The sequence below is a fragment of the Thiothrix caldifontis genome (assembly GCF_900107695.1).
Lineage (GTDB): Bacteria > Pseudomonadota > Gammaproteobacteria > Thiotrichales > Thiotrichaceae > Thiothrix > Thiothrix caldifontis.
In genome coordinates, this window is the sequence record NZ_FNQP01000014.1 from 1 (window position 1) to 89,077 (window position 89,077).

Sequence of the window (89,077 nt, forward strand, 5' to 3'; positions counted from 1 at the left end):
AATCCATCGAAATTACGTATACATTACATTAACGTGAACTCAATGGTTGCTTGCTTCTGTGCCTCTCGACACAACCACAAGCCCCCACACAAGTTTTCTGGCTTCTTTTGTTAATCTGCGCACTGCTCTCTAAGCAGCGAGGGGCGAATCTTAAAGGCTTTTGAACTTCGTGTCAAACACTTTTTCAAAATTCTTTTTTCGATCCCGAAAACCGAATAATCACTTAAGTTGTTGATTCCGCTTTCGTTTTAGAGCGTTTCCGCCCTGAGTGAGACGCGCATTATACAGACCAGCAGATGACCGTCAAGCGCTTTTTTCAGGTTTTTCACGTCACACCAATGTTATTTTAGCAAACTTGCGTTTTCCAACCTGAAACACGGCAGAAATCCCTTTTTCAATCAAAAGATTACGGTCTTCTACCTTAACCCCATCGATTTTCACGCCACCCTGTTGAATCATACGCAAAGCATCAGAAGTGCTACCAAGCAAACCAGCAGCTTTCAATAATGACGCAATTGGCATCCCCACCCCTTCGGCAACGAGGCTAATTTCATCCATTTCATCCGGCATTACGCCTTTCTGGAAACGCGCAATGAAGTCTTCACGTGCGCCGACCGCCGCTGATTGACCGTGGAAACGGGCAATCAACTCTTCTGCCAATAAGAACTTGAGGTCACGCGGGTTCGCCCCCTGCTCCACATCCTGCTTGAAACCCTTCAGTTCAGTCAGTGGGCGGAAACTCAGTAATTCAAAGTAACGCCACATCAACTCATCTGAAATCGACATAATCTTGCCAAACATATCGTTAGGCGCGTCAGTAATACCAATGTAGTTACCCAGCGACTTAGACATTTTATTAACGCCATCCAAGCCTTCGAGCAAAGGCATAGTCATGACCACCTGCTGCTCTTGACCGTATTGACGCTGTAAATCACGCCCCATCAGGAGATTAAACTTCTGATCTGTTCCACCCAGCTCAACATCGGCTTTCATCGCCACGGAATCGTAGCCCTGTACTAATGGATAGAGGAACTCATGAATCGCAATCGACTGCCCCGACTTGTAACGTTTAGTAAAATCATCCCGCTCCAACATCCGCGCCACGGTTTGCTTGGCGGCCAATTGGATCAAGCCCGCACTACCCAATTGATTCATCCACACCGAATTAAACATGATCTCGGTTTTATCTGGATCAAGAATCTTAAAAATCTGTTCCTGATACGTCAGGGAATTCTGTTGTACCTGTTCAACCGTCAAGGGTGGGCGCGTCGCCGATTTACCCGTCGGATCACCGATCATCCCCGTAAAATCACCGATCAGAAATAAAATCTGGTGTCCAGCGTCTTGAAACTGTCTCATCTTATTAATGAGCACTGTATGTCCCAGATGCAGATCAGGCGCAGTTGGATCGAAACCCGCTTTTATCCTAAGTGGCTTACCTTTTTTAAGTTTCGCCACCAATTCGGCTTCGACTAGTACCTCTTCGCAGCCACGCACCAGCTCTTGCATCAGGTCAGCAACATCATCCATTTAACATGCTCCAGAATTGACAATTCTTTAATTTTGATCTACATAGAAAGATAAGTTTATCAGTTTTCTCAGGTGCAAGGTCAAGCAAGCATAGAGAGTGTCGGCATTTTTGGCTGATAAGCGTGGTGAGTCAACCTCTATTGAGTTCAGGAATGATTCAGTACATACTCGCTAACCTCTGCTTTACTTGCAGGTTTTTGCATGAAAAACATACAGAAACACACTATTTGATAACAAGTATGGAGTGAAAACCCTTGTCATCGTTTACACGAAAGTCGCAACCCAAGAAAAGCTGGGACGAGACTATGAAAGGCTTTGATTTCCCCGGATGCTATATCCCTGCGGATCACAAATCTGGATCAATAAAGACTCCCTCTAAATTGTTGGAAAGCCTTTTCAAACCTGTTCCAGCTAATATTAGGGTAAAGCCCCTAAAAAACAGCGCGAAGCCAAAAACACCAACTCCACCACCTACGCTTCCCACTAAAAAACCACTGCGCTACCTCGCGACCCGCTCACTATTGCTTGCCTGTGGCCTTGCTACTCTGGGTAATGTACCCGTTTACTCAATGATCAGCAGCACTAAAGATGGCAAAATCATCCACTTGACAGAGCCATTGCTGGATAGCACATCCCCCGCGCAAATCGTCAAGGATCTGAATTTACCAGCCGTTGCGGTTGAATCCTTCTCAGGATACGCCGTCGACATTTTGCCAGATGCCACGCAAGGTAACTGGTCAGCACACACCATAGAAACTGATGACACCCTAGAATCCATTCTAGGCAGACTCGAACTCACGAAAACGTCACAGAAATTGCTGGAAAATACCACTATCAAGCAAGCACTCGGCAATCTGAAAGCGAATACCCGCCTTTTCACCCAAGTCGTTGATGACAGCCTACAGCAACTCATTTATGCAAAAAGTAACACTGACGTTTACATCGTTTCCGTGACGGATGACGGCTACATCGGCAAATGGGAAACCAATGCATTAGAAACCCGTAATGCCAAAATCGCTTTCACCGTGAAACACTCCATACAGCGAGATGGCAAAGCCGCTGGTTTAAGTAACTCTGTTATCCGGCAACTCAGTCAAGTATTCCAAAAAGATGTCGATTTCAAGAAGGGTGTCAAAGTTGGCGATAAAGTTGGCGTCATCTTTGAAGATTTCCGTTACCAAGGCGAAAGCATCTATACCGACAAAGTATTAGCGGCAGAATACCGCACCGGTAAAAAGTCCTATCAACGTGTGCGGTTTACGCTAAGCGATGGCAGCAGAACCGACTACTTCCGCCCTGATGGAGACACTGAACTAAAGCGTTCTGCTTTTGACCGCAAGCCGCTGGCAGATGGACGCATGAGTTCTGGCTTTGGAATGCGTCGCCACCCCGTATTCGGTTTACGTAAAAATCATGCCGGTACAGATTTCGCTGCACCTCGTGGCACACCGATTTATGCAACCGCCGATGGCAGCGTAAAATCTATCGGTCGACAAGGCGGTTACGGCAATGTCATTGAGTTGAGCCATATCAATGGCATCACGACTCTGTACGGCCACATGTCAGCTTTCAAAGACGATTTAAAATCAGGTCAAAGCGTTAAACGCGGTGATGTGATTGGGTATGTTGGCTCAACGGGAACATCCACTGGCAACCATGTGCATTACGAATTCCGCGTTAATGGTGAACCGCAAAACCCAATGGCAGTAGAACTTCCGCAAGTCGGCATTATGACAGCCGAAGAAATGCGAAGCTTTAAAAGTATCGCAACTGCAATGGTGCAAGACCTTGCAGACTTGCGCAAATTGGCTTCAGCCGATCAAGCAGACCGCACACAAAACGGCGGTTAAATCACACCAAATGGCTTGTTGCTGCTCACAACAAGCCATACCCACCACCTACTCGGTCTCTTCAATCCACGCCATTTGAATCGCTTCTAGGATCTTCTCGTTGGATTTTTCCGGGTTATCACTAAACCCCTCCAATGCCTGCACCCATGCATGTAAATCGGTAAAGCGAATGTAACGCGGATCAACATCAGGGTGCGCATCGTTTAATTGGATGGCAATTTCCAAGGTATCCGTCCATTTAAGTTCGTCCATTTCCCACTCCCCTTAATGATTTTCAGACACCATATTGATGGTATATTTAGGAATTTCGATCACCAAATCTTCATCGGCAACTTTCGCTTGGCAACTCAGGCGCGAATCTGGATCGACACCCCACGCTTTATCCAAATAATCTTCTTCCAAATCAGTCGCATCAGTCAGCGAATCGAAACCTTCGCGAATGTAAACGTGACAAGTCGTGCAAGCACACGATTTCTCGCAAGCGTGTTCTATGGCAATACCATGCGCCAACGCCGCATCACAAATAGTCGTCCCCGACTCGACATCCAACACCGCACCTTCTGGGCAAATATCTTCGTGCGGTAAAAAAATCAGTTTTGGCATGGTGTTATCCTTTGAACTCGTCAACCCGGTGGCCGGTCATCGCAGCGCGAATACTGGCATTCATACGGCGCTCTACATAAGTTTCGGCGGCTTTTTCCAACGCCTTGATTCCCGCTTCAATCGCTTGGTAATCACTGCTGGGGCGCAGTTCTACTAATTTGGCTCGAAAACCGAGGATATGCTCACGCTCAGCAGCACTCAGCAATACCTCGCCATCTACTTGTAGGGCAGCATCCAGCGCTTCGATGGCACGATCCGCTTCTACTTGCTGTTCACGCAAACGCCGCGCTTCCATGTCATCACGAGCATGGGTCATGGAATCGCGCAACATGGTTTCTATCTCAATGTCGCTCAAACCGTAAGAAGGTTTAACTTCGACCCCAGCCGTAATGCCTGTGGTTTGCTCTTGTGCGGTCACATTCAACAAACCATCCGCATCCACTTGAAAAGTCACACGGATACGCGCCGCGCCCGCCACCATCGGCGGAATCCCACGCAGTGAAAAACGTGCCAACGAGCGGCAAGCCTCAACAGTATCCCGTTCGCCTTGTAACACATGGATAGACATCGCCGTTTGCCCATCTTTAAACGTGGTGAACTCCTGAGCGCGAGCCACGGGAATGGTCGTATTGCGGGGAATCACTTTTTCCACCAATCCGCCCATGGTTTCCAACCCCAATGACAGAGGAATCACATCCAGTAACAGCATATCGGAATCGGGCTTATTGCCTGCCAATATATCGGCTTGAATCGCCGCCCCAAGCGCCACTACTCGATCAGGGTCGATATTCACCAACGGCGGCTTACCGAAAAACTCGCTAACCTGTTCGCGCACCGCTAATACACGGGTCGAACCACCGACCATGACGACATCTTTCACCTCATCTTTGCTCAGATTCGCATCACGCAAAGTACGGCGGCACGCCATCAAGGTCTTTTTAATCAACGGCGCAATCAAGTCATTCATTTGGCTGCGCGTGAATTCGCCCTGCCACTCCCCTAACCTCACCTCAGTAGTTTCTGCCGTCGTCAGCGCTTCTTTAGCATCACGTGCCACCACCAACGCACCGCGCAACACGGTTTGCTCGGCACTGCCTTGCAAGCCAGCCGCTTGCAACAACCACTCCGCAATCACATGATCGAAATCATCGCCACCGAGTGCCGAATCACCACCCGTTGCCAATACTTCAAACACGCCCTTATGCAAACGCAAAATCGAAATGTCAAACGTGCCGCCGCCCAAATCGTAGACCGCGATCACGCCTTCGGCATCCTGATCCAAACCATAAGCAACGGCGGCAGCGGTTGGCTCATTCAATAAGCGATACACATTCAAACCCGCCAACGTCGCGGCATCCCGGGTAGCTTGACGTTGCGCATCATCGAAATATGCCGGAACGGTAATCACCACACCGGTCAAATCACCGCCCAAGGTTTCTTCCGCACGTTGCTTGAGGACGCGCAAAATTTCTGCCGACACCTCCACCGCCGACACATCGCCGCCCACGGTATGCATACGCGGCACTGTCGATTCGCCACTCACAAAGTGGTACGGCAAATGTCCGCCAAGCTGTGTCACATCGTCCACCCCACGCCCCATCAGGCGTTTAGCAGAAGCAATGGTATTGTAGGGGTCTTGGCTAATCGCGGCTTTGGCATCGTACCCAACCAGCGGCACAGCAGCGGCTTGATAACGCACCACGGAAGGCAATAAATGCCTACCCTCTGCATCTGCCAACGTATCGGCTTGCCCGCTGCGCACGGTAGCAACTAATGAATTGGTTGTCCCAAGGTCAATGCCCACCGCCAGCCGATGCTGATGCGCAGTCGTGGACATGCCGGGTTCGGAAATTTGCAGTAATGCCATGATTAATCCTAGAAGCTTTCTTCAAGACGTTCTTCACGCTGGCGAATGTCTTCCAGCAGACGCTCGAAAAAGCGCATTTTGAGCATAGCATCTTTGGCGGCAGGCAGGTGTTGCTGCGCCCATGCTGAGGTGAAATCGCCTTCCAAATCGTGCATGGCTTGGCGCACTTGCGTGGCTAACGCATCCAGCACTTCAAACGGCTCATCCGCCGTTTCAGCCTCTTCAATTGCCTCGCGCAACTCCATCTGCTCCATAAGAAACTCAGGATCGGAAGAGGTATCGCGTTCATCATTAATCACAACACCCGCCAGCACCAACAAATAACGGGCGCGAAGGCGCGGTTGCCGTAACGTATCGTGCGCTTCATTCAGCAATGAGGTAATTTGCATTGCCAAGCGCCGCTCCTGATCGCTGCCGCTGGCAAACCGATCAGGATGGTATTGGGATTGCAATTCGCGAAAACGCTGACTTAACACCGCGCCATCGACCTCGAATTGCGGCGGCAAACCGAACAGGGCGAAATAATCCTGTTGCAGCGCTGACATTGCCATTAGACCGTGAAGCTCTCACCACACCCACAACGCGCTTTTTCGTTAGGGTTGGTGAATTTAAAGCCTTCGTTCAAACCTTCGCGGGCATAATCGACCTCAGTGCCATCCAAATACACCAACGCTTTGGGATCGACGATGACTTTTACACCCAGACTTTCAAACACTGTGTCTTCTGCTTGCAGATCATCCACGAACTCCATCACATAAGCCATGCCGGAGCAACCGTTGGTTTTCACACCCAAGCGTAAACCCAAGCCTTTACCACGATTGGCAATAAACTTGGTAACGCGGGCAGCAGCGGATTCAGTCAAGGTAATCATCTTATGCACCTGCCTGTTTTTTCTGATAATCCTCGATCGCGGTACGAATAGCATCTTCAGCCAGTACCGAACAATGAATTTTCACCGGTGGTAAATCCAGTTCCGCCGCGATGTCGGTATTCTTGATTTGCTTAGCCTCTTCCAGCGTTTTGCCTTTGACCCATTCGGTCAACAAGCTAGAAGATGCAATCGCAGAGCCACAACCGTAAGTTTTGAACTTAGCATCTTCGATAATGCCTTGGTCGTTCACCTTGATTTGCAGCTTCATTACGTCACCGCAAGCCGGTGCGCCAACCATACCCGTACCGATATTCACATCAGCCTTGTTGAAACTGCCCACATTGCGGGGATTTTCGTAATGGTCAATGACCTTTTCACCGTATGCCATGATCTATTCCTCGTAGAAATCTTAATGCGAAACCCATTCGACCTTACTAATGTCGATGCCTTCTTGGAACATTTCCCACAGCGGGGAAAGTTCACGCAGTTTTTCGACCGCTGTGCGAATACGTCCGATGGCGTAATCCACGTCTTCGACGGTGCTGAATCGCCCCATCGACAAGCGTAGGGAACTGTGTGCCAATTCATCACTACGCCCCAAAGCACGCAACACATAACTGGGTTCGAGACTGGCACTGGTACACGCTGAACCGGAAGACATCGCCAAATCTTTCAACGACATCATCAGACTTTCGCCTTCAACGTAGTTAAAACTAATGTTCAGAATCCCTGCAACGCGGTGTTCCAAATCACCGTTGACGTACACTTCTTCAATATCTTTTAGACCATCGTACAAGCGATTGCGTAACATTAGTATACGATCTTTCTCGGTATCCATCTCTAGCTTGGCAATGCGAAATGCTTCCCCCATACCCACAATTTGGTGCGTAGGCAAGGTACCGGAACGCATTCCGCGTTCGTGACCGCCCCCGTGCATTTGCGCTTCAATACGTACACGCGGCTTGCGACGCACATACAATGCACCAATGCCTTTAGGGCCGTAAATCTTGTGAGCCGAAAAGCTCATCATATCCACTTTCAAAGCTTCCATGTCAATCGGCACTTTACCGGCACTTTGCGCCGCATCCACATGGAACACTGTTTTGTTCGCACGGCACATTTCACCAATCGCGGCGATGTCCTGAATCACACCTGTTTCATTATTGACCTGCATGATGGAAACCACGGTGGTGTCTTCACGCATGGCTGCTTTAAGCTTATCTAGGTCAATCAAACCATTGGGTTCTGGATCAAGGTACGTGACTTCAAAACCTTCACGTTCCAATTGGCGGCACGTATCCAACACGGCTTTGTGTTCGGTTTTGCAGGTAATAATGTGTTTACCGCGACGTTCATTAAAATGTGCCGCACCTTTGATCGCGAGATTATTGGATTCAGTTGCACCGCTCGTCCAGACAATTTCTTTAGCATCCGCATTGATCAGCGCGGCGACATCATGGCGAGCCTGCTCCACTGCCTCTTCGGCCGCCCAACCAAACGCATGGCTTTTGGATGCAGGGTTGCCGAACATGCCAGTAGGGGTCAAGTATTGCATCATTCTTTCGGCAACACGCGGGTCAACGGGAGTCGTTGCGGCGTAATCGAAGTAAATGGGCATTTTCATTTCACTCATGGGGCTTGTCCTGCACTAGCATTAATGGGAATGTGAATGGATAAAATCAATGCGCTTATTATGCTGACGCGCAGCGGTTTCTTGGACTTCCATTTTGGCGGTCATGTCAGCAAGGGTGATTTCTGACAGGAAGACGCGAATTTGGTTACTCAAGTCCATCCACAAATCGTGGGTCAGGCAACGTTTGTTGTCTTGGCAATCGCCTAAGCCGCCACAGCGGGTAGCATCCACGTTTTCATCGACGGCGCTGATAATGTCAGCAATCACAATGTCGGCGGCAGCGCCGTTCAGTTGGTAGCCACCACCGGGGCCACGCATACTGACCACCAGCCCGGCTTTACGCAATTTGGCAAACAGTTGTTCCAAATAGGAAAGTGATATATCCTGCCGTTCAGAAATCTCCGCCAGCGATACTGGCTGCTCCCCATTGTGCAAGGCCAAATCCAGCATGGCTGTCACTGCATAGCGACCCTTAGTAGTCAATTTCATATTGATGCTCTCCATTCAAGCTGAATGCATCCTATCAATACCTGACAAAACTAGTCAAGTATTAAGGTTTTCCGTATCTCTTTTGGCAGAGTCGTCACTACTACCATCCATACCACCAAAACCTTCCGTTTTTAACATGGGCAATGGCACCATTTCCAAGTGCCCGCCAAGACGATGCACTTCTTCACAGAGTTTATCCATACGCTCATCCATAAGGTGAATGTGGTCAAGCATTCGGTTAACGGCATTGGCTACGGGGTCAGGCATATCTTGGGTTGCGCCATAAGCGTCGAATCCCATTTTCTGCGCAATTTCCTCACGGCGTTTTTCTTGGTGTTTGCGTGGGGTGACGACACGCCCCGGAATGCCCGTCACGGTAGCACCTTCCGGCACACTTTTCACCACGACGGCATTGGAACCGACCCGCGCACCGTTAGCTAAGGTAATCGGGCCGAGAATTTTTGCACCCGCACCAATGACCACATCATTGCCCAAGGTCGGGTGGCGTTTGCCTTTTTGCCAACTTGTGCCGCCCAAGGTGACGCCGTGGTAAAGGGTGCAATCGTCGCCAATTTCCGCCGTTTCGCCAATCACCACGCCCATGCCGTGATCGATAAAAAAGCGCCGCCCGATGGTTGCGCCGGGATGAATTTCCACGCCGGTAAACAAACGTGCCACATTCGACAATACCCTCGCTAACCATTTAAAACCGTGATGCCATAACCAATGGCTAACGTGGTGAATGAAAACAGCGTGCAAACCGGGGTAAGTGGTAACGATTTCAAATACATTGCGGGCAGCCGGGTCACGGTCAAAGATGCAGTAAATGTCTTCACGGATTCGCGCAAACATGCAATTCCTCAGGCAGCAATGGGGGTTCAGGGGGCATAGTATGCCTGCTTCTGAAGCATTGCGCCAATCACAGCCTGACCTAAGGCAATGCCACCGTCATTGGTGGGTACGTGCTGGTGAGTGAGTACCTGCTGCCCAAACCCTTGCAGGCGTTGGCTAATGCCGTTGAACAGGATGGCATTTTGAAACACGCCACCCGACAACGCGATGGCTTTAATTTCCGGGTATTCCACCCACAAACGTTGTGCCAACTCGCTAATAATGTGAATCAAACCTTGGTGGAATTGTGCAGCAATCGCTTCACGGCAATAACCGGTTTGCAGGTCTTTGAGCAATTCAAACCACATCGATGCGGGGTCGATTTCCCAACAACCCGCCGCATTCTTTTCCAGCGCAAACGGATAGGGAGGAACGATATTGAGCAAACAGGCTGGAGTAATAGATTCGAGTTCAATGGCTGCTTGCCCTTCGTAGCTGATGCTGTCACGGCTGCAATCCAACGCAGCCGCCACCGCATCAAACAACCGCCCGCAAGAACTGCTCGACGGGGAATTCAGCCCCCGCATTAACATGGTTTCCAGCGTTGCTAACGGTTGTTGTTGCAGGTATTGAATCAGTCCCAGATCGGCAAAACAGGTACTGACTTCTGACCAGCCGAGCGCGTGCAAATGCGCCCAAGTATTGCGCCAGGGTTGCAAAATGGCTTGCGTACCGCCGGGCATGGCGATGGGTTTGAAATGCCCTACCCGCTCGTAACCGCTGTAATCTGCCAGCAAAAATTCGCCGCCCCAGAGTGTGCCATCATCACCGTAGCCCAAGCCATCCAACACAATGCCTAGCACCTTGCCGCCATCCAACGGCCAGCCGTTTTCTGCCATGCAAGCAGCAACGTGGGCGTGGTGATGTTGCACTTCGATTAGCGGCAAACCCTGTTCCCGCGCCCATTGTTGCCCCAGTTGAGTGGAGCGGTAGCCGGGGTGTTTATCCACCACAATCGCTTGCGGCTGATGTTGGAACAGGTCACGGTAGAGCTGTAAGGTATGGGTATATTCGCGCCAAGTACGCGCATCTTCGAGGTCGCCTAAGTGTTGCGAGAGGATGGCTTGCCCGTCACGTAGCAGGGCGAATGTGTTTTTGAGTTCGCCCCCCATTGCCAACAGTGGCGGAGCCTCCATAAAGTCTGACGGCAAGCGAATAGGTTCGGGGGCATAGCCACGCGCACGGCGCAATAAGCGCGGTTTGCCTGCGAGAATACGAGTGACGGAATCATCAACACGGTTCACGATGGGGCGATTGTGTAACAACAAGTAGTCGGTGATGCCCTGCATTCGCTGACGGGTTTCATCCAACGTTATACACTGCGGTTCTTCGCTGAGGTTGGCGCTGGTCATGATCAGCGGCGTATTCCAAGTGTCGAGTAGCAGGGCGTGGAGGGGGGTGTAGGAGAGCATGAAACCGATGGTAGGGATTTCTCCTCCCACCCTCCGTTCTAACAATACAATCGGCGCATGTTTGCTGTGCAATAACGCCGCTTCTGCCTCGCTCATGTAGCAATGCTGGCGAATAACCTCTATATCCCGTGCCATCAACGCCAACGGTTTCTGATAACGGCGTTTACGACGGCGAAGCTCAGCAACACTGGTTTCATTCATTGCATCGCAGACAAGGTGCACGCCCCCCAAGCCCATTAGCGCGATAATGCGACCTTCACGTAGCAAGCGGCTGGCTGTGTCGATGCAATCACGTTCCGCTGCGGTTGGTTCAATCCCCTGCCCTGCCATATCTTCCAACCACACCTTAGGGCCACATGTCGGGCAAGCATTCGGTTGTGCATGAAAACGCCGGTCAGCAGGGTCGGTGTATTCGCGCAAGCATTCGGGACATTGCTCAAATCCTGCCATGCTGGTGTTGGCACGATCATACGGAATGGTACGCACAATGCTCAAACGCGGGCCGCAATGGGTGCAATTGGTAAACGGGTAACGGTAACGGCGGTTGTTTGGATCGAAAATATCCGCACGGCAAGCGGCACACATTGCCGCATCTGCCACAATACCCGTGTGAACGTCGCCGGATTCACTGGCGATAATGCGGAAATCGTGGTGTGGACAATTGGCATCCAGTACCGTGATGTGAATACCATCAATTCGTGCCAACGGTGGAATCTCGGTACGTAATTGCTGTTGGAAATCAGCCAGTGCAGATTCATTGCCCCATGCCTCGATCAGCACGCCGCTGCTGTCATTGCGCACTGTTCCCGCGATGCCGCACGCCTGTGCCAAGCGCCAGACATTCGGGCGAAATCCCACACCTTGCACCAAACCAGTAATGCGAATACGGCACGCACGCATCCGCTATGACTCAAGCCGTGCGGCTAAATGCGCCCAGTCAATTTCCTGCAAAACCCGCGCTTGTTGTTGCACGTAATGTTGCTGCATCGCTGCCTGCTTTTGCTCCGGCGTTACCATCCCATGAAACGGCAACATTGCCTCGTAAGCCCCATCCTGATGCACTTTGAGCGGGGTCAACACATCTTCGCGACGTGTGTAGAAAGCATCCTCGCCTTCCACACACGTTTTGCCAAACACATTGAAATGGCGGCACGCCAACGGACGCATCGGGTGCACGCTACACGCCCCCTCCAACAAAAACGGGCAAGGCTGCCCTGCCACATGATTCGCCAGTTGCGGTTTCAAGCGGGTGCGTGTCTCAGCGGGCATGATGTTGGTGACATACCAATACAGCCCCAGCAATTCCAGCGGGAAAATCGGGATGGTGGTGTGGCTCTTGCAGCAATTGGAACAGCCTTTAGCACAGGCGAGTTTACGACCGTTGCGCTCTTCTTGTTGAATGCCTTTGGCAACACCGACATCAGCGCGGTAATAAGCGTCGAAGGCGTAACCCAGCCATTTATTTGCCGCCTCGTCAGCAGGAAACTTGAGGCGTTGGGGTTTGCCATAAGCGGCTTTTTTGGTTTTCATCCAGACTCCGATGGGGTTCAGCAAATGCGCGGTAACTGCTCTCCCGGCAGCATATCAACAATCCGTTCCCCACCGAAAGCGGTTTGCAAGATCACATGCCCGTCGCCTTCCACCACCGTACCGATGATGCAGGCGTGATAGCCTGCGGGAATGCGTTTCATCGCTGCCAACACGGCTTGTGCTGCGCTGATGGGGACGACAGCCACCAGCTTACCTTCATTCGCAAGGTAAAGCGGGTCTAAACCCAGAATCTCGCACATACCGCGCACAGGTGTACGTATCGGCAGAAATTCTTCCTTTAGCACCATATCCACGTGGGAACGTTCCGCAAATTCATTCAGCACCGTCGCCAACCCGCCACGGGTTGCATCGCGCAAGCAATGAATGTCGGGGCAAGCGGCAAACATCGCTTCCACCAGCGCATTCAACGGGGCGCAATCAGATTCAATATCCGCCTCCAATGCCAAATCACCCCGCGCATTCAGGATTGCTGCACCATGATCGCCCAACCAGCCGTTGACGATCACCACATCGCCCACTTGCGCACTGCCTGCGGACGGGTTGAAACCTGCGGGAATTACGCCCACCCCAGCGGTATTGATAAACAGCTTATCCGCGCCGCCGCGTTGCACCACTTTGGTATCACCCGTGACGATTTGCACACCTGCTTCATCCGCCGCCAAGCGCATGGATTGCAATATGCGGGCGAAGGTTTCCAGCGGCAACCCTTCTTCAATAATGAAACCGCAACTCAAGTACAGCGGCTTTGCACCCCCGACGGCGAGGTCATTGACTGTGCCATTGATAGCAAGTGTGCCAATATTACCACCGGGGAACTCCAACGGGGTGACAACGTAAGAATCAGTGGTGAAGGCTAGGCGGTCGCCTTGCGCAACCAATGCTGCCAGTGGAATGCGGGCTTGATCTTCACCTTCTTCCAGCAGTGGGTTGCTGAAAGTGCTGCGGATCAAGTCATCGACCAGTTGATGCATGGCGCGTCCGCCACTGCCGTGAGCGAGGGTAATTGTGCCGGTAAGATTCATAACGGATTCCTCTGGTATTTTTATCGCATTCTACCAGTATTTTTACTATCATGACACAAAGTAATATGTTTGCCACAGGGAGAAAATCATGTCAGCTATTGCCATACAAGTCTCACAAGGCGGGAGGATTGTCATCCCTGCCGATATACGCCAGAAAATGGGCATCAGCATTGGGGATGAAGTGTTGTTGACATGGCAGGAAGGCAGTCAAGAACTGCGCATTGCTACCCGCAAACAGCGTTTGCAACGGGCGCGTCAACTCGTGCAGCAACACGTTAAACCCAAGGTTTCGCTGGTGGATGAATTAATGCGTGAACGCCAACAGGCAGCGGCTGATGAGTAAAATGATTTTGGATGCCTCCGCGATTCTGGCTTATTTGTTTGACGAAAGTAGCGCGGAAATGGTGACGCCAGTGTTAGAAAATGGGCAAGGCATTATGTCCAGCGTCAATTACGCGGAAGTCGTCAGTAAACTCATCGATCACCACATGCCTGCGGAAGCTATCCGTGCGGCATTGGATGATTTGGACGTGGAAGTCATTGCTTTCGATACGCAACAAGCCTTTATCACGGGTGAATTGCGGGCAGACAGCAAACCATTGGGATTATCACTCGGCGACCGCGCTTGTTTAGCTTTGGCAAGCGTGCTGCAACTCCCGGTACTGACGGCTGACCATCACTGGACGCTGATGCCGGGGACGTTGGATGTGCGTGTGATCCGCGAGAAGAAGCGGGGATAAGCCGTCATTGTCGGGCGACGGGCTATTTCACCACTGTTTCAATACCGTTGCCAGCTTCACGTTCGGGTCATCTGCCTACATGTATTCCACGAACAACGGGATGAGTTCGTCGGTGCTGAAACTCTCCTTGCTGATGGTGGAATAGACCACCAGCCTGTCGTAGCGCTGTTCCGCTTCACTGATACCGACCACCCGCAATACCAAAGCGAAGCTGGCACAGCTTTTGCGGGCAGCTCCGTATACCGATAACCGTGCTACCGGTGCTTTTATTGTCATTGATGCGGTCACCAACAATACAGTAGGGGCTGGGATGGCCGTTTAACAAAGGAGGCCGCGTATGGGTTGGGAAGGCATTCTGTCCACTCTGTTAGTCGTGGGCGTGTTGGGTTTTCTGGCCTTGTCCAGAATTACGCCTGACCTGATTTTAATGGCAGCGTTAATCATTCTGCTGGTTAGCGGCGTGGTAACGCCGGAAGTTGCTTTTGCCGGGTTTGGTAATACCGGTCTGATGACGATTGCGGCTTTGTATGTGGTGGCAGCGGGTTTGCGTGAAACGGGCGCAATCCAGTGCATTACACGTCGTTTACTGGGGCAACCCTCGACCGTGCGCGAAGCACAATTCCGCATGTTGCTGCCGACCGCCGGTTTGAGCGCATTCCTGAATAACACAACGGTAGTAGCGATGCTGATTCCGGCGATTCAGGAATGGTGTCAGCGGCTCAAGCTGCCACCGTCCAAGTTGCTGATGCCGTTGAGTTTCGCCGCTATTCTGGGCGGAACTTGCACCCTGATTGGTACAAGTACCAATCTCGTCGTGAATGGTTTGTTGCAGAAAAGCGGTTATCCCGGTTTGGGCATGTTCGACATTAGCAGCGTTGGGCTGGTGTTGTTGCTGGCAGCGGGTGCGTTTCTGCTGTTATTTAGTAGCCGTTTGCTGCCTGATCGGGGCGGTGTGAATGAGGGGCTGGAAAGCCTGCGTGAATACCGGGTCGACATGCTGGTAGAGGGTTCCACACTGGCGGGACAGTCGCTATCGGCAGCGGGTCTGCTGAATTTGGGCTATGGCTATCTGACGGAATTGGGCAGAGGAAAGGTGATTATCCGCCATCCGGCTCACGATTTCGTCCTGCGAGAAGACGACCGCTTATCCTTTGTGGGTGCGCCACGGTGCGCTCAAGAACTACGCAGCATTCAGGGGTTGAAGCCCGCCAACGACGACATTCAGCGACTGGACATTGTGCATTTCCGCCGCCGTCTGGTAGAAGCAGTGATCGGCCCAGATTTTCCGTTTCTGGGCATGACGCTGGAAGAATGTGATTTTCTGGGTTCCTATCAGGCGGTGGTGTTGTCAGTGTCACGCGGTAGCGAAAGCAACCTGCCGGATCGAGGGCTAGGAGCGCGTTTGCAAGTGGGCGACACCCTATTGATGGAAGCGGGTAAAGAGTTCACCAACCAGTACCGTTTCCGCAAGGACTTTTTGCTGGTGAGTGCGCTGGAAGATTCCAGCCCGCCCAATTTCCAGAAAGCGCAACTGGCACTGGGTATTCTGGCAGCAATGGTACTGCTGAGCGCCTTCAAAATCGTGCCAATTCTGCAAGCAGCATGGCTGGCTGCTGGTGTCATGCTGATCACTGGCTGCATGAATGCGGGGCTGGCAAGACGTTCCATCGATTTCTCGGTGCTGACGGTGATCGGCGCATCCTTCGCGCTGGGGGAGGCAATGAACTCTAGTGGCGCAGCAAAGTTTCTGGCGGAATTCCTGATGTTCAACGGGCAACTGACACCTGTGCTGATGCTGGTGCTGGTTTACGCCCTGACAGCCATATTTACCGAGTTAATTACCAACAATGCGTCTGCTGTGCTGATGTACCCGATTGCTGGCTCTGTGGCGGAGCAGTTGGGGGTGAATTTCATGCCATTCGCCATCGCTATCATGTTTGCGGCTTCCGCCAGTTTCATTACACCGATCGGCTACCAGACCAATCTGATGGTGTATGGGCCAGGCGGCTACCGGATGAGCGATTACCTGCGTTTGGGAGTTCCATTCAGCATCCTGACCGGGTGCGTGACAATTCCAGCGATTTTGTGGTTTTGGCCTTTTTAAAGCGGACGAATCAAGAGGCATATCTGAAAATCCCAGTTCAAGACCGTTTTGCCAACTTCCCATAAGCATAATACGCCGCACACGAACCTTCCGGCGACACCATCAACGCCCCCAGCGGATTCTGCGGATTGCACGTCTTCGCAAACGCCGGACATTCCCACGGCTTCATCACCCCGCGCAATACATCCGCGCATTTGAGGTGTTCGGGGTCGTGGGTACTCGCCGTCGCTTGCAGCTTAAACTTCTTTTCCGCATCGTAAGCCGCATACGCCTCCCGAATCTGGATACCCGCGTCACCAATATTCCCCAAGCCCCGAAACTCGCTATGTTCCCGCGTTTCGTACACCTCAGCAATGGCTTTCAAGCCCGCGACATTGCCCGCTTCCGGCACAATCCGCGCATACTGGTTTTCGACCTCGCAACGCCCTTCGGCAAACTGTTTCACCAGCATCCACAAGGCTTGCAAAATATCGAGTGGTTCAAAGCCGGTAATCACCAACGGCTTGTGGTAATCGCGGGTCACGAAATCATACGGATGTGCGCCGATCACCATACTGACGTGACCGGGTGCGAGGAAACCATCCAGCCGCAAATCAGGATCGGTGAGAATCGCCCGCATCGTCGCAGGCGTGGTGATGTGATTACAAAACAGCGAAAAGTTTTGCAGCCCTTCACGGTATGCCTGCAACAGGGTCAATGCGGTACTGGGCATGGTGGTTTCAAACCCCAGCGCGAAAAACACCACCTCACGCTCAGGCTGTTTGCGGGCAAGCGCCAGCGCATCCATCGGCGAATACACCATGCGTACATCGCAACCCTCGGCTTTGGCTTGCAGCAGGCTTTTGCGCGTACCGGGGACACGCATCGCATCACCAAACGTGGTAAAAATCACGCCAGGCTGTTCCGCAATTGCTACGCAATCATCCACCCGTGCCATCGGCAACACACACACCGGGCAACCGGGGCCATGCACCATTTCAATCTCAGCAGGCAACATCGACTCAATGCCGTATTTGAACAGGGTATGCGTATGACCGCCGCAGAATTCCATGATTTGCAGCGGCATGTCGCGTTGACCACGAGCGATAGGTGCAAGCCGCTTGATTTCCTCCACCAGCTTTTTAGCGGTAGTCGGATCGCGGAATTCGTCCATGTACTTCATGCGGAAGCCCCTACTTGCCGCATCAGGTCGATCTCGGCCTGCATGTCACCCAATTCTGCCAGCAAAGCTAAGGTACGAGCGGCTTCCTCCTCATCCAACCGGCTCATCGCGAAACCTGCGTGTACCAGCACCCAATCGCCCACGCAACTTTCAGCCGGGTGTTCGTCATCGACCACGCAAGTGATAATGACATCGCGTTTCACCCCGCCAATGTCCACTTTGGCAACGAGGAATTCAAGATCAACCAATTCGGTAATTTGTCCGGGGATGCCGAGGCACATGCTGCTCTCCTTGCTTAACTAAAACTGAGGTCTACCGTCAGCGGATCAGGCATCGCTTCAAACGCGCCTTGCACATCGTCCGCCGTCACACCATCCGGTAAACCCAGTTTGAGGTGGGCGTAGAACATTAGCTCGCTCGACATAGGCGCGGCGCGTTGTTCGCTTTCTAACTCTTCGATATTGACATTCAAGGCGGCGAGTTGGCGGGTAATGTCGTGGATAATGCCGGGGCGGTCATGACCTAACAGCTCCAAGGTCAGCGGCGTGATATTGCGCGGAGCGGCAACTTCGCTGTCCGTTACCAAGATTTGCAGACCGTCGTTTTGCAAGGCTTGTAGGGCTTGTTTGAGATTGGCGACGTGTTCTTGCGGCAGGGTGACATGAGCAAGACCGGCAAATTGTCCTGCGAGGTGAACCATGCGGCTTTCCTGCCAGTTGCCTTGGTGGGCGGTGACGGCTTCAGCAAGGGATTTGACCAGACCAGCGCGGTCAGAGCCAAGAACAGTCAGTACCAGTGAGGATTGCATGAAAACTCCTTATTGCGGTTGTAATGATTCGATTGTAGCAGGTCAGTGCGCCGGACATAAAAAAACGGCGGCACAATCGCTTGCGCCGCCGTCTTTATCAATCAGTGGTTACGCGGCTGGCTTATTTGCCTACCATCGCTTCGCATTCGACGATCAAATCATCCAGAACTTTCACCGCTGTTTTGGCTTCTGCTTTGATTTCTTTCAGGAAATCCAGCTCACTTTTGCTTACCGCGCCATCTTTCAGCACCAGTTCGCGCAGCATGTCGACTTCTTTGATGCTGATGTGACCGTCAGCCAGTACGAAGCCTTTAGCCACTTTACGCCATTCTGCCATGATCTATTCTCCTTTTTAACATTGATTTCATAGAGTTTAGATTATGCTGGAACTGGCGGTTTGACACAAATTAACCAGTCAAGCCAGCCCCCTATTCCTACGCCGCTAGTGGCAGAAACATGCAAAATCTGGATGGTGGGGTTAACACGGCGGGCATATTCTTCACATTTTGCCACATCGAATCTCAGATACGGCAGCAAATCGATTTTGTTGAGGATCATCAAATTCGCCGCATGGAACATGTCAGGGTATTTGATTGGTTTATCTTCGCCTTCAGTGACGGAGAGAATGACAACTTTGTACGCTTCCCCCAAATCAAAAGCCGCAGGACAAACCAAATTACCAACATTTTCGATGAACAGAATGCCGCCGTTGGCGATGGGTAACGCTTCGAGCGCGTGCCCGACCATGTGCGCATCCAAGTGACAGCCTTTGCCGGTGTTGATTTGCAGGGCAGGAACGCCTGTGGCACGGATGCGGTCAGCGTCATTGCTGGTCTGCTGGTCGCCTTCGATCACAGCCATTGGCATATTGCCCTGCAAGCGAGTGAGGGTTTCGGTCAGCAAGGTGGTTTTGCCCGAACCGGGGCTGGATACCAGATTAAGCGCCAGAATGCCACGTTCAGCCAACCACTGGCGGTTTTGCGCTGCGTATTGATTATTTTTGCCGAGAATGTCTTGCTCGATTTGCACCATCCGTGCACTACTCAAACCCGCTGCGTGGCTATGACGATGCCCACGAATCAGGGAATGCTCCGCCGAGTCTGTTCCGCAGCCGCATACAGTACACATTATTTCACCTCCAGTTCTTTGATGCGCATTTCATCCCCCTGTATCACCTGTAGTTGGTAACTGCCGCAGTGTGGACAAGCATCATAACGTTGTTGTATAGAAACCGTTTGTGCACAATCCAAACACCATGCTTGAGCGGGGATTTCAATGATTTCTAGTTTAGCCCCATCTGCCAAGGTATTTCGCACGATTACGTCAAAACAGAAGCGCATGGCATCGACTTCTACGCCGGACATTGCCCCGATTTCAAGCCACACCGCCGTCACTTGGCTAAAGTGCTGGCACTTAGCTTCATTTTCCAACACTTGCAAGACACTTTCGCATAGGGACATTTCATGCATGACGAACCTCCGCTTAAATGATACACCGCTAATAGAGACCCTCAGTAGTAACAAACGCCACTTCTCCCGTTTCCCTTGCACAATAATCATGTAAACCGTTATCGTGCAACTCTATAAACAACAACATTTACATAATGATTCATGAGGAGGAAGCCGATGTTGCCAGCAACACGCATCTACGGATTACTGGTTTTTCTGACAGCGCTTATTGTCGTCCCCATCCTACAACAGTGGATGAGCAAACCAGTGGCTACGCTAATCAGCATCCTGCCCTTAGTTTTGTTGAGTGTCGTGCAATACCGGCAGGCTGCTTGCAATCGGCACGATTGGCAAGCTGTACGTCATCACCCTGATCTATGGCTGACCATTATGGGCAAAGCGGTATTCTGGGGAATATTGCTGGTATTACTTGCTATTTATCCGGTGCATTGGGCGCTACATGCCATCACGGCAGTGGGTTTGCTGATTGGAATGCTGATTGCACAGCGTATGTCGGCCACGCATATTGAAACCGGGTTAATTCCCGTCGGTGCGCTGGGTATTATGGGCAGCATTATCGTGCTCGGCCTTCCCTCGACGCCCTTGCTGCAAATGACCGTATTACTGTTTTTAGGGGTAATGGGCGGACTCTTTGTTAGCCCCTTGCACGCCCTCTTGCGTTATCACGCCCCTTCAGAACAACTGCCTAAAACCATTCCACTTGACCATGCAATCCAAAGTGCCGTCATGCTGACGTTTGTGAGTATTACCGCGCTGCTTGCATGGCAGGGCGCAACTAATCCGCTGTTAATGACGGTGTTAACCGCAACCACGGTGATCGGGGCGTTGTATACCCTGTATCACATGCCACAATCCTTGCTGCGTTTTGTCTTCAGCCGCCTGTTTAGGGCGCGTTACCGCTTGAAAGTATTGGGGTTTGAACACCTGCCTGCATCCGGTGGCGTGTTATTGCTGGGCAATCACATCAGCTTCATTGACTGGGCTTTGGTACAAATGGCAAGCCCGCGTCAACTGCATTTCGTGATCGAAAAAGGCTATTACGAACGTTGGTATCTGAAAGGTTTCCTCAACTGGTTCGGTGTCATCCCGATCAGCAGCGGGGCAAGTGCGGATTCGCTGGAAAAAGTCACAGAAATGCTCAAAGCAGGCGAAGTGGTGTGTTTATTCCCCGAAGGCACGATTAGCCGTACCGGACAGTTGTCCGAATTCAAGCGCGGTTATGAAAAAGCGGTGAAAGGCACGGGCGCGGTGATTGTACCCTTTTACCTACACGGTTTGTGGGGCAGCCGGTTTTCACGTTCCAGCGGCTTTTTGCGCGAAAATCGCCAGTCCGGTTTCAAGCGTGACATCGTAGTGTCGTTTGGCAAAGCCTTACCGGAAACCATTCCTGCGCATGAATTGAAGCAGAAGGTGTTTGATTTGTCGTTTGCGTCGTGGGAAGCGTATTCGCACCTGATCGACCCGATTCCGGTTAACTGGTTGCGGGCGGCAAAACGCATGAGTTTCCGCATGGCGGCGGCGGATGTGATCGGCGAACCGTTAAGCCATCACCGTTTTATGACGGCGGTATTCCGCTTTGCGGTGCTGATCAAAAAGCTTAGCCCGGAACAGAATATTGGATTGTTATTACCCACCAGCGCGGGCGGGGCGATTGCGAATATGGCGGTGCTGACGCTGGGCAAAACCATTGTGAATCTGAATTACACAGCCAGCGGCGAGTCGATGCATAACGCGGTGCAACAAGCGGGTTTGCAGCGGGTTTATACCTCCAAACGTTTTCTGGATAAGCTGAAAGAGCGTGGGATTGATATTCCGGTGATTTTGCCCGATACCCCGCTGACGTTTTTGGAAGATTTGAAGGCTGAAATCCCCAAACACCAATTGCTGACCACGCTGTTGATGGTGATGTTATTGCCAACTCGTTTGTTGCAGTGGCTGTACATTCCAAAAATTGATCTGGATGCGACGGCGGCGATTCTGTTTTCCAGCGGCAGCGAAGGTGCGCCCAAAGGCATTGAGCTTTCCCATCGCAATCTGGCGGTGAATGCGCGGCAGGTGGCGGATGCGCTGAATACGCTGGATAACGACGTGATCATGGGGACATTGCCGACTTTCCACGCCTTTGGTTTGCTGGCGAGTACCCTGATGCCGTTGTCGGAAGGCATTCCGATTGTGTGCCACCCCGATCCGACCGATGCGGTGAATATTGCCAAGGGTGTGGCGCGTTACGAAGCGACATTGCTGTTTGGAACAGGAACATTTTTGCGTTTGTATGCGAAAAATTCGCGGGTGCATCCGCTGATGTTCCAATCCTTACGCTACGTGGTAGCGGGAGCGGAAAAACTTGCGCCGGAAGTAAGGCGCTTATTCCTCGACAAATTCGGCAAGAAATTGCTGGAAGGTTATGGCGCAACCGAAACCTCACCCGTTGCCAGCGTGAATTTGCCGGATCAGCTTGATACCCGTTACTGGAAAGTACAGGCGGCGAATAAAGAAGGCACAGTAGGTTTGCCATTGCCGGGAACGAGTTTCCGTATTGTCGACCCTAACACGCTGGAAACTTTGCCGACGGGTGCGGATGGTTTGATCCTGATTGGTGGCCCGCAAGTCATGAAAGGCTATTTGAATGCGCCGGAAAAAACCGCACAAGTGATTGCCGAATTCGACGGGCAACGTTGGTACAAAACCGGCGATAAGGGGCATGTGGATGAAGATGGCTTCCTCACCATTGTTGACCGTTATTCGCGCTTCGCCAAACTCGGTGGGGAAATGGTGAGTTTGACAGCGGTTGAACAGCAAGTGCGGCAAATTCTTGATGACGCGGAACTGGAATTGGTCGCGGTCAATTTACCCGATGATAAAAAAGGCGAAAAGATTGTGTTGCTGATGGCAGGTACGCACGATGAGGCAGCGGTGAAACGTAAGTTGCTGGATGGCGGCATGAACCCATTAGCGATTCCATCGACAATTCGTAGTCTGGCGGAAATTCCGAAGCTGGGAAGTGGCAAAACGGACTTTGGGTCAGCGCGAAAGGTGGCGTTGAGTTTATAAGAGAGATTCTTTATCCAAACAAACAGCATAAATATAATCTAATTATGACTAACCGCCCCACCAATCATTTGCTAGAATCGACCGCTAGTTCCTTTTTTACAGTATTTCGGTGACAGAGTGCAAAACAAGCAAAACCAAATCGTGACGCAATTTACGTTTGCCGTCGCGCTATTGAGTATATCCAGTCAGGGTATCGCGGGTTCATGTGATCAACAACATCCGAATGTACTCAGACAAAAAGCCCACCCTTACCATCATGAGATTACCCAAGCAGCGATTAAATACCGTGTCAGCCCCGCATTGATTAAAGCAGTGATTACGGCTGAAAGTTGCTTTCGCAATGAAGCCAAATCGCATAAAGGTGCGGGTGGACTCATGCAACTGATCCCCGCAACCGCAAGACGTTTTGGGGTAAATGACCGCTTCAATCCAGCGGAAAATATTGATGGCGGAACACGCTACTTGCGTTGGTTATTAAACCGTTACAACGGCAGCATCCCTCATGCGATTGCAGCCTATAACGCCGGTGAAGGGCGAGTCGATCAATACGGTGCGAACGTCCCCATTGTAGAAACAGCCGTTTATACCAAGCGCGTTCTCAATGCCTACGGCAAACTGGCGAGTAACGGTCGTTCTCAACAGCCCCGCCCCGCCCAACCACAACTTATCAAAGCCAGCTACAAAGCCGCTCCCAAACCAACACAACGCTGGCAATGGGATGAATTTGGGGATTAAACCACCTCTCCACGTCGCCGTAGCCAACCGGTCAGGCTAAACCGCTCCCGTGTTGCCGGGCGCACTTCATGCCAGAACACCTCACTGCGAAACAATGCTAACTGCCCTGCATGGGGGAATATATCCACGTATTCCCCCGCTGTATCCTCACCGGTATACAAACGCAACTGCCCACCGTCCGCCTCATCCCATGCCTCATTCAAGTACAGCACAGCACTGATGATACGCGCCGAGGTTCCCCTAAAATTATCAAGATGTTGCTGATAACGCGCCCCCGGCGGATACACCGCAAAATGCGCCTCAAACTCAACCAACCCCAAATACAACGCCTGATTCAAACTCACTCGTAAGCTGTCGATGAATGCCTGATAGTCTGCCAACGCGCCCGTTTCCGCCTGCTCCAGCCACAGTACCTGATCACCACGGATCAACTCGTTCACATTCAAACCCTGTCCGCGCCCAATGCCTGCTGCATGAAATGCCCCTGCCGCCTGATTCACCAGTGCCTGCTCACGCAATTCACGGCACTGCGCCAATGACAAGAAATCAGGCAACACCACCCAGCCGTGCTCGACCAAGCCATCCACCACCGTATCCATCATACCCGCAACCCCAAACCACGTGACAAACGCGCTTGCCGGTGATTCAAGCCCATGCTTTGGCGCGTAATCCAATGGCGCAAGGCTGGCACACGATCCACCGCCAATAAACCTCCCGCCCGCGCATGTCCCAACGGTGCAAAATCATTAGAAAACACCCGCACCAGCGTATCGGTATACTGCACGACCGCCGCGTAATCCGGCTGCCGTCGTTGCTCATACACACTCAGCAAGGTTGCGCTACCGGGGTCAGTGCCAGTTTGCACTGCCTCTGCCAGCAAATCCGCTAACGTTGCCACATCACGCAACCCAAGATTCAACCCTTGCCCCGCAACCGGATGCAACGCATGGGACGCATTGCCGATCACCACCGCACGCCCTGCCACTTCACACACCGATTTCTGCAACACCAAGGGGTAAGCGGCGCGTTGCCCTACACGGGTGAATTCACCTTGCCGATAGCCAAATTCCGCCTGTAACTTACACAGGAACGCCGCATCACTCAGTTGCATGGTAGCCGCCACCTCCGCATCCTGATGCGTCCACACCAGTGAATAACGCCCTTGCGTCAACGGCAACAATGCCAAAGGGCCATGGGGGGTAAAACGTTCGTAAGCGGTGTGGCAATGGGGTTCAGCCGTGGTGACATTCGCAATCACCGCAGTTTGGTGGTATTCACACCGTGTCACGGCAATACCCAGCATCTCACGCACCTTGGAATTCACCCCATCTGACACCACTAACAAGCGGGTTTGCAGTGACTCCACCACCTCATCACGCTCGATACTCACGATCACACAATCCGCATCCTGCTGCACCGCAAACACGGTTGCCGGAACATATTGTGCAATCTCACCGGACGCCAATTCAGCATACAACAGCTTACCCAGCACCCGACTTTCCACCACATAACCCAGCGCGGGTACGTGCTCTTGTGCCGCTGCCAAACGGGTTGCGCCAAAATGCCCCTGGTCAGAAATATGAATGTGTTGAATCGCCTCCACCCCGGAATGCAGCTTGTTCCACAACCCCATACCCTGATAGATACGGCTGGAACCATACGCCAACGCAATCGAACGGTCATCGTAACTCGGCTGTTCTGCTGCTCCAAAATGAAAGGCTTCGATCAAGCCAACCTGCAACTTCAGGGGCTTGAGTGCCACGGCTAAACTTGCCCCTACCATCCCGCCGCCGACGATCAAAATATCAAACATAGTGCTGCTCACTGGCTGAAATCATGCTGCCATCCTTGAACAAAGCAGACACGCTGTCAAGCAACCACCAACTTACCCAAAACCGCCTATACTCTAAGCAAAGGGGCAACACGATAAGCTCTCCTATCCCAGCAGAGGGGCTGCGGAAAATACCTTGTTCAAGTGATTACTGGCTTATGTGTAGATACGTAAGCTCCAGTTTGTACCGCAATCACGTAATCAACCTAAAGAGCGAGAGGAAATACACCATGACCACCAAACCCATGGGCATGTTATTGCAAGACCCATCCCTGCCTGATTTGTACCAAGACTATGAATTCCCCGTCGACAGCGATTTTCTCGCAGGTATGGGTTCGAGTAAATTCACCATCCGCGATAACGACCTGTATGACATGCCACTTTACCAAGGGCTAGATTGGGCAAATGCCGATCTTTCCTTCGCCGCACTCAATAAAAACGGCAATTTCATTGACAATCCGCAGTTTCACCAAGTCAACACCTTTGCCGTCGCCGCTTACTCGCTGGATCTGGTGGAAGCTGCCATAGGGCGCGAAATGAAGTGGAAGCATGGTGCTCCCTTGGTATTGCGCCCCCATGCCTTCAGCGATGCGAATGCGTTTTACGACCCGATGTCACCGTCACTCAACTTTGGGTCGTTCACGTCACCGTTCCGCCGCGCCCCGGTATGGACATGTTTATCCCACGACATCGTGTCCCATGAATTGGGTCACGCGCTCCTCGATTCCTTCCGCCCGCTGTATGTGTATTCCGAAGAAGTTGACACCGGCGCGTTACACGAATCGGTCGGCGATTTAATGGCGATGTTTACCTCGCTCAGCCACAAACCGGTAGTAGAACAATTATTCCGCGAATCCGGCGGCGATATGATGAACCCCAGCCTTGCCAGCGGCTTGGCGGAAGAATTCGGCATCGGCTTGTGGGGGGTCAGCTTTCCCTTCCTGCGCTCTGCCCTGAATGGCCCCAGCTACGACATGGCACCATTTGAAATTCATGATCGCTCCACAGTATGGACTGCTGCCATTTATGAAATCCTCGCCACTCTGGTCTCCGAAGCGCTGACCCCCACAGTGAAAGCCACCTTGGAGAATGCACCTGTCACGCATAAACCCCAAGCGCAAATGAGTTCAATGCGCCAGATGACGATTCAGCAACAAGACCCGGCGTTCGAGGACTACTACACCGAATCCGCTAATCGCAGTGATTTCGACGCCTTTTTCGAGGCCATCGTCTCTGCGAGTGCCCGCGTCAAAGGCATGATGTTACGGGCACTGCAAGACATCCCACCCACTGGCGTGACGCTGCTGACCTTGGCACGGGTACTGTACAATGCCGATGCTCGCCTGTTCCCGGATGACCCACACCCGCGTGAACTGGCTAAAGAAGTGTTCCAACGCCGCATGTTGTGGCAGGAAGAAATCGACATTAACGCCCCCGGTATTGGCTCTAGTTTCGAGGAAGCTTTCCATACCGGCAATACCGCGCTAATGAAAGCCGTGTATGAAAACGCCGACGCGCTGCGCATCCCCATGAGTGAAGGTGCACGCATTCTTAGCCCTCGCATTAGCACCGTCACCCGCACTATCGACGCGGCGAAGGAACAACGCGGCACCGGCAGCAAAACCGTGACCGAGCGTTACCTGTATTACACGTATGAAATGCAGTACGAATCCTGCTACATCACCCCAGATGGCGAAATCGCCATGGGCATGGTGTCAATTTACAAGGGAGGCACCTTGGTGATGGACGAAAACTGGAATGACATCCAACTCACCACCGACCCGGATTTGTGGATTTACCCCGAAGAACCCAGCGAAGGCGAAGTGCCGCCCGCAGAACCCGTTGGTATCCGGGCGATTAAAATGGCGAAACAACGTTTCATCAAAACCCACCGCCAATCCCTGCGGGCATTCCGTGATGGTCTGGTGCGCCCTGATGGAACCTTACCCAGCGGGCAAGTGGCGCTGCCATTTAAGGTCACACGCCAGTCTAGCGGCGCGAATGTCCTCATCCGCAACCGCTGCAACTTGGGTGAGCACCTGATGGGCGTGGCGGGTAAGCACGCACACTTCCCGTTTGATGTGGATTAACGTTGCATCAATGCCTCAATGGCGTCAATGTCTTTGACAACCGCCGCCGACAGCACCTCATTGCCGTCGGCGGTAATCAGCACATCATCCTCAATCCGAATCCCGATATTCCACCATTGTGGATCGACATTATCGGCAGGAGAAATATACAGCCCCGGTTCCACCGTCAACACCATGCCCGGTTGTAAAGTGCGCCATTCTTCACCGTGCTTGTAATCCCCCACATCGTGGACATCCATCCCCAGCCAATGCCCGGTTTTGTGCATGTAAAACTGGCGGTAAGGCTCTTCGGGAGCAGGTTCTTCGAGGTTAGTCACCTCAGGCTTTTTCAACACCTCTTCCAGTGTGCCGCTCAAAATGCCCAAATCGAGTAACCCTTGCGCCAACACCTTCACCGCCGCTTGATGCGGGTCATCCCACATATTGCCGGGAATCGCGGCAGCAATTGCAGCCTGTTGCGCATCCAGTACCAATTGATACAACGCCCGTTGTGCGGGGCTAAATTTGCCATTCACCGGAAAAGTGCGGGTAATATCGCTGGCATAGCATTCGTGTTCTGCCCCCGCATCAATCAGCAGCAAATCACCGTCATGCAACACGTCACGGTTTTCAATGTAGTGTAAAATACAGGCATTTTTACCGCCCCCCACAATCGAGGTATACGCAGGTTCCATCCCCATGCGCCGGAATTCATGCAACAATTCAGCTTCGACTTCGTACTCGTATTTGTCTGGCTGACAGATTTGCATCGCACGGGTATGCGCCCGTGCAGCCGTTTGGGCGGCATAACGCATTACCGCCACTTCCGCCGCTGATTTAAACAAGCGCATTTCGTGCAGAATCCGATCCAACATCACAATGCTATGCGGCGCACGTATCCCTGCCCGCGCTCTGGCACGCAAGTGATTCACCCAACGAATCAAATGCAAATCAAACTCAGGGTTTGCACCCAAATCGTAATGCACTTGATCACGCCCAATCAGCAATTCCGGCATCAATTTGTTCAGATCACTAATTGGATGCGCATCATCCGCGCCATGCCAATGTTTTGCGCCTTCCAAACCGGCACGAGTGCCTGACCAGCGTTCCGCTAACTCGTTTTTTTCGCGGCAAAACAGCACGTATTCGCCTTGCTCACGCCCCGGCACAAATACCGCCACTGCTTCCGGCTCATTGAAGCCGGTGAGGTAATGGAAATCGCTGTCTTGCCGAAACGGGTATTCCGCGTCACGATTACGCACTTTCAAGCCGCCAGAAGGTACGACCGCCACCGCATCCTTACCCAACTGCGCCAACAACTGCCGCCGCCGCGCTGCATACTCTTCCTTCGGAATCATCGGTTTTTGCATGATTTTCTCCAATTTATCCCCTTCCCCCCCTGCGGGGGAAGGGTTAGGGATGGGGGGTAATTAGTGAATGTGTGGCGCTGCTTTCATCGGTTGCAGTTCTTCGTTCATCATCAACACCCCGACGCGCAGGTACTCGATAATTTCCGCGAGTGATTCTTCACCCTCTTCTTCATCTTCCATTTCCAGCTCGCCGGAACTGCCGATGCGCACCACGTCTTCAGTCCATTCACGCGAATCGTCCGGCAAGGTGCGCATGTCTTTCACGCCAGCCAGTGCCAGCCCGAAACTGAAGCCCTGACACCAATCCTGCATCGCTTCCACGCGGGTTTCCAAGGCATCGTCTTCGGGCAAAAATAATTCAAACGCCATCCCTGAATCATTTAATTGCTGGCGGGCAGCGCTAAACAATTCTTTCAGCAAGCTGCGGGCTTCTTGCACATGAAAATCCTGCGGGTTGCCTTCCAACACCTGCGCAAACCAAGTGTCTGGTGCAGTTGCCTGATCAACCACCAATAAACCGCACGCCATCCCATGAATTTCTGCACTCGAAAAATCCACGTTGGCACGCCCTAACGCCCGCTCTACGCCTACATAATCCGGTAATTCACTCTTCAAAATTATCTTCTCCCTGACAAAGCGCTATTATGAGATGATTGACGTGGTTTCGCACTCTTTACTACCATTAGCGCATGAATACAAAAGCCCCTGACTTGACACTGCAAACTCAACTCGATGCCATCGAACAACGCATGGAACGCCTGTTGAGCCTCATTGAAAAATTGGCGACTGAAAATGCCGACCTGAAAAAGCAAGAAAAAACCCTTGCCCAAGAATGTCAGGCGTTGCGTAACCGCCATGATAAAGCCAGTAGTCAATTGGAAGCCCTGATACAGCGCCTGAAAACCCAGCCAACCGCAACCGGGGCATAAGCCACATGGACAAAAATATCCAACCTGTCAGTGTTCGTATTCTCGACAAAGACTATATGGTCGCCTGCCCTGTGGGTGAACAGGATGCCCTGATTGCCTCTTCGCGTCGGGTTGACCGTGAAATGCGCAAAATCCGCGATTCCGGCAAAGTCTTGGGCAGTGACCGCATTGCCGTCATGGTTGCCCTCAATCTTGCCCACGAATTAATGCACGGCAAACACTATCACAACGCAGCAGCCGACCCCTCAACGCTGGAACACTTGCAAAAAATGCAGCAACGCTTAGATGCTGCACTCGATAAGCACAAAGCTTAAGCATTTGTCAATTCTTCCCCTCACCCAATAATTGTAATAGTATGGTCACAAGAGCACCTCTGGGGGACGCGTGAGAAGATGGGTATTATCCTTGAGCCTAATTTCTTACCCCGGGAGTGGTTGTAATGGTTTGGTGTGCATGACCGCTCGACGGTAAGTCTGAAAGCCATTCGCCGCACCCACTTGAACCACTGGTTCAAGGTCGAAGTCTTCCACGATTTTCTGGAGTGTGCTCCTACTTTTGATCCCACCATTTTTTACTCCCCTATCCACTGCTATTTTGCGTTTTCTCAAACGTTGTATTGCGCCATTTGTTATAGTGAGCAGACCGTTAGGAGGAAATTAAAACATGAGATTAAACCCATTTTTTGCTGCCAGTATGGTAGCAATTGCTTTATTGAGCATCCCTTTTTCAGCCGTCATCGCTGCCGATGCTGTTACCGAAAAAACCAGTGAAAGTGAAACTGCTGGTGATGAAACCCATCGCTTGGTAATTCAAGTTAATAAGCGCGAAGAAGACTTTCAAGATCATGTCTTAGCCAATATCGTCAACCTGCAAAAACATTACGGTATGGATAATATTGAAATGGAGGTAGTCGCCTATGGCCCTGGTATTTGGTTAGTCACCGACAAAAGTGCATTTCTCAAGCGAGTCGAAAGCCTGATGATGCAAAATGTTATTTTCACCGCTTGTGGTAACACCCTCGACACCGTGGAAGAAACCAGTGGCACACGCCCCACACTCATTGACGGCATCGAGGAAACCCAAGCGGGCATTGCGCGGATTATTGCCCTGCAAGAACAGGGCTGGAGCTACCTTAGCCCGTAATGCACGCTGGGTAAGTGCAGTTAGCCCCATTGCACTCACACGCCGTTTGCGCTGATTGCACAATCAAGCCCGGCATTAAACCCGATACCCCTAAGTAAGGTGCCATACGAATCTTTACTTGGGGATTTTCACGTTGTTTCGCCTGTACCAATTCAGGCACATCCGTGACCACATGACGACCGGCTGATAGAAAAAAGGGCATAATGGTGATCACCGTTGCGCCTTGATCAATACAGTGCTGAATGCCGTCGGGAATCGACGGCTCTGCCAATTCCAGAAAAGCACTGCCTACGTAAGCGTAATCCGTGCCAGATTGCTCGCCGACTTTAGCAGCAAGAGCACGAATTTCATCATTGGATTGCACCCGGCGACTGCCGTGCGCCACAATAAGTAAAGCTTGCATCATGAATCCTTGGGTAAACCCTATATCAATAAAGGGCGAATGTAGTAGAGTATCCATTGTCACAACAGAGGAGAGGTAAATAGTATGGGTTTACTCGCTGAACTCAGCGCTTGGCAACTGGTGCTGGTCACACTGGGCTTAACACACCTTACCATCGCGGCAGTCACTATCTTTTTACACCGCGCCCAAGCACATCGGGCATTGGAGTTAGGGTTTATCCCCGCGCATTTTTTCCGCTTCTGGTTGTGGCTAACCACCGGCATGGTAACACGCGAATGGGTGGCGATTCACCGCAAGCACCACGCCAAATGCGAAACCCCCGAAGACCCACACAGCCCACAAACCCGTGGGGTGAACACCGTCCTATGGAAAGGTGCGTGGCTGTACCGCCAAGAAGCCAAAAATCAGGAAACCCTCGAAAAATACGGTAAAGGTACCCCCGATGACTGGCTGGAACGCCACGTATACGCGCCCTACCCTTGGCTAGGTGTCAGCACCATGCTGGTGATTGATCTGGTGCTGTTTGGCTTGCCCGGCATACTCATCTGGGCGGTACAAATGGTGTGGATTCCGTTTTGGGCAGCGGGTGTCATCAATGGTTTGGCGCACTTCTGGGGCTATCGCAATTGGAACACCACCGACGCGTCCACCAACATTTCCCCGATCGGTATTTTAATCGGCGGTGAAGAATTGCATAACAACCACCATGCATTTGCCGCATCCGCACGGCTTTCCAGCCGCTGGTATGAATTCGATATTGGTTGGTTTTACATCCGCATCTTAGAAATGTTGGGCATGGCGAAAGTACGTAAAGTTGCCCCGCGCATTCGCATTAACCCTAACAAACTGGCGGTGGATTTTGACACGGTGACCGCTGTTCTTGGTAATCGCTTACAAGTCCTCTCGCACTTTGCCCAGCAAGTCATCAAACCGGTGACGAAATCGGAATTGCGTCACCAAACCGTACTCGCGGAAAGCCAAGCCTTACAAACCGTGTATTTGTACCAGCAACGCCTACATCAATTGTGGGAACGCACCACTGTTAGCCAAGAAGCGCGGCTGGAAGCGGTACAAGAGTGGATCAGCAACGCGGAAAAAACCGGCATCGCGGCTCTGGAGCAATTTGCACACCGCCTGCGCGGGTATTCGGTCAGCGCCTAAGGCAGCCAGCACCATGAACGCCATTGACCAACTGACCCCAACCGACATTATGCAGCGCTTACAACAACGTGGCGCAGCGACGCATGATGTCGCGCTGGATGCGTGTCGCGAAGCCGGGGTGTTAGTGCCGTTTGTACGCATGGATAATGCTTGGCACTTGCTGTTTATTCGCCGCCCTAAGTCGGTGCGTGATTATCACAGCGGGCAAGTCGCCTTTGCTGGGGGCAAGCGTGACCCGGAAGATGCCGACCTGACCGCCACGGCTTTACGTGAGGCACACGAAGAAATTGGTATTTTACCGCAAGATGTGAAGATTTTAGGGCAACTCAGCCCGCACCATAGCGTGAGCCGCTTTCAAATTGTGCCAACCGTTGCCAGTGTCCCTTGGCCTTATGAATTGATACTCAGCCCGCAAGAAGTAGCCCGTGCCTTCACCATTCCGCTGCATTGGCTCGCACAGCCTCAACACCACGAAATACGCTACCGACAGTTAACCGACGTACCTAAACCGATACCGATTGTGTACTTTCAGGAATACGATGGGGAAGTTTTGTGGGGGGCGACGGCGCGAATTACGCTGTCATTGCTGGCTTGCTTGCAATAAGCGGTGTAGAAAGATACGCCCACAGCAAGAACATGAGGAGAGAGAGGAGGAGGAGAGAATCCCTCAATGTCCGTGCGCTGTGGGCGCTTGCAGATGATTCAGAAGCTAGGAGGAGGAGAGAGACTCTGAACCATTCATATTGCAATGCAGCAAATAATAGGGATTTCTCCTTAAACACACAAGCTACTATTTCTCAACTTTATGGTTAGAAAACCTTACCTCTTAACTTATCAAATCGTTTTGTGCCTGAGCTTCTGCTAACAGCCATTCCACAAACACATCACTGGCACGTTGATTCACTTGTATTTGCTGAGGGCGAAATACGTAGTAGGCATGTTCTAATGGCATGGGTAAATCGAAAGGAATACACAAGCGACCCGTTTCTATATCCGATTGCGCGAGGAGCTTAATCCCAAGCAATACCCCCTGCCCGTCGACAGCAGCATCCAAAGCAAGCGACACATGGTTAAAATGCAGCCCCCGGTTAGCATTAACACCGACCACCCCTTGTAATTTCAGCCACTTTTCCCATCTGGGGTGTCCAACATAATTGGTATCATCATGCAGCAAGGTATGAAAGGCCAAATCCTCAGGCACACGTAATGGGTGTGGATGCTCAGTACTAACTAAAACCGGGCTGCATACAGGTACAGCAGATACCGCAAACAGCCTCTCAACGCTATCCCCCGCATACAAACCTGCACCAAAACCAATGACGACATCGACCTGATTTTGACGGAAAAACGTATCCATCACCCCCCCTCCTTGCTGAAGATCCGCATCCACCAAACCAACATTACTATTGATTTGCATATCAATTTCAGGGTGTTGGCGAGAAAAACGGTGTAAGCGCGGAATGAGCCATTTAGATGCGAACGACGGTGCAGCACACACTGTAATGCGTTCACTGTGAGCTTCACTGCGCATCAGGTGTACCGCATCAGCGAGACAGTCAAAACCTTGACGTAATTTAGGCAATGCAGCTTCCGCCCCCTTGCTGAGAATAATGGTACGATTTTTACGTTCCAACAAAGCAAAGCCGAGGTAATCCTCCAGAAACTTAATCTGATGGCTAATCGCTGCGCGAGTCACATTAAGCTCTGCCGCCGCCTTGGTAAAACTCAAGTGACGGGCAACAGCTTCAAAAGCTCGCAAGGCATTCAGTGGGGGGAGTTGTTGTGACATGCTATGATTATGCCTTATTCACTTAAGAAGAACACACAAACCAATGCCCGATTATCGCACTCATCTATTAGAAATTTATGCCACAGGGCTTGCTGCGGTACAAGGCGAACAAGCCGTTTATCAAGCACTCAACAAACGCGGTAAGCGGCAACCCTGTCATGTCATCGCCATTGGTAAAGCAGCCGAGGCAATGTTATTAGGCGCACAGCGCTATTTACAGCAACACCTACACAGTGCACTACTGATTACCAAACCGGGGCATGTCACTGCTACACACCCCAGCTATGTTAATATTATCGAAGCAGCTCACCCCATTCCTGATGAATCATCCTTAGCGGCGGGCGCAGCACTCCTCACATACCTGCAAAATCTTCCAGCAAATGAGCCCGTGTTATTCCTCATTTCCGGTGGCACATCCAGTTTAGTCGAAGTGTTAAATACCGACTGGACTTTGGCAACACTACAACAAACTACCCAAGAAATGTTAGCCAATGGTGCCGTCATCAGTGAAATCAACGCCATGCGTCGCACCCAATCACTGATCAAAGGTGGCAAGCTGTGGCACTATATCGGCGAACGCCCTGTCTCCTGCCTACTCATCTCTGACGTACCCGGTGATGACCCAACGGTGATTGGCTCCGGTTTATTATTTCCTGCACCGCACGACGATTTTGACTGGGAAATTATCGCCAGCAACCGTCAAATGTTAGAAGCCATTGCCGCCGCAGCCACGACCAACGCAGCGCAAGGCTGGACACAGGTTCTCCTCATGCCTGATTTTCTCGAAGGTGATGCGGAAGTTGTCGCGCACTGCTGTATCGAGCATTTACGAGAAAACCCGCCCGGCCTCTATATATGGGGGGCGGAAACCACCGTACAGCTCCCGCTTAACCCCGGACACGGTGGACGCAATCAACACTTAGCCCTTGCTGCCGCTCTCTATTTACGCCCCAACGATACTATTTTTCTGCTAGCGGCCGGTACAGATGGTACCGATGGCGTCACGCCCGACACCGGCGCATTGGTGGATGCTGGCACTATCATGCGTGGCAAATACAATACACTTGACCCATTAGCTTGTTTACAAGCAGCAGATGCCGGTACATTCCTTGCTGCCAGTGGTGACCTGATTTATACAGGGCCAACCGGCACCAATGTGATGGATATTATTCTTGGCTTAAAATTCTAAAGTGATCATGCAAAATCTCTACAACGCAGCACATACCTGCTTAATGCAAACCGATATAGCCCAAAAGCTAAGCTGTGCTCAACAGCTTTATACCGCATGGAAAAATGGTGAATTGTCGCGTGATAATGCTAACGCTCCTCTAGTGGAAACCATTTTAATTCCGGGGCGACCTACAAAGCCTGAACTTGTGCATCCCAAACAAGTCAAACAACGCAAGCTCAATACGCCAGAAGGACAACGTGCCTTATTGCACGCCGTTGCTCATATTGAATTTAACGCCATTAATTTAGCACTGGATGCGGTATACCGGTTCCGCGACTTACCTGATGCTTACTACGGTGATTGGTTACAAGTGGCTGCGGAAGAAGCCTACCATTTCAGCCTGTTGCAGCAGCGCTTAATGGAGGTTGGGTGTGCGTATGGCGATTTGCCTGCACATAACGGCTTATGGGAGCAAGCCTGCAAAACTGACCATGATGTCTTAATACGCATGGCATTGGTTCCAAGAGTATTGGAAGCGCGGGGGCTGGATGTCACGCCCGGTATGATGCAGCGCCTACACGAAGCTGGAGATACGCAAACCGTTGCTATTCTTGAGATTATTTTGCGGGATGAAATCGGGCATGTACGTATTGGCTCGCACTGGTTTCATTATTGTTGTGCACAACGTGGGTTAGAGCCAGAAGCCACGTTCCGTCAATTATTGCGTGATGCATTACCTGCACCATTAAGGGGGCCGTTCTATACCGAAGCACGTTTACAAGCAGGCTTTAGTGCCACAGAGCTGGAACAGTTAATCGAAATGGAAAAAAACTGGGGTGAGGACGCCGCTTGTCGGAGGGAATAGCCATTACCTAACAGGATACAAGCATTCATGGGTATTTTCCGGCAAAATTCGTGACATTGGCCTACATTAATCGTAGGGTTATTCAAAGAGTGTCTTGTCATCATGAAAAAAATAGAACACAAATGGTTGGGTGTCTTACTAGCAGGTAGCCTGCTCGTTTCGCCGATTAGCTTATATGCAGGGGATGCACCACGTTGCCTTAACGACAGTGCTAAGATATTAAATAAAGAGGCTGATCGTTATCATGCTGCTATAAAAAAAGCAGCTAATCGTTACAGTGTCAACCCCGCATTGATAAAAGCTGTCATCGCAACCGGCAGTTGTTTTGAACACAGTCAGGTCTCGCCGGAAGGCAGAATTGGGCTGATGCAACTTATGCCAAATACCGCCAAACGTTTTGGGGCTATGGATGTATTTGACCCAGAAGCCAATATTGATGCCGGTACACGGTATCTCAGTTATCTATTGAGGCGCTACCAAGGTAGCTTAGCGGAAGTGTTTGCCGCGTATGCAACGGATAGTGGCACTGTTTGGCAAGATGCCCCCCCCCAAGCACCTTTCGCGCAAACTCAGAAACCCGTTAATCAATTATTAACGATGTTATTAAAATTTGAGAGCAATAAAAAAGCGCATCGTCAGGCACAAACACTGGTGAAACAGTGGTCTAAGAATCCCCAAGCTTACCAAACAGCTTTGTTAGCCCTACCACAACCTGATACCAAAATGGCTAAAACATGGTTTAAGTCACGTTTGGCAGCCGTACATTACCCACGCACCCCTGAAGCCAGAGGGTGTGGTGGCTTTAGTGCCAAAACATTGCAAGCCAAAGCAGCTCCCTATGAAACGATTATTCAACAGGCTGCTAAACGACATGGCGTGAACCCTGCCCTAGTCAAATCAGTCATTGCAGCGGAAAGCTGTTATCGGGAAATGGTCGTATCGTACAAGGGGGCATCAGGATTAATGCAGCTCATGCCGGAAACCGCCGCAGAATTGGGTGTACTGGATATTTTTGACCCGCAAGAAAATATCAATGCCGGGACTCGCTATTTGAGTTGGTTGCTTAAACATTATAATGGCAGTGCCACCCATGCGATTGCTGCCTACAATGCCGGAGCAGGCAGAATACCTCAAGGTGAGCCTGTCACGATCTCATTCACCGAAACCCGTGGTTATATCCGCAATGTCTTAACCAATTTAACCAAATTAGAAAAAGGCAAGCAATCCATCGCCAATGCTCAACTGTTACTGGCTGGTTGGGAACAAGCCGATTTGGAATACCGCGCAGCATTACGGGGTGAAACCCTGACGGTTGCTCAAACAGACCAAGCACCCGTTGCTACAGATCCTTTACAGCCTAACAATCTCGCGACACTAACGTTAGAACCCACACCTGATATGGCGGCGACTGTAGTACCCAATGAACAGATTTCACTGGCTGCTATGCCAACCGACACGCCCCCCAACGTGCAACTGATCTCCGCTATTGACCAAGGCATTGTCAGGGTGAAACACATCAATACCGTCGCTATTCTACCGGCAGACAACCCCGTCGTGCCGGAACATGAGGCAACGGCTATAAGTGCACCGGTTGAGTTCGTGCCGAGCAATGAGCCAACGCCCCAACTACAACCCAGCGCCCCGGTATTACCAAACTGTGATGCGTTACCGCCTGCGCTGTTTTCACAAACTGAACAGCGGGGCAGTGGGCGCTATGCTGCTTTCTTCTACCTTGTCCAGACAGACGAAACGCTGCAACAAATTGTGGTTAAATTAGGTGTTAGTCCAGAAGAGGTTACACGCCTGAATAAAATCCCTCCCACGGGAATCCTTAACCCCGGTAGTCAGTTAAAAGTTGCCGAGTGCACTAGAAGTTTGTAAGCCATTGAGGTGAAATTTTCAGTGTATTTCACCACATTTTGGTAGAATGCTCTGATGGAAGAAAGTCTATCATTTGTTGTTACGCTCGAAGGGGGTGCTCCCTCGATGCAACTTGTTGTGCTCGAAGGCTATAGCCACCCTGATCGCATTATGGAAATCCCGTTTGGATTACTGGATTTTCGATCCTTGGTGCGCAGTGCTCAAGCTACTGGTGATTATTGGATTGTCAATACCACACCAGATTTACCAGAGTTTCAGGTCGAATCTGCTATTTTTGTGCGTCATCGCGATGGCAAAATTCTCTGGGATATCGTGTTTGAACACTACGAACCATTTCTGGATATTGAGTTAGCGGCTGACGATGAAGAAGAACCGCTGGAAGAATTTGATGAAAATGTCATTACACTGAGTTTCGACCCCTTTCAGTATGTCAGTGCACTGTACCAGTTTTGCCAGCTTTATCCGCAATTCAAACCTGTTACCTTCCAAGCGAAAGCATCGGATGAACACTTACGCCTAGAACAATTCTTGCCTCAGTTGCACATCCTCTGGCGACGGTATGGCGAAGAACATGGCGCGGTTAGTTCTGATGGACTATTGATCAGCGAAACCGATACTTTTGCTAAATATGCGGAAGAACAATGGACAGATGAAGTTCTCCGCGCCTTACTGGAAATGCGGTTTGGTAAGATTCTGGGCAATATTGATGACTATTTGAATTCATTGCCCAGTGATGTATTGACCAAACTGGAAGCAGATAGTGTCAGCATTGAACAAGCTTTGAATGAACGCTGGGAAAAACTGGCTAACTCACTCACAGAAGAAGAAGCTGAGGCATTAGAAAACGACCAAAGCCAGAGCAAATTCCCTAACAGTTTGAAATTGCGCTTAATGCGCGAGTTTTTAGCGGGAAACCCGTCGGTATTACTAGGACATGCACACGTGGCAGGCAAACGCAGCGACACCCCGGATAAAGTCATTAGCTTAGAGTCTTGGAAAAAAGATAAAGATTCACTGACTAACCAGCAACAATCAACTCATGACGAATAGCGAGAAACTGCACCTCAATTTGTGGTGCAGTCCCTGCTTGATGGGTTTTTAACGCTTACGTGCCTTCAACCCAACGGCAACCATCAGTCCCAGTAATAATGAAGCCAGTGGGAAACTACCACCGCCGCCACTGCTACCTGTTGGCAGTGTGACTGCCGTACTCGTACCAGCATCTGTTGTACGGCTTTTTAGACGGTTAATAACATTTTTAGTAATACGCCCAACGATCTGGTCATTTTGTATGTATTCGCCCCAGTCAATCGTCGGAGCAACAAACACTGTGCCACTATTCGCAGAAGGTTTGAAAATCCCTAAGGTTCCCCACCCTTGACCATTATGGTTATTAGGCACAACCCCCGGCACTCCTGTAGGAGAATTAATAGCAAACGCTGGAGTTGTCGCCAAAATCTGGAAATTAGTGGGCGTACCGTCTTCACCCGTCACCACTGGTTTTCCATTAACCATTTTAAATAGGGCACCGTCTACCTCATAACCAACGACGCCTGAATCACGCCCGAAAACACTGCTATTACCCAGACCTGTACCCTCGAAAATCCAGTGCGATGCATCTGTCACTGTGAAACCACCATTAGGGTATACAGACGTACCTTCTTGATAATCTGCATATCCCCCATGGCGGAAACTAACCCCCGTCGAGAGATTCTCAGGCCGGTTAACCGGGCTATTAAACCAGTTAACCGTCACCCGACTGTTGTCATTCTTCAATGGATCATTACTAGCATTTTTGTAACAAATCATGTGCTTGTTGTCAGCGCTGAAACGCACCTGCCACCACATGGTATTGCCACTGAGGTTTGCCGCATTACCACCAGCAGCTAAATAACTGTCCCAGTTATCCCGCATCTCTTTTGACCAGTACTCATTGTGACCGACCAAAATCACCAGATTATAATTGTGCAATAGTGAAGGATCTCGGTGCAAATCCATCATCGAAGCGGCTTCGTAAGCAATACCTTCTTTATCAAGCCAAGAAACAAATCCCACATGCTCCGCCCATTGTCCACGCCCTGTAGGGCGTTCCATCGACACCACAGGAGCCGCCGGACCATCCGAGTTAAACCCATACATGGATTTTCCACCGATAGGCGAGTAAGCAATTTTAGTCGGCAAGCTATCAAGCACTAATACCTTAGAATGGCTGCCCGGCTGTGCCGATTTAATCGTAAAGAAATCCGTGTAATTGCCACCTTGTGCATTGACTAAATTAAGCTCATAAATGCCACTCTGCCAATTGGCGGGAATGCCAACAGAATATGCGCCCCCCCAATTCAAGCCATCATAGCTCCCAACCGTAGGGTTGTAGTTACCCGCCCCACTGAATGGAACCGTTTGCAATGTGGGGTTAGAGTAACCTGCACGTCTGAGGCGTACTTCAAAATTACTGGTCGTGCTGGCAACATGCACCTTCATTTGCCCACCTGTCTGCACGACACCTGCCTCAAGATAGCCACAAATCTCCGTAAAATTGTCACCGTTTTTAAAATCACAAGACACTGCCATAGCGTTGCTAGACACTAGGAGGGAAAATAAGCCTGCAATACCCACTAATATGGTAGAGGATTGGCAAGGTGTGCTGCGAACGTGGCTGGATAAGCGCTGAATCATAATTATCATCTCCAAGATCACTCACCATCGAGCAATCTTTGCTTTACTTGGGGTTATAAACGTATTTATTGTATTACAACCCCATAAATTTGCACGTCATTAATATAAGATTCAGACAACAGGAGAAATTTTTATGATAAAAAGCAAGAACGGTGGGGCTGCTATGCTGCGAACGGTGATAAACCATTCAGTGTTAAAATAACGTTCAATAATACCAAAGCAGCCATAATTGCCATTGCAACATATAAATTTTTAATTGATCGTTCCATACTAATATACCTGATGACCGAAGGCTCTAAAAAGCGCGAAGTAGACCCTATCTTACAAGTATCCTCAAGCTGGATTGGTAACTCATGTGCTGGGGTTTTCCCTTAAAAACCCTAGATTTGAATGATTTTCATGCAAGACACGCTTTAGCGATCCAATGTTTGTCTTAATTGTGGTGCAAGGTGCATCAAGAAGTCCCGATTTAGTGCAACCCAGATAATTAATGGTGCAATCATTGGCAGTAACAATGTCCCTACTTGATACCCAAGTGCAATGAGGTCGGCAGTTACAGGAGAGATGCTTTGTTGCGTTTGAAATGAGACACCAACATCAAAGGTCAAAGTTTTTAGCACACTAAATGTCATGCTGAAAACTTCAGTCGGCAACATTATGAGTATACCCCATAATAGATTCTGCCACTTGCGCGAGCTAGGTGTCGCCAATATCAAAGCTGCCAATAATGGCAAACTGTAGCTATAAATCAGTGGATTCAGGTGAAAACCCAAGACATCATCGTCCACTGGTGGAGACACAACAGCACCACTAACATCATGTCCAAAGTTAGATGCCAACACTAACATATGCCCATCTAACCGCAACCACATTAGCGCATCAGGTACTAACCACCCCAACAGTTTGCCAGTAATCAGCGTAACCGGTGCAAGGTGAAAACCTGCGGTCATGTACCAAATAAAGAATGTCAACGGAAAGAAAATCAAAACACCTAACATGAAGCGCTGCAAAGGTTTACCCATCATGCTATCGCCTCTGCTGGTTGTTGTGGCGGGGTGGTTTGCCCTGGCAAATAACGAATCCAAATCAAAAATACCACCAATGCATCCAACATGATCAAGGCTTGCCAAATATACAAGTGTGCCCAATCAAATAATGCTTGGCTCCATTGACCCAAGTAAAATAGGCTAATAATGCGCAACAAATTCATGCTTTGAATAGCGATGAAGCCCCAAAACAGCCCCGTAAGCTTGTAACGTAACGGCGCAGGAAAAGCGATAATAGCCGCCAGCAATACAATCATGGCCTCAACCCCATTACACCCTGGCTCAATCGACACGGCAAAACCGTTCAAGGTACTACGCACCACCTTACCCGTAGTTGCCACATTCGGGTCAAACGCTGACATCAGCCAACCACTTATATCGGCTAGCAAACTAGTCCAAGGAAGAATAATGGCTGCCTGCACGGGTTGGAGCATTTCAACCCCAAATAAAATGCCTTGCACTAATAGAAAAAACAGAAGGAAACGTAGCATAGCCCACTTTCTTTTAATTTTTATAGAAGCATCATTTTAACTGATATCTATATGGATGGGTAGCCCACCCTACCACTCAAACTTGGCGAATGGTGATGTTGCCAACTGTCGTTGATTTGTTACAAGTACCACAACGCTTGCGTGTAGCACATTCACTTTTCATGATGCAGTGCCCAACCCAAAATAAACCGACGCCACAAGCGATGCAGACAGAAACAAACATCCAATTGATGTCTTGATGACGTTGAAATTGGAGTAAAGCACCCATAACACCGATGCCCACTAGCAATAAAAAAGCCACCCATCTAGCAACACGCATGAAATAAAACACGACGGATTGTTCGCATTCCAAAGCTTTTGAATTAATGCATTTTGCTTGTTTTTTCATAATGTGGAACTCCCAATTTTAATTGGTCAAAATAACGTGTTTCCCCATCTCTATTGTTGTTGTGTTAGTCGCGTTATATTCTGCAATAATCGTACCACGGCTTCTACGGACTCTAACCTGTTTTCAGGAAACTTTGCCAATAAACCATTTATCAATGGCTGATAAGCAGACAACGCCTCCGGCAAGCGAGGAATGGGGGCAAGCGCATGTTTTTTCAAGAGTTCTGCCAAAGAACCTGACTCGTAAGGCTTATGACCAACCAATAACTCATACAGTATTACCCCTAGGGCATACAAGTCTGTGCGCTCATCGGGTGGGTCGCCTATAATCCGTTCAGGGCTAATATAGTAAGGTGTGCAATAAATTTCGTCTTCTCGCAGAAAACCGGCGGCAACTAGCAAACGTGTTTCCAAGCCAAAATCCAACAATGCTAGGGAATTATCAGCACGCACCAAGATATTAGAGGTTTTAAGGTCTTGGTGCAGCAGCCCAATACTGTGTATCACGCCCAGAGCCACCGCGATTTCCTCAAACCAAAACAATGCTTGTTGCAGAGAAGGCAATGGCATTTGTGCCAAGCATCGCCGCAATGTTTCGCCCTGCACATATTCCATGACCATATAAAGTGTACCGGACGACATACCTGCATCCAACGGCCTCACCAAGCCACGATGCGCTAACAAACTTAGGGCTTTACTTTCCATGAGAAATTCATCTACTAAGTCTGGAGCCAGCCCAGTCGCATCAAATTTAAAACGCTTGATAGCGACCGGCAATCCACTAGGACTATTTGCCAGCAAAATGATGGCGTTTTCGCTTTCATGCAATACGTTTAAATATTGATAGCCCGGCAACGCTAGCGGATACCGTTCCAACCCTCGGTGCTTCACGCAGCTATTCCTCTGTTTTGGCTCATCAGCCCTCGCTCATTATGATTTTTGACAAACATCTATCTTAAGAACAGTGTAGGACATTGATAAGCGATATGCCGTTCTACCTGATTGCAGCAGGGGAATCGCAGCCAAAATGAATTGACAAATTACCCTCCGCACTTGATAATTTCGCGCTTTTCTATGGGCAATTGCCTTAGATCCTTGCCTCACCGTTAGTGGGAGGCTGTTTAACCCGAAAGGAAATCGTCATGAGACACTATGAAATTGTCTTTCTGGTCCACCCGGATCAGAGCGAACAAGTACCTGCGATGGTAGAACGCTACCGTAGTATGGTGCAAGAAAGCGGTGGTGCTATCCATCGTTTGGAAGATTGGGGTCGTCGTCAACTGGCCTATCCCATCAACAAGCTGCATAAAGCACACTACGTGCTGATGAACATCGAATGTGGCGCGGAAACACTGGCTGAATTGGAAAGCATTTTCCGCTTCAACGACGCGGTTATCCGTAACGTCACCATGCGTATGGATGCGGCAGTCACTGAACCTTCTCCTTTGAGAAAAGACGGTGAAGCACGCCCAGCCAAGCGTATGCGTGAAGAAGTCCTGTCCGATGATGACGATTCATCTGACGACGAATAATTACGGTTGATCTGGAGATAGTTTATGTCACGTCAATTCCGCCGCAAAAAATACTGCCGTTTCACGGCTGAAGGCATCACCGAGATTGATTACAAAGATCTCGACATCCTGAAAAGTTTTATTACCGAAACCGGTAAAATCGTACCTAGCCGCATTACAGGTACTAAAGCGATTTATCAGCGTCAACTGGCAACCGCTATCAAGCGTGCGCGTTTCCTCGCGTTGCTGCCATACACTGATCAGCACAAGTAAAAGGTGAGTACGATGCAAATCATTCTTTTGAAAAAAGTGGAAAATCTCGGCACATTAGGTAGCGTTGTATCAGTGCGCCCTGGTTATGCCCGCAACTTCCTGATTCCGCAAGGCAAAGCCAAAATGGCGACCAAAGCCAATCTGGAAGCATTTGAAGCCCGCCGTGCTGAACTGGAAGCTGAAGCCGAAGCAATTTTAGCGGCTGCACAAGCGCGTCGCGACCAACTGTCCGACATGGTTCTGACCATCAAAGGCAAAGCGGGTAATGAAGGCAAATTGTTCGGTTCGGTTTCCAATATCGAAATCGCCGAGGCGATCCAAGCTGCTGGCATTGCGATTGAACGACGTGAAATCCGTATGCCGGATGGCGCAATCCGTCACTTAGGTGAATTTGAAATCGGCATTCACTTACACGCTGAAGTGGATACTGCCATCAAGGTTGTCGTTGAAGCAGAGTAATCGCTGATTCAATCATGTCTGATGCGATGCCCCGTAATGCTGGAAAGTGTTGCGGGGCATTTTTTTTAACGCTCAACGCCGATTTTCGTTAAACTGAGCCAATGGCAGACTCATACGAATCACTCAAAATCCCCCCTCACTCTATCGAAGCTGAACAATCTGTATTGGGCGGCTTATTGCTGAGTGGGTTAGCAAACGACAGTACCGCTTGGGATACCATCGCGGATAAAATCACCGAAGGCGATTTTTATCGACAAGACCACCGCCTGATTTTTCGCGCTATTGCCGATTTGGTGGAAGATAATAAACCACTTGATTTGGTCACGGTGTCCGAATGGCTAAAACAACGTAATGAACTGGAAAATGCTGGCGGGTTCGCTTACTTAGCAACCATGGCAAAAGATACCCCCAGTGCAGCCAACATTCGCGCATATGCTGAAATTGTGCGTGAAAAGTCGGTGCTGCGTCAGTTAATCAGCGTAGGAACAGGCATTGCTGATTCCGCCTTCACTGCACAAGGTCGGCCTAGCAAAGAGCTATTGGATGAAGCCGAACAAAAAGTCTTTAAAATCGCCGAGCAAGGAACCAAGCAAGGCCAGGTATTTAAGCCGCTAAAAGGGCTGTTGAAAGTGACGCTGGCGCATATCGAAGAGTTGAGCAAACTTGATAGCAATATCACTGGCGTTTCGACCGGCTATACACAGCTTGATGAAATGACCTCTGGCTTGCAAAAAGGTGACTTAATTATTGTGGCGGGTAGACCGTCCATGGGCAAATGCATTGTTACTGGTAGCCGCGTACTGGATCCGATCACGGGTCGATTGGAGATGATTGATGATTTGGTTGCCCAACAACAAGGCTCGTTGGCGACGCTAAATACACAGTTACGTTTGCAAGTCGCACAACCTTCGCAATATGTTGATGATGGTGTCAAACCTGTTTTCCGGGTACGCACTGCACTTGGACGTGAAATTACTACAACGCTGACGCATCCTTTTCTTACGATTGAAGGTTGGAAACCACTAGCTGAGATCAATGTCGGCAAACGGATTGCCGTACCGCGCATTTTGCCTTTTTTTGGGAAAGGTTCACTATCAGAACAGCGAACCAAACTTATTGCTTATTTCTTAACTGATGGCGGCTTAACACAGAGTTGCCCGCAATTTACCAATATTAACCCTCGAATCCGCCAAGATTTTATTACCGCACTCGATGATTTTCCGGGCGTGCAGTGGCGCTTGGAAGACAGCAAAGGGCAACGCACCCCCAGTATTCGGGTGGCAACCGATACTGCATTCCAACACACAGCAAGGCAGGATTTTGCCGCACGATTCAAACAACGCTTGCAAGAACTTTCTCTAAGTTTAAATGCATTAGCACGACAATTAGGCGTTGCTGTTGCAACGGTACACTATTGGTCAGTAGGTAAAGCCGTGCCTGCTGGGGAGATGTTCGGTGTTTTGTGTCGGGAACTCCAGGTAGAACCATCAGTATTGATGCCACATGGCAGTACTGCAACTACCCGTTCCGCACCAAACCCGATGACGGAATGGTTACAAACGTTGGGCTTGATGGGCAAGAATGCGCATGAGAAACGTATACCTGCGCCTGTTTATGAATTACCGCGTGCATTGATGGCGGTTTTCCTAAACCGAGCATTTGCGTGTGATGGCAGTGTCTATGTCCAAAACGGTATCCAAGCGGGCATTTCCTATAGTACGGTTAGCTATGCATTAGCGCGGGATATGCAGCATTTATTGGTACGTTTTGGCATTCTTGCCAAATTGCGCCATCGGCAAGTGCGGTATCAAGGCGAGTATCGCGCCGCTTATGAATTGCGTATTACACATCAACAACATGTGCGCCAATTTTTAGAAGAAATTGGCGTGTACGGTAAAGAAGAAGCCGTACAAAAAGCCTTGACGGTCAGCCAAGAAAAAACACCTAAAGTCATTTTAGATACGTTGCCAAACGAAACATGGGCAATGGTTGCAGACTGCAAAGGCGAGTTGACTTGGGCAGAATTAGCTCAACGCATGGGGCGTAAGCCCGGACATAATTTCCATGTGGGTAAGCGTGGCATAGGTCGTGAGTTATTGGCAGAAATGGCAGCCGCTTTATCATCCAAGACACTTGCTACGCTTGCCCATAGCGATCTTTACTGGGATGAAATTCAATCCATTGATTATTTAGGTAAACAGCAAGTCTATGATTTAAGCGTACCTGATACGCATAATTTTGTTGCTGATGATGTGCTAGTGCATAACACGACCTTCTCGATGAATATCGCCGAATACGCCGCCGCACACAAAAAACTTCCGACCGCTGTATTCAGCATGGAGATGCCTGCCGAACAGCTTACTTTGCGTCTGCTGTCTTCGATGGGGCGAGTTGACCAACATCGCATTCGGACTGGGAAACTGACTGACGAAGATTGGCCACGCATTGCTACCGCAGTCAAGATTTTCGCTGATGTTCCCATGTTCATTGATGACAGCCCCGCACTTTCCCCGACTGAAGTGCGTGCTCGTGCCCGTCGCCTGATGCGTGAACACGGGCAACTCGGCCTGATTGTATTGGACTACTTGCAATTAATGCAAACAGGTACCAGCTCTGATAACCGTACCGCTGAAATTTCCGAAATCTCCCGTGGTCTCAAGTCTTTGGCAAAAGAACTCGCCGTTCCGGTGATTGCACTGTCACAGCTCAACCGTAGCTTGGAACAGCGCCCAAATAAACGTCCAGTAATGTCAGATTTACGTGAATCGGGAGCAATTGAACAGGATGCTGACTTAATCATCTTTATCTACCGCGATGAAGTCTACAATCCCGAATCCCCCGACAAAGGAACCGCAGAAATTATTATCGCCAAGCAACGTAATGGCCCGATTGGGACTGCGCGTTTAACATTCCTCGGTAAATACACCCGTTTCGAGAATTTTACCCCTGACATTTATACCCCAGGATTTGAATAATTGGCATAAACCGCTACACTGCCCACATGAAACGATCTGCACGCGCCATTATTGATACCGCCGCCCTGCGGCATAACCTTGCCCGCTGCCGCGACGCTGCGCCTAATAGTTTGGCAATGGCAGTGATTAAAGCCAATGCTTACGGGCATAACATGCTTAAAACGGCTGAATCGCTGAGTAATGCCAATGGTTTTGCCGTATCGTGTCTGCAAGAAGCCGTAGAGTTGCGGCAAGCACGCTTTATCCATCCTATTTTAGTATTGCAGGGGTTTAGCAATCTGCAAGGCATGAAAGCCGCCGCAGAACACCGTTTTCGCGTGGTACTTCACGACCTTTCCCAACTTGAACTATTGGATAGTGCGCCGAGTTCGGTCAAATTAGACGTGGCGCTAAAACTCGATACCGGTATGCACCGCTTAGGCTTTCCCGTCGAACAAGCCCCTCACCTGTTCGAGCGTTTAAGTAAGCACCACAATGTCAAACCCACCCCTTGGTTAATGACCCACATGGCATGTGCCGATGAGTTGGATAATCCCAAAACCTCACAACAATTGGAAAGCTTTGCCAAATATACGACTGGCTTGCAAGCACCTCGCAGCGTGGGCAATTCCGCCAGCATCCTAGGGTGGCCGCAGACACATGTGAATTGGGTACGCCCCGGTATTATGCTGTACGGTTCATCACCATTCGTGAACGGTGATGCCAAACGTGACGGTTTGCAAGCCGTCATGACCTTGGTTGCACCACTGATTTCGATTCATACTATCCCCAAAGGTGAGAGCATAGGCTACGGCGCAAGCTGGACATGCCCAGAAGACACCCGCACCGGCGTAGTCGCAATTGGCTATGCAGACGGCTACCCGCGCCATGCGCCTACCGGCACACCTGTCTGGGTCAATGGTAAGCAAACCCGTATTTTAGGGCGGGTGTCGATGGATATGATTGTGATTGATTTAACGGCTATTGAAGCACGGGTGGGGGATCAAGTTGAATTGTGGGGTAAAAACCTTTCAGTTGATCGTGTTGCACAAGCAGCCGGAACCATCAGTTATGAACTCCTTTGCAATGCAGGTAATCTCTGCAAGCATGAATATCTTTAATGAAATAAATCTTTTCTTGCTGCTGATAATTACATAAATATTTGCTATCCTATTTTTTGTTCAAATTAATCTAAATCATGGATGGGCTTAGCATGACAACAGCAAGATACACCGTCAAAGGTGGTCATCGCGAACAAATGAAACGTGAACTGATCGGACTAGTCATTGGTACAACCTTATTGATGACTGGAATGGCCTTCCTCTTTTCTCAAAATATCGGCGCAACAAATAATGACAGTGGTGTGCCGAACGTAACAGCTAGCAAGCCTGATACCACACCACCGACGTCAGAAGTAACGAAACCTGTTGCGACACCAACTTTAGCGGCATTAGACGTCACCCCACACGATACGACCAAAATCATACCTGATGCCGCTCCTGCTCCAGCCATCGCAGAAATCAAAGCAACAGCGTTAAACGTAGCGGAAATCACCCCCAACGCCAAAGCTGATGAGAAAGTTGAAGAAATTACACCCGAAGCTAAGTCTGATGAAACTACTGTTCCCCCTGCTGAGGTGAGTACCGGTTGGATTTATGCCGGACAATTTGCTAACGGCAAATGGTCAGAGGCAGGTTTAAAAATTGGCGCTGAGCTACCGATAAACAGCAAGAAATATGCCTTGAGCTGGGGTGCAACCGTGCGTGAACACCCTCCCCGCAACTCAGGCAGCAACAAACTCGGCAAAACCCTCGGTAATCTTACTACTGGACAAGAAATTGAGATTATCCAAGTCAAAAAATCGGGTAGCAAAGGCCATGTTTGGCTGGAAATTAAATACCCGCAATAGCCAGCTCTGATACGTATGGTGCTAGACTTGCAACTATTCCTAAGTTGCTGTTGTCTACAAACGCATCATGATTTTAAGTATCCGAACCAAACTATTTATTGCCATTTTCTTAGCCTGCCTGCTAATTGCTGGCGGGCTGGCAGGTATGTTGCAATATCGGCTAAACCGCAGTTTCTTAGACTACCTGAATGAACAAGAAAATCGCTCCCTAGGCCAACTGGAAAATCGCTTAGTCGAGGTCTACGAAGTGCGAGGTAGTTGGGAAGAACTCGAACAAAATCCTCAACTGTGGATCTCCATTCTCGATTCTGCTGTGCGCAGCAGTTTTTTACGTATCAACGACAATGAACCGAGGAGAGCACCGCCCCCGCCCCCCATAAGACCGCCTGTTCGCCCTAATCAAGATCCGGCAATGGGTGATATGCCCCCGCCGCGTGCCCACCTTGCACAGCGCATGGAACGTTTCACCGGACGTATAGTGCTATTAGATGCTCAACGTGAAGTCGTCAAAGGCAGCCTTCGCATGGGTATTCCCGACAACTTACTAGAACTCAAATCTGCAAATACAACCATTGGTTATCTCGGCATGTACCCGCGTCAACGGGTGACAGAGAAAGTGGACGTGGACTTTGCCGAACGCCTGCAACGTACTTTGTGGTTAGTGGTACTCTTGCTGGCATTTCCCATGGCTGGCTTACTCTCATTTTTATTGGCACGGCATTTAGGCAAACCCATCCAAGCATTACGTAACGGCACACGCCAACTGACCGATGGGAATTACAGTTTGAGAATGCCTTCCCAAGGGCGTGATGAACTAGGCTTATTGACACGGGATTTCAACCAACTGGCCGAGCGCTTACAACAGAACGAAGCCTCCCGCAAGCAGTGGATTGCCGATATAGCACACGAATTGCGTACCCCCTTAGCCATTTTGCGCGGAGAAATTGAAGCCCTACAAGACGGCATTAATCAACCGGATGTAACCACCTTGGCATCATTGCATCAAGAAGTTAGCCATTTACAGCGTTTAGTCAGCGACCTGTATGACCTTTCCATGTCAGATAGCGGAGCACTCAGTTACCGTAAAGAAACGGTAAATCTCATCACTTTGTTACAGGAAACCCTCGCATTACACAGCACAACATTACAAGAACAAGGCTTACAAATGCAGGCGACAGGGCTACATCAGCACCCCGTATTGATTCAAGGTGACCCACAACGCTTGCAGCAATTATTCAAGAACCTGCTAGAAAACAGCTTACGTTACACCGACAAACCGGGACAATTACAGATCCATACGCAGATACAGGCTGGCTGGGTGGATATTCTGTTTGAAGATTCGTCACCAGATGTGCCTGATGACGCCTTACCACACTTGTTTGAACGCTTATTTCGCGTCGAAAGCTCACGCAATCGCGCAACCGGTGGCGCAGGTATTGGTTTAAGCATTTGCCGCAACATCGTGGATGCTCACGGGGGAACCATTAGTGCAGCGCATTCAGCACTGGGTGGGCTACAAATCCGTATCCACTTGCCCTTGCAACAGTAACGGACAGACGCATGGAACACATCCTGATTGTTGAAGACGAACCCAAAATTGCTGATTTACTGCAAAAATACCTGCAAAATGCCAATTACCATACACACTGGCTAAACACTGGCTTGGGGGTTGGTGAGTGGGTACGCCAAACCCAACCCAACCTTATCTTGCTGGACTTGATGCTACCGGGTAAAGATGGCCTAGAAGTGTGCAAGGAAATTCGTCAATTTTCCCCCATCCCCATCATTATGCTCACCGCACGTGCAGAAGAAATCGACCGTTTACTCGGATTGGAACTTGGCGCAGATGACTACATTTGCAAACCTTTTAGCCCGCGTGAAGTGGTTGCACGTGTGAAAGCGGTGTTGCGGCGCGTACCGCTCATCGCCGCCGATCAAACTCAACATCCTCCCTCCCCTAATGCACGCTTATTGGAACTTGATCGTGATCGTTTACTGGTCAGAGCAGGTGAACATGAAGCGCTCCTGACGCTGGTAGAGTTCGAGTTACTCGCCACCTTAAAACAACAGCCCGGCAGAATCTTCGGTCGTGACCAACTGATGACCAAGGTATACACCGACAACCGTATTGTATCTGACCGTACTATCGACAGTCATATCAAAAAACTACGCAAAAAACTGTCTGAAATCTTGCCGGATCAGGAACTGATTCACTCCGTATACTCGGTTGGCTACAAGTTCGAAGCGTAGATTCCTCTGCACACTTCCTCATTGTTTGCACAATTGCAGCAAATTTCGTGCGCAATCTGCGCGTAGCATGTCCCTCATCAACCAAGTTACACAAGAGGAACACAACATGAAAAAAGCATTAATTGCAACAGCATTGATTGGCGTAATGGGCATGTCCGTTGCACTTGCTGACCACGGTTTCGGTGGTGGCAAAGGCGTTTGCGGCGGCAAAGCAGGGCATGGTGGCTTTGGCGGACGTAGTGCGATGATGGGCGAAATGTTGACTGAAAAGCTGAAGTTAAATGACGCACAAAAAGCTCAACTTGAGACCATCAAACAAGAACAAAGCGCCAAAATGGAAACACTGCGCACCCAAATGCAAGAGCAAATGAAAGCACTGCATACCGAAAACGAAGCTAAAATTGCCGCCATTCTGACACCAGAACAAGCTACAACTTTTAAGCAAATGCAAGATGAACGTCAAAAACGTCAACAAGAGCGCTTAGAATCCGTCAAAAAGCGTCTTGAAAACAACACGTTCTAAACAACTCAAAACAATTAACAATAGGAAACACTACTCATGAAAAAAGCATTAATCATTACTTCGCTGGTTGCCATGTTAGGCGCATCTGCTGTTATGGCTGATTACGGTTTTGGCGGCGGCAAAGGCATGGATCGCATGAAAACATTCCTTGGCTTAAGTGACACGCAAGCCGCACAAGTAGACAGTATCATGCAAGAACAACACGCCAGAATGCAGGCATTACATGATGAAACCAATCAACGTATTCAGGCATTGCTGACACCTGATCAAGCCGCCAAATTCCAACAAATGGAACAGCAACGCGGTGAACGCAAAGGCAATCGCATGGGGGGTGCTCCTCAAGGTAATATGCAACCACCTGCCGCCAATAATTGGGGCAGTTTTTAAGCTGATTTGATTTTCGCGTCTGGTATTATTTGAGTCATATTTCACCTCGCTTAGGGCAGTCTATCGACTGCCCATTTTTTTGCTCCTGAAAAAATTTATTTATTATAATAATTTATAACATAAATTGAATTAAACAAAATTGTTAAAGATTTGATGAATGGTCACGTGCTGCCGATAAAATCAGGTTAAAAAAATCTGTCTATTTGAAAAAGTTGACTAGAATTAGCGTAAAGCATTTCAGAGTAAGCAACAGGGAAGGTGAATAAGTACTTAGGCATAAGTTACTCGGAACTTTGCAATCGTAACCGATTGATTTGTAAGGGGTGGTTTTTCCGAAAAACTTTTGCATGAGTACTTATGTTGGACAATACTTCGGATAATGATGACCTGACACCGATGCAAGAATACATGATTGCCGGTGGGGTAATCCTAATGTTTGGGTTGCTTTATTGGTTTTTGAATCATAGCGAAAGTGACGACACTGCGTTGATGTCCGCTAATACGTCAGCACCTCAAGTGGTAATGATGGCAGCGGAGCAAACACCTGTTGAAACAGCGACGGCAGACATCAATGACGCAAACGTAGTGATGGATTCAACAAAAACTGACAGTGGCAACGCTGCGTTAACCGTTAAATCAGCACAAGAATTGACTCAAAACACCCCAGAACCCGTGCCAAATGTACCTGTAGCACCTGCTCTCATCACCACTACTGCACCCAAAATAGCCACATTGGAAGCTGGCCCTGTTGGCTCCGCGAGTTCCAATACTATCACCAGCACACCAGTCACTCCGGTAGCACCACAACCCACGCTATATACACTTCCTGACGGTCGTCAGATCGACATAGCGCCCAGCCATTTTGGGTTGGCGTTCCGTGATGCGATTGCAAAACGTGAAGTTGATAAGCCGATTATTTTCGACGAAATTAAATTCGATTCTGGCTCTAGCAAACCGAATTATCAATCTACCACGCAAATTCAGCAGGTGGTGGCATTACTGAACGCGCACCCCGACATCAAATTATTGATTCGTGGGCATACCGATGAGGTAGGTGCTGCCAAAGATAATACAGAGCTATCGTTAATTCGCGCCAACGAAGTAGGAGTTGCCTTAGTGCAAGCAGGCATTGACCGCAAACGTTTACGCATTATGGGCATGGGAAGTTCAGAACCCATCAGTATTGATAATACCAATGAGGCACGTGAGCGCAACCGGCGCATTGATGCCTTAATTCTTAAATAATCGAAATAGTTACACAGTAAACCCATTTAATTGACAGGAGTAATCACTATGGATGGACTTTCATCATCTCTCACTAACATATTAGGGGAACTGGCTTCCGGCAAACTAGGACATGCTTTGATTGGCTTGGCAATCTTGATTGTAGGGCTGATTGTGGTCAGCTTTATTGCAGGCTTCATCAAGCGTATGTTGGGAAAAGTAGGTTTCTTGGAACGCACTAAATTAGCTAAGCCACTGGCTTCCTTAATCAAAGCTTTGCTGACCATTTTTGTCTTAATGGCGGTCTTACAGCACTTTGGGTTAACGGATGTGTTAGCACCGCTGAAAACCATGCTGAATAAGTTCCTGGCAGCTATCCCCAATATTATCGGTGCAGGTGTCATTGGTTATGCTGGCTGGGTCATTGCAAAGATTGTTTCAGAACTAACCGCCGTTGCACTTGGTAAAGTTGATCGTCAATTGGCCCTTAAAATGGGTGACCAAAGCACGCAAGGCATGAAGATCTCCAAAATTGGCAGTTCTTTCATTTTTGCTGCCATCTTAATCCCTATCGCGGTAAGCGCCTTAGGGGTATTAAATATTCCTTCCATTACTCAACCTGCTTCTGACATGCTGAATAAGCTACTAGCGGCTATTCCAAATATTATTGGTGCAGGTATTATCCTAGCGGTAACCTATTTTGTTGCTAAGTTTGTGGTATCCATGCTAACCAGTGTCTTGGATGGCATCAATATCAACGGTATGCCACAAAAATTGGGGTTGACCGGCGTCTTTAATGACTCATTCACACCGACTAAATTAGTTAGCAATGTCATTATGTTCTTTGCCATGTTGACGGCTGCGACGGCAGCAGTGAATACCTTGGGTATTGAAATCATTTCCAATATCTTTGCAAAAGTGTTGGAGTTTGGTGGCGGTATTCTGGTCGGGGGCGTTATTCTGCTGGTTGGTTATTTCCTAAGTACTTTGGCGTATAACAAACTGAGTCAATATGGCAGTTCTGGCATCGCCAGCATTGCCCGTTTCGCTATTTTAGGCTTGGTGTTGGCAATGGGGCTGCGGGCAATGGGATTGGCAGATAATATCGTGAATATGGCATTTGGTTTCACGTTGGGTGCAGTAGCGATTGCAGCAGCTTTAGCCTTTGGTTTAGGCGGGCGTGAAGCCGCTAAACGCATTGCCAATGGCTGGGCTGACAAAATCAAGTAATGCTGATTGGGTTAATGCCCATAATACCCAAAATAAAGGGGAGTGTATGACACATTCCCCTTTTCTATCACGCTAATAATGCCGCTACTTTCTTTCGATCTGCTCGCTTCATTGCTTTCCCTGTAACCGGGCTAATCGGCGTACTCGCAAATCGGTCATCATGTGGGAATACCATCAATTCCACCTCCACATCATCCACGTAAAAGCGTAGCAACGGAAAATATTCCTGCTTTTTATTCCCTAAACGCGTGCGACGTTCGTGAACCTGGAATGGAATATGCTGATCTTCTAGAAAAAACATCACCTCTTCTACGCCATCGGCTGATAAATACAGGGTCACAGCGGAGTGTGGGCTAGACGTTCCTTCTAAAGCTGCTCCCGTCAAATAGGGGTTGTAGGCTTGCAGGAAATCCATGGCTTCTAAGGCAACCTCACGGTGATGCCGCAACACAGCAGGTTGAGTATCTGCATCGAATAACTGAATGCGCTGGTGAATCGCTGCCTCGATTTCTTCATTGGTAGGCTGAGCGCTACCATGTGCTGAAACCCCCAGTTGCTCGGCTGCCCGCAACTTAGCCAAACGATAGTCACGCATCCCCTCCTCATAAATCAGACGGGCTGCTTCCTCTGCTACCCAATGGCGTACTTCATCGCGGGTATTACGCATCAGAACAATTGCTCAGGAATTTCGACCCGTTCAGGTGTACGTTGTGGTGCTGGTGCTCGTGGTGCTGAGCCACTGGTCGGAGCTACCTGACGTGGTGCAATATCTCGCTCGCTTTTGTACTGAAAGCCAACCCCTGAATTTTCCGCACGAGCAGTACTGCGACGGCGCGGTTTATCTTCAGTATTCAGATCTAAATCAGCCTCTTTAAGATCAACTGGCTTTTCCCATTCTTTAGACGGCTCACCTTTAAGCACACGATGCATAAAATCAATCCACATGGGCAAAGCCACATTAGTAGCAGTTTCACCCTCGCCTAATTTAGACATATCATCGAAACCAACCCAAGCAACAGTTACCACATTAGGGGAAAAACCACAGAACCATGCATCTTTTTGATCATTCGTTGTACCGGTTTTACCCGCAATATCTTTACGATTTAAGCTACGCCCCGCACGGGCGGCAGTGCCAGACTGGGTAACATCTTGCATCATGCTAACAATCTGATAATGCGTTCTATTGTCCAGAATACGTTTAGCCGCAGGGTAAGCCCCATTCTCACCGATTTTCGGACGCTCAACCGCCGCAGTCTCCCAAATGGGTTTATCCGATGCTACAGAATCCACGCTTTTCTTATCCGACTTATCCGCGCCTGCTGTGTTTTTACCATCCTTGCCTTCATAAGCATCGGCTGGCTGATCAGTCTGCTTTTCAATAACACACACATCTGTCTCACCCGCACAAACCCTAGGCGAGGTCTCTTCAAACAACACTTTATGATTACGGTCTTCAATCTTGGTAATAAAGTAACTATCGACTTTGTAACCACCATTCGCAAACACGGCATAAGCCGTCGCCATTTCCATCGGCGTCGTCATGGCTGTTCCCAGCGCAAGGGTTAAATTAGGCGGCAAATTTTCTCTGGGAAACCCAAACTCGGTGGCAAAATCAATCGCGTAATTCACGCCAATGCTACGCAATAAACGGATCGAAACCAGATTACGGGATTTCGACAATGCCTCCCGCAAAGTCGTAGGGCCGATGTACCTCCCCCCAAAGTTTTCTGGCTTCCATGTACTGCCCGGAATATCAATTGGTGCATCATTCACAATACTGGCTGGCGTGAAACCTTTCGCCAAAGCAGCCGCATACACAATAGGTTTAAAACTAGAACCGGGTTGACGCATGGCTTGCGTAGCACGGTTGAATTTAGAATGTTGGAAATCAAATCCGCCCATGACAGCACGTACCGCACCATCACTAGGATCCAATGAGACTAAAGCCCCCCCTACCGTCGGCACTTGGGAAAGCACCCACGTATTTTTTTCTTTATCGGTCTGACGAACCCGAACCACATCCCCAGCCTTCAACACATCACTGACACGTTTAGGTGCAGCCCCTCGACGGTCTTCGCTTTTGAATTCACGCGCCCATTTGACGGCTTCGAATGTCAAGGTCACGCGAGTTTCACCCACCAATAACTCCGCCGCGCTAGCATCTGCTGTTAACACCAATGCAGGATACAACTCCCCTAATACGGGGTAGGAAGAGAGCTTGTCACGCATCTCATCTTCTGTTTTCAAATCACTGAGCACGAGTTTGTCTTCTGGCCCACGATAACCGTGGCGTTGGTCATACGCTAACAATGATTTACGTAATGACTCGGCGGCTTCTTTCTGAATGTCGGAATTTAGTGTGGTGTAGACATGGTAACCTTGGGTATACGCATTTTCTTCACCAAAGCGTTTTACAATATCAGCGCGTACCATTTCAGCCAGATAAGGCGCATCAGCATCAAGCTCTGTTTTATGCCGTTTAGCGGTATTCGGTTCATTTAACGCGGTCTGATATTCAAGTGGAGTAATGTGCTGCAACTCCAGCATCCGCTTGAGAATGTAATTGCGGCGGATCATGGCACGCTCAGGGTTGGCCAATGGGTTATAACGCGAAGGTGCTTTAGGCAAACCCGCAATCATGGCACTTTGTGCTAACGTCAACTCATCTAAAGTTTTGCCGTAATACGTTTCCGCAGCAGAAGCAATACCATAAGCCCGGTTACCTAAGTAAATTTTGTTAAGGTACAGCTCAAGAATTTGGCTTTTACTCAGCGTCTGTTCCATTTTAATGGCTAATAAGGTCTCCTTGAGCTTACGCTCAAGATTTTTCCCAGAATCTAGGAAGGAGTTTCGCGCCAGTTGCATAGTAATCGTGCTCGCCCCCTGACTAGCGGAACCCGTCGATGCCACACTACGCAGCGCACGTAGCACGCCTTTTATGTCAACCCCTTGGTGGTCGTAAAATCGAGCATCCTCAATATCTAAAAAGGCCAACTTCAACTTTTCGGGTACGTCTCCCAGCTTAACAGGACGACTACGATGTTCGCCGTATTCCGCCAACAATTCACCATCACGGGTATAGATACGCAAAGGCACTTGGATGTCGATCTTGCGTAACTCTGCCTCATCGGGTAACTGGGGGGAATAGTGGGAATATAGGGCAAACAATCCCAACGCCCCTAATGTAAGGAGCGCAAAAAAAGCACCTAAAACAAGCTGAAAAAACTTATAGATGAACCGCATGACTACATTGGACTTTTATTCATTTACGCACGGCTCCCGTTTATCTGAAAGCACGCCACCCAAGACGGGCAGAGTAGACTATTTTGGGATTCGACGCTACCATTGACTTGAAAATAATTAAAAGACACGTCACACAACGTTTAATAATAACAATAACTTCGGAATTGCCTGTGTTTTCAATATATCCTCGTAAAGAAAGCTTACTCGGTCTGGACATCAGCTCTTCCGCCATAAAACTGGTGGAAATGACCCGCAAGGGACGTGACTACCGAATCGAAAGTTACTCCGTCGCCCCCCTGCCGGAGGGTGTCGCCAATGAAAAAGACATTGTGGAACCGGAACCAGTGGGAGAAGCCATCCGCAAAGCTTTGCGTGATAGCCGTTCCAAACTGAAGCATTGTGCCTTGGCCATTCCCACCTCCATGGCGATTAGCAAAATCATTGCCATGCCAGCCTCTATTCCTCAAGCGGAGTTGGAAGCACAAATGTCAATGGAGGCCGAGCAACACATCCCCTACCCTATGAACGAGGTCAATTACGACTTTGAAATTCTAGGCCCTTCCGCCAATTCACCAGAAACAGTCGACGTATTGTTAGCGGCAACACGCTCTGAAAATGTCGAAGTTCGGGTAGCGGCTGCCGAAATGGCTGGCCTAACCGTGGATATTGTCGATACAGAAACCCACGCGCTGGAAAAAGTGCTGCGCCATTTAACCAACGAATTAGAGCAAAACGACTCGTTAGCCATTGTCGATTTTGGCGCAACCATGACCGGCATTAGTGTATTCGAGCGTAGCCGCCTAACGTTTTCTCGCGAACAAACTTTCGGCGGGCGACAATTAACCGAAGAAATCATGCACCGCTATGGCCTCACTTGGCAGGAAGCAGGCTTAGCAAAAAAAGAAGGCAACTTACCGGAAAACTACGTTTCAGAAGTGTTAGAACCCTTCAAAGACAGCATGGTACGCCAATTACACCGTTTCCTTCAGTTTTATTACGCGTCCAGTCAGAGAGACAGTGTATCGCAAATTCTCATTTGCGGCGGCTGCGCTCGCATTCCCGGTGTCGATGAACAAATCCAGTCCACTATCGGGATTCCGGTAAGGGTCATAAACCCTTTCACACGGGTTGCCCTAGGCTCACGTGTCAGTCCGGTTAGATTTACCAATGACATGCAAGCCTTGCTTATTGCAGCCGGTCTATCACTGCGAGGGTTAGAATAATGGCTGGTCTAAACCTCCTGCCTTGGCGGGAAAAAGCGCGTGAAGAAAAGAAAAAGCAGTTTTTCACTCTTGTAGGAGGCAGTGCAGCACTAGCCGCTGGGATTGTCTTTGGCGCACACCAATACATGCAATACGCTATCGGTTATCAAGAGCAACGCAACCAATTTTTGAGCACTGAAATTGCTGAGCTGGATAAACAAATCAAGGAAATTGAGGCACTAGATGCCACCCGACAAGCCTTATTAGATAGAATGCAAGTGATTGAAGACCTGCAAAGTACCCGCCCGGCGATCGTGCACCTATTTGATGAAATGGTAAATGCGCTTCCCAAGGGCATGTACTTACTCCATCTGAAGCAAGAAGCCACCAAGGTACAACTTGAAGGTAAAGCAGAGTCCTATGCACGTGTTTCCAGCTACATGAACCGCTTGGATGCCTCTCCTTGGTTAAGTTCATCTAACTTAAATGTCATTTCCACTCAAAAAGATGCAACCGATGAGGAAATGGTACTGCGTGACTTTAAATTGGATGTCACCCAATTGCTACGTCAAACTCAGGAGGATGCTAACGCCGACAAAACCACACTACAAAAGGGTAGCACGCCTCCCAACGTGAAAAAGCCCGCTAAAACGCAGGAGGATGGCAAATGAATCTACATGAGTTGAATAATTTAGCGGACGATCCTGGTAGTGTCTCTTGGTCAATCAAGTCAGTAGCGCTCGTCCTCATCATGCTGATTATTTTGTTATTGGGCTACCAACTCATCATCGTTGATGAGCTAGATGCACTGACGAATGTAGAAACCAAGGAGCAGCAATTACGCGCTGATTTGGAAACCAAGCAAAAACGTGCCAGCCAGCTTCCACAATACAAAGCTCAAATGGAAGAAATGCAACGTTCTTTCAGTATTTTATTACGTCAACTACCTAGTGATACTGAAATCCCCGGATTGATTCTGGATATTTCTGAAAAAGGCTTATCTAATGGTCTGGAATTAGAGAGATTTGAGCCACAAAATGAAGTGCAAATGGAGTTTTATGCCGAGAAGCCCATCAAAATCATCGCCAAAGGTTCATACCGTGAACTAGCGACCTTTGTCAGTGATATTTCTGGCCTGTCGCGTATTGTGACCATCAACAATATCGACCTCAAGCCAGAAGAGAACAGCGGACGGCTGCGTTTAGAAGCCACACTCAAAACCTATCGCTACTTAGAAGAGGATAGCGGCGATGCTCCGACTAAAGCGAACGACAAAGTAGCCAGCAGCAATAAGGGGAAAAAAGGATGAAACTGATTGCCCCCCATTTCCTCACACACAGCGTAAAGTTATTGGTAGGTTTGAGCTTGTTAGCATCCCTAACAGCCTGTAACAATGACATGAGTGATTTGGAACAATACGTACAAAATGTTAAAGAAAAACCGGCCAGCCCCATTGACCCGATTCCCGAAATCAAACCCTATGTGCGTTTCATTTACCCTGGACACGAATTGGATCCGTTTGACTCCAAGATTCTTGCACCCGATACCGTGGCAGACCCCGGCAATGCCATTATGCCAGACCCAACTCGAGTACCCGAATTTCTGGAAAGCTTCCCTCTGGATAGCCTACGCATGGTGGGTACGCTCAACCAGAATGGCGCATTGTGGGCGCTTATTCGCATTCCAGATGGTGCTATTCACCGCGCCCGCCTAGGCAATTACCTCGGTAAAAATCACGGCAAGATCAATAAAGTTGAAGAAACCAAAGTGATTGTTCAGGAAATTGTGGAAAATGGTTTTGGTGGTTTCAAAGAACGGGAAAATGCCATCGCCCTCTCTGACCTTAAAGATGTAAAAAAATAATACACAGGACTAGCAACAAAATGAAAACAATAAAGCAAAGTGTTGCTTTGGCAATTCTCATGGCCTGCACCCCTGCCAGCAGCTTGGTTTTAGCAGCCGATAAGCAACTGCAAAATATTACAGCACATGCAGCAGGGAATAAGACAGAAATCCAATTGCAATTCAGCTCCCCAGTAGAATTGCCAAAAGGTTTTCTCATGGAAAATCCTTCACGGCTAGTCTTTGATTTTCCCGCTACCGAAGTTGCGCCCAATACCCGCAGCAAAGCGATTAATTTAGGGCAAGTGCAAACCATTGATGCTGCGAATAACAAAGGCAAAGCACGGGTAGTCGTGCATTTAAATGGGTTGGTTGACCATACCGTCGAATCACGTGGTAACACTGTTGTCATGTTGTTTGACAATGCAGGTAACAAACATGATCAAAAAACACCTGCGCCAACGATGCAACGTAGTGGTAAAGCAGCTCCTGATAGCCTTACCCCGCCCACCTTTGAGATCCCACCGCAACCACAAACGCCTGCGAAATCTCCTACCGTGGAGACGCAAAATCTTGCGTCTCTACCGCCAGCCAACAAAGCTTTGCCGTTGCCAGAATTGCCTATTCCTCAGGCATTACCAACCGATTACGCATGGTATACACCACCCAATACAACAGCACCGGTAACAACTCCCGCACCCGCGCCAGTCAATAAAACCGTAGTCACTGCCCCCAAACCGGCAACGGCTCCTGTTGTAGCCAAACCAGTAATGGCAAAGGCTCCAACGGCTGCGCCATTACCACCTGTTCAAGCCCCTACACTGGTTAATGCTGCGTCACAATTGCAAGGTGTTGACTTCCGGCGTGAACCTGACGGTGGCGGACGTGTCATCATTAACCTACCCTCAGCCAATACCCAAGTTAGCGACAGTAAAAGCGGCAACACCATCACCGTTACATTAGCTGATGTTGATGTCCCCAGCGATCTGCAAAAGCGCATGGATGTCATGGATTTTGGTACGCCCGTCAGCGGTATTGACGTAACACAACGTAATGACGGTGCTCGCATTCGCATTGCTAATCACGAAGGGTTTGAACACCGCATCAAGCGTAATGGCAATGAGTACATCGTTTACATCGACAAACTCAAAGTGTCAGCAGAGGAAAAATTAGCTGGAGAGCAGAAAAAGAAAAACTTTACAGGTGAAAAACTCTCGCTCAACTTCCAAGACATCGAAGTACGTGCCGTCTTGCAATTGCTAGCCGACTTCACCGACAAAAACATCGTGGTCAGCGACACCGTGGCAGGAAATATTACTGTACGCCTCAAAGACGTACCTTGGGATCAGGCCCTCGACATCGTACTCGAATCCAAAAACCTAGCGATGCGCGAAAACGGCAATGTCATTTGGGTCGCCCCCGCCGCAGAACTGACCGCAAAAGAACAGCAGGAACTACAATCCATTAAGGCGAAGCAAGAGCTAGAACCTTTGGTGACAGAATACATTGCCATCAACTTTGCCAAAGCCACTGAACTTTCTGCTTTAATCGAAAAATCTCAAGGTGAAGATAAACAATCGCTGTTATCTCCACGCGGCAAAGTATCGGTAGATGAACGCACCAACACACTACTCGTACAAGACACTGCCACTCAGGTAAAAGCCATCCGCGATTTGGTTAAAGCACTGGACGTTCCAGTGGAACAAGTTCTGATCGAATCACGTATTGTGATTGCCAACGATACTTTTGGCAAAGAACTAGGCGCACGCTTTGGCGTTACGCCAACATGGATTAATAAAGATACCATCGGGATCGGCACAGGCCACCTCGGCTCCGGTACCGATGACTATTGGGAAAGTGCCACCAAAGCGCTTGCCGATACAACGGGTGAAAGCACCATCACCATTCCCGGTCTCAGTGACCGTCTCAGTGTCAACTTACCGGTGACAGGTGCTATCGGCAGCTATGGCTTCTCAATTCTCAGCAAAGACTTCTTGGTTGACCTAGAACTTTCCGCCTCACAAGCGGAAAGTAAAAGTGAAACCATCTCCAGCCCACGGGTTATTACTTCCAACCAGACCAAAGCACTCATCGAACAAGGTGTGGAAATTCCTTACTTGCAAGCATCTTCCAGTGGTGCTGCTAACGTCGCGTTCAAAAAAGCTGTACTCAGCCTCGAAGTCACGCCACAAATCACCCCGGATGAGCATATTTCAATGGACTTGAAAGTCAATCAGGATACTGTTGGTCAAATTTTCTCTGGTGTGCCTAGCATCAACACCCGCGAAGTCCAAACCAAAGTGTTGGTAGAAAATGGTCAAACGGTAGTACTCGGTGGTGTCCATGAAGAAGAAAGCCTCAGCGGCACAACCAAGGTTCCAGTCTTGGGTGATGTACCCGTGTTAGGGCGATTGTTCCGCACCGACAATAACAGCAACAAGAATCGTGAACTGCTAATCTTCGTCACCCCGAAAATTGTGGATGGTAAATCGTAACCTTACCTCACAAGCTGCTTGATTCCCGCGCTCAGTGCTGGCATAAATCCCACATGCAGAACAGTATCATTCTGGTGGGATTGATGGGCGCGGGAAAATCCACCATAGGTAGACAACTTGCGCGAAAACTTAACTTAACGTTCTACGACTCTGACAAGGTGATCGAGGAACGTACTGGCGTCAGTATCCCCACCATCTTTGAAGTTGAAGGGGAGGCTGGCTTTCGTGAGCGCGAGGAACAAGTCATCGCCGATCTCACCACCTTGCCCAACATCTTACTAGCTACCGGTGGCGGTAGCATTCTGCGCGAAACCAACCGACAGCGAATCAAGGAAGCAGGGTGCGTTATTTACCTGAAAGCCTCCGCCGACCAACTTTTTCAACGCATCAAGCAGGATCGTAGCCGCCCCTTGATGCAAACCGAAAACCCATTGCAAACCTTACGCAACTTGCTAAAAGCCCGCGAGCCTTATTATCTGGAAGTCGCCGATCTGGTTGTGCCAACAGGCAAACAGAAAGTGAACGTCATCCTGCGCGAAATTCATACTAAACTCAAACAACTACAGGATGTTGCCCATGCAAACTCTCCATCTTGACCTTGGCGACCGCAGCTACCCAATTCACATTGGGCAGGGTTTACTGCAACAAGCCGAGCTGATCACACCCCATATTCGTGGCAAAAGTGCTGTCGTCGTGTCCAACAGCACGGTTGCGCCGCTGTATTTGGAAACCACACAGCGCTTACTGAGCGGCCTGAAACACTCCGCCGTGATTTTACCCGATGGTGAAGAATACAAAAATCTCGATGTTCTCAACCAGATTTACACGCACCTGCTAGAACACAAAGCTGACCGCAAAACCACACTGATTGCGTTAGGTGGCGGTGTCGTGGGTGATATGACTGGCTATGCCGCAGCCAGCTATCAACGTGGGGTCAATTTCATTCAGATTCCCACCACTTTACTGGCAATGGTTGATTCTTCAGTTGGTGGCAAAACGGGAGTCAATCACCCACTAGGCAAGAACATGATCGGTGCATTCCACCAACCGCAATGCGTGCTGATCGACACCGATAGCTTGAATACCTTGGCAGATCGCGAACTCAGCGCAGGGATAGCTGAAGTAGTAAAATACGGTCTGATTCGTGATCCAGCATTCCTGCAATGGCTGGATGCCAATATGGATAAATTGCTATCACGTGACCCCGCAGCCCTCACCTATGCGATTTTCCGCTCCTGCGAACACAAAGCAGAAGTCGTGGCAGCCGATGAGCGCGAATCAGGGCAACGCGCCCTGCTAAATTTAGGGCATACTTTCGGGCACGCGATTGAAGCCGCAATGGGTTATGGCAACTGGTTACACGGTGAAGCGGTAGCGACTGGCATGGTGATGGCAGCCGAACTTTCACAGCAAATGGGCTGGTTATCACTGGATGACGTGGCTTACACGCGCCACATCCTGCAACGTGCGAATTTGCCAGTTGATCCTCCCCCGCAAATGACGGGTGAAGATTTCACCCGTTATATGTCTGTCGACAAAAAAGTGTTAGACGGCACATTGCGGCTGGTGCTCATGAAATCACTGGGTGAGGCCATCGTCACGGCTGATTTTGATACTGCCGCCCTCAAATGGGTATTGAACCGGGGAAAGTAATTATTTCCCCAATCTCATTAGCTTACCGTCCTGCTTATACGCCAGCGCTTCCAAAATAATGCCGTTGGTGTTAGCAGTGATGGCTTTGTTAGGTTCGCCACTCATCTCGTATAAACCGGAATACCAACCCCGTTCCGGGTCAGCCAGTGTGGCAGCTTTGGTGACTAACTTCTGGGTATAATCGGTTTCATACAGTGCGTGCCAACCAAAAGCTGCCTTAGTACTCAAGGTTTTGAACTGACTGGCATCTTCACCTTTCTCACTAATGGCATTCCACACCTTGCCATCAGTGAACACCGTGTTGTACACAAAGTAGGGTGGTTGATCAATGTTGTCTTCAGAAACCGCAGTAAGGATTCCTGTATCGGCAAAACGCTTTTCCTGCGCTTTATACACTCGCCATGCTAATTCCTGCGAGAGGTGATCCCAACCAAATTCCACACCATCAAGAATGTAAGGCTCACTCACTACGTAGTTGTGTGCCTGGTATTGCAATGGATCACGACTATCAGTGGCAACCTGAATCCCATAAATGTCCACAAACTTGAGAAAATCGGTGTAGCGTAGCGAACTAGACACATCAAGTCCCATCAGATTAAACGACTTGGCCGCATACTCCTCATATCCCAAACGCCCCTCTTGAAGGTACAAAGTTTCACCGGCATCAGTAACCGCTGCACCTTGTAACACCCCTTTTACTAACATGGGTGACGTATCCCACTTACCTAATACCTGTTTAACCGCATTTGTATGCTGTGGGTAATGCCATGTCAGCACATTGAACGGCACAAGAATCCGCCCAATGTCGATTGCTGACCAACCAATTCCTGTTTTGCTAGGCAGATTGTTGTAATCGACCATCTGCAACGAAATCGTATTGTAAGACTTATTGGGTAATTTTCCCTCAAATAAAGGCATCTGTACCAGTGAATCCAACGCTTTGAAAATACGTGCATCAAACTCCGTTTGGTCAATAATCCCCAAACGTTGCGCCGCAATCACAGCCATTAGATAAGATGAGGTATCCCACAAAGTGGATGCATTATAGTTATCAACCGAATTCACCAAGCCGGTCTCTGCAATAGTGTTATTTTGAAAATATTTCCACGCAATTTTCGCCCATTCTATTTCCTGCGCAGTGAGTGGACGAGTCGGGGCAATTTTCACATCAGTACTCGCCTCAATTACCGCTTCCGGTGTATTTGCATTGCCCATACTAACACCTTCCAACCACCCCACTAAACCAAATGCTGTCACTAAACCCGTTAGAAAAATCAGGTGGCTGCGGGCGCGAACCAAGCCTTCCTTAAAACTCATGCTGTCACCTCGTTATTATTATAAGTTGGAGAACCATGGACTTCAGCAACGGTTGCTTCATGCTCTGGCTGCCAAAATGCTGCCAGTACAATTCCACTCAAGGCGATCACATTATTCAGCCCCCAAAAAATATTTACCAAAATTCCACCCAGCGAATAATCTTGATTGCCTAAAACAAAATATTGTACGGAGGCATACGTTACGCCCACTACGGTCAACACAATCACCGCAAACTGTGGCAATACCAGATGGAAAAAATTGCCTTCTTGCCGATCTTTGGGTGTCACCGGGAATTTAATTTTTTCGCCTTTCAGCACTGTCCAAATCGCCTGTAAATTAACGGGGAAAAACGACAAATAGCTCGCTTTGGAACGGTAGCCCGCAATCCCCCATGTCCCCACCATAAAGGCTAATTCCATCGCAATCAAAAATGGCAAAATATGTAAGAAAAAATCACCGGTATACGCACTCACTGGGGCAATGCCACTGAATAAGTAAATCAGCGGTGCAATCAAAAACATCATATTCCAAATACCGCCAAGATATGACCACGCGGTTGCACCATACATCAAACGTTGCGCCCAACTCATACCCTTGCGGGTCATTGGGTTGTCGTGCATGACAATATCCAAAGTACCGCCTGCGTATTTAAAACGTTGGATCGTCCAGCTCAGCAAATCTTGTGGTGACAACATTTTGGATTCTACAGTGGGGTGCAGCACCGATTTCCAGTGTCGCTCCTCATCCGAATGCAGCACAATGGAGGTGTAAATATCTTCGGAAACGTGAAACCGGTAAGGCGTAAACTCCTCCTCACCTGCTACTTGGTGACGCATTTCCTGCACCAAGCCGCTATCGAGTTCTTGCCCACCCATGAGTTTCTGCAATTTTTTGGATTGCTTGCCTACCTGCTTTTCAATAGTATCAGAATAAGTTTTGAGCGCAGCTTCCATCACGGCTTCGCGGCGGTGAATCGAACCAGCACCGCAACAAAACGACGCATTTGCCCAGTTACGCCGTCGTTGGATAATGTCGTAAAACATTTTCGGCTCATTCACGAAGGGGTCTTCACCCACCCGCACCTCACCAATCACAGCCTCCACACCTTTACCCAACCAACGTCCAGGCACTTTCAAATACTTATACAACGCGTCGGGTAAACGCTTGCCTTCAGGCAAGTCAAAAAACCATTGCGGCGTTTGCACCCACGCCACATCGGGGTCACGAAAATAACCCAATGTATGTTCCAAAATAGTCGGAAATGGGCGGGTATCCGCATCACAAATCACAATGAAATCGCCATGCGTTTGCTCCATAGCATTGCGCAAATTGCCCGCTTTGAAACCAATATTGCTGCTACGGGTGAGGTAGCCAACGCCCTCTTCTTCAGCAACTTGGCGCATTTCTGGGCGCTTGCCATCATCCAGTACAAAAATGTTCAATTCAATGGTATGCGGATAGGTAACTTTTTGGGCATCGCGAATACTCAGCCGTACTAATTCGACTTCTTCATTGTAAGTAGGGAAAAACACATCGACCTTGATCGGGCGGTCAGTAGCATACTCTGGGCGCACGACTTCACTGAGTTTCGCAGGCGGAGGCAATTGCTCATAATCTTGCACTTTCCACAAATTGAACACAAACAAGCCCAAACCAACATACGACGCTGTTTCCGCAAACGCGAGGGGAATGGCATACCATAAGGCATCCGGGTTGAGTGATTCCGTCCAGCGCCACCATAAGTACCACGCCCCCAAGGTCATAGCGATGACGGCTAGGAACTGCCAAATACTTTCCGTTACTGCCGAATATTGCAACGGCGGTTCGGGTTTACGGTCTTCAAACTTGTCGAAATAGAATCCCATAACTGTGCATTCTTATTGTTGTGGTTGAATGGTAAAACGGTATTCATTACTGCTTAACTGCTTGCCTTGCGCATCATGCAGCGTCGCCTCGATACGGTAATCTCCAACAGCAAGGCTCGGTGCAATGTAATCACGCATGTGCTGGTGCATATCGGCACTCAGATCAAGATTAAAACGTTGGGTATCCAAGCGCTTATTTCCCTGCAACAAGCTCACCTGATACTGGGCCGCCGGATAAGCGGTGAAACTGTCATTCAGCGCCCACAAGCCCAGCTTGATTGGTTCACCTAGCGCATAGCTCACCTTGTTCCACGCTAGACTCGGCAAGATCGGTTGGTAGGCGCGTTGCAACGCGTAATAACCCGGTTTGGGGTTACGCCAAAAATCCACCGCCCCCCAATTCATTGAAGGCCAGTTTTCCACCAACATGAATTGGAACAATGCGCCTACGGGACGGTAGGCTTGCCGCCGGTAAGATTCCGCTGCTAATTGGGTGAGTTGCGCCTGATATTGCTGAGTATTCGTAATGAACTCGTCCAGCGTTTTACCTTGTGAGACCTTGGCAATGTCGAGCGTCTCTTTGCGTTGGAAGTTGTGGTATTCCCACTTTTGCCAGTCTACTTTACTCCTTGGCAACGCCGATACCTCATCAATAATTTTTGCCAATGTGAAACGATCAGGCAATGCTTGTGCACCAAATTCGGCAATTGTCGCGACTTTAGTTGGCTTGGCATAATCCAGCCAACGCCCAGAATACCAACCTAACCACGGATGTTGCTGGGTAGAGGAAATTGCTGCAATCGGGCGAGTTTTATCCAACTTACTCGCAGCCTGATACAGGCGTTGATCCAACACTTTATTTTGCTGCGGGTTGTAATCGGGGTATTTCCACTGCATCCAATCAGCATCCCACGGCGGTTCGTTGTGCAACGTCCATTGGATAATAGACGTGTAATGTCCAAACTGGCGGATCATATCGCTAACTTGCGAGACTGCCTGTTGATGAAATACCGGTGTATCCTGATAACCCCATTGCAGCGGAAAGTCTTGCCATATCATCAACCCCATTTCGTCGCACAAGCGATAGAATTCAGGGGCAGTGACATGGGCATGAACCCGCACGGTATTGATATGCGCACCCAGCATCAACTGAATATCGCGTCGAAAATCAGCCGCAGTCATCTCACTAAGCCACTGGTTGGCAATGTAATTCGTCCCCTTAAGCAAGATACGTTGATCGTTGATGTACCAGATTTCTTGTGATGACTGTCGCACTTTACGGAAACCAATAGAGCGCTCGAATGAGTCAAGTACCTTGCCATTATTGACAGCGCTAACGGTTAGTTTATAGAGGTTAGGTTCACCGTAACCGTGAGGAAACCAAAGCTTGGGGTTAGCAATAGGAATAAGCAAGGTGTTACGTAAGGGGCTGTTCCCTTGCCAAGCACCAATACGCCAGTGTAGCTGCGTATTGGCGGGCAAGGTTCCGAACACCCCCAAGTCCACCTTTACCAACCATTGCTCCAAACCTTGGGTCGGCTGTACCTGAATCTGTTGCGCTACAAGTTGCACCTGTGCTGATTGCTGCAAACGTACCGTTCCCCAGATACCACCTGTATTTTTTTCTTGCCCGCGTTCCGACCAAGCCCCGCCCGGACGGGTATCATGATGAGAAAAAATCCCCTTGATCAAACGCTTGCGTAACGAAAAATCTTCTGACTTTTCCAGTGGGCTATTCACCCGCACCAACAAGGTATTTTCCCCTGAGCGCAAATGTGGGGTCACATCAAAAGAAAACGCCTGAAAATAGCCTTCGTGAGAACCTAGCATTTTCCCGTTTAACCACACATCCGCAAAGTAATCGACCCCGTTAAAATGCAGGGTGGAAATCATTTCAGGGGCAGTGGTTGCCGTGAAGATCAGCCGATACCACGCCACGCCATGGTGATCATAGCCTTGCGTGTACCAATTACCCGGCACAGTGATGGATTGCCAGCGGGCATTATCGGCTGGCATTTCAGCCGAACCTGATGGTAAAAACGCCCACTTACCTGCCAATGACCCGCCAGAATCGAGTGCAGTCAATTTTAGCATCGGCGTAACGCTGCATCCCTGCAATAACAACAGCAATATCACGCCCACTGTCCACCAGTAGCGTTTCATCTCACACCAACTGTTTGCTGACATGCAAATGGTTGCCCTTGGCATCACGAATATAGCGGATGGAATCCGCCAACAAATGAATCAAGCCCATTCCCCATCCGCCCTCTGGCAGTGCTTCGGGGTCGGGCATATCACGGGCTTCAGAATGCAACGTATCGGGCATGGTGCGTCCGCTATCCGAGATAACCAAGTGAATGACTTCCGGAGTATATTCCACCCGCACCCGCACATCATTACCGCCGCGCATTTCATAGGCGTGTTCAATGACATTGTTGACAGCTTCCACCATCATCAATTCGAGTTGCCCTAGTTGATCGTCAGAAAGTTCAAGTTCCTTACCGATACCGCGTAATGCACCAGACAGCACACGCACCTGTTCCAAGCGACTATCGATAGACAGCCGAATATCATAGTGTTGATACCTTGTCTCCATTAGGCTGTCTCCGTTTCCGGCAGTAGTTCACTGTAAAAACTGTGCATATTGCTGAACAACATCATGTCGTGAATATCACGGGGATTCAGTAACCGACGTCTGTCATCGACTAACCAGCGAATTTGCGTGTCGCTGACATTTAGCACATCACCGTCTGGGGAAATGCAATCACCCCCAAAAATCAGCTTGTGATCTAGAGTAGCCATACCGCCAATACGGGTGTAATCGCTAATCAGGCATTCACGGATTTCCGCGCCAGACTCGATTAAGCAATTAGCACCAATCATGCACGGCCCCGTAATCTTGCTACCTGCTTCAATTCTGGTGCTACTGCCGATATAAACAGGAGGGGCGATCTTGACGCGCTCCCAATTCACACTAACGTTGATACCAGTCCAAACACCAGGGCGCACTTCTTTGCCGGGCATCGGAAACCCGTGAATACCACCTTGCAACGCTTTACGGGTGGCAGCCCACACATCAGGCACTGAACCAATGTCTACCCATTGAAAATCCATCTTTATACCAAAAAACTCTTCACCTGCCGCCACTAATGCAGGGAATAGCTGACTGCCAATGTCATATTCCACTCCAGCGGGAATGTAATCAAAAATCTCTGGCTCGAATAGATAAATGCCGGTATTGATCAGGTTAGAAACAGCCTCTTCCGGCTTAGGTTTTTCTTGGAATTGCACAATACGTTGACGGTCATCCAACTTCACAACCCCGTACTTGTGGACTTCAGCGTGCGGCACTTCTTGCAAGATAATGGTAGCAACCCCCCCCATCTCTCGGTGTTGGCGCAGTGCTTCACTGAGATCAAGATCAATCCAAGCATCGCCACACAACACAATGAAGGTCTCATCGAAAAAGCCAGAAAAGGCTTGGATACGCTTCATGCCACCAGCAGAGCCAAGCGCCTTACCCTCCAAACCTTCCTCGGTCATATAGCCTTCGTAGGAATAGGCAAGGTGCACACCTAACTGATGACCATCACGAAAATAATTTTCGATCACGGGGGCAAGATGGCTGGTATTCACCACAATGTCTTCGACACCATGGGTGCGCAGCAATTCCACAATGGATTCCATGACCGGCTTGCGCAAGATTGGAATCATCGGTTTTGGCATTTCGTTGGTAATTGGGCGCACGCGCGTGCCTTTACCGGCTGCCAGAATCATCGCTTTCATGAAACCCCCTCCTCAATTGGGTGATACGCAATTAACTAGGCAGCAACGGCACCTAATGCGGCCTCAACGCTATCAGCCATGCGGAATACGCGCTCCATACGAGTCAACTTAAACAAATCTGCCACAATGCCTTTCGCACCGACAATGATCAGATCGCCACGATTGCCCACCATTTTCAACAGGCTGACCAGTGTACCGAGGCTGCTACTGTCCATGAACGTGACTTGGCTAAGATCCAACACAATACGCGTAGAGCCATCGGTGAGCAGTTGGCTAATTTGGTGTTTAAGTTCAGGAGCGATGGCTGCGTCCATACGAGCTTCGCCGATGGTAGCGACGGTGAATTCACCTTGAACATGAGTAGAGAGTTTCATGCTTGTTGTCCTCGTTGTTTTTAAGAACCAATCTGGCTTATTTTTTTATAAATGTATTGTATACATCAATTAGTCCAAACGGCAATGATTGTCTCCTGAACGGTCGATCCTTCTTACAAAATATGATAATCCTTTTTTATGAAAAGAAAATCTCATATAATCAATCAATAGATTTCATGAAAACAATAAGTAAGTACAGGAAACCACATCATGTGTGCTCGCCATCTACCTGCCCAGCTATTCGTTGACCAAAGTGGAACACCTGAAGGCTTATTTCAATTATTGGATAACGCCTTGGCAGCAGGAGCACAGAGTGTATTTGTGCTGGCTGCTGATGCCAATGGATTCACCCCCTCACAATTGGATAAGCACTTACAAACGTTCCCTATTCCCATTTTTGGCGGTATATTCCCGGAAATCATTGCCAACGGCGAGATACTTCAACGTGGTAGCATTGTATGCGGCTTACCGATGCTCAGTGAGGTTTATCATATTGAGCACTTATCCGACCCTGACGAAGATTATTTTCAGGCAGCAGAAGCACTGTCTGCATTGATTCCTCCGCACTCAACCCTAGTGACCTTAGTCGATGGCCTTAGCAAGCGGATTGCAGCACTATTAGAAGGTATCTATGAAGTCTTCGGTGATAGTTGCCAGTACATCGGTGGTGGAGCCGGTTCCTTAAGTTTTAAGCCAAAACCTTGTTTACTTAGCAACCAAGGTTTACGGGTTGATTGTGCGCAAATTATTGCCATTCAACAACCATTGAACCTTGGTATTGAACATGGCTGGCATAAGTTTGCAGGGCCTTTTTTCGTTACGGGAGCTTACGAAAACACCATTACCACAATCGACTACCAGTCTGCTTTCGAAATTTACCGACAAGTGGTTGAAGCAGACAGCGGCAAACGTTTTCAAGATGTTGAATTTTTTGATCTGGCAAAAAGTTATCCATTTGGCTTAGAGCGTCTAAACGGCGATGTTGTGGTACGTGACCCGCTCTTTAACAATGACAATAAACTTACCTGTGTCGGGGAGGTTCCTGCCAATCATATTATCTACATCCTCAAGGGGGAGGCCGATGACCTGCTGGCAGCTTCCCGTACCTGTGCAGCCACCGCGATGCAGGTACAAGCGCCCCCGCTACTGGCTTTACTGTTTGACTGCATCAGTCGCACCCTCTTTTTAGAAACGCGTTTTGCCGAAGAGATTAACAATATTCACGCCCCCTTACCTGAAAACGTACCACTAGTGGGCGCTTTATCATTGGGTGAAATCGCGGATGCAGGTCACACTTGCCTAGAATTTTTCAATAAAACCATTGTGCTAGGCATCATCACGCAAACAGAGAGCACACTGGCATGAACCCAACTCTAGAACTGGTTTCTGTTCAATACGCCCTCGCCCTACTGATTGGGCAGGATTTGGATTTGCGCATCATGTTACGCAAGTTTCTGCCCCCTGCTTTGAAGCTATTGAATTGCCGCAGCGGCTATATCTGGCTGCACCAAAGCATTGCTCAAAAAAATCAAGACAATGCATCTGCTCCGCCACCCTGTTACAGCTACCCCTCCTTACGCGGAACCTTAGAAACAGACCTGCCACACTTAGCTACACAGGTACAACACTTTGCTAAACAGGACTGGTTCATTAAAAAACCGGGGGAAATCATTTCAATACAAGGTTCCTACTACCATTTCATGCCAATTGGTGACAATGGCCTACTCGTCTTAGTGCGCGACCCACCACTGCCAAACACATACATGCTGGCATTAGGTTTAGTACTCAAGCGCCTCGAAACAGCTTGCCTAGCCTGCCTACAACATGCTTATTTAGAAGAGGCTCGCAAAGAAGCACTCCAAGCCAAGGAAATGGCCGAAAAAGCCAGTAAAGCCAAAAGCGAGTTTCTGGCGATGATTAGCCACGAAATCCGCACGCCCATGAATGGCATTATCGGCTTGACGGACTTGATGCTGTATAGTGAAGTTTCCGCCTCCCAACGCGAACACCTAGGCATGATCAAATCATCGTCCAACGCCTTGCTCGACATCATTAATGAAATCCTCGACTTTTCACGCATTGAAGCTGGAACGCTAACACTCAGCAATACTCCCTTTCAGTTACGCCCCTTATTGCAGGACACTTTTACACCACTTGCCTTGCGAGCACAGAGTAAGCATCTCATGTTTCAATGGGAGATAGCGGCTGATATACCCGACACTCTCGAAGGTGATGAAGGACGCTTGCGCCAAGTCATGATTAATCTGGTCGGCAATGCCATCAAATTCACCGAGCGAGGGGAAGTAAACGTCACCATCAGCCTGCAAAGTGGTGCGCCAAACGGTCAAGTCTGTGTGCAATTTGCCGTGCGTGATACGGGTATTGGCATTCCCCCTGACAAACAAGCCAACATTTTTCAGCCCTTCCAACAAGCAGATAGCTCGATCACTAGGCGTTATGGTGGCACAGGCTTAGGCTTAACGATTTCGTCGCAACTCATCACCATGATGGGTGGTCGTTTACGGTTAGCAAGTGATACCGGCGAAGGCAGCATTTTTTATTTTAATGTACCGTTTACTGTCGCCACACAGCCCCCCCCCAGCGCGAAACCAACACAGCAACCCCTGCAACGCACCGAACGCCCCCTCAATATTCTCCTTGCAGAGGACAACGCCATTAACCGGATGCTGGCTGTGCGCTTGTTAAACAAAGCGGGGCATCACGTCAAAGTTGCAGAAAACGGGCAAGAAGCACTACACGCATGGGAACAGACCCGACCTGATGTTATCCTCATGGATGTGCAAATGCCTATCATGGATGGTTTGGAAGCCACCACTCGAATTCGCTCACAAGAACAAAACCAACAACTCACGCATACACCAATCATTGCTTTGACCGCGAATGCCATGAACAGCGACCGGGAACAATGCCTAGCAGCAGGAATGGATAACTTCCTCAGTAAGCCCTTTAATGTACAGGACTTGTTGGAAGTCCTAAAACATTCATGTCCTTCAACATAAATCAATCATTAACAAAGAAATATCATCTGGCTTTTCTGTGCTTGTGCTATTCAACCCTAACTTCAGTGCTAATTGCTGGATCACCTGACTGGCAGGCTGCTTCATCAACGGTTGCAGGCATCTTTTTAGCATTGCCTCGGTAATAAGCTCACCATTAGCTTCTTGCAACTCCAACAACCCATCCGAATACAAAATAAAGCGACTGCCAGCGGGAAACGGCAAATGAATGGTTTCATACTCCATATCAGGCAATAAACCAATGGGAAAGCCAGTACAATCAATCTGCTCCAATTGCGTTGTCACGGGGCTATACAAAAACGGCTGCGGGTGTCCAGCTTGTACAAAATACAGTTGTTCGAGCTGCGTATCGACCACCCCCATGATCAAGGTGAGATAATGATCACCTGTATCCAAACGATAATGTAAATGATGATTCAGACGTTCAGCCAAACGTGATGGAAAAGTTGCGACGGTACGTGCATCCAACTCCTCCAAGCAATGCAACTCACTGGTGGCACTGAGTAACGTTTGCAAACACATCGACAATAAAGCGGATGCAATCCCATGCCCAGAGACATCAATAGAGTAGAAAAATAACAGATCATCATTAATGGGAAAATAGTTAAACGTATCCCCACCAATATACTGTGCGGGCTGGAAAAACCAATCCACAGCAATGCGCCCAAACGCTTTCTGGCTAGGCAACACGCCTGCTTGCAACACCGCCGCACGTTCCAGATCACTTTGAATCAGTTGCTGTGCTGCCGATAACGAACGATTCACACTTTCCAAATGACGGTTTTTATCTTCCAACGAATGTTCTAAATCCAATACTCTTTGTGCAGCACGCAAACGCACTTCTAATTCTTCACGCACAATCGGCTTGGTGGCAAAATCATCTGCACCCGCTTCCATCCCCTGAATCAGGTTTTGCTTACCGGACATACCCGTGAGCAAAATAATGTACACGTAATACGGCAACTCAGCCGTGCGCACAGTACGGCATAATGTTGGACCATCCATGATCGGCATGACCCAATCACTGATGACCAATTGAAAATGATGTTGCTGAATCAACTGCCAAGCAGTCTCACCGTTTTCCGCCAGCATTACCTGGTGTCCCATCAGGGTAAGAATACGACGCAGAATCAACTGCATATCTCTGGCATCATCGACGACTAAGATGTTCATTAGCTATATCTTGTTTTTATGATGTTATTAACACTCGGATAGAGATATGCTATCATTAAACCGTAAGATGTATACATAGATAAAAATGATAAAAAATACAATTCCGGCAAATGGCATCCTTTACGTTTATCGGATCATCATAACCAACAGGTTAAGGTATAAAAATGACTCATATCACTCCTGTCGATGAAGAAACCTATGCACTGTTGCAGGAAATCATGGCTGACGAATTCACCGAACTGGTAGAATTTTTTCTCACGGATACCGAACAGTCACTGGTTCTGCTCCAACACTGTGTCGCCACGCAAGACAGTACACAAGTAGGCACACTCTGCCACAAACTCAAATCCAGCAGTAAGTTGATTGGTGCATTCCAGTTAGCAGAATTCACCAACTTACTCGAAGACTACAAAGACCATCATGATCAGCAAATCGCCCGAACACACCTAAACCACTTGTGTGCGGAATTTACCCAAGTTGTCGGTTGGCTCAAACAGAAACCAGCTATTGCTTAAAAATAAACGAACAATCATAACAACAGGAATAGTACATGAAAGGCTTAGTGTTTACGGAATTTCTGGAAATGGTGGAACAAACGTTTTCGGCTGATATGGTCGACGACATTATTGACGCATCCGACTTACCCTCTGGAGGTGCTTATACAGCAGTAGGTACTTATCCCCATTCCGAAATGGTCACGCTGGTGCAAAACCTTTCCAAACAAACCGGAATGCCAGTACCCGATCTGATCAAAGCATTTGGGCGTTATTTGTTCAGCCGATTTGTCGCGCTTTACCCTAGCTTTTTTGAATCAACACCGGATGCCTTTGATTTTCTGGACTCCATCGAAAATTATGTCCACGTTGAAGTACGTAAACTCTATCCAGATGCTGAACTGCCGACCTTTGACACAGTACGCGAAGACACGCAAAAACTAACCATGATTTACCGCTCCAAGCACCCATTTGCTACCTTAGCAGAAGGCTTGATCGAAGGCTGTTTGACGCACTATCAAGTCAATGCACACATCGAAATGATTGACCGCTCCGCTGGTCAGGGTACACACGTTGAATTTCACATCACCCGGTTGGATGTGTGATGAATGACGAAATAACTCGCCTGCAACGCCGCCTAGAACGTGAGCGCAGCGCTCGCAAACAGGCAGAACAATTGTTGGAAAGTAAAAGCCTCGCCTTATACCAAGCTAACCAAGAACTCCGGGCGCAAGCTGATTCACTTGAACAAATGATCATCGAGCGTACCCGCGAGTTAGTCGAAGCGCGTGATCAAGCGCTCTCCGCGAGTCGTTCCAAAAGCGCTTTTTTAGCCGCCATGAGCCATGAAATTCGCACTCCCATGAATGGCATCATCGGTATGACGACCTTATTGCAAGATACGCCCTTGGATCCCAATCAACGCCGTCAAGTTGAAATGACGCTGCAATCGGCACAATCATTACTGGGTATTATCAACGACATTCTTGACATTTCACGGCTAGATGCAGGCAAACTCGAATTGCTGGCAGAAGATTTCAAATTAAGTGAAACCCTCCCCAGTATTATCGAAACCATGGGAATTATCGCCAGCCAAAAACATCTGGAACTGTTTACGATTGTGGATAAGCGCGTCTCCAATTGTTTACACGGTGATGCATTACGTCTACGCCAAATATTAATGAACCTGCTCGGTAACGCCATCAAGTTTACCCAACAAGGGCAGATTATCCTGCGCATTTTGCCAGCCACTCACACTACAATCGGTATCCGTGTTGAAATACAAGATTCTGGAGTGGGTATTCCACAAAACAAACAATCCGCACTCTTTCACGCCTTCAGCCAAATCAACCGTTACGATCAACACAATGGCAGCGGTACAGGCTTAGGACTGGCAATAAGCCGTAAATTGGTACACTTAATGGGCGGTACAATTGGTGTTAACAGCGAATTAGGGCAAGGCAGCACCTTCTGGTTTGAAATACCTTTCGCAACCAGTAACGATCAGGCAACCTGCGGTTCACTACTAACTACTCGCTGCCTAGTATTGCTATACTCTGAACTACACGCCAAACTGACCGCAGAACAATTATACAATACGGGAGCTGACTGCGTCGTTGCCAGCGATATAGACGCGGCTAATAAACTACTCGACAGGCAATCATTTGACTGGTTAATCACCGACTATAAAAGTTACCCGCTTCCGCAGCGGGCTAAGTTAAACCAGTTACTGGAACGCTTAAACACACTGCCCCACCCTGTGCGTCTGTGCAACATTTCCCCCCAAACCAGCAGTTGCAAGCAGTGTGGCGTAATAGATTTGCAGCAACATTGTAGCTGTTTATTGAAACCGGTGACCCAAAGCAAATTGCTCGGTTTACTCACAACGGCATCACGGTCTACCTCGGAGTCGGCGCTCTTGACCACCGAATCCCCTCAAGTCATGCAGGCCCGCCAAAATAAAGCCGATGTCATTCAAATGGGGACACACATTCTCGTGGTGGAAGACCACAAAGTTAACCAACTCGTTGCCAAAGGCATGTTGGCAAAACTAGGCTATCGCGTGACCTTAGCCGAAGACGGCTTTCAAGCACTCGATAAAGTACGTAACCAAACTTTCGACCTGATCCTGATGGATATTCAGATGCCCGGCATGAGTGGTGTGGAAACCACCCGGCACATCCGTGCAGAATTTCCTGACAACTCCGTGCCAATTATTGCCCTCACCGCCAATGCCATGAAAGGCGATGAGAAGGAATACCTAGCAGCCGGAATGAACGCCTGCCTGACCAAACCGATTCAATTGGATACGCTGGCAGCTACCCTCAAAGAATGGTGTCCGGTCACTGTCTGAGACCCACACAATAACAATAAGGGGAAAACCACCGATGAATCACGTTCAGCATGTCTTGCTTAGTATGTTGCTGGCGCTCGTCTGTTATCTGACCTTCCAGAATCAACAACTCCGCACCGAACTTGCCGCATTGAATGCCTTGCAGCAAGATTCAGCCATGGTGCTAACTACAACCCTTGCACCACTCACTGCCCAACTCGAAGCGATTCATACTGTCACCAGTAAACTGAGGCAAGAAGCAGATGAGGCATCCAAGAAAAAACTGACCGCCATGCAACAGCGTATCGACTTGTACCAACTCCTCAGCACAGTCAATCAAGCAAACCAATTGCGGGCAGCAGGCAAAGGCACAGAAGCCGCTGAAAAACTTGGCAGCACCAAGAAACCTATTTGGCAAGCAGGCGATACCTTCAGCGCCCACAAAGCACGTCTGCAAGGGCTAATGGGCACGATTGATAAACTGGTCACAGCGTGGAAAAACGGCGACACCACTACAACACCGGATACGGTACGTAAAGAACTGGAAACCGTTCTGGGGGAACTCAATAATGAACAAAAATAATCTCAATATTGCATTCGCCTGGCTCGCAGGTTTAGCACTAGCAGGCATTATTATTTTATTCGTAAGCCATACTGAACCACAACCGGACACTAAACCCAACGCCACTCAAAGTGTGTTCTCATTACTAAGCGCATCAACGCGTTCAACACGCACCGATACGTTTTGTGCTTTAGCGGTTGGCCCCGACAATAGTTGCTTAGGAAAATCTCAAGCCCTATGCAGTAAAGACTTGGAAATGGCGCAAATTGCCTGGCAATACTTTGAAAACAATTACAACCCCGAAACAGGACTGTATAACGCAGCAGATAAATACCCCTCCACCACCATGTGGGATACCGGTTCGGCATTAGCCGCCACCATTGCCGCCCACGATTTCGGCATCATCGACGACAAAACCTTCGATGAGCGCATCCGAACCATGTTCAAAACCCTTAACAGCATGGAGCTGTTTAATAAGGAAGCACCCAACAAGGTTTACCATACCATTAAAGGTGAGATGGTGGATTATCGAAATCAGCCTACCCCCGACGGTATCGGAGTTTCCACCCTGGATCTGGCACGCCTAATTTCATGGTTGAATACCTTAAGTTGTATGCACCCTAAATACGCCTACCCCGCTCAACAAGTCATTAAACGTTGGGATATGACACGCTTAATCAGTAAAGGGCAAATGTACGGCTTATATCGCGACCCGGTATCCAAAAATATCAGCGTGGTGCAAGAAGGTCGTTTAGGTTACGAACAATACGCAGGGAAAATTTTCCGTGAATTAGGCTACGATCAGCGTGTGTCTGCGGTTTATGACAATGAATACCGGGAAACTATCAATATTTATGATGTACCGATTGCCTATGACCGCCGCGATCCCCGTGATCTGGGTGCTTACAATTACGTCGTAACCGAATCGTATGCGATGGATGCCATTGAAAATGGTATTGATGCCGAAAACCGACCCTTACTGGATAATATTTACAAGGTGCAAAAACGCCGCTGGGAAGAAACGGGTATTGTCACCGCCGTTTCCGAAGACAATATCGACCAAAAGCCGTACTTCTTGTACAACACGATTTTCACCGCCGGGTTGCCGTGGAACACCACCACGGATAAAGGCGTGCGTTACGATAACCTCAAAACCACCTCAATCAAAGCGGCTATGTCCATGGCATTGCTATACCCTGATGACCCTTATAGTAAAGAGCTGGCTTACACCATCAGTTCCGCTTACGACCCTGAGCGCGGCTGGTATTCCGGTATTTATGAAAGTGGCGGCGGTTACAATAAAGCCATCACCGCGAATACCAACGGAATTATCATGAGCTTGTTGCTGTACAAAAAATACGGCGAGTTTGCCCCAGTGTGCAAGCGGTGTCAGCGTAGTTTGAAAATGGATGTCAGTACACCGCAAACATGTGATGTCTGTACGACTGAATAACCCGCTTTTGCTATTAGTAGCTGCTGGTAGTTTCACCTACCCAGCGACGCTCATGGCACACCCCCCTTTGCTACAACGCTTGGAAGACCTCTCATGTGCTGCCAATAGTGACAAGGCAGCGCAGCACCTCGAAACACTGTTCAACATCTCTCCACCCGGTCAACACTGGCCGGATGAGTGGTTAGGCACACAACCACAACAAGCCAGCCTACACGCAGGCACACTGGATATTGCACTGCATACCTTGCAACAAACCATCGAACGCTTTCCGAAACTACGCGAAACCGCAGAGCGCGTGGCTTTGCAATGGGATTACTGCCAAGTCTTAGAAGAACAGCGTTTTTACGATGTGCAGTGGCAACATTCCGAACTAAAAAAATACCCGGCCGCCGACAAAGTGCCATTGAATTGGCGTGGCTTCAGAACATGGGGATTTTTAACACCTGATCCACCTGCACGCTTTGTACCGCTCTTGCTGGATGAAATTCGTCTCAGCCCTAATGCCTACCACTTATTTTTACACCGGCTTTACCGCAAACAGTGTTTTCCTCACCCAGAAACAGGGTTATTGGCAAGCGAAGCAGAAGCCCCACGTCTCGTGGATCAGCATCGCGCCGTAGTCATGTTAGAAACCTTAACAGAACCACAAGCGTACCCTTTTGCATGGCATCCCTCTTGTGAAGCTACCCCACACACCGATACAACAACCTCGATAAAAAAAACACCGCCCGACATCAAAATGCCACTCGCATCACCTGTGACACCAGCAAAAACAGCAGCGACCGCCCTAGCAAAAAAACCGGAAAAGGCTAAAAAGTCAACTAAACAGATGCTTCCGGCCCTACCGCGTACAACACGCTTCCCAACCATTGTTGCGGTCAACCAACAAGCACAACCCAGTGATCGACCAACATTAAAACTTGAACAAGCACTTGAACCATTGGTCATACCGGTCATTGCAACACCTGAGATACCTATCCCACATCTGCCTTTAAGACAAAAAGTCGCAGAAGGTGCAAGAGGAGACCAAGGAAAAACAGTCGCACCTACTCGCGCAGTCGCTAGTGAAATCACTTTACCTGCGATTGTGCCAATAACCGCAGGTGGTGATATTCCCATGTACATGGAGGAATACACTTCAGAAACCCAGGCACACAGCACAACAGGTATCGTTGATCCCCAAAAGAAAAAGAAATTGCGCTTGGCTGGTAACTTTGCTGATTCAATCTCATTGAAAGAGGGTAATCATACGATCTCTGCCAGTGCTACTTGGTCGCCCAAACCCAATTGGTTTGTCAGCGGTAATGCCTCCCTCAAACAAGAGAAGCTTGGGTATTCGTGGAGTGCTGGCTATGCCGATAACAAACCGGGTGGATGGTCTGCTCAAGTCAATAACTGGGGGCCACTCAAACCCGGCGACGGCTTAGCATTGGACAAAGCAGTCGCCAATATCGGCTATAAAGTTAAATCTGAGACACTGAAAAAACGCAACCTAGCTGCGGCCGCCAACGTGAGCGCCCCTCTCAAAGGCAAACCTAGTCTTAGTGGTACACTACAGTGGAATCCAACACCCAAGGTATATGCCCGCACTACTGCCAACGTGCCACTAGAGGGTGACAAACCTAACTGGAATTATGCTGTTGGTTATTCCAACCCAAAACCAGGCTCATGGAAGATCGAATACGCCAACTACGGTAAAAACGATTTTCCCGGTGATAACCTAAAAGATGGGGCAATCACGGTTAGTCGAAGTTGGCAATTTTAACGAAACCGCCCCTCTGCCAAACACTGTCGCTTATTTTGATTGATACGGAGAAATGCTTCAGACAATTTAACGCCCTTACCGCACCGGTCACATTGGCGGTTCAGTGAGCCGTACAGCTTATGCAGCAACACTGACAAAATAACGCCATTGGTATTCGCGGTGGTTGCCTTGTTGAACCCTTTAACAGGGTCTTCGTAAATGCCTGAATACCAACCACCTTTCGGGTTACGCGCATCCTTCACTGCATTCAACAGTACCTTGCTGTACTCGCGCTCCGGAAACAAATAAGCCATCGACACTGCCGCTTTCACTGATAGGCTTCTCAAATCCGACATATCCTCACCTTTATCCGTGATTGCAGCCCAAGGTACGTCATCGCTGAAAATCGTGTTATAGACGAAATAAGGTTTGCGATCGAGGTTATCTTCAGACACAGCCGTAACCTTGCCGGTTTGCTCCCAACGGCGCTGTTGTACCGTGTAAATCGCCTCCAGCAGTGGTTTGTTTTCTTCATCCAGCCCATGCTCTAGCACATCCATCGCATAAGATTCGGATACCACGTAATTGTGTGCGCCGAGTGTGGATGCATCGCGGGAATCTACCAACAATTCCACACCCGATACCTCCGCCTTAGTCGCATACTGATTGTGATAACGGGAGGAAAGACTCAGATCAAAACCCAACTGCTGAAAAGCTTTGCCTGCATATTGCTCATACCCCAGACGCCCCTCCTGCTGCACTTCCACCTTGCCAGACTCATCTTTGAAGGCCAGACCATACATTTGGTTATGTTCCAGCAAACGACAGAAACTCCAGCTTTCCAGTAATTGTTGCGCCTTGGCTTGGTGTTGAGGGTGTAAACAACTCAGGATATTTAACCACGACACCAAACGCCCCAAATCCAAAGTAGAAACCCCAATACCATGCGTCGATGGCTGGTTACGGTAATCCACTTTTTGCGCCGTCTTGGTGTTATAGACTTTGTTGGGTGCTTCCCCATTAAACAAATCCAGATGCCGTAAGGTATCCAGCATCTGACTGGTCATGCGATCAAAACGTTCACGCGGGATAATGCCCAGCTTTTCTGCCGCGATAAACGCAGCAAGTGTTGAGCCGACATCCCATAAAGTAGTAGATGGGTATTGATCAGCGGCATTTACCAAACCCGTTTCTGCTTGCAAGTTATTCTCGAAATACTGCCAAGCGATTCGCGCCATTGCTTTATCGCGCTCGTTTAACTCACCGGTACGAGCTGGGCAATACGTGGGTTTACTGGGTTGCGCAGCGTCAGCAATGGCAGGGTTCAGCCAGAGTCCGCCACACGCATTGATAATCAAGGCTAAGGTTAAGCTAAGGCGCAGCATGGTTTTATGATTGTTCCTGCACTGGGGACTTTGATTTTTACCGTGCAGTCGTCGGAAGTCAATTGCCGTCAGACAAACGTAGCCCTATCATCGAATCTAGCAATCATAACAATAAAGGTGATGCCCATGTTCCCAAAACGCCCGCTGCAAGTGGCAATATTGTGCGCGATGGCAGGGTTAGCCATGCCACACACACACGCCGATACCCCCAAATCTGCCGCCCTTTACCCGGTCTGCGACACGCCAGCCGTACCCATCGGCAAAGAAGACTACCACCCCAGCATCCTCGCTTTGCACGGTTTAACCGCACTTTACATCAATATTGACGATGTAATCAGCAGTGCCAAACCCAAAAATGTCAAGTTGCAAAAAGACCTTAAAGAAGCCGTCCAACAACGCTTAAGCACCGCCGGAATGCGCTTATTGACCAAGGAAGAAATGGAAACATCGCCGGGGCAACCCGAAATGAGCATGTTCCCCTCCTACCCCAAACACTTAGGCCCGTTCAAACCCGGCGAACCGCGTATCGAATACAACGCCGCATGTTGCACCGCCGGTATCTGGACATCATTCTCCCAAGGAGCCATGACCTTACGTGACCCGCTGTTGCACCACAAACTGGCGACCTGGGGCGAAGGCCACAACACCACTGATTGCAACAATGTGGGCAAATGGCTCAGCGAAGTCGTGCTAAAAACCGTCGACGACTTCATCACAGCCAAACAAAAAGCCGATAAAGATTACCAAGCTTGGCAGAAAAAACAGGGGCAAACACCAGCAAAACCCAAGGCAGATACCCCGTCCGCCAACACTGACAAGCCCGCAAAAGATACCTCGCCCACCAGCACTGCCAAACCCGTAGAGTTGCGCGAAACTCATGATGCCGAAGCCTTAGCCTGCGATACCGCCATTTTGTTGTATGCCGAAATTTTCCCAACCGCCGCCGCTAACATCAGTGACGCGAAAGGCGGGATTTTAGGCAAAATCGCCGACAATATGAAAGCCTGCCCGCAATACCGTTACCGCATCGAAACGCACGCCGACCAACGTTCCAGCCATGACTACAATGATGTACTCTCAGCACGGCGGGCGGTGGCTATTCGCAATTATTTGGTCGATAACGGGGTCGATGAAGAACAGTTTGACCTACGCTTTTACGGCAAACGCAAGCCCTTAGTAGACGGTGATAATGAAACTGCGTGGGCAGCTAATCGGCGTGTCATGATCACCCCGATTAAACCAAAATAAAGCGCATCAGGCAGTATGCAAAAGTCTTTTGAGATGTAATTTGGCGATAGCAGGTTGCTGCACATGGAGGATATCTGCCTAATGCTTTTTGCGATAATCCACGGGCGAGGCGTAAGCATTTTCTGCTTTCAGGTGTACTAATTCGCTAACTCTTTTAGCGATTTCAGCCTTAGATTGCCGCAGCAATTTTATCTCGGATACGGTCAACATTCGGGGTATTAAACAATTAACGCGCTTCATCACGCTGCTTTCATCGCTGCAAACAAGCTATCGACCGTATAATTTTGCTGCCATGCCTGACGGTCAATGGTGTAGTTGCCATAGCCTTTGTCGTATTGCTGCATGAAGCGAATTAGACCAACCACGCCGAGACTGCTGCGTAACGCTTGCAATGCCTGACGCTGGATTTCGTGTTCTGTTTGGTAACTTCTTACGCCGCTCATGGTAAAACCTCTTCTAGCCATTGCAGGGGATCCAACACTTTGACCTGTAAACCAGGAATTTGCTGTGCTTTTTTCAAAAATTTGATTTAGGCACGCTAACGAGATGGATTCAACTCTTGCTGGATTGTCTGCCTAACAATATCCTCTAATGCTTTCCCCTGAAGAAACTGCTTTAGTGCTTCGTTCATCATGTTTTGGTAGCTGCCACCTGTGAGGGCGGCACGCGCTTTGAATGCGGCAAGGATGGTGTTGTCAACACGCATGGTAATACGGCTTTTGCCGCCAGATTCTGCTTGTAATTTTGCCAAGGCAGGTATTTTCGCTACAGGTTTGGCATCAGCGAAATCGTAATCTTTGAATTTGTCGTACATATCATCTGAATTGGTTTGCATAAATCCTCCGTTGTGGTTGGTTGGCTTTCCACGCCGAAATTAGACGAATACGCTCACCGCGTAACATCCACACGACTACCAACACTCGATGTTTTGCCCCAACACCCAAACTCACAAACCGCTGCTCGCCAAAGGTATCACCATCTTCACGAGTCAACGCGAAAGGGTCGAGCAACACCGCTTGCGCTTCCTCAAAGGTCACGCCTTCGTGGTTGATCGGGTTAATGGCTGCTTTTTCGGGGTCGAATTCAATATCCATACGCCAATGATATGCACAAATATGCAGACATTCAAGGTAATGGGAAAGAAAAAGCCGGAACACGTCCGGCTTTTTCGTCTCAGGGCAAGCAGCCGCCTACTGGCACGATACGCTTACCGATAGTTCACCACTGTTGTCGTAGTAATGTCCCGGCATATCATTCATCAAGAAATGCAAGACGTCACCACCTATTACGCCAACATCCTTGGCAGCACCCACATGCTCAAACTCACCACCAGTCCGTTGCAGTATCAAATCAAAAGCATTACCTGTTGGTATACGAAAGCCCGCATAGGCAGAGCCTCCACCATCTGGTGTCACGGCAGGCGATGGAACATCCCATTTCCACGTCCCCGTCGCAGTAAACGTACACTGCGTTTTCCCCGCTGGTACGGTGAAGGCTGTACCTGTTTCGTCGGCGGCTTGGACGGTGAAGGGGTTGGCGGTGATGTTGATGTTGGGGGCGGCGGTACGCTCGATGATTGCTGACTTTGGAGCATTGCTGTCTGTTAAGGACATATCATTCCACTGCCACGTATCATTGGTGAAAACCGTTACCGCATAATTCTCCTCTCCACTTTGATTTGGCTCACCCGGATACCAATTATGGTAAAGGGGTATATCTCCAGTCACTGTTGTCCATAATCCTTCCTGTACTTTGTCGGTATATCCTAACCAATATCCCCAACCTGAAATCAAGGGAAACGTATTCGACATCCTATACGCATCAACTTTAAGCCCTCCATTCCCTAACTTGCTGTAATCTCATCCAATTATTAGGTTTTTTCCTCCGTTTGTTTTGTCGGCAAGCGGTTGAAGAAGCGAAGAGTTTTGCCAGTTGCTTGAGGCATTTTATCAAGCTGCGTCGCTCAGCGATGCAGGCGGCAAGATGGGAAGCCTGTTCCTGAATGGCTTGAACACCTTTGGTGAGGCTGCGCTGGGGTATTTCCCACAATCCGGTGAGCATGATCCAGTGTTGGATGAGGATAATCAGTAATTTGACGTAGATTTCACACAAAATTCGCCATACGTTGGCACTTCTGGAAACCGCGAGGCG

Annotated in this window: 90 protein-coding genes, 1 other RNA gene and 1 pseudogene; 47 read left to right on the forward strand and 45 right to left on the reverse strand. The window is 49.2% G+C overall.

Going from position 1 to position 89,077, the window contains the following annotated elements; all coding sequences use genetic code 11:
* Positions 1-330: 330 nt before the first annotated feature.
* A complete protein-coding gene (gene tyrS / locus BLV87_RS12070) occupies positions 331-1,530 on the reverse strand; it encodes a tyrosine--tRNA ligase (RefSeq protein ID WP_093069024.1) in 1,200 nt (399 codons plus the stop codon).
* A 569-nt stretch (positions 1,531-2,099) separates the two neighbouring features.
* On the opposite strand from tyrS, the gene BLV87_RS12075 reads away from it, so the two are divergent.
* Positions 2,100-3,380: a M23 family metallopeptidase gene (locus BLV87_RS12075; RefSeq protein ID WP_175517928.1), complete on the forward strand. Its 1,281-nt coding sequence runs from the start codon at positions 2,100-2,102 to the stop codon at positions 3,378-3,380.
* A 48-nt stretch (positions 3,381-3,428) separates the two neighbouring features.
* Here BLV87_RS12075 and iscX read toward each other — a convergent pair whose 3' ends face one another.
* From iscX to hypE, 12 genes are read right to left on the reverse strand one after another with little or no spacing between them, the layout of a single operon-like run.
* Positions 3,429-3,632 (reverse strand): Fe-S cluster assembly protein IscX, encoded by a 204-nt coding sequence (gene iscX, locus BLV87_RS12080; protein ID WP_093069027.1) that lies wholly within the window; start codon positions 3,630-3,632, stop codon positions 3,429-3,431.
* A gap of 12 nt (positions 3,633-3,644) precedes the next feature.
* Complete coding sequence (gene fdx / locus BLV87_RS12085; RefSeq protein ID WP_093069028.1) at positions 3,645-3,983, reverse strand: ISC system 2Fe-2S type ferredoxin; 339 nt, start codon at positions 3,981-3,983, stop codon at positions 3,645-3,647.
* A 4-nt stretch (positions 3,984-3,987) separates the two neighbouring features.
* The gene (hscA, locus tag BLV87_RS12090; protein ID WP_093069029.1) at positions 3,988-5,850 is read right to left on the reverse strand and encodes a Fe-S protein assembly chaperone HscA; all 1,863 of its coding nucleotides are present in this window, start codon (positions 5,848-5,850) and stop codon (positions 3,988-3,990) included.
* Between the two features lie 8 nt (positions 5,851-5,858).
* Complete coding sequence (gene hscB, locus BLV87_RS12095) at positions 5,859-6,395, reverse strand: Fe-S protein assembly co-chaperone HscB (protein WP_245707017.1); 537 nt, start codon at positions 6,393-6,395, stop codon at positions 5,859-5,861.
* Between the two features lie 5 nt (positions 6,396-6,400).
* A complete protein-coding gene (gene iscA / locus BLV87_RS12100) occupies positions 6,401-6,721 on the reverse strand; it encodes an iron-sulfur cluster assembly protein IscA (protein ID WP_093069031.1) in 321 nt (106 codons plus the stop codon).
* A 1-nt stretch (position 6,722) separates the two neighbouring features.
* On the reverse strand, positions 6,723-7,109 hold the full coding sequence (iscU, locus tag BLV87_RS12105) for a Fe-S cluster assembly scaffold IscU (RefSeq protein WP_093069033.1): 387 nt from the start codon (positions 7,107-7,109) through the stop codon (positions 6,723-6,725).
* 21 nt (positions 7,110-7,130) lie between these two features.
* On the reverse strand, positions 7,131-8,354 hold the full coding sequence (locus BLV87_RS12110; RefSeq protein ID WP_281241323.1) for an IscS subfamily cysteine desulfurase: 1,224 nt from the start codon (positions 8,352-8,354) through the stop codon (positions 7,131-7,133).
* A 21-nt stretch (positions 8,355-8,375) separates the two neighbouring features.
* Entirely contained in the window at positions 8,376-8,843 is a 468-nt protein-coding gene (iscR, locus tag BLV87_RS12115) for a Fe-S cluster assembly transcriptional regulator IscR (protein WP_093069035.1), read from the reverse strand.
* A 54-nt stretch (positions 8,844-8,897) separates the two neighbouring features.
* On the reverse strand, positions 8,898-9,695 hold the full coding sequence (gene cysE / locus BLV87_RS12120; protein WP_093069036.1) for a serine O-acetyltransferase: 798 nt from the start codon (positions 9,693-9,695) through the stop codon (positions 8,898-8,900).
* 26 nt (positions 9,696-9,721) lie between these two features.
* A complete protein-coding gene (gene hypF, locus BLV87_RS12125; protein WP_093069037.1) occupies positions 9,722-12,046 on the reverse strand; it encodes a carbamoyltransferase HypF in 2,325 nt (774 codons plus the stop codon).
* Positions 12,047-12,049: 3 nt separating this feature from the next.
* Positions 12,050-12,676: a YkgJ family cysteine cluster protein gene (locus tag BLV87_RS12130; protein ID WP_093069038.1), complete on the reverse strand. Its 627-nt coding sequence runs from the start codon at positions 12,674-12,676 to the stop codon at positions 12,050-12,052.
* Between the two features lie 17 nt (positions 12,677-12,693).
* Positions 12,694-13,719 carry a hydrogenase expression/formation protein HypE gene (gene hypE / locus BLV87_RS12135; protein ID WP_093069041.1) on the reverse strand — a complete coding sequence of 342 codons (1,026 nt, stop codon included), beginning with the start codon at positions 13,717-13,719 and terminating at the stop codon, positions 12,694-12,696.
* An 88-nt stretch (positions 13,720-13,807) separates the two neighbouring features.
* On the opposite strand from hypE, the gene BLV87_RS12140 reads away from it, so the two are divergent.
* The 4 genes from BLV87_RS12140 to BLV87_RS12150 all read left to right on the forward strand — a co-directional run bounded on the left by BLV87_RS12140 (position 13,808) and on the right by BLV87_RS12150 (position 16,563).
* Complete coding sequence (locus BLV87_RS12140; RefSeq protein WP_245707018.1) at positions 13,808-14,062, forward strand: AbrB/MazE/SpoVT family DNA-binding domain-containing protein; 255 nt, start codon at positions 13,808-13,810, stop codon at positions 14,060-14,062.
* A complete protein-coding gene (locus BLV87_RS12145; protein WP_093069043.1) occupies positions 14,055-14,459 on the forward strand; it encodes a type II toxin-antitoxin system VapC family toxin in 405 nt (134 codons plus the stop codon). The genes BLV87_RS12140 and BLV87_RS12145 overlap by 8 nt, the downstream gene beginning before the upstream one ends.
* A 223-nt stretch (positions 14,460-14,682) precedes the next feature.
* Positions 14,683-14,781, forward strand: coding sequence for an elongation factor 1-alpha C-terminal domain-related protein (locus BLV87_RS20075; protein ID WP_425441557.1), 99 nt, complete (start codon positions 14,683-14,685; stop codon positions 14,779-14,781).
* A gap of 15 nt (positions 14,782-14,796) precedes the next feature.
* A complete protein-coding gene (locus BLV87_RS12150; RefSeq protein ID WP_093069045.1) occupies positions 14,797-16,563 on the forward strand; it encodes an SLC13 family permease in 1,767 nt (588 codons plus the stop codon).
* A gap of 37 nt (positions 16,564-16,600) precedes the next feature.
* On the opposite strand, the gene hypD is transcribed toward BLV87_RS12150, so the two are convergent.
* The 6 genes from hypD to hypA all read right to left on the reverse strand — a co-directional run bounded on the left by hypD (position 16,601) and on the right by hypA (position 20,002).
* Positions 16,601-17,725, reverse strand: a complete 1,125-nt coding sequence (hypD, locus tag BLV87_RS12155; RefSeq protein WP_093069047.1) for a hydrogenase formation protein HypD — start codon at positions 17,723-17,725, stop codon at positions 16,601-16,603.
* Positions 17,722-18,006 (reverse strand): HypC/HybG/HupF family hydrogenase formation chaperone, encoded by a 285-nt coding sequence (locus BLV87_RS12160; RefSeq protein WP_093069049.1) that lies wholly within the window; start codon positions 18,004-18,006, stop codon positions 17,722-17,724. The genes hypD and BLV87_RS12160 overlap by 4 nt, the downstream gene beginning before the upstream one ends.
* A gap of 14 nt (positions 18,007-18,020) precedes the next feature.
* Positions 18,021-18,533: a glycine cleavage system transcriptional repressor gene (locus BLV87_RS12165; protein WP_093069050.1), complete on the reverse strand. Its 513-nt coding sequence runs from the start codon at positions 18,531-18,533 to the stop codon at positions 18,021-18,023.
* A gap of 121 nt (positions 18,534-18,654) precedes the next feature.
* Positions 18,655-18,870 (reverse strand): hypothetical protein, encoded by a 216-nt coding sequence (locus BLV87_RS12170; protein WP_093069052.1) that lies wholly within the window; start codon positions 18,868-18,870, stop codon positions 18,655-18,657.
* A gap of 41 nt (positions 18,871-18,911) precedes the next feature.
* Positions 18,912-19,661, reverse strand: coding sequence for a hydrogenase nickel incorporation protein HypB (gene hypB / locus BLV87_RS12175; protein WP_093069054.1), 750 nt, complete (start codon positions 19,659-19,661; stop codon positions 18,912-18,914).
* On the reverse strand, positions 19,661-20,002 hold the full coding sequence (gene hypA, locus BLV87_RS12180; protein WP_093069055.1) for a hydrogenase maturation nickel metallochaperone HypA: 342 nt from the start codon (positions 20,000-20,002) through the stop codon (positions 19,661-19,663). The genes hypB and hypA overlap by 1 nt, the downstream gene beginning before the upstream one ends.
* Before the next feature lie 156 nt (positions 20,003-20,158).
* Between hypA and BLV87_RS12185 the strand changes: the two genes are divergently transcribed.
* Both BLV87_RS12185 and BLV87_RS12190 read left to right on the forward strand, forming a co-directional pair.
* Positions 20,159-23,053, forward strand: coding sequence for an AMP-binding protein (locus tag BLV87_RS12185; RefSeq protein ID WP_093069057.1), 2,895 nt, complete (start codon positions 20,159-20,161; stop codon positions 23,051-23,053).
* Positions 23,054-23,170: 117 nt separating this feature from the next.
* The gene (locus BLV87_RS12190; RefSeq protein WP_093069058.1) at positions 23,171-23,788 is read left to right on the forward strand and encodes a lytic transglycosylase domain-containing protein; all 618 of its coding nucleotides are present in this window, start codon (positions 23,171-23,173) and stop codon (positions 23,786-23,788) included.
* On the opposite strand, the gene BLV87_RS12195 is transcribed toward BLV87_RS12190, so the two are convergent.
* Both BLV87_RS12195 and ubiH read right to left on the reverse strand, forming a co-directional pair.
* Entirely contained in the window at positions 23,785-24,390 is a 606-nt protein-coding gene (locus tag BLV87_RS12195; protein ID WP_093069059.1) for a 2OG-Fe(II) oxygenase, read from the reverse strand. The genes BLV87_RS12190 and BLV87_RS12195 overlap by 4 nt on opposite strands.
* Positions 24,387-25,601 carry a 2-octaprenyl-6-methoxyphenyl hydroxylase gene (gene ubiH / locus BLV87_RS12200; protein ID WP_093069060.1) on the reverse strand — a complete coding sequence of 405 codons (1,215 nt, stop codon included), beginning with the start codon at positions 25,599-25,601 and terminating at the stop codon, positions 24,387-24,389. The genes BLV87_RS12195 and ubiH overlap by 4 nt, the downstream gene beginning before the upstream one ends.
* A 248-nt stretch (positions 25,602-25,849) precedes the next feature.
* Here ubiH and BLV87_RS12205 point away from each other — a divergent pair, with 248 nt between their 5' ends.
* The gene (locus BLV87_RS12205) at positions 25,850-27,709 is read left to right on the forward strand and encodes a gluzincin family metallopeptidase (protein ID WP_093069061.1); all 1,860 of its coding nucleotides are present in this window, start codon (positions 25,850-25,852) and stop codon (positions 27,707-27,709) included.
* Here the strand turns inward: BLV87_RS12205 and pepP are convergent.
* Positions 27,706-29,058 (reverse strand): Xaa-Pro aminopeptidase, encoded by a 1,353-nt coding sequence (gene pepP / locus BLV87_RS12210; protein WP_093069063.1) that lies wholly within the window; start codon positions 29,056-29,058, stop codon positions 27,706-27,708. The two genes, BLV87_RS12205 and pepP, sit on opposite strands and share 4 nt — an antisense overlap.
* Before the next feature lie 60 nt (positions 29,059-29,118).
* Positions 29,119-29,673, reverse strand: a complete 555-nt coding sequence (locus tag BLV87_RS12215) for a UPF0149 family protein (protein WP_093069065.1) — start codon at positions 29,671-29,673, stop codon at positions 29,119-29,121.
* Positions 29,674-29,747: 74 nt separating this feature from the next.
* Here BLV87_RS12215 and BLV87_RS12220 point away from each other — a divergent pair, with 74 nt between their 5' ends.
* From BLV87_RS12220 to BLV87_RS12235, 4 genes are all read left to right on the forward strand, one after another.
* Positions 29,748-29,987 carry a hypothetical protein gene (locus BLV87_RS12220; RefSeq protein ID WP_093069067.1) on the forward strand — a complete coding sequence of 80 codons (240 nt, stop codon included), beginning with the start codon at positions 29,748-29,750 and terminating at the stop codon, positions 29,985-29,987.
* A 5-nt stretch (positions 29,988-29,992) separates the two neighbouring features.
* On the forward strand, positions 29,993-30,301 hold the full coding sequence (locus tag BLV87_RS12225) for a cell division protein ZapA (protein WP_093069069.1): 309 nt from the start codon (positions 29,993-29,995) through the stop codon (positions 30,299-30,301).
* Positions 30,302-30,354: 53 nt separating this feature from the next.
* A non-coding RNA gene (ssrS, locus tag BLV87_RS12230) (6S RNA) lies at positions 30,355-30,533 on the forward strand.
* Positions 30,534-30,650: 117 nt separating this feature from the next.
* Positions 30,651-31,130, forward strand: coding sequence for a DsrE family protein (locus BLV87_RS12235; RefSeq protein WP_093069080.1), 480 nt, complete (start codon positions 30,651-30,653; stop codon positions 31,128-31,130).
* Here BLV87_RS12235 and BLV87_RS12240 read toward each other — a convergent pair.
* A complete protein-coding gene (locus tag BLV87_RS12240) occupies positions 31,120-31,533 on the reverse strand; it encodes a sirohydrochlorin chelatase (RefSeq protein WP_175517929.1) in 414 nt (137 codons plus the stop codon). The genes BLV87_RS12235 and BLV87_RS12240 overlap by 11 nt on opposite strands.
* A gap of 84 nt (positions 31,534-31,617) precedes the next feature.
* Between BLV87_RS12240 and BLV87_RS12245 the strand changes: the two genes are divergently transcribed.
* Together BLV87_RS12245 and BLV87_RS12250 are read left to right on the forward strand one after the other, a co-directional pair.
* Positions 31,618-32,694, forward strand: coding sequence for a DesA family fatty acid desaturase (locus tag BLV87_RS12245; RefSeq protein WP_093069082.1), 1,077 nt, complete (start codon positions 31,618-31,620; stop codon positions 32,692-32,694).
* A 13-nt stretch (positions 32,695-32,707) separates the two neighbouring features.
* Positions 32,708-33,298, forward strand: a complete 591-nt coding sequence (locus BLV87_RS12250; RefSeq protein ID WP_093069083.1) for an NUDIX hydrolase — start codon at positions 32,708-32,710, stop codon at positions 33,296-33,298.
* Positions 33,299-33,520: 222 nt separating this feature from the next.
* On the opposite strand, the gene gcvA is transcribed toward BLV87_RS12250, so the two are convergent.
* Positions 33,521-34,483 carry a transcriptional regulator GcvA gene (gene gcvA, locus BLV87_RS12255; RefSeq protein ID WP_093069084.1) on the reverse strand — a complete coding sequence of 321 codons (963 nt, stop codon included), beginning with the start codon at positions 34,481-34,483 and terminating at the stop codon, positions 33,521-33,523.
* 43 nt (positions 34,484-34,526) lie between these two features.
* Between gcvA and BLV87_RS12260 the strand changes: the two genes are divergently transcribed.
* The 4 genes from BLV87_RS12260 (at position 34,527) to BLV87_RS12275 (ending at position 39,450) form a co-directional block, all read left to right on the forward strand.
* Positions 34,527-35,672: a glycerate kinase type-2 family protein gene (locus tag BLV87_RS12260; protein ID WP_093069085.1), complete on the forward strand. Its 1,146-nt coding sequence runs from the start codon at positions 34,527-34,529 to the stop codon at positions 35,670-35,672.
* A gap of 43 nt (positions 35,673-35,715) precedes the next feature.
* A complete protein-coding gene (locus BLV87_RS12265) occupies positions 35,716-36,519 on the forward strand; it encodes a ferritin-like domain-containing protein (RefSeq protein ID WP_245707019.1) in 804 nt (267 codons plus the stop codon).
* Between the two features lie 102 nt (positions 36,520-36,621).
* Positions 36,622-38,400, forward strand: a complete 1,779-nt coding sequence (locus tag BLV87_RS12270; RefSeq protein ID WP_093069092.1) for a transglycosylase SLT domain-containing protein — start codon at positions 36,622-36,624, stop codon at positions 38,398-38,400.
* Between the two features lie 105 nt (positions 38,401-38,505).
* Complete coding sequence (locus tag BLV87_RS12275) at positions 38,506-39,450, forward strand: hypothetical protein (protein WP_093069093.1); 945 nt, start codon at positions 38,506-38,508, stop codon at positions 39,448-39,450.
* Positions 39,451-39,498: 48 nt separating this feature from the next.
* Here BLV87_RS12275 and BLV87_RS12280 read toward each other — a convergent pair whose 3' ends face one another.
* The 5 genes from BLV87_RS12280 to BLV87_RS12300 form a co-directional block, all read right to left on the reverse strand.
* Positions 39,499-41,076, reverse strand: a complete 1,578-nt coding sequence (locus tag BLV87_RS12280; RefSeq protein WP_093069094.1) for a N,N-dimethylformamidase beta subunit family domain-containing protein — start codon at positions 41,074-41,076, stop codon at positions 39,499-39,501.
* Positions 41,077-41,489: 413 nt separating this feature from the next.
* Complete coding sequence (locus tag BLV87_RS12285; RefSeq protein ID WP_093069095.1) at positions 41,490-42,101, reverse strand: exosortase H-associated membrane protein; 612 nt, start codon at positions 42,099-42,101, stop codon at positions 41,490-41,492.
* Positions 42,098-42,613: an exosortase H gene (gene xrtH, locus BLV87_RS12290; protein WP_093069096.1), complete on the reverse strand. Its 516-nt coding sequence runs from the start codon at positions 42,611-42,613 to the stop codon at positions 42,098-42,100. The genes BLV87_RS12285 and xrtH overlap by 4 nt, the downstream gene beginning before the upstream one ends.
* 76 nt (positions 42,614-42,689) lie before the next feature.
* Positions 42,690-43,001: a hypothetical protein gene (locus BLV87_RS12295; protein ID WP_093069097.1), complete on the reverse strand. Its 312-nt coding sequence runs from the start codon at positions 42,999-43,001 to the stop codon at positions 42,690-42,692.
* Positions 43,002-43,051: 50 nt separating this feature from the next.
* A complete protein-coding gene (locus tag BLV87_RS12300; protein WP_093069103.1) occupies positions 43,052-43,891 on the reverse strand; it encodes a serine/threonine protein kinase in 840 nt (279 codons plus the stop codon).
* Positions 43,892-44,142: 251 nt separating this feature from the next.
* On the opposite strand from BLV87_RS12300, the gene rpsF reads away from it, so the two are divergent.
* From rpsF to BLV87_RS12360, 12 genes are all read left to right on the forward strand, one after another.
* Positions 44,143-44,532 (forward strand): 30S ribosomal protein S6, encoded by a 390-nt coding sequence (gene rpsF / locus BLV87_RS12305; protein WP_093069104.1) that lies wholly within the window; start codon positions 44,143-44,145, stop codon positions 44,530-44,532.
* 24 nt (positions 44,533-44,556) lie between these two features.
* Complete coding sequence (gene rpsR / locus BLV87_RS12310; protein ID WP_093069105.1) at positions 44,557-44,784, forward strand: 30S ribosomal protein S18; 228 nt, start codon at positions 44,557-44,559, stop codon at positions 44,782-44,784.
* 12 nt (positions 44,785-44,796) lie between these two features.
* Complete coding sequence (gene rplI / locus BLV87_RS12315) at positions 44,797-45,243, forward strand: 50S ribosomal protein L9 (RefSeq protein ID WP_093069106.1); 447 nt, start codon at positions 44,797-44,799, stop codon at positions 45,241-45,243.
* Between the two features lie 101 nt (positions 45,244-45,344).
* Positions 45,345-48,218 (forward strand): replicative DNA helicase, encoded by a 2,874-nt coding sequence (gene dnaB, locus BLV87_RS12320; RefSeq protein WP_093069108.1) that lies wholly within the window; start codon positions 45,345-45,347, stop codon positions 48,216-48,218.
* A 26-nt stretch (positions 48,219-48,244) separates the two neighbouring features.
* The gene (gene alr, locus BLV87_RS12325; protein ID WP_093069110.1) at positions 48,245-49,318 is read left to right on the forward strand and encodes an alanine racemase; all 1,074 of its coding nucleotides are present in this window, start codon (positions 48,245-48,247) and stop codon (positions 49,316-49,318) included.
* A gap of 92 nt (positions 49,319-49,410) precedes the next feature.
* Positions 49,411-50,106, forward strand: coding sequence for a hypothetical protein (locus BLV87_RS12330; protein ID WP_093069111.1), 696 nt, complete (start codon positions 49,411-49,413; stop codon positions 50,104-50,106).
* Between the two features lie 67 nt (positions 50,107-50,173).
* The gene (locus BLV87_RS12335; protein ID WP_093069113.1) at positions 50,174-51,655 is read left to right on the forward strand and encodes an ATP-binding protein; all 1,482 of its coding nucleotides are present in this window, start codon (positions 50,174-50,176) and stop codon (positions 51,653-51,655) included.
* An 11-nt stretch (positions 51,656-51,666) separates the two neighbouring features.
* Positions 51,667-52,356 (forward strand): response regulator, encoded by a 690-nt coding sequence (locus BLV87_RS12340; RefSeq protein ID WP_093069114.1) that lies wholly within the window; start codon positions 51,667-51,669, stop codon positions 52,354-52,356.
* Positions 52,357-52,462: 106 nt separating this feature from the next.
* The gene (locus BLV87_RS12345; protein ID WP_175517930.1) at positions 52,463-52,879 is read left to right on the forward strand and encodes a Spy/CpxP family protein refolding chaperone; all 417 of its coding nucleotides are present in this window, start codon (positions 52,463-52,465) and stop codon (positions 52,877-52,879) included.
* Between the two features lie 36 nt (positions 52,880-52,915).
* Positions 52,916-53,266 (forward strand): hypothetical protein, encoded by a 351-nt coding sequence (locus tag BLV87_RS12350; RefSeq protein WP_093069116.1) that lies wholly within the window; start codon positions 52,916-52,918, stop codon positions 53,264-53,266.
* 357 nt (positions 53,267-53,623) lie between these two features.
* On the forward strand, positions 53,624-54,511 hold the full coding sequence (locus BLV87_RS12355; RefSeq protein ID WP_093069117.1) for an OmpA family protein: 888 nt from the start codon (positions 53,624-53,626) through the stop codon (positions 54,509-54,511).
* A gap of 48 nt (positions 54,512-54,559) precedes the next feature.
* On the forward strand, positions 54,560-55,720 hold the full coding sequence (locus tag BLV87_RS12360) for a mechanosensitive ion channel (RefSeq protein WP_093069118.1): 1,161 nt from the start codon (positions 54,560-54,562) through the stop codon (positions 55,718-55,720).
* A gap of 67 nt (positions 55,721-55,787) precedes the next feature.
* Here BLV87_RS12360 and BLV87_RS12365 read toward each other — a convergent pair whose 3' ends face one another.
* A complete protein-coding gene (locus BLV87_RS12365; RefSeq protein ID WP_093069119.1) occupies positions 55,788-56,387 on the reverse strand; it encodes a hypothetical protein in 600 nt (199 codons plus the stop codon).
* Complete coding sequence (locus BLV87_RS12370; protein WP_245707020.1) at positions 56,387-58,888, reverse strand: penicillin-binding protein 1A; 2,502 nt, start codon at positions 58,886-58,888, stop codon at positions 56,387-56,389. The genes BLV87_RS12365 and BLV87_RS12370 overlap by 1 nt, the downstream gene beginning before the upstream one ends.
* Positions 58,889-59,133: 245 nt before the next feature.
* Here BLV87_RS12370 and pilM point away from each other — a divergent pair, with 245 nt between their 5' ends.
* From pilM to aroB, 7 genes are read left to right on the forward strand one after another with little or no spacing between them, the layout of a single operon-like run.
* Positions 59,134-60,186 carry a type IV pilus assembly protein PilM gene (gene pilM, locus BLV87_RS12375; RefSeq protein WP_093069121.1) on the forward strand — a complete coding sequence of 351 codons (1,053 nt, stop codon included), beginning with the start codon at positions 59,134-59,136 and terminating at the stop codon, positions 60,184-60,186.
* Positions 60,186-60,836: a PilN domain-containing protein gene (locus tag BLV87_RS12380; RefSeq protein WP_093069122.1), complete on the forward strand. Its 651-nt coding sequence runs from the start codon at positions 60,186-60,188 to the stop codon at positions 60,834-60,836. Before pilM ends, BLV87_RS12380 begins: the two co-directional genes overlap by 1 nt.
* On the forward strand, positions 60,833-61,474 hold the full coding sequence (locus BLV87_RS12385; RefSeq protein ID WP_093069125.1) for a type IV pilus inner membrane component PilO: 642 nt from the start codon (positions 60,833-60,835) through the stop codon (positions 61,472-61,474). Before BLV87_RS12380 ends, BLV87_RS12385 begins: the two co-directional genes overlap by 4 nt.
* The gene (locus BLV87_RS12390) at positions 61,471-62,028 is read left to right on the forward strand and encodes a pilus assembly protein PilP (RefSeq protein ID WP_093069126.1); all 558 of its coding nucleotides are present in this window, start codon (positions 61,471-61,473) and stop codon (positions 62,026-62,028) included. Before BLV87_RS12385 ends, BLV87_RS12390 begins: the two co-directional genes overlap by 4 nt.
* Before the next feature lie 20 nt (positions 62,029-62,048).
* Complete coding sequence (locus tag BLV87_RS12395; protein ID WP_093069128.1) at positions 62,049-64,502, forward strand: type IV pilus secretin PilQ; 2,454 nt, start codon at positions 62,049-62,051, stop codon at positions 64,500-64,502.
* Positions 64,503-64,555: 53 nt separating this feature from the next.
* Positions 64,556-65,098 (forward strand): shikimate kinase, encoded by a 543-nt coding sequence (locus tag BLV87_RS12400; RefSeq protein ID WP_093069129.1) that lies wholly within the window; start codon positions 64,556-64,558, stop codon positions 65,096-65,098.
* Positions 65,079-66,155: a 3-dehydroquinate synthase gene (gene aroB / locus BLV87_RS12405; protein WP_093069133.1), complete on the forward strand. Its 1,077-nt coding sequence runs from the start codon at positions 65,079-65,081 to the stop codon at positions 66,153-66,155. The genes BLV87_RS12400 and aroB overlap by 20 nt, the downstream gene beginning before the upstream one ends.
* On the opposite strand, the gene BLV87_RS12410 is transcribed toward aroB, so the two are convergent.
* The 6 genes from BLV87_RS12410 to BLV87_RS12435 are packed head-to-tail and all read right to left on the reverse strand — an operon-like array spanning position 66,156 to position 73,497.
* Positions 66,156-67,472, reverse strand: coding sequence for a DUF3131 domain-containing protein (locus BLV87_RS12410; protein WP_093069134.1), 1,317 nt, complete (start codon positions 67,470-67,472; stop codon positions 66,156-66,158).
* Positions 67,469-69,337: a glycosyltransferase family 2 protein gene (locus BLV87_RS12415; RefSeq protein WP_093069135.1), complete on the reverse strand. Its 1,869-nt coding sequence runs from the start codon at positions 69,335-69,337 to the stop codon at positions 67,469-67,471. Before BLV87_RS12415 ends, BLV87_RS12410 begins: the two co-directional genes overlap by 4 nt.
* Before the next feature lie 12 nt (positions 69,338-69,349).
* A complete protein-coding gene (locus BLV87_RS12420) occupies positions 69,350-71,524 on the reverse strand; it encodes a glycoside hydrolase family 2 protein (RefSeq protein ID WP_175517931.1) in 2,175 nt (724 codons plus the stop codon).
* On the reverse strand, positions 71,502-71,933 hold the full coding sequence (locus BLV87_RS12425; RefSeq protein WP_093069137.1) for an ATP-binding protein: 432 nt from the start codon (positions 71,931-71,933) through the stop codon (positions 71,502-71,504). The genes BLV87_RS12420 and BLV87_RS12425 overlap by 23 nt, the downstream gene beginning before the upstream one ends.
* A complete protein-coding gene (locus tag BLV87_RS12430) occupies positions 71,933-73,123 on the reverse strand; it encodes a nucleotidyltransferase family protein (RefSeq protein WP_093069142.1) in 1,191 nt (396 codons plus the stop codon). Before BLV87_RS12430 ends, BLV87_RS12425 begins: the two co-directional genes overlap by 1 nt.
* A 35-nt stretch (positions 73,124-73,158) precedes the next feature.
* Positions 73,159-73,497, reverse strand: coding sequence for an STAS domain-containing protein (locus BLV87_RS12435; RefSeq protein WP_093069143.1), 339 nt, complete (start codon positions 73,495-73,497; stop codon positions 73,159-73,161).
* A 210-nt stretch (positions 73,498-73,707) separates the two neighbouring features.
* Here BLV87_RS12435 and BLV87_RS12440 point away from each other — a divergent pair, with 210 nt between their 5' ends.
* Together BLV87_RS12440 and BLV87_RS12445 are read left to right on the forward strand one after the other, a co-directional pair.
* Complete coding sequence (locus tag BLV87_RS12440) at positions 73,708-74,862, forward strand: FIST signal transduction protein (RefSeq protein ID WP_093069144.1); 1,155 nt, start codon at positions 73,708-73,710, stop codon at positions 74,860-74,862.
* Entirely contained in the window at positions 74,859-76,517 is a 1,659-nt protein-coding gene (locus BLV87_RS12445) for a response regulator (RefSeq protein ID WP_093069145.1), read from the forward strand. The genes BLV87_RS12440 and BLV87_RS12445 overlap by 4 nt, the downstream gene beginning before the upstream one ends.
* Here BLV87_RS12445 and BLV87_RS12450 read toward each other — a convergent pair.
* The gene (locus BLV87_RS12450) at positions 76,509-77,708 is read right to left on the reverse strand and encodes a PP2C family protein-serine/threonine phosphatase (RefSeq protein ID WP_093069146.1); all 1,200 of its coding nucleotides are present in this window, start codon (positions 77,706-77,708) and stop codon (positions 76,509-76,511) included. The genes BLV87_RS12445 and BLV87_RS12450 overlap by 9 nt on opposite strands.
* Before the next feature lie 164 nt (positions 77,709-77,872).
* Here BLV87_RS12450 and BLV87_RS12455 point away from each other — a divergent pair, with 164 nt between their 5' ends.
* The 6 genes from BLV87_RS12455 to BLV87_RS12480 are packed head-to-tail and all read left to right on the forward strand — an operon-like array spanning position 77,873 to position 84,314.
* On the forward strand, positions 77,873-78,223 hold the full coding sequence (locus BLV87_RS12455; RefSeq protein ID WP_093069147.1) for an Hpt domain-containing protein: 351 nt from the start codon (positions 77,873-77,875) through the stop codon (positions 78,221-78,223).
* A gap of 35 nt (positions 78,224-78,258) precedes the next feature.
* Positions 78,259-78,807 carry a heme NO-binding domain-containing protein gene (locus BLV87_RS12460; protein ID WP_093069148.1) on the forward strand — a complete coding sequence of 183 codons (549 nt, stop codon included), beginning with the start codon at positions 78,259-78,261 and terminating at the stop codon, positions 78,805-78,807.
* Entirely contained in the window at positions 78,807-80,555 is a 1,749-nt protein-coding gene (locus tag BLV87_RS12465; RefSeq protein ID WP_093069149.1) for a response regulator, read from the forward strand. Before BLV87_RS12460 ends, BLV87_RS12465 begins: the two co-directional genes overlap by 1 nt.
* 34 nt (positions 80,556-80,589) lie before the next feature.
* On the forward strand, positions 80,590-81,117 hold the full coding sequence (locus tag BLV87_RS12470; protein WP_093069150.1) for a hypothetical protein: 528 nt from the start codon (positions 80,590-80,592) through the stop codon (positions 81,115-81,117).
* Positions 81,104-82,549 carry a DUF3131 domain-containing protein gene (locus tag BLV87_RS12475; RefSeq protein WP_093069151.1) on the forward strand — a complete coding sequence of 482 codons (1,446 nt, stop codon included), beginning with the start codon at positions 81,104-81,106 and terminating at the stop codon, positions 82,547-82,549. Before BLV87_RS12470 ends, BLV87_RS12475 begins: the two co-directional genes overlap by 14 nt.
* Entirely contained in the window at positions 82,530-84,314 is a 1,785-nt protein-coding gene (locus BLV87_RS12480) for a hypothetical protein (RefSeq protein WP_093069152.1), read from the forward strand. Before BLV87_RS12475 ends, BLV87_RS12480 begins: the two co-directional genes overlap by 20 nt.
* On the opposite strand, the gene BLV87_RS12485 is transcribed toward BLV87_RS12480, so the two are convergent.
* Positions 84,311-85,678, reverse strand: coding sequence for a DUF3131 domain-containing protein (locus BLV87_RS12485; RefSeq protein ID WP_093069153.1), 1,368 nt, complete (start codon positions 85,676-85,678; stop codon positions 84,311-84,313). The two genes, BLV87_RS12480 and BLV87_RS12485, sit on opposite strands and share 4 nt — an antisense overlap.
* A gap of 126 nt (positions 85,679-85,804) precedes the next feature.
* On the opposite strand from BLV87_RS12485, the gene BLV87_RS12490 reads away from it, so the two are divergent.
* Positions 85,805-86,926: an OmpA family protein gene (locus BLV87_RS12490; protein ID WP_175517932.1), complete on the forward strand. Its 1,122-nt coding sequence runs from the start codon at positions 85,805-85,807 to the stop codon at positions 86,924-86,926.
* 239 nt (positions 86,927-87,165) lie between these two features.
* Here the strand turns inward: BLV87_RS12490 and BLV87_RS12495 are convergent, their stop codons facing one another.
* The 5 genes and pseudogenes from BLV87_RS12495 to BLV87_RS20080 form a co-directional block, all read right to left on the reverse strand.
* Positions 87,166-87,369, reverse strand: coding sequence for a hypothetical protein (locus tag BLV87_RS12495; RefSeq protein WP_093069155.1), 204 nt, complete (start codon positions 87,367-87,369; stop codon positions 87,166-87,168).
* A 95-nt stretch (positions 87,370-87,464) separates the two neighbouring features.
* Positions 87,465-87,761, reverse strand: coding sequence for a BrnA antitoxin family protein (locus BLV87_RS12500; protein ID WP_093069157.1), 297 nt, complete (start codon positions 87,759-87,761; stop codon positions 87,465-87,467).
* Positions 87,742-88,020, reverse strand: a complete 279-nt coding sequence (locus BLV87_RS12505; protein ID WP_093069159.1) for a BrnT family toxin — start codon at positions 88,018-88,020, stop codon at positions 87,742-87,744. The genes BLV87_RS12500 and BLV87_RS12505 overlap by 20 nt, the downstream gene beginning before the upstream one ends.
* Before the next feature lie 96 nt (positions 88,021-88,116).
* Positions 88,117-88,539 carry a hypothetical protein gene (locus BLV87_RS12510; protein WP_139282181.1) on the reverse strand — a complete coding sequence of 141 codons (423 nt, stop codon included), beginning with the start codon at positions 88,537-88,539 and terminating at the stop codon, positions 88,117-88,119.
* Positions 88,540-88,737 (reverse strand): annotated as a pseudogene (locus BLV87_RS20080) (lectin-like protein); the annotation flags it as partial.
* Positions 88,738-88,858: 121 nt separating this feature from the next.
* Here BLV87_RS20080 and BLV87_RS19400 point away from each other — a divergent pair.
* On the forward strand, positions 88,859-89,017 hold the full coding sequence (locus BLV87_RS19400) for a hypothetical protein (protein WP_175517813.1): 159 nt from the start codon (positions 88,859-88,861) through the stop codon (positions 89,015-89,017).
* Positions 89,018-89,077 lie beyond the last annotated feature (60 nt).

What these genes read in the sequence shown, in the direction of transcription:
- tyrS (WP_093069024.1), bottom strand. Translation starts at nt 1,530, where the DNA reads ATGGATGATGTTGCTGACCTGATGCAAGAGCTGGTGCGTGGCTGCGAA.
- BLV87_RS12075 (WP_175517928.1), top strand. Translation starts at nt 2,100, where the DNA reads ATGATCAGCAGCACTAAAGATGGCAAAATCATCCACTTGACAGAGCCA.
- iscX (WP_093069027.1), bottom strand. Translation starts at nt 3,632, where the DNA reads ATGGACGAACTTAAATGGACGGATACCTTGGAAATTGCCATCCAATTA.
- fdx (WP_093069028.1), bottom strand. Translation starts at nt 3,983, where the DNA reads ATGCCAAAACTGATTTTTTTACCGCACGAAGATATTTGCCCAGAAGGT.
- hscA (WP_093069029.1), bottom strand. Translation starts at nt 5,850, where the DNA reads ATGGCATTACTGCAAATTTCCGAACCCGGCATGTCCACGACTGCGCAT.
- hscB (WP_245707017.1), bottom strand. Translation starts at nt 6,395, where the DNA reads ATGTCAGCGCTGCAACAGGATTATTTCGCCCTGTTCGGTTTGCCGCCG.
- iscA (WP_093069031.1), bottom strand. Translation starts at nt 6,721, where the DNA reads ATGATTACCTTGACTGAATCCGCTGCTGCCCGCGTTACCAAGTTTATT.
- iscU (WP_093069033.1), bottom strand. Translation starts at nt 7,109, where the DNA reads ATGGCATACGGTGAAAAGGTCATTGACCATTACGAAAATCCCCGCAAT.
- BLV87_RS12110 (WP_281241323.1), bottom strand. Translation starts at nt 8,354, where the DNA reads ATGAGTGAAATGAAAATGCCCATTTACTTCGATTACGCCGCAACGACT.
- iscR (WP_093069035.1), bottom strand. Translation starts at nt 8,843, where the DNA reads ATGAAATTGACTACTAAGGGTCGCTATGCAGTGACAGCCATGCTGGAT.
- cysE (WP_093069036.1), bottom strand. Translation starts at nt 9,695, where the DNA reads ATGTTTGCGCGAATCCGTGAAGACATTTACTGCATCTTTGACCGTGAC.
- hypF (WP_093069037.1), bottom strand. Translation starts at nt 12,046, where the DNA reads ATGCGTGCGTGCCGTATTCGCATTACTGGTTTGGTGCAAGGTGTGGGA.
- BLV87_RS12130 (WP_093069038.1), bottom strand. Translation starts at nt 12,676, where the DNA reads ATGAAAACCAAAAAAGCCGCTTATGGCAAACCCCAACGCCTCAAGTTT.
- hypE (WP_093069041.1), bottom strand. Translation starts at nt 13,719, where the DNA reads ATGAATCTTACCGGCACAATTACCCTCGCTCACGGCAGTGGCGGACGC.
- BLV87_RS12140 (WP_245707018.1), top strand. Translation starts at nt 13,808, where the DNA reads ATGTCAGCTATTGCCATACAAGTCTCACAAGGCGGGAGGATTGTCATC.
- BLV87_RS12145 (WP_093069043.1), top strand. Translation starts at nt 14,055, where the DNA reads ATGAGTAAAATGATTTTGGATGCCTCCGCGATTCTGGCTTATTTGTTT.
- BLV87_RS12150 (WP_093069045.1), top strand. Translation starts at nt 14,797, where the DNA reads ATGGGTTGGGAAGGCATTCTGTCCACTCTGTTAGTCGTGGGCGTGTTG.
- hypD (WP_093069047.1), bottom strand. Translation starts at nt 17,725, where the DNA reads ATGAAGTACATGGACGAATTCCGCGATCCGACTACCGCTAAAAAGCTG.
- BLV87_RS12160 (WP_093069049.1), bottom strand. Translation starts at nt 18,006, where the DNA reads ATGTGCCTCGGCATCCCCGGACAAATTACCGAATTGGTTGATCTTGAA.
- BLV87_RS12165 (WP_093069050.1), bottom strand. Translation starts at nt 18,533, where the DNA reads ATGCAATCCTCACTGGTACTGACTGTTCTTGGCTCTGACCGCGCTGGT.
- BLV87_RS12170 (WP_093069052.1), bottom strand. Translation starts at nt 18,870, where the DNA reads ATGGCAGAATGGCGTAAAGTGGCTAAAGGCTTCGTACTGGCTGACGGT.
- hypB (WP_093069054.1), bottom strand. Translation starts at nt 19,661, where the DNA reads ATGTGTACTGTATGCGGCTGCGGAACAGACTCGGCGGAGCATTCCCTG.
- hypA (WP_093069055.1), bottom strand. Translation starts at nt 20,002, where the DNA reads ATGCATGAAATGTCCCTATGCGAAAGTGTCTTGCAAGTGTTGGAAAAT.
- BLV87_RS12185 (WP_093069057.1), top strand. Translation starts at nt 20,159, where the DNA reads ATGTTGCCAGCAACACGCATCTACGGATTACTGGTTTTTCTGACAGCG.
- BLV87_RS12195 (WP_093069059.1), bottom strand. Translation starts at nt 24,390, where the DNA reads ATGATGGATACGGTGGTGGATGGCTTGGTCGAGCACGGCTGGGTGGTG.
- ubiH (WP_093069060.1), bottom strand. Translation starts at nt 25,601, where the DNA reads ATGTTTGATATTTTGATCGTCGGCGGCGGGATGGTAGGGGCAAGTTTA.
- BLV87_RS12205 (WP_093069061.1), top strand. Translation starts at nt 25,850, where the DNA reads ATGACCACCAAACCCATGGGCATGTTATTGCAAGACCCATCCCTGCCT.
- pepP (WP_093069063.1), bottom strand. Translation starts at nt 29,058, where the DNA reads ATGCAAAAACCGATGATTCCGAAGGAAGAGTATGCAGCGCGGCGGCGG.
- BLV87_RS12220 (WP_093069067.1), top strand. Translation starts at nt 29,748, where the DNA reads ATGAATACAAAAGCCCCTGACTTGACACTGCAAACTCAACTCGATGCC.
- BLV87_RS12225 (WP_093069069.1), top strand. Translation starts at nt 29,993, where the DNA reads ATGGACAAAAATATCCAACCTGTCAGTGTTCGTATTCTCGACAAAGAC.
- BLV87_RS12235 (WP_093069080.1), top strand. Translation starts at nt 30,651, where the DNA reads ATGAGATTAAACCCATTTTTTGCTGCCAGTATGGTAGCAATTGCTTTA.
- BLV87_RS12240 (WP_175517929.1), bottom strand. Translation starts at nt 31,533, where the DNA reads ATGCAAGCTTTACTTATTGTGGCGCACGGCAGTCGCCGGGTGCAATCC.
- BLV87_RS12245 (WP_093069082.1), top strand. Translation starts at nt 31,618, where the DNA reads ATGGGTTTACTCGCTGAACTCAGCGCTTGGCAACTGGTGCTGGTCACA.
- BLV87_RS12250 (WP_093069083.1), top strand. Translation starts at nt 32,708, where the DNA reads ATGAACGCCATTGACCAACTGACCCCAACCGACATTATGCAGCGCTTA.
- gcvA (WP_093069084.1), bottom strand. Translation starts at nt 34,483, where the DNA reads ATGTCACAACAACTCCCCCCACTGAATGCCTTGCGAGCTTTTGAAGCT.
- BLV87_RS12260 (WP_093069085.1), top strand. Translation starts at nt 34,527, where the DNA reads ATGCCCGATTATCGCACTCATCTATTAGAAATTTATGCCACAGGGCTT.
- BLV87_RS12265 (WP_245707019.1), top strand. Translation starts at nt 35,716, where the DNA reads ATGCAAACCGATATAGCCCAAAAGCTAAGCTGTGCTCAACAGCTTTAT.
- BLV87_RS12270 (WP_093069092.1), top strand. Translation starts at nt 36,622, where the DNA reads ATGAAAAAAATAGAACACAAATGGTTGGGTGTCTTACTAGCAGGTAGC.
- BLV87_RS12275 (WP_093069093.1), top strand. Translation starts at nt 38,506, where the DNA reads ATGCAACTTGTTGTGCTCGAAGGCTATAGCCACCCTGATCGCATTATG.
- BLV87_RS12280 (WP_093069094.1), bottom strand. Translation starts at nt 41,076, where the DNA reads ATGATTCAGCGCTTATCCAGCCACGTTCGCAGCACACCTTGCCAATCC.
- BLV87_RS12285 (WP_093069095.1), bottom strand. Translation starts at nt 42,101, where the DNA reads ATGATGGGTAAACCTTTGCAGCGCTTCATGTTAGGTGTTTTGATTTTC.
- xrtH (WP_093069096.1), bottom strand. Translation starts at nt 42,613, where the DNA reads ATGCTACGTTTCCTTCTGTTTTTTCTATTAGTGCAAGGCATTTTATTT.
- BLV87_RS12295 (WP_093069097.1), bottom strand. Translation starts at nt 43,001, where the DNA reads ATGAAAAAACAAGCAAAATGCATTAATTCAAAAGCTTTGGAATGCGAA.
- rpsF (WP_093069104.1), top strand. Translation starts at nt 44,143, where the DNA reads ATGAGACACTATGAAATTGTCTTTCTGGTCCACCCGGATCAGAGCGAA.
- rpsR (WP_093069105.1), top strand. Translation starts at nt 44,557, where the DNA reads ATGTCACGTCAATTCCGCCGCAAAAAATACTGCCGTTTCACGGCTGAA.
- rplI (WP_093069106.1), top strand. Translation starts at nt 44,797, where the DNA reads ATGCAAATCATTCTTTTGAAAAAAGTGGAAAATCTCGGCACATTAGGT.
- dnaB (WP_093069108.1), top strand. Translation starts at nt 45,345, where the DNA reads ATGGCAGACTCATACGAATCACTCAAAATCCCCCCTCACTCTATCGAA.
- alr (WP_093069110.1), top strand. Translation starts at nt 48,245, where the DNA reads ATGAAACGATCTGCACGCGCCATTATTGATACCGCCGCCCTGCGGCAT.
- BLV87_RS12330 (WP_093069111.1), top strand. Translation starts at nt 49,411, where the DNA reads ATGACAACAGCAAGATACACCGTCAAAGGTGGTCATCGCGAACAAATG.
- BLV87_RS12335 (WP_093069113.1), top strand. Translation starts at nt 50,174, where the DNA reads ATGATTTTAAGTATCCGAACCAAACTATTTATTGCCATTTTCTTAGCC.
- BLV87_RS12340 (WP_093069114.1), top strand. Translation starts at nt 51,667, where the DNA reads ATGGAACACATCCTGATTGTTGAAGACGAACCCAAAATTGCTGATTTA.
- BLV87_RS12345 (WP_175517930.1), top strand. Translation starts at nt 52,463, where the DNA reads ATGAAAAAAGCATTAATTGCAACAGCATTGATTGGCGTAATGGGCATG.
- BLV87_RS12350 (WP_093069116.1), top strand. Translation starts at nt 52,916, where the DNA reads ATGAAAAAAGCATTAATCATTACTTCGCTGGTTGCCATGTTAGGCGCA.
- BLV87_RS12355 (WP_093069117.1), top strand. Translation starts at nt 53,624, where the DNA reads ATGTTGGACAATACTTCGGATAATGATGACCTGACACCGATGCAAGAA.
- BLV87_RS12360 (WP_093069118.1), top strand. Translation starts at nt 54,560, where the DNA reads ATGGATGGACTTTCATCATCTCTCACTAACATATTAGGGGAACTGGCT.
- BLV87_RS12365 (WP_093069119.1), bottom strand. Translation starts at nt 56,387, where the DNA reads ATGCGTAATACCCGCGATGAAGTACGCCATTGGGTAGCAGAGGAAGCA.
- BLV87_RS12380 (WP_093069122.1), top strand. Translation starts at nt 60,186, where the DNA reads ATGGCTGGTCTAAACCTCCTGCCTTGGCGGGAAAAAGCGCGTGAAGAA.
- BLV87_RS12385 (WP_093069125.1), top strand. Translation starts at nt 60,833, where the DNA reads ATGAATCTACATGAGTTGAATAATTTAGCGGACGATCCTGGTAGTGTC.
- BLV87_RS12390 (WP_093069126.1), top strand. Translation starts at nt 61,471, where the DNA reads ATGAAACTGATTGCCCCCCATTTCCTCACACACAGCGTAAAGTTATTG.
- BLV87_RS12395 (WP_093069128.1), top strand. Translation starts at nt 62,049, where the DNA reads ATGAAAACAATAAAGCAAAGTGTTGCTTTGGCAATTCTCATGGCCTGC.
- BLV87_RS12400 (WP_093069129.1), top strand. Translation starts at nt 64,556, where the DNA reads ATGCAGAACAGTATCATTCTGGTGGGATTGATGGGCGCGGGAAAATCC.
- aroB (WP_093069133.1), top strand. Translation starts at nt 65,079, where the DNA reads ATGCAAACTCTCCATCTTGACCTTGGCGACCGCAGCTACCCAATTCAC.
- BLV87_RS12410 (WP_093069134.1), bottom strand. Translation starts at nt 67,472, where the DNA reads ATGAGTTTTAAGGAAGGCTTGGTTCGCGCCCGCAGCCACCTGATTTTT.
- BLV87_RS12415 (WP_093069135.1), bottom strand. Translation starts at nt 69,337, where the DNA reads ATGGGATTCTATTTCGACAAGTTTGAAGACCGTAAACCCGAACCGCCG.
- BLV87_RS12420 (WP_175517931.1), bottom strand. Translation starts at nt 71,524, where the DNA reads ATGTCAGCAAACAGTTGGTGTGAGATGAAACGCTACTGGTGGACAGTG.
- BLV87_RS12425 (WP_093069137.1), bottom strand. Translation starts at nt 71,933, where the DNA reads ATGGAGACAAGGTATCAACACTATGATATTCGGCTGTCTATCGATAGT.
- BLV87_RS12430 (WP_093069142.1), bottom strand. Translation starts at nt 73,123, where the DNA reads ATGAAAGCGATGATTCTGGCAGCCGGTAAAGGCACGCGCGTGCGCCCA.
- BLV87_RS12435 (WP_093069143.1), bottom strand. Translation starts at nt 73,497, where the DNA reads ATGAAACTCTCTACTCATGTTCAAGGTGAATTCACCGTCGCTACCATC.
- BLV87_RS12440 (WP_093069144.1), top strand. Translation starts at nt 73,708, where the DNA reads ATGTGTGCTCGCCATCTACCTGCCCAGCTATTCGTTGACCAAAGTGGA.
- BLV87_RS12445 (WP_093069145.1), top strand. Translation starts at nt 74,859, where the DNA reads ATGAACCCAACTCTAGAACTGGTTTCTGTTCAATACGCCCTCGCCCTA.
- BLV87_RS12450 (WP_093069146.1), bottom strand. Translation starts at nt 77,708, where the DNA reads ATGAACATCTTAGTCGTCGATGATGCCAGAGATATGCAGTTGATTCTG.
- BLV87_RS12455 (WP_093069147.1), top strand. Translation starts at nt 77,873, where the DNA reads ATGACTCATATCACTCCTGTCGATGAAGAAACCTATGCACTGTTGCAG.
- BLV87_RS12460 (WP_093069148.1), top strand. Translation starts at nt 78,259, where the DNA reads ATGAAAGGCTTAGTGTTTACGGAATTTCTGGAAATGGTGGAACAAACG.
- BLV87_RS12465 (WP_093069149.1), top strand. Translation starts at nt 78,807, where the DNA reads ATGAATGACGAAATAACTCGCCTGCAACGCCGCCTAGAACGTGAGCGC.
- BLV87_RS12470 (WP_093069150.1), top strand. Translation starts at nt 80,590, where the DNA reads ATGAATCACGTTCAGCATGTCTTGCTTAGTATGTTGCTGGCGCTCGTC.
- BLV87_RS12475 (WP_093069151.1), top strand. Translation starts at nt 81,104, where the DNA reads ATGAACAAAAATAATCTCAATATTGCATTCGCCTGGCTCGCAGGTTTA.
- BLV87_RS12480 (WP_093069152.1), top strand. Translation starts at nt 82,530, where the DNA reads ATGTCTGTACGACTGAATAACCCGCTTTTGCTATTAGTAGCTGCTGGT.
- BLV87_RS12485 (WP_093069153.1), bottom strand. Translation starts at nt 85,678, where the DNA reads ATGCTGCGCCTTAGCTTAACCTTAGCCTTGATTATCAATGCGTGTGGC.
- BLV87_RS12490 (WP_175517932.1), top strand. Translation starts at nt 85,805, where the DNA reads ATGTTCCCAAAACGCCCGCTGCAAGTGGCAATATTGTGCGCGATGGCA.
- BLV87_RS12495 (WP_093069155.1), bottom strand. Translation starts at nt 87,369, where the DNA reads ATGAGCGGCGTAAGAAGTTACCAAACAGAACACGAAATCCAGCGTCAG.
- BLV87_RS12500 (WP_093069157.1), bottom strand. Translation starts at nt 87,761, where the DNA reads ATGCAAACCAATTCAGATGATATGTACGACAAATTCAAAGATTACGAT.
- BLV87_RS12505 (WP_093069159.1), bottom strand. Translation starts at nt 88,020, where the DNA reads ATGGATATTGAATTCGACCCCGAAAAAGCAGCCATTAACCCGATCAAC.
- BLV87_RS12510 (WP_139282181.1), bottom strand. Translation starts at nt 88,539, where the DNA reads ATGTCCTTAACAGACAGCAATGCTCCAAAGTCAGCAATCATCGAGCGT.